This window comes from uncultured Roseibium sp., from assembly GCF_947499295.1.
Classification (GTDB): Bacteria; Pseudomonadota; Alphaproteobacteria; order Rhizobiales; family Stappiaceae; genus Roseibium.
The window spans coordinates 1-115,343 of record NZ_CANMNP010000007.1; the positions used below are offsets into that span (position 1 = coordinate 1).

Here is a 115,343-nt window from a genome sequence, read left to right on the forward strand (position 1 = left end):
ACACAAGCAACGTCCGGTCCTCGACCTCGGACGAAACGGTCTTCCCGTTCAATACCAAAGATACTTTCGACATAAATCTCTCTCCCTCATGGAACCTCTCGGGCCAAAGCCCAAATAGCCGGTTTGACACCGTGTTCTGTGGGTCCTGACAGCAAACGCCACCAGAACCGGATCATTCCAAATCTGTCGCCAAAGGGTCAACTGGCAAGCGCTAGAACAACAATCAGCGCCCCAAGCAGCAAAAGACCCCACACCATCGGTCCGCCAAACGCATTCCGACCCGCAGCATCCTCCAAATTCTCCTCTGCCTTGTGAAGACCCTCCTCAACCTTGTGCTCAGCCTCGCCAATCGCATGAAGGACCTCACCAGGAGCCTCCTCAAGCGCGATCCGCTTGGCCTCCTCGGCAACACCTTCATCAAGACCATCGGCAAGATCCGCAGCCGAAGGCTCCGAAGACCCGTCAGAAACCGCCGGCGCCGATCCCCCGACCTGCTCGCTAAACCGCGAGAAAAACTCCTCGGCCATCTTGCGCGCCGTGGAATCAATCAAACGGCTGCCAAGCTGAGCAAGCTTGCCACCAACCTGAGCCTTCGCCTCGTAACTCAAAACCGTCGCATCACCATCTTCAACCAGACGAATGTCAGCCGACCCCTTGGCAAAACCGGCAACACCGCCCTTGCCCTCGCCAACAATCGTGTAACTCTCCGGCGCAACAACATTCTCAAACGTAACAGAACCTTTGAACTTCGCCTTGACAGGACCAATCTTCGACGTAACCGAAGCCGACATCTCATCATCCGAAATACGCTCAAGAACTTCACAACCAGGTATGCACAAACGCAAAACATCAGCGTCATTCAACGCTGACCAAACAGAAGAACGCGTGGCTGGTATCCGATGAGATCCGCTCATATCCATCTGATTTCTCCTCAGGTTGCGCTTAAGTTCCTACTATGCCGGTGCGTATGGAACGTTTCACGAAGCGACAAGGCGCAGCGCCCACGCACTTCTGGTATCAGAGCGTGTTTCACCCGAACTTTCAATCGCTTATGTTTAAAATGTTGAAGAACTTCCGCTCTCACACGCTCATAACGAGATAGCAGCGGTTGCCACAAAGGCCAGGTATCAACTGCTCCAGAGCAGAATTCACGGGGCATACACACAAACTGCGAGCAAACTTGAACTTAGGCCTTACGATTGAAAAGTGCTGCCGGAGACAGAAGATTGCTGAACGAACTTCATGAGATCATCGCAGCTCTGAGGCTTTGAATAAAGAAAACCCTGCAGGTAGTCACATTGGAGTTCTTGCATGATTTTACGCTGCCCGGTGGTTTCGACACCTTCGGCGGTAACTTCCAAATTCATTGCTTTCGCAACAGCAATGATCGACTTCACCACAGCCAGGGCGTCAGCATCCTGGTCCATGTTGGAAATGAAACTCCGGTCGATCTTGATGCCGTCGACAGGCAGTTTGCGCAAATAGCTGAACGAAGAATATCCCGTGCCGAAATCGTCAATGACGACCTTGGCCCCCTTGTTCCGCAGCCACGTCAAAAGTGACAGCGTAACCTGATCGTTGCTTAGAAAGAGGCCTTCGGTCACCTCGAAGACCAATCGATGCAACTGTAGTTCAGCAGCCGAAGCAGCGTCCTCTATATCCTTGTAAATTCTGTTTGTTTGAACCTGTCTGGGTGACAAATTGACATTCAGACGAACATCATTTCCGGCCACGGACAGCTTCCGGAATTCGGAGAATGCCGACTTGAACATCCAGGCACCGATTTCGGTTATCAGACCACTGGCTTCGGCTGCTTCGATCATCCGAGCGGTGTTCAGAAAATTTCCTGCCGGCGTCTTGAAGCGCATCAGCGCTTCGAATGACGCAATGCTGTCGTCACCGGATCGCATGATTGGCTGGTAATGAAGATGAAATTCTGTCTGATTGGCGCTGCCTGTCAGCATGGAAGCCAGGCGCAAACGCTCAAAGGCAGCTTCCTGCATCAACGGATGGAAAACGGAATGATTGGTCATGCCCTTCTGGCGGACATCATTGAGCGCTATTGAGGCAAAGCGCACCAACTCTTCGGCGCCATGAGCACTGTCCTCGCTTGAGGCAAACCCAAGACGCATGCGCAGATTAATCTGGTTGTCATCCAGAGTAATGGGTTCCTGAAACGCATCCTCCACCCGCGTCACAATGCTCTGGATATCGTTGGCCTCGCCACCTTTGAGAAGAACAAGAAACTCGTCTTTCTCCTTACGCGCGATCGTCAGGGCATCGGGGAAAATCTGAGACAGTCGATGGCCGGTACGCTTCAGAACCCCGCCCGCCCTTTCATCGCCAATGCCATCCACAACCACTCGAAAACGCTGGATGTCACAATGGACCACGAGAAGCGGTATCTGCTTGGAGGCATGTCGTTGAAAGGTCTCAATGAAGCCGGAAAACGTTGAAAGTCCCGTGACCCGGTCGACAAAGGCCAGATTCCGGATGTGCTCGAGCAACCCGGTTTTCTCGTAACCGAGTGCGACATTGGAGACAAAGAGCTGCATAAGCTCCGTTCCAACAATCTCCTCAAGCTCTACATTGCTCATGGCAAGGTAGAGCGCGCCGGTCATACCGTTACGCGTAATGAGGGGCATCGCAAGACCATTCGGTCCCGACACAGGTTCTCTTGTTTCGATACATGAATTGACCGCTCTGCGGACGGCATCCTCCCCCAGGACTTCTATGGGAAGATCCGTTTTTTCCTGAAGTCCACCCGTTGCAGCGAGAACGCGTATGTTGGACCTGTCGTTTTTTTTCTCCGACAAAGTATCTTGACCGCAAAGCAGCAGATCGACGGGATGGTCCAGAAGATCGGTCAACTGTCGCAATACAGCCGTTGCAAATTCACTCAGCGCGTTTTTCTGAACAATTTCAGCAAAATGACCGTTCAGCTGCTTGAGTTTTCGCCTATTGGTTTCAAGCGACATAACAAGCTTGTAGCCGCGCAGGGCCGTGATTATTGCCGTGAGCAATTTTGTCCGAGACAACTCTGCCTTTTCTGCATATCCGTCGATGTCGAACTTCATGATCACATCAGTTTGCGGCGCATAACCGGGCTGGCCTGTCCGAAGGATCAAACGGGTAAAGTGATTTCCAAGTTCAGACCGTATCCAGCTGACCAATCCAAGGCCGGCGGTGTCGCTTTCCATGACGACATCAACAAGCGCAACAGCGATGTCGTCGCTGGATTTGAGTATTTCTTGCGCCTCCTGCGCCGAAAGAGCATGCAGCAAATCAAACGATCGCCCATCGAAAATGCACCCAGCAACTGCAATTTTTGTCACTTCATGTACATCTGGATCATCGTCAACGATAAGAATTTTCCAGGGAGCCTTCGTACTCTTGATGGCTTCAGGTTTAGAAGGAGCAAGAAAATCCATCACCATCTCACTGCACCTTGCTTCTAGCAGGTTGCTTGGTTTCGGCAGGAGCGACGACCGGGAATTCGATAGTAAACTCAGTTCCCGACCCCACTTTGGATACGACCGAGATCGTCCCGCTAAGGGCTTCCGTCACCAGTTGATAGCAAATGGCCATCCCCAACCCGGATCCACCCTTGCCGAACTTGGTCGTAAAGAATGGTTCGAAGACCTTTTTCAGATTCTTTTCAGGTATCCCGACGCCATCGTCTTTGCATTTGAAAACAATCTTCATCTGGCCGGGCTTACCGCCGGAAATTGGCGGGACGGTTTCCAAACGCGAAGACAGCCTGATAACCCCCTCAGTGTGATCCTCGTATCCATGTTTCAGAGCGTTTTCGACCAGATTGGAAACCAGCTGGCTGACGGCACCGGGGTAACTGTCGATCACGCCATCTGCATTCAGATCAAGTTGGACCTCAAACGGCGTCTTTTTCAAAGTCGGCTGAAGCGTTGCAAGTGTTTCGCGAACTATATGATCGAAACTGAAAGTGCGTTTCTTTTCGCTTTGCCGGTCGACGGCGACCTGTCGAAAGTTACCGACCAGATCCCGCGCCCGTCCAAGTGTCTTTTCAATAATGTCCGCCGTATCGGAAATCCGGCCAATTTCATTTTCAAGAGCTTCTTTGCTCAGGCTCTGTTGGTCAAGTTCGGTGGTCAGGAGCTGGGTTGAGTCCTTGATCGTGGTAGCCGCCATCAGCGCGTTGCCAAGCGGCGTATTCAATTCGTGAGAAACTCCGGCAACAAGCGCCCCGAGCGCAGCCAGATTATCGGCCTGAATAAGCTCTTCCTGAACCAATTTCAGCTGCTCCGTGCGATGGGCCACCAAGTCTTCGAGATTGGTCTGATATTCTTGAATTTTCTGCAAATCCATGTGTCGCCGTTGCACCATCGATTGCAGGCTTGCAGACAGAATGCCAATCTCGTCAGCCCTGCCTGGCATGAGTTCCGCCTTGGGCGGATCTTCGATCAAACGCGGTGTAGAAAGATAACTGACGATGTCTGACAAGGGTTGACCGATCAGCCGTTTGAAGACTGTCCGGATCACGATCGCCAGCAGCAGAATATAGACAACGATCGCCGTAACGATGAAGCCGACCGTCGAGGCAATTTCGTAGGAGATCGTGCTACGGTCGATCAGGATAAAGACCTGCCCGATTGCATCCTTGTGCAGAATAGTACTGGGTGAGTTTAGGGTGTAGCTGAGAGCTTCATCCACCCGCGGGCCCGTCAACGGCTCACCGAAATTGCCGGTATCGGGTGTTTCGACCCATACCTTTTCGATGACTTCAAGGCTTTCCAAGCCACGTATCAGCTGAAGGGTCGCATCTGCATTGACTGTCCAGATTGCGCGTTCAAAGGGCCGTTTCGTTGCTTGAAAAAAGGCTTCCGTGACACGGATGGCGCGTGCGTGCGACGAATCCCAGGTTATTTTCGTCAAGATGCCGATGAACAGCACACCCAGAAGAGCGAACAATCCAAGTGTATAAAAAATGAAAGTGCGAGACAGACTTGCACGGCCCATCTCCTTGGGAGTGTATGGCAACGTCGAACTGCCGCTCAAACTCAAAATGCCCACCTCACCTATCGGCGCCAGATCTTGTTCAATCAACACAGATCAAACAACACCCGAAGTCGATTGCCCCTTTTCAAAAAGAGGAGAAAAACCCAACCCGTTTCCCCGTCACTTGATACTTGACCCCAATCACACCGCTGGTTGCCACATCGAAAACACAGGTGAAGCGATTGAAAGCCAGACACAAGTACCGAAATATCACCTTGGGCGATTCTCCTAAATATTCCATAAAAATCAATTGTAAATAAAAACAGCCCACTCATGATTATGATAAATTCGAGGCGATATTTGTAACTGCAAGATCTTCCTTGAATGCCTCAAGTGAAATTCTCAGTTCTTGACTCTCCTAAAGCTTCATTTCGCTGCATTTGCTGTAAAGCCAATATCGACTTGACGCGACCGTCGCACTTCTGTCGGCCATGCATTTGAATGTCGTCGACTTCGGAACATTTTTTGAGCTGCGTGGCAGCGGAAATACTATTGTTTGCAACAATTTTAGCTGAAAAAAGCTACAAATAAAATCTCAATTATCGACGAAATAGTCTGGAATTGTCGACTATCCATGAAAAATCTGTCCTACAATCAGGTTATTTTACAATGCCTCACCCTAAACAACGTGAGAATACGCAAGTTATCGGTTAATTTTATTTTTTGGCGCCATATTAATCCTTGATAATTCTAGTTTTTCTCGAGAATCCCCTGTAAAACAAAAATGTAAGACGTCGGTAGCCCAACGAGTTCTACTTCCGGTTCTGGCACCACGACCACTTGAGTTGATACGATGAACAAAGCAACCCATCTTTCCTTCACCCTGCCTGACAAGGTTCTGACTTCATTGCCGACTGGTGCTGTGAAGGACACGGTGGAACATTTGGGCAAACGTATTGCGCGCGGTTACTATAAGACCGGCGCAGTCCTGCCTAAAGAAGATGAGCTGGTAGATTCGCTTGGCGTTTCAAGAACTGTTGTGAGAGAAGCCATCAAGGTCTTGTGCGGCAAAGGCCTTGTTCGAACGGCACGCCGCTACGGGTCGCGGGTGTGTCCTTTCGAAGACTGGAACCTGCTGGATCCCGATGTCATTCGCTGGCACGATCCAGAAAGCCCGTTGACCGCGCGCATCTTTGCTGAAGCAACGGAGCTGCGTCTCATTTTCGAACCTGAAGCGGCTGCCCTGGCAGCTGAAAATGCCAGTCCGGAACAGCGGGGCAGGATACTGGCTGCTGCGCAAAGCCTGACTCAAATGAACGACGAAACGAACGTCATCGGCGCGGACTACGCGTTTCACGCGACCATCCTTCAGGCCAGCGGCAACATGATGTTGGCTCAGCTTCAGAATCTGATTTATGCCGTCTTGATTTTTTCCTATTCGGCGGGTCGCAAGGTTGAGCGGAAGGAACACCTCTCCATGCATGACCACATTGGAGTAGCTGAAGCAATCAAGTCAGGCCAGACAGAGCTTTCGCGGGTCCGCATGCGCGACATGCTTATGCAAAACAAACTGACTGCGGAGAGATTTATCTCTGCTTGACACCGGGCAACATAACCAAATCACCGGGTCGTGACACTCGCTGACAAGCACCGCGATAAACTGCTTTAAGGCCGGCTACAACGACGGGCCGAGCATTTTTGTAGGGTCGACAACGCTATCGAATTCTTCCTCCAGCACAAAGCCCAGCGCCAAACAGGCTTCCTTCAATGTGATGTCATTTTCAAAGGCGTGGTGAGCCGCATGGCTTGCCTTGTCATAACCGATAACAGGGCTCAATGCCGTTACAAGCATCAAGGACTGTTCAAGGTACTCTCGAATTCGTTTTTCGTTTGGCTCCATGCCTTCAACGAGGAAACTAGAGAAGTTGCTACAGCCGTCCCCCATAATCCGGATTGATTGCAGAATCGCGTTGATCATCAGCGGCTTGTAGACATTCATTTCCAGATACCCGCTTGCACCGCCAATTCCTGTGGCAACGTCATTTGCCATAGCCTGGGCCGCTATCATGGCCAGGGCCTCACACTGTGTCGGATTGACCTTCCCCGGCATGATGGAAGAGCCTGGTTCATTTGCTGGAATGATCAGTTCATAAAAACCGCATCGCGGACCACAGGAAAGCAGTCGAATGTCGTTTGCAATCTTGAACAGCGAGACCGCCAGTGTGCGCAGAGCACCGCTCAGCATAACCAGTGCATCATGACTGCCCTGAACCGCAAACTTGTTCGGCGCGGTATAAAAAGGAAGTCCAGTCAATTCTGCAATCTTTGCAGCTGACATGACCGCGAAGTCTGGGTGAGTATTGATCCCCGTTCCGACGGCCGTTCCGCCAAGCGCGAGCCCATAGACGTTTTGAAGCGAAAATTCTATGCGTTCGATATCCTGCTTCAACAGTTCTGCGTAACCTGAAAACTCCTGACCAAGCGTCAATGGCGTCGCATCCTGCATATGCGTGCGCCCGATTTTGATGATTGTATCCCAAGCTGCCGACTTGGCCTTGAGACTGTCGTGAAGGCGTCTCACACCGGGCAGCAAGCGTTGTTTCACCTGTAGGGCGGTCGCCATGTGCATCGCAGCCGGAAAAGTGTCATTTGATGACTGGGACATGTTGACATGGTCGTTGGGATGGACCGGGTCCTTTGTCCCAAGAACTCCACCCGCAATTGCGATGGCGCGGTTGGAAATGACTTCATTCACATTCATGTTTGTCTGCGTACCGCTGCCAGTCATCCAGACATGCAAGGGAAAGTGGACATCCAGCTTTCCCTCTATCACTTCGTCCGCGGCCCGGACGATGAGGTCAGCCAGATCTTCTCGCAGAAGTCCTAGATCCGCGTTGGTGAGCGCAGCAGCCTTCTTTAAATAGCCGTAGGCGTGAACCAACTCGATTGGCATGAGGTCGGTTCCAATCGAAAAATACTCTATGGAGCGCTGTGTCTGAGCACCCCAGTATTTGTCTTCCGGTACATCGATTTCCCCAAGACTGTCGCTTTCTCTGCGCATTCGGCATTCCCCGCTTACCAGGTCAGTCCTTCAACAGAGCGGACACCAGCCCGCTATTCGGATCGATCAGGTCTTCAATCACGTCAAAATGGTGCCGGCCAGGTTCTGTATGACAAGTCGCGGTTGGCCAAGCCTGAGCCAGCAAGGTCGACTGGCGTACAAATTCAGGGCGCTCGTCTTCTCCAACCCACGCGACGACAGGGCATTCCCTGAGAGGCTCTGCAAGAGCCGGGCTCGCCGTTGCTGCGTCATCTTCCGACAAATTAAAAGATGCATTCATGGCGGTCTTCCTGAGCGGACGAAGGTCGTGAAGTCCGCTAATGGAGACCACTTTCTCAATTCTTCCAAGGAAGGTTGGCGAAATCGGTGTATCCGCACAAAGCATCCGTGTCACCAGATGACCGCCCGCAGAATGACCAGCAAGACGTATAGGCCCGTCCAAACGGTCACCGGCTGTATTGATGGCTTCTCCAATCTGCAAGGTGATATCTTCAATCCTGACCGAAGGTGCCAGCTCATACGAAGGCAGGCAAACGGTCCAGTTCTGGTTCAGGCAACCGGCAGCAAGGTGCGACCAGCTGGATTTGTCGAAACGCAGCCAATAGCCACCATGCACGAAAACCATCAGACCACGTGATGGCCCGTCAGGACTGAAAATATCAAATCTTTGGCGTTCACTATCACCATAGACGACATCGATTTCTTTTATGGGCCAGGTATCCCGGAACGCACTGGCTTCCTTTTCCCAGCGCGGCGGAAAGCTCGCAGCATCTTGAATGTGCGCAGCATTTGCATATGCATCGTCCCAATCGAAAGTCTCTTGCTCGTTCATTTCCCGCTCAAAGTCTCTTATTGCGAAACACAACAGGTATCCTTGCACGGATATTTGTGTCTGGGGAACGTTTCATTCCTTGCCAGCTTGTCAAGCTTATGATGCTCAGCCTAGGTTTCTGGACTTTCCGGGTGGGATGAAGGGAACTTAGCCAATGATAGAGCGTAGCTCGAACCGGGTCGCCAACTTGGCACACTTCTTGACCAAAAACGCGGCCCGGTGGCCTAACCGCGCGGCAATCATCTGGGAAGACAACACCTGGACCTGGCAGGAACTCGACAGGCGCGTCTCAGCGCTCGCGGCAGCCCTAAGCGATAGATTCGGCATCACCAAGGGTGACAGCCTTCTCGTTCAGGCGCAAAACTCCAATCAAATGACCGAAATCATGCTTGCTGCCTTTCGTCTTGGTGCGATCTGGGTACCCTGCAACTTTCGACAAGCCCCTGCGGAGACTGCCTACACTTGCGAGAAATCAAAAGCCAAGGTGATGCTCTGCGACGCAGACTTCGAAGAACAGGCACAAGCCGTCAAGGCTGCCAATCCGGACGTGCGCGGTATCGTTAGCATTGGAGAAAGCGCCTTTGGCGATTCCTATGAAACCTTGTTAACCAGCCACATGGGAACACAATTTCCAAATGCACCGGTCGACTACACTGATCCCTGCTGGCTGTTCTTCACATCCGGATCCACCGGCCGGCCAAAAGCGGTGGTCCTGTCGCATGGCCAAATCGGCTTCGTTGCAGTCAACTACATGACAGACCTGATGCCAGGAACAAACGAAGAAGATGCATCGCTCGTGATAGCACCTCTCTCGCATGGCGCAGGTCTCCAGCAAATCGCGCAGCTTTCCGCAGGAACGGCACATGTCCTGATGCCAAGAACTGGCTTTAACCCCACAGTCGCTTTCGAACTGATCGAAAAGCACAAGGTCAGCAACATGTTCACGGTTCCCACTATTGTGAAACGCCTCGTCGAAGACCCGGCTGTCGAGCGCTACGATCATTCGAGCCTTCGTCATGTGATTTATGCCGGAGCACCGATGTACCGCGAAGATCAGAAGCTGGCTCTCGAGAAGCTGGGCTCTGTTTTGGTCCAGTACTACGGACTTGGTGAAGTGACAGGCAACATAACCGTCCTGCGCCCTCAGGATCACGTGCAAGAAGACGGCCCTGAGGCACGCATCGGCACTTGCGGTACCGAACGGACCGGAATTGAAGTTTCGATACAGGATGAAACTGGTGCCTTGTTGCCACCTGGAACAACAGGTGAGGTCTGCGTCATCGGGGCTGCGGTCTGCGCTGGTTACCTGGAAGACGATGCCGCCAATGAAAACGCGTTTCGCGACGGTTGGTTTCGAACCGGGGACATCGGTCATATGGACGAAGACAGGTATCTCTATCTAACCGGCCGCGCGTCAGACATGTATATTTCAGGCGGGTCGAATGTGTACCCAAAGGAAGTGGAGGAAGTTTTGTTGGCACATCCTTCCTTGTCGGAGGTTGCAATTCTTGGCATTCCAGACCCTCAATGGGGAGAAGTCGGACTTGCGGTGTGTGTGGCCTCAACCAATGCTGAACCGGAAGCGGCAGAATTGAGCGAATTTCTTGCCGGAAAGATCGCCCGATACAAGAGACCGCATCGATATTTGTTTATTCAAGCAATGCCCACCAGCGCTTACGGAAAGATCACGAAAAAGCTGGTACGTGAATTTCTGATCGAAAAAGGCTTGATATGAGACGCGGAGTTCCACGGACACTTGATGATATCAAGCACCCTGGACCAATTGCATCTCAACGCAGACCCTCTTTCCCATGCCATGCTGAACCGGTTGCGCTGTCCTTGTCCGATGGAGGTGGTCTGCTGGAGAAGCTTGGCCAGTGGATCGAAGCGTCAGGCTATCAATCCGCGGTACTTGATCTCGCTGGCGTGGAACTCAACGCATTTGACTATGTCATGCCGGATCGTGCGATCGACGACCGGCATGCCGCCTGGTATAGCGACAAACAGGCCTCCGAAGGATCAACACTCATCGAAGCCGTTGCCATCCTGGGCCTCCGGGACGGCAAGTGGTTTGCGCATATACACGCCTACTGGCATGAAAACGGCAATGTCCATCTCGGCCACCTCCTTCCGGACAGCGTGTCCCTCGCAAGGAAAGCGGATCTGACCGGATATGGCTTAACGGGAGCTGGTTTCGAAGCCGAATACGACCTCGAAACTGAGTTTACGCTTTTCCGCATCAAGCCATCGCAAACCATCGTCGCCCCCTCCACTCCTCCGAACGCTCTCATCACAACGCTGGCACCATTTGAGGATCTTCACGACAGTATCTGCGATCTCGCTTCGACTATTGGGGCCAACACCTTCAAGGTTGTCGGTCTCGGCAGTCTCGCAGGTGCTGAATTCACATCGTCGCCGCCCATGACAGGCCTTATCTCTGAAATCCTCTTGCAATCAGGTAGTGGCTGCGAACCCAATCAAGGCCAACGGATTCAGATACGCTGCATAGATCTCGACGGAAAGCTCCATCAAGGAGTTGCACAGCCCGGTGGGTGCCCGACCCTCGTAACCTGCGAATTGCTGCTGATTTCAACTGACTGAAACACGTTCTAAAGCCGTAATTGATGAAAGCCGTTCAATTCCGAGAAAACGGCGGCAATAGAACAGTAAGAGAACATTTACCCTTGCAGAACACAATAGGAACAGCTAAGGTGTTCTCGATTTGTACCAGTCCGATTCTAGGTCAGGGGTAACCGTTATGTTGACGCGCAAGCAGTACGAACTGCTCATGTTCATTCATGAAAGACTGAAGGAAACTGGTGTTCCACCGTCCTTCGATGAAATGAAGGACGCGCTGGACCTGCGTTCCAAGTCTGGTATCCATCGGCTCATTACGGCTCTTGAGGAACGCGGCTTTATTCGTCGCTTGCCGAACAGGGCCAGAGCCATGGAAGTTGTCCGCCTTCCGGACTCAATTGCTCCCGGCCTTGGGGCTCCACGACCACGTGGAAGTTTCTCACCCGAAGTCATTGAGGGCTCGCTTGGCAAGGGAGAAGGCGCCAAGTCTCCTTCTCCCGCTCCATCTGTTCCTGAAGTCGCAGGCACAGAAATACCTGTTATGGGCCGGATCGCCGCCGGTGTTCCGATTGAAGCAATTCAGAACCACAGTCATTCAATCACTGTCCCTCAAGAGCTTCTCGGCAAGGGCGAACACTACGCACTGGAAGTGCGCGGTGACTCTATGATCGAAGCCGGCATTCTTGATGGTGACACGGTCCTTATTCGTCGGACAGATTCAGCTGACAGCGGTGACATTGTCGTTGCACTGGTTGACGATGAGGAAGCAACATTGAAGCGACTTCGCAAAAAAGGTGCGTCCATTGCACTCGAAGCCGCAAATCCAGCTTATGAGACCCGAATTTTCGGACCGGGGCGTGTTCGTGTTCAAGGACGTCTCGTTGCTTTGTTTCGCCAGTATTAGATCATACGGTCGTTACTAACGGCTTCACTTGGCTTTCGAGGTCAGGTTTGCGCGCGTCATTTCTCCCATTTGGTGCCAGGGTCTTGGTGCCTCTGGAATTGCGAAAATCATTTTTGAGACGATGGTGGTTGCGGCTTGGGTGTCACGCCTGTCTGTGCCATCAATCTTTTGATTTCCGGTTTCAGCGGTGTGCTGCTGCTTGTCAGGCAATTTGTCGTCACGCGCCGTTGCTTGCGCAGACAGCCAAATAGACACCGCCCCTCGCCTGGCTCTCGTTTCTGCATCAATAACAATGGCTGCTCGGCAACCATCTGGAACGATTAAATCGGTCATGATCAGATCGGCAAATTGGCAATCCTGAAATAAAGCGTCCGCATGCCGAGGAAATGCAATTGAAACAGGCACTTCGACGTTTTGACCGTTCGGCAATTGATCGACTGGCGCATGCGCTCTGATCACACATCCTGATTGATCGCAGTTCCGCTGGGGCGATTTCATCTTGCGCGATTTAATCGCAGACACGGAAACCCCTTCCTTTTGAAGCCAGAGTTCTGTCACGAAGGAAGAACGGTTGACTGATAGGTTCAAGAAACCGTTTTCGTCGCGAGCCGCAACTCTCGAACCCGAAGACGCGATTTGAATATCGGGAGGCCGAGACAAGAAAATCAGGAGTATCGCCAGGGCAAATGGCGCTGCTGAAAACAAACGCCACCGCCCCGGCACCAGAAGAACCAGAAACAGCGCACTTATCAAAAACAGGGTAGGCAACGCGGAGAGATTACCGACGGTCCCTGTATCGCCCCCCAGAGCTGCAGTGAATTCTGAAATATCAAGCAACCAGGAAATGCCAATCGACATAAAGGCAAGAGGAATTGCGGCCAGTCCGAATGGCATTAGGATGAGCGCAAGAACACCCATAGGCATGACCAGCAATGAAAAGACAGGCATTCCGAGCATATTGCCAACCACGCCAAAGGGCGCAATCCGGCCGAAATGGTGTGCCCCGACAATCCCCGTTGCAAGTCCGGCAACAACTGCTGTTACAAGCAGACCGAAGGACCACTTTCCCAAAGAAGCAAAGATCCTTGGCAGCAAGCCAACACGAACGTCTTTCTTCCAGCTCTCTTTGTCTCGACTGCGCCAAAGCTCATAGACGGCGACAAGGCAAATGACAGCAGAGAAGGACATTTGGAACCCGGGAAAAAACAAGCGTTCTGGTGAAATCAACAGAAGCAGAAATCCGGCAAGAGCAACGCTTCTAAGCGTCAAACCACGACGGCCTACCAAAACCCCAAGAAAGACAAGTCCGATCATCACAAATGAGCGCTGAGTTGCGACGGCCGCGCCGGAAATGAGCAAATAACCAACCGCGGCGCATAGCGCAGTTGCCGCCGCCCATTTGTGAATGGGCCATCTGAGTGCAAGCGGTTGAAACAGCGAAAGCAACAACAAAACCGCGCCAAATGCACCCCCTGCGAAAAGAGCCATATGCAATCCGGAAATTGCCAGGATGTGAGCCAATCCTGCTGCGCGAAGTGCTTCCTCTTGCACCTCGGTGATACCGCTTCGGTCCCCCACAAGGAGGGCAACAACAAGGGCAGTTTCCGGGCCCTGCCCCATCACAGTTTTAATCTTGTCTGCAATACCTTCGCGCAGGTTCTGAACCAGTGCTCTGGCTTGGATCGTCAGTGGCGTATTGTCAGATGCCAAGACCTTTGAAGGCCCATAGCCAAACCCCGTCGCACCAATTTGGGAATAGAAGGCTCGATAAGAAAAATCATAGCCCCCAGGCATCACTGGTCCTGCCGGAGGAAAAAGCCTCCCCCGCAGTTCGACCATTTGCCCCGGTCTGGCAATGTCGCCTGCCGGCACCCGCATCCGAACCTTTTTGGGAAATCCAAGGTCCGATCGCGTTCGATCATTGACGGTTTCAACTTGCAGCAGCAGCCGAACACCGCGCGCATTGACCTGTCGCTCAAGAACAAACCCGGTCAACGTGACATTCATCATTTCAGAGAGTTTTGGGGCCGCGACCGTGGCTGTCCTGACGCTGGCAACAGTCAAACCGGAAACCAGCGCCAGAAGGAGCAGAACAAACCTGCTTAAAGACCCTCGCCGGGAAATTCGGTAAACAGCACCCATTGCAAAAAGCGTAAGCGCAGTGAGCAAGATCCTATTGGGCTCAGCCGGCAAAATCTTGTAGATCGCAATTCCTGCAGAAAATGCGAAGCAGCACCACAAAAGCCCCTGATCTTCCCAGGTGCGGCTCTGAACGACGCCGGACTTTTTTGACGTGAGCGCCGCCAGAACCGCCCAGGCGGACTGAGCCTTGTCCATCCGGCCCCTGCGGGATTGGTGAGGTTCGTTTTCGAGTAATTGGGTTTGAGATGCAGGATGCGAAGCCGCTGAATTGCGGCTCAGTTTTTTTTCGGGCGGTGTTTGCTGCTGCACCACCTGCTCATCCTTCCATCACCTAAAGAAACGGGCAAGTGCCTATTTAGCCTTGCCAATGCCTGTGCTAAGACCGCGCCACCTTCAAAGGCGCGACCTGCGCCGTTATCTTGACAGAGACTTTTAATTAGCACCATGGCACAAGACATCGTCACGCGTTTTGCTCCTTCGCCGACCGGCTTTCTACACATTGGCGGCGCTCGCACCGCATTGTTCAACTGGCTGTTTGCCAAGCATTTTGGCGGAAAAATGCTGCTACGGATCGAAGATACCGACCGTGCCCGCTCCACGGATGAAGCCGTTGAAGCCTTGATTGACGGTCTCGGATGGTTGGGCCTTGACTGGGACGGAGATCCCATTTCTCAGTTTTCCCGCGTTGGACGTCACGGCGAAATCGTCGAACAGATGGTGGCAAACGGTTCAGCCTATCGCTGCTATTGTTCGCCGGAAGAGGTTGATGCCATGCGCGAAAAGGCGCGGGCTGAAGGTCGTCCGCCCCGCTACGATGGCACCTGGCGCGATCGTGATCCATCAGAAGCGCCAAAGGACATCGCACCGGTCGTTCGCCTCAAAGCGCCACAGTCCGGCGAGACCGTCGTCGAGGATCTGGTCCAGGGCCGAGTTGTCATTCCAAACAAGGATTTGGACGATTTTGTCATCATGCGATCGGATGGCACACCGACATATATGCTTGCCGTGGTCGTCGACGATCATGATATGGGAATCACGCATATCATCCGCGGTGTCGATCACCTGACAAATGCCGCCAGGCAAACTCTGGTTTTCCAAGCGCTTGATTGGGAAGTCCCTGCCATGGCGCATATTCCACTTATTCACGGGCCTGATGGCGCGAAACTGTCAAAACGCCATGGAGCAACCGGAGCCGAAGCCTATCGTGCCATGGGTTATCTCCCGCAGGCTATGCGCAACTATCTTGCGCGTCTTGGCTGGAGTCATGGCGACGAAGAAATCATGTCGCTCGACGACATGATAAAGTGGTTTGGCTTGGATGCTGTTGGCCAGTCCGCCGCCCGCTTCGACTTCAAGAAACTTGAGAATCTCAACGGGCACTACATGCGCGCAACACCGGACCAGGAGTTGCTGGAGCATTGGAAAATCTATCTTCAGCATGCTGAAGACGGCGCTGCAGTATTGAATTGGCTTGCTTCACCAGACAAGGAAAGCGTATCGCTCGCGGCTCTACCAGGTCTAAAGGAACGGGCCAAAACGCTGGTTGAGCTCACCTCAAGCGCTTCTTATCTCTGGCGCCAGCGCCCTCTCGATTTTGACGAAAAGGCGCAGAAAATCCTCAGCGATGAAGCAAAGAGCATCTTGAAAGACCTTCACGGTGTTTTGACGGCAGCCAATGAATGGAGCGCTGAGCCTCTCGAAACCTCCGTAAAAGCCTACGCAGAGCATAAAGAACTGAAACTCGGAAAGGTCGCACAGCCGCTGCGTGCAGCCCTCACCGGCCGCGGGACTTCACCGGGAATTTATGATGTCCTTGTTGCACTGGGCCGTGATGAATCGCTGGCCAGAATTCAGGATCAGACGGTCTAATTGACGCAGTAATACGGATTGGGGTCGCCCAAAGCGGTTTAACGGCGGCTCCGGCATTCCCGGCAAATTGGTCTTTGACCAAAGGGTTATGCCGGCCAACTTGCGGCAGTGCAGTAAATGGGCTACGCAGGACGCGAAAATTTCTCCAGTGCCGCTCGGCAGCAGGAACCGATCTCGTCGGTTTGCTAGCCATTCACTAGAGTTGCACACCCGGACAACGCAAAGGGGTTTTCTGTATGGCCGACAACAACGCCAAGCTAAACGTCGGTGGTAATAGCCACGATTTCGACGTCCTTGACGGATCCATCGGGCCGTCGGTAGTGAACATCGCGTCCTTGTACAAGGACACAGGCATGTTCACCTACGACCCGGGCTTCACTTCAACCGCATCTTGCGAGTCAAAAATCACCTACATCGACGGTGATGAAGGCACGTTGCTTTACCGTGGCTATCCAATCGAGCAACTCGCCGACCATGGCGACTTTCTGGAATCCTGCTACCTTCTGCTCTACGGCGAACTGCCGACCAAGGCGCAGAAAGACGACTTTGTGCACCGTGTGACCTACCACACGATGATCCATGAGCAGATGAACCGCTTCTTCTCCGGTTTCCGCCGCGACGCGCACCCCATGGCAATCATGGTTGGTACCGTCGGTGCGTTGGCAGCGTTTTATCATGACTCCACAGACATCACAGATCCGCACCAGCGCATGGTTGCGTCGCTGCGCATGATCGCCAAGATGCCGACAATCGCGGCAATGGCCCACAAATACCACGTGGGACAACCATTTGTTTATCCGCGCAACGATCTCGGTTACTCGGCAAATTTCCTGCACATGTGTTTCGCCGTACCTTGTGAAGAATACAAGGTGAACCCGGTCCTCGCGCGGGCAATGGACCGGATCTTTATCCTTCACGCAGATCACGAACAAAACGCATCGACTTCGACCGTGCGCCTCGCCGGATCTTCAGGTGCGAACCCGTTTGCATGCATTGCCGCAGGTATTGCATGTCTTTGGGGCCCTGCGCACGGTGGCGCGAATGAAGCCGCGCTCAACATGCTTTCCGAAATCGGGTCGGTAGATCGCATTCCGGAATTCGTAGCGCGCGCAAAGGACAAGAATGATCCTTTCAGACTGATGGGCTTCGGTCACCGTGTCTATAAGAACTATGATCCCCGGGCACGGATCATGCAGAAGACGACCCATGAAGTTCTGGGCGAATTGGGCATTAAGGACGACCCGCTGCTCGACGTAGCGATGGAACTGGAAAAAATAGCGCTGAACGACGAATATTTCGTCGAAAAGAAGCTCTATCCGAACATCGACTTCTATTCCGGTATTACGCTTCGCGCGCTCGGCTTCCCGACAAACATGTTCACTGTGCTCTTTGCGCTCGCGCGTACTGTTGGCTGGATCGCACAGTGGAAGGAAATGGTCGAGGACCCGTCCCAGCGTATCGGCCGTCCGCGGCAGCTCTACACAGGCGCAACGAAACGCGACTACCTGCCAATTGATCAACGTCGCTAAGACGACCTGAGAATCGCCGTTGTGCCAACGCACGATGAGGCCATCAAACAGGGTGTTTCCGATCTCCGGAAACACCCATTTTTCTGAGCTTCTCCCAAAGGAAAGAAACTGTCTGCAAGAAATAGTTTTTCACCTTGGAATGTTGAAACAAGTAAAAATTTCATACGACAGCTTTTCGCACCCGTTGCTCAAGACATATTGACACTAAATCGACACCCCGAAAACAGACCCCTGTTATTTTCCAGAAATATTCTTTTACTAATTTGTTAGTGTTATGCTTTACTGAAACAACATTAGTATTTTTCTATACTAGAAGTAGTAGTTTTAGAAATCATTCTACATTTACAAATAATAAGGAAACACAGACTAGCTTTCTTGAAAGTAAGTTTGCGCAATTCGCGCTGAGGACTTCAAGGGGTTGAAATGCATTTCCTGAAATTCGCTTCCGATCTTAAATTTGGTATCAAAGTTGGCGGTAGTTTCGCCGCAGTTATTGCACTGACCGGAATTGTAGGCGGTGTGGGCGCATACAGTGTGATGACCCTCTCGGAAAGAATGGAAGTTGCCAAACAATCCACGTCAACAATTGCACAGCTTCAAAATCTTGCCTCAAAACGCGAGAAATTTCTTTCGACGCAGGACATTCAGTCTGCAGAAGCAACCCTGCTCGATATTGGAGCGCTCAGCGAGAATTTGCAGACCCTCGAGAATCAATTGAAGGGCGATCCACAGGCGCAGGTTCCTGTCGCTGAAGCTGCATCCGCAGTGACAAAGTTCAAGAACGCCTTTGAAAAGGTGGTCGGACTGACCCAAACCCAGGGTGAGAAGCAATCTCAGCTGGAGGGCGCTGTTGAACATCTGGAGAAGACTGCCTCACAGATCCTCGGCAAGGCCCTGATGGCACGTGATGGCGTCAGTATGGACGAAAGCAACGCCCGCAAGACACTGGTTTTGGCGAACAAGGTTGGCCAGGCCGCAGCAGGCTTTCAGGAAGAAGCGCTGACTTTGCAGAACCTGTTCAATGCGGCTGCCAACAACGCCAAGCAACTGGCAGAAATCTCAGATCGCGTCTCTGCAATGGTTCCCACCGCCAAAGAAATGGCTGCCAACAGTTTCGACGGCGTCGATCCGTCCAAGTTTCAGGACCTTGCTGCCATAACGGAAGAGATCAAGCAAACGCTCGGCGAACTCTCCGAAACCAAAGACTACATAAAGATATTTGATCTGACGGATGCCGCCAAAGATGGTTTTGGACAGCTTGTTGCGAGCGTGAAGGAAATTCGAACCCAAGCGAATGTGGCCATTGACAACGTTTATGCGCAGGCAGACGAAATCAACAAGCGCTTTTATGTGGCCGACAGTGTTGCCGACACAGTCATGCAAATCGAGGCTGATGCCAACGCAGTCAAAGCAGCGGCTTTCTATTTCTTGCTGACACCAAACGAGACCACACAGGCATCGGTGATCGACGGAATCGCGGGACTGTCCAAGCTTGCCTCTAGGCTGGAAAAAAGCGCCAAGGACTTCCCTTCGATCGCCGACCAGGTTCCGGCCGTCAAAACATCGGTAGAGACCTTTGGATCGAGCTTCACCGAATTGGCGACGAACCAGTTTCAGCTGGCCGGTCAGATCGCGACTTTGAAGGAACTTTCGCACACTGTTCAAACTCAGATATCGACGATATCAGCCGACCAGAGCGCTGCGGCACAGGCATCAAGCACAAGCGCGTTGGGCGTCATCAGCCTGGCTCTTCTAGCCGCGGTTCTTGCCGGAGTGGGAATGGCGATCGCGCTGAACTTTGCGGTCACAAGACCGCTTCGTCGTACCACAATGACCATGTCCAGACTCGCGGAAGGCGACACGGATGTCGAAATCGACGGCATTGGACGTGGTGACGAAATTGGCGATATGACCCGTACATTACAGATCTTCCGCGACAATGCTGTTGAGCGCGTCCGCTTGCAGTCGGAGACCGAACAGGAACAGCACCTGCGCGCAGAACGTCAGGCTCGGGTTGAAGAACTCATCTCCGGGTTTCGGGACAAGGCAACGGAAGTTCTGGAATCCGTCGCAGATACCGCACAAACGCTTGACGGCACCGCTCAAGATCTCAGCTCGATCGCAGGTCAAAACTCCAGTCTTGCCGACAGCACATATGGCGTAACCGATGAAGCAACTCAAAATGTGCAAACGGTCGCCAGCGCCGCTGAAGAACTTGCAGCCTCGATCGGGGAGATCTCCCGTCAAGTTAGCCAGACGACCCAGGTTGTAGAACGGGCGACGGAAGGCACTCAAGTCACGAACGAAAAGGTCCAGGGACTGTCTACGGCAGCTACCAAGATCGGCGAAGTTGTCAGCCTCATTCAGGCAATTGCTGAGCAAACCAATCTTCTCGCTCTCAATGCCACCATTGAAGCCGCGCGTGCCGGAGAGGCCGGCAAAGGCTTTGCAGTCGTCGCAGCCGAGGTGAAAGAACTTGCGACACAGACATCAAAGGCGACTGAAGAAATAAGTTCACAGATATCCGAAATTCAGAACGCCACCAAAGATGCCGTCACTGCTATTGCTGCCATTACGGAAACGATGGACGAGGTCAATGAATACACGTCCACAATCGCAACCGCAGTTGAACAGCAGGGCGCTGCCACGAACGAGATTTCGGTCAATGTTCAGCGGGCAGCCCAAGGTACAGGTTCCGTAAAGACGAACATGTCGGATCTGTCACAAGCAGTCGCACAAACAAGCCAGAACGCCAATCTCGTGCTTGGCGCATCAAGTGAACTTTCCAACAAGACCGATGTTCTAAAGCAGGAAGTCGGACATTTCCTCGACAACGTCGCCAGTGCCTGACCCATCAAGGCTCGACAGAACGAAATGATCGCAGAAACATCCCGGGCTTTTTGCCCGGGGTTGTTTTGAAGAACGGCCGGTCGGACGGACATTCACCAAACAGCCAATTATCTCTTCATCAGGTTGACCACTACGTCCGCAGCCGCAGCGCTTTGGCTATACCCTTCCGGCAGACGCATTGCATCGTCCAAGCGTGTAAGGCTGGCAATCTGAGCCTTCCTGTCGTCACCATCCTGTAAGAGCGCACATAAATGCTGTGCCAAAACGCGTGGTTGAACTTCATCATCCAGAAACTCGGGAATGGCTTTTTTCTCTAAAATGATATTTGGCAACACGAAGGACTCAACGCTTGAGAATTTGAATATTTTGTTGAGTTCCTTGAGGCGCCTGAAGAACCAGTCGACCTTGTAAGCTACCACCATGGGCACACCGGCAAGAGCAAGTTCAAGAGAGACCGTGCCGGAAGCAGCCAATGCTGCATGTCCCTTTCGGAAAGCTGCCTTCTTGGCAGCAATACCCGTCACGATCTCGGGCGCAACCGGCCACTCTGCAACCCCTTCCCGGATCCTTTGTTCCAAATGAGAGACTGCGGGCAGCACCACCTTCAGATCGGGAAATTCTTGCTTTACCAGAGCAACTGTCTCGCCGAAATCTTTCAGCAACCTGTCTATCTCGCTGCCCCGGCTCCCGGGAAGCACCAGCAACACTCTGCCTGGCCGATCGAGTGCCTCGCGCTCACCGTCTGATGGGCGGAGTTCATTGGCATTTTCACTCAGTGGATGGCCAACATAGTGTGTTGTTGGTCCGCCCAGCTTGTTGTGAACTTCAGGCTCAAACGGCAATAGCGCCAGGAGTTCATCCACATAGACGCTCATTTTCTTGGCTCGACCGGGCCGCCATGCCCATACCGAAGGCGACACATAACCAACTATCGGGATATGAGGAGCACGTTTCCTCACGCGTTTGGCAACGCTATGAGTAAATTCAGGGCTATCGATGATCACCAGAACATCTGGATTTGAAGCGATCACGGCATCGACCGTCTGATAGACCCTCTTCACGATCAGCGGCAACCGCGCCAGCACAGCCGTCAACCCCATCACCGAGACGTCGCTCATGTCGAAAAAGCTGGTCAAGCCAAGCGATGACATGCGCTCTCCGCCAACGCCGCAATATCGTACGCCGGTTCCAAGTTTGGCATTCAACGCTTTCATCAACTCTGAACCGAGCTGATCGCCAGATTCTTCACCGGCGACAAGGCAGACGATTGGCATGGTGCCAGTCATGGATCGAGAATCTCGCTGCATTGACCGCCATCAAACCCGACAAGGAAGACACCTTCGGCATCTGCTTTCTTCAGCGTGTCGTCTTTTTCCGCAATCAATGCCCCTTCAGCTTCTACAGCGATGCCGGAAAGTCCCGCTGCCGCGGCCAATTCGATCGTTTTTGGGCCAATTGTTGGCAAATCGACACGAAGGTCCTGACCAGGTTTAGCTGATTTGACCAGAACACCGGACTGACCACGGCCTCTAATCCGGCCGTTGCGTTTCAAGTCAGCGCAACGTTCCAGCATTGAATCTGTGCCTTCCGCGCCTTCAAGCGCCACGACACGCCCGCCGACAGCAACAGCCGCCTGTCCGACATCGAGTTCGCCAAGTTTACGTGTGGCTGTCAGCGCAAGCTCGAGATCCCGCCAATCCCCGTCCGTTGGCTCCCGGCTCCCGAGGACACCGCTTGCAGCGAGCAGCTGTGGTGCCACATCCTTGATCCCCACGACGCGATACCCCTCTACTTCAAACAGCCGGATAACCTTTGTCAAAAGACTGTCATCACCACCTGCAAGTGCGCGAATAATAGTCGGCAAGCGCTTCAACGTTCCAAAATCGCCAAGAATTGACGCGAAATCCGGTCTCTTGGAAACGCCTCCAATCAACAATATTTCTCTGCATCCATTGGATTTGAGAAACTTGTACAGGCGCCCGATTTCACCCCAGCCAAGTTCGACTTGCGCGCGCTCACGCGTTTTTTGATCGGCCTCGCCTTTGATCGCGACAATCCGGAATTCCCGTCCAGTCTGCTGAAGCGCATCTGCTATCTGGCAAGGCAGGCTGCCGTTTCCGGCAATCAGAGCCAATCTCGCCGCGTGCTGGTTGGCACCTCCACTCATTGGATCAGTCATCGCTGCGCGGTGTACAGAACCTGCGGTCTTCCTTTTCCAGGATGAAATCTGTGACGACCTTGACCAATGGCTGGTCGGGCTGTCCCGCAGCCAGGCCCTCGGCCCGACCGCGAAGCGTGCCTTCTTCGCTCTCAAATAGTTCACGATAAGCCGCTCTCAGCGCATGGATCTGTTCGCGCGGAAAACCCTTTCGTTTCAATCCAATGAGGTTCAATCCAGCAAGTCTGGCACGGTCTCCAATCACAGAGCCGAAGGGAATGACATCAAACTCGACGCCCGTCATGCCGCCGACGATGGCACCTGTGCCGATCCGCGACCACTGCCGAACCGCACTCAATCCGCCCAAGATCACATGATCCGCCAGTTCCACATGACCCGCCAGCGTGGCATTGTTTGCCAGGATCGCGTAATCGCCGACGATACAGTCATGCCCAACGTGGGTACCCATCATGAAAAGACAATTGTTGCCGACACGTGTAACACCGCCGCCACCTTCCGTGCCCGGGCTCATGGTCGCGTGTTCTCGGATCTGGTTGTTGGCGCCGATCTCCAAATGAGTGATTTCACCGGAAAATTTCAGATCCTGGGGCTTATGCCCGATGCTTGCAAAAGGAAAGATATGCGAATTCGGACCTACGCTCGTATGTCCGGTTACAACGACATGCGACTCGATCGTCACGCCTTCGGCGAGTTTTACATTCGAACCAACTGTTGAGTAAGGTCCGATGCGAACATCTTCGCCAATTTCAGCACCGTCTTCGACGATCGCCGTCGGATGAATATCAGTCATATATCCTCACGCATCTATCAGCATTGCGCTGACTTCTGCTTCTGCCACTTTTGCACCGTCGACCATGGCAACGGCATCGAATTTCCAGATGTTCGAGCGCTGCTTGATTTTCTTCACGTGGAAATGGACCTGATCACCAGGCTCGACCGGCTTCCGAAACTTGGCCTTGTCGATCGTCATGAAATAAACCAGCTGCGGCGGCGCATCGTCTCCACGTGCATGTACGCAAAGAGCCCCTGCTGTCTGCGCCATCGCTTCAATAAGAAGCACGCCTGGAAAGACCGGTCGTTCTGGGAAGTGACCGGAGAAATGCGGTTCGTTGATGGTAACGTTCTTGATGCCCGTACCGCTGTTGTCACCATCCATATCGACGATTTTGTCAATCAACAGAAAGGGATAACGGTGCGGCAGAAGTTTCATGATTTTCATGATATCTGCGCTGACAAGTGTTTTGTTTTCCGCGTTTTCCATAATAGCCCCTCGGCGCCTTAATGCCGCAAAGTCCTTGATGATTTTACCGTTTACGATCCACTGCCGCGCTCTGCAAGTTTTCTGACTGCAGCCACTTCGCGGAACCATTGTTTGACGGGTTTGGCAGGTGTGCCTCCATATCGACCACCAGGCGCCAAATCTTCGCTGACGACGCTGACCGCTGCGACCTGAGCTCCCATGCCAATTCTAACGTGGCCACGAACACCTGTCTGACCGCCAATAGCGACGAAGTCTTCCAGCGTGCAGCTCCCCGAAAGACCTACTTGGGAAACAAGAACACAGTGTCGACCGACCACCACGTTGTGACCAATCTGCACCTGATTGTCTATCTTGGTTCCTTCGCCGATCATCGTGTCACGATTTGCACCACGATCTATCGTCGTACAGGCACCGATCTCAACGTCATCTTGAATTATAACCCGCCCGACTTGAGGAACCTTCAGATGTCCCTGAGGTCCCATGGCATAGCCGAAGCCATCCTGACCACAGCACACACCAGGATGCAGGTAAACACGATTTCCCAGAACGGAGTGCTGGACGGTCGCATTCGGGCCGATCACGCAGTCCCGGCCAATTTTAACGTCGCTGCCAATCACCGCGTTGGCCCTGATCACTGTTCCCGAACCTATTTCAGCTCCCTTGCCGATAACGGCTCCAGGCTCAATCGTGACACCCTCTTCCAGGAGCGCTTCCGGGTCGACAACAGCGCGGTCGGAGACAAAGACATTGTTCCGGTCGGCCGGAACCAAGGCATCGGGATAAAGTCTGGCTAGTACCATTGCCCAAGAGCGATAAGGATCAGCACAGACAAGAACAGCAACGCCTTCCGGAACCTTTCCCTTGTGGCGCTTGCCAATGAGACAGGCTGCGGCGCTGGTTGTTTCCAGCTGTTTCAAATATGCGGTGTTATCAAAGAAAACCAGGCTTCCGGGCGAGGCATCCTCAAGGGGCGCGACACCAGTTACTTCCAGTGTTTCACTGCCCACTTCAATTTCGGCATTTGCCCAGGTCGCGATATCACCCAGGGAAACGGGATCTGGAGCCCTGAAAAACTTTGGCTCGGACATCATTTTATCCTTGTTGCCAGCCAACAAAAACGGCCGCCGATGTGATCGGCGGCCGATATCTAACCTAATTGACCGCGATTTAGAAGCGCGTACCACCACTCAGGCGGAATACCTGGGTTTTATCCGCATCGTCTTTAGCAATCGGATAAGCGAAGTCGGCACGAAGCGGACCAAATGGTGACTGCCAGCGGATACCTGCACCGACCGATGCACGAACCGAGAATTCGTTGGAGTCGATCCGACCGCCATTGTTCTCAACCAAACTCACGAGATCGCTGTCGGCATCCCAAAGAGAACCAGCATCTGCAAAGACTGCACCTGACAGACCAAACTCTTTCGGAAGTACCGGGAACGGGAACCTTGTCTCGGCCGTCGCCGCGAAGAAGAAGCGTCCACCGATGGAGTCTTCTGTCGTTGCATCGCGTGGGCCGATACCCTGATTCTCAAAGCCGCGAACCAGTGTGCCGCCGAGCATGAACTGTTCGGAGACCCGCAGACGCTCGCTGCCGATCGCCATGATGTTACCACCACGAATGGAAAGGCTACCAACCAGGCCGTAGTCAGCCAGGATTTCCTTGTAGGCGCGAGCCTGTGCTTCAGTGCGGATGTAGTAGCTGTCGCCACCGAGACCTGCGAATTCCTGACCGAACGAAGCATAGACACCGTCGGTCGGGTCAATAAGGCGGTCCAGAGTGTTGTAGCGCAACTCGTAACCAACCAGTGAAGTCAGGTAGGTGCCGAGAGAGTCACAAACGGCGAGCGACAAATTGGCCGTGTTACAGTTATTGATGTTGGTCGACTGGTTGTCCGGGTCCGAGTTCTTCTCCTGGAAGATGCTGTAGAACAGCCGAACCGTCAGCTCTTCTTCACGCAGTGGCAGCGTAAAGCCGAAACCGCCACCGGTCTTCTTCTGGTCGAAGGAACGGTAGTCGTTGGCATCGTCAACCTTGCGGTAAAGATCCAAGTCCAGTGCGACACGCCGGCCCATGAAGAAAGGCTCGACAAAACGGAACTCATAAGACTGCGTGTCTGTGCCACCGCCTACAGCGATCTTCACAAACTGACCGCGGCCAAGGAAGTTTTTCTCGGTCAGCGAGATGTCGCCAACCACACCATCGACGGTGGAGTAACCGACACCGAAGGAAATTTCCCCTGTGGGCTTCTCTTCAACACGAACGTTGACAATCACGCGGTCAGCTGCACTGCCCTGCTGGGTCGTAATTGAAACGCGCTCGAAGTACCCGAGGTTTTTCAACCGGCGTTCCGCCTTGTCGACGAGCGCCCTGTTGAAAGCATCGCCTTCTGCGAGATCAAATTCACGACGGATAACGAACTCACGAGTCCGGTCGTTGCCGATGATGTTGATACGCTCAACATACGCCCGAGGACCTTCTTCGATGTAGTAGATCAGCGAAATCGTGTTGTTGTCGTAATCACGTGCGCCACGCGGCCGAACACGGGCGAAGGCATAACCTTCCTCGGAAACACGCAGTGTGATGTCTTCAACTGTCTGCTCAACACGCAGGGAATTGAAAGTTTGACCGCTGCGGGTGCGCACCAGGCGGCGCAGCTCTTCGGGATCGACATCGGAAATCGTTGAGACGATTTCGACATCGCCGATTTCGTACTTCTCACCCTCATCCACCGTAAAGGTGACGTAGAAGATATTCTGCTCACGGTCCAGATCAGCGCTAACCGAAACGATCCGGAAGTCAGCATAACCCTTCTTGTTATAGTACTGACGCAGCAACTCTTCGTCTGCTGCGAGACGGTCCGGGTCATAAGTGTCGGTGCTGCGCAACCAGCTCAGAAGACCGCTTTCACGGGTTCTGATAACGTCGCGCAGACGACCATCGCTGAAAGACTGGTTTCCGATGAAGCTGATCCGCTCAACACCGGTCTTGGCGCCTTCGTTGATTTCGAAAACGAGATCAACGCGATTCTGTCCGCGATCAATGATCTGAGGATCGACGGAAGCACCATACCTGCCGGAGCGGCGATAGGCTTCCAGAATGTTCTGCACGTCGGCCTGAACCTTGGCGCGAGAAAGCATGGAGCGAGGCTGCGAGCGAACGGCTGTCGCAAGCGCATCGTCCTTGATTTTCCTGTTACCCTCAAAGGAAACGCGATTGATAATCGGGTTTTCCGTGACGGTTACAACAACCAGGCTGCCACGCGGGGTGATCTCAACGGTGGCAAACAAACCAGTCGCGTAAAGTGCCTTTAACGACTCATCGACATCGAAAGCGCTGTAATTGCGCCCGGGAACGATGGTCATGTAACTGATAACGGTTTCATCCTCGACGCGGGTATTACCCCGAACGTCGATGCTCCGGGCAACCGCTGCCTGAGCTTCTGAAACAAACAACTTCAACCCTGTAGATTGCGGCAAAACTGACCCAATCGACAGTACGGCAACCGCAAACAGAACGGCCCGTGTAAGTTTCTGCAATCGCTGCATTATTGCGCTATGCCTTTTTTTAAATACCCCTTTCCGGAATCCACATCACCCCTGTAGATTCTCGGAACCGACGAACGTTTTATAGGTTTTTGCCGATAACGCAACATCCCTTCCCGCCTGAAAGCGATTTAGTCTGAAGACGTTGCGTCAATGTCACGGCAATCAGGAATTGGTGGTTACGAGCCGCATGATATCCTTCCATGTAACGAAGACCATCAGCATAAGTACCAAGCCTAAACCGATCCTGAATCCCACATCCTGAACTCTTTCGCTGAGCGGCTTTCCGCGTAACGCCTCCGCAGCGTAAAAAACCAGGTGCCCTCCATCGAGAATTGGCACAGGTGCCAGATTTATGAGCCCGATGCTGACCGAAAGAACTGCGGTGAGAGATATCAGGGGCAAGATTCCGAGATCGGCAACCTGTCCGGAGATTTGAGCAACGCGGATCGGTCCACCGAGCTGATCTGCAGACTGGCGCTGTGTTATGACGCCCCAGATGTAGCTGACGGTGCCTTCCATGATCCGGTAGGTCTCACGCGTGCCTTCAGCGAGAGCACCCAAGGGACTGTACTTTATCCGCACCAGATATTCCGGGTTAGCTGTGCCACGCAGGCCAATATCACCCGCCACCTGGCGTTCGCCGAAGAAGACTTCCTTCTCCCGCGCGTCCGGTGTAACCGTCAGCACGACCGGTGTACCGTAGCGATCAACTTCAAAGACCAACGGAGTGTTGGCATTCATTAGAACAATCTGGCGCAATTCTCCGAAGGTCTCGATCTTGCGGCCATCGATTTCAGTGATCATGTCACCGGCCTGAAGCCCGGCGCGCGCTGCAGCGCGATCTGGAAAAACCTCTTCGATCAAGGGTTGAGTACCCTGTTTGCCGATCGCCATGAACAAGGCCCCGAAAATGACGATGGCAAGAATAAAATTGGCAATCGGACCGGCAGCAACAATTGCGGCTCGTTGCCAGACTGGCTTTGCAATGAACGCCGTTTTGCGCTCTTCTTCACTCAATTGTGCAATCAGTTCACGATTTGGAACACTTGCCGCATTCTCGTCGCCTGCAAACTTCACATAGCCACCCAGCGGGATCATGCAGAGTTTCCACCTGGTGCCCTTCTGATCGGTTCTGCCAAAAATCTCCCGCCCGAAGCCGACGGAAAACGCGTCAACCTTGACGTTGCACCAGCGGGCAACGGCGAAGTGGCCAAGCTCGTGAAAGAACACCACAACAGTCAGGACAAACAAGAAGGGAATGATCGTTCCGACCAAGAGTGAATACGCGGAAAAAAGTAAGTCCATCAAGGGTTCCGATCCTGCACGGCTGCAAATGCGTCAGCGCACTGTACTAAAAGGAAAATTACGGCGTGTTAATGGTCGAAGAAAATTTTCCGCAGCTATGATTCAGCCTGTCAAAGCCTTAGTTGCTCCGGGCCTTGACCCATTCTTTTGTTTTTATCCTGGCAGCGTCGTCCAACTGTAGCACATCTTGAACGCAGGACGCTGACTGCAAGGCTCCTTCCGCAGTTAGATTGTCCAGAACAGTCTCAATTGCGGCCGGGATATCAAGAAATCCAATTTGCCCCAACAAGAACGCTTCTACCGCCACCTCGTCAGCTGCATTCAGAGCTGCCGGCGCGCCTCCGCCGGCCTCCATTGCCTCAAGCGCGAGACGCAATGCAGGAAATCTCGCCAAATCCGGCTCTTCAAAGCTCAATGTTCCAAGCGCAGCAAGATCGAGCCTTTTCACCGGAACGTCCATCCGCCTTGGAAAAGCAAGGCAATGGGCAATCGGTGTGCGCATATCCGGGCTGCCGAGTTGGGCAAGAAGCGACCCGTCCTTGTACTGAACGAGCCCGTGTACAGCCGATTGGGGGTGCACCAACACAGCCAACTGATCATGTTGAACCGGGAAAAGGTGTGAAGCTTCAATAACCTCAAAACCTTTGTTCATCATGGTTGCACTGTCGATTGTGATGCGTGCACCCATATCCCAGTTCGGGTGTTTCAAAGCTTGAGTTGGCGAAACGGTTTTCATCTCTTCTTTCGAAAATGTCCTGAAAGGACCGCCCGAAGCAGTCAGAATGACCTTTTCGATCAAATCGGCCTGTGCCGTTTCGAATACCTGGAAGATGGCATTGTGTTCGCTGTCAACAGGAAGCAGCTCGGCGTTGTGCTCCCGAATACGGGCCATGAAGAGATCGCCAGCACAGACGAGACACTCTTTATTTGCAAGCGCAATCCGGCGTCCCGGTTGAATTGCCGCCATCGTTGGTTCAAGTCCGGCAGCGCCAACGACAGCACCCACCACAAGGTCGGCCGGACGGTCGACCGCCTCCAAAACGGCCCCTGGTCCCGCTGATGCTTCGATGCCGCTGCCCTGTAGCGCTTCGACCAAAGCATCGTATTTGCTAGCATCCGCAAGAACCGCAGAGCCTGCATTGAGCCGCTTTGCCAGATCACTCAGCGCAGATACGTTGCGGTTGGCAACCAGAGCCACGACATCAAATTGTGTCGGATTTCTCTCAATAATGTCGGCAAGGCTTTGACCGACAGATCCTGTCGCGCCGAGAACAGTGATACGGATCGGCGCAGCACCTTTTGCTGCATCAACATTGGCCGACATCGAATTCCTCACGCTCAACCAAATCCAAATCCCGAAATAGGGTCCGCGAGCGCACCGCCGCTTATCCATCCAGCGATCACGGCAAAGATCGCCGCCGCTACCAGGCCGTCAATGCGGTCCATGATGCCGCCATGTCCGGGAATGAGACGGCTGGAGTCCTTCACGTCAAATCGTCTTTTGATGGCCGATTCAAGCAGGTCGCCTGCCTGGGAAACGACCGAAAGCAAAGCAGCCAATAAGCACCAGAGAACAAGGTCGCGCTCACCCGCCCAATAGACAACGCCGACACCAAAGATGCAGGCAAACACCAGACCTCCGATTGCTCCCGACCATGTCTTTTTGGGCGAGACCCTCTGCCACAATTTGGGACCACCCAGAGCCCGTCCCGTGAAATAGGCAAAGATATCGGTCGCCCAAACGACAAACAGCAGGAAAAACGCGAAAAGAAGCCCGACGGTTCCCTCACGAAGAACCAGAAGCGAAAACAGGGACAGACCGCTGTAAAGCACGCCCTCCCCGGCCCACCTGCCATCTTTTGAAAAGCCGTCCGCAGCAAAAACGACAAAGGCTGCGATCATCAACAGTCCAAGTCCTGCTGCAGCCAGACCCAAATAGACCAGAATCGACAATCCAACCAGACTTGCGAAGCCGATCAACGCGGGCACCGAGCGATGCTTTGCGCCAGTGATCGAAAACCACTCCCACAAGAATAGCGTTGCCGCCAGGCACATCAGGAAAACAAAGGCGATGCCACCCAAATAGGTGATCAGGAGAACGAGCGGTCCAAGAACAAGTGCGGAAACCAGTCGGAGCCCAAGGTCGGAGAGTTTTTTTCCGGAGGTTTCAGGATTTGCCATGTTTTGCGCCAGACGTCACAGCGACGCCTTGGCGTCAAGTCCGCCATAGCGGCGTTGGCGGCTGCCAAAACAAGCAAGAGCTTCGTCGAAATCGGCTTCCGAGAACTCCGGCCAATTCTTGTCACAAAAATAGAATTCAGAATAAGCTGCCTGCCACAGCAGAAAATTTGAAAGGCGCATTTCGCCGCTGGTTCTAATGATGAGATCGGGATCCGGCAGGCCCGCAGTGTCCATTGCATCCGTCAGAGCGTTTTCTGATATGTCGCTCGCCTGGAGCTCACCCTGGGCAATTTTTTCAGCAAGGCTCTGTGCTGCCCTCACGATTTCCGCCCTGGATCCATAGTTGAATGCAACAACCAGATTGAGCCCGGTGTTTTCTTTTGTCAGATCCTCGGCCTCGTTCAAAAGCGCAAGAATGCCTGGTTCGAGGTCTGCGCGATTGCCGATAATGCGTATGCGAACGTTGGACTTGTGCAGTTCGCTCAGATCCCGCTGAACAAAACGGCGTAACAGACCCATCAGGAAAGAAACTTCCGCCTCGGGCCGGCTCCAGTTCTCTGAAGAAAAACTATAGATCGTCACCACTTCGATGCCGACCCGTCCCGCGTGACGAATAACACTGCGCAAGGTCTCCAGACCCTGCCTATGTCCTTCGGTTCGAGGCAGGCTTCTCGCAGTCGCCCATCGCCCGTTGCCGTCCATGATGAACGCAACATGGCGCGGCAGATTTCCGCTGGAACCATCCGCTGAAACATTCTGCGGAGTATGGTCCGGACTGACGCTCATGGGAGTCCTCACCTCACAGGTCAGGCCAATCAGACCTGAGAGATTTCCTGTTCTTTCTTTTCAAGCATCGCATCCACTTCACCGATCATCGTATCGGTCAGTTTTTGCACTTCATCCGAAGCGACCCGGCTGTCATCTTGAGAGATCGCACCGTCTTTTTCAGCTTTTTTCGCGTCGTCCATCCCGTCCCGGCGCACATGGCGGATCGCAACCTTTGCATTTTCCGCGTATTTGTGTGCGACCTTGATCAGTTCCTGACGTCGCTCCTGGTTCAGCTCGGGAATTGGCAAGCGCAGCAACTGGCCGTCGACAACCGGGTTAAGCCCAAGATTCGATTCACGAATTGCTCTTTCAACAGCGGCAACCATGCTCTTGTCCCAGACCTGAACCGCGACCATACGTGGCTCCGGAACAGAAACGGTTGCGACCTGGTTGATCGGCATCGCCTGGCCATAGGCGTCAACGGAGATCGGGTCCATCATGGAAGCAGATGCGCGGCCAGTTCTAAGGCCAGCGAATTCGGTCTTCAGCACCGAAAGAGCTCCTTGCATGCGGCGCTTCAAATCATCCAGATCAACACCTTCTACCGACATTTTGTCCTCACTATTGTTTTCATCTTGGCTGAATAGAGTCTCGGCGCGCGTCAACATGGCATAAACGCGCTGAAACACAAGAGCTTGGCTCGGGAAAGAGATTAAATCTTTCAGTCACCCACGACTGTGTAGGTGCCGGTCTCCTGGAGCACGCTGACCAGAGCACCAGGTGAGTGAATGGAAAACACAATCACCGGAATGGAATTGTCGCGCGCGAGCGCTATCGCGGTCGTATCCATGACCTTCAGATTGCGCGAGATGACCTCTTCGTAGCCAAGCGTTTCATAGCGTTCCGCTTCGGGATTGACCTTGGGGTCTTCCGAATAGACACCATCAACCTGCGTCCCTTTCAGGAAGGCGTCGCATTTCATTTCCGCAGCTCTGAGTGCCGCGCCGCTGTCAGTGGTGAAAAACGGGTTGCCTGTGCCGCCAGCAAAAATGATGACATCACCATCTTCCATGTACCGGTCTGCCACACGCTGTGAAAACGTCTCGCAAATGGATGGAACTGCAACGGCCGACAGAACACGCGCATTCACTTTGAGACGTCGCAGGGCATCGGCCAGGGTCAAGCTGTTCATGATCGTTGCCAGCATTCCCATGTGGTCGCCGGTGACCCGGTTCCCACCCTTTGCGGCAACTGCAACACCACGGAAGATATTCCCGCCCCCGACAACAACGCCAACCTGGGCCCCGAGGGCTACCGCATCAGCAATTTCCTTGGCGATCCTTTGCACAATGGCCGGGTCAATTCCAAAAGCCTGGGAGCCCATAAGCGCTTCACCAGAGAGTTTCAGAAGGATCCGTTTCCAACGCAAAGAATTCGTCATGGGTGCCCCCGTCTAGAAAATTGTCTTCCTAAAAAAAAAGCGCCGGTCTTGCCGGCGCTTTTCCTTGAGCTTACTGCCCGGTGGCTGCCGCCACCTCTGCGGCAAAGTCTTGCTCTTCCTTCTCGATCCCTTCGCCAAGTGCGAAGCGGACGAAACCGGAAAGCTTGACGTCAGTGCCGAGTTCCTTTGCAAGCGCCTCAACAGCCTGCTCAACCGTTTGATCCGGGTTGATAACGAAGGCTTGTTTCACGAGGGTAACTTCCTCGTAGAATTTGCGCAAACGACCTTCCACCATTTTTTCAATGATGTTTTCAGGCTTGCCGGATTCACGCGCCTGCTCGGAGAACACTGTTCTTTCGCGTTCAACAACAGCCGGGTCCAACTCGTCTGTGCTCAAGGCCAGCGGGCTTGTTGCGGCAACATGCATGGCAACCTGACGGCCAAGAGCATTCAGCTTGTCCTTGTCGCCGGAAGATTCCAGCGCGACGAGGACACCGATCTTGCCCAGGCCTTCAGAAACCTGACCGTGCACATAGGTGGACACCGCGCCTTCGTTCACACTCAGAACGGCGGAACGACGCAATGTCATGTTCTCACCGATCGTCGCGATCGCTTCAGTGACGGAATCTGCAACAGATTTTCCGTCAAGGTCAGCAGCACCAAGTGCTTCAACCGAACCGTCGGTGCCGATGGCAACCTTGGCGACCTTGGCGACAAGCTCCTGGAAGCCTTCGTTGCGGGCGACAAAGTCGGTTTCGGAATTCAGTTCAATCACTGCAGCCTTTTTGCCGTCAGTAGCAACGCCGACCAGGCCTTCAGCAGCCACACGGCCAGCCTTCTTGGCCGCCTTGGCCAAGCCCTTCGTGCGCAGCCAGTCAACAGCCGCTTCCATGTCACCGCCAGATTCAGTCAAAGCGGTCTTGCAGTCCATCATGCCAGCGCCGGATTTCTCGCGGAGCTCTTTTACCATCGCAGCGGTAATGCTCATCGATTGCCTCGTGGATGGGGGTTTCAGAATAAGACGCGGTCTAACCCATGGCCAACCGCGCCTTTATGACGGGACCGCGAAAAATCGCGGACCGTCTTGCGAATTCAACAAGTTTTCGCCGCTAACCCGCGGCGAAATTCTGCTTAAGCTTCAGTAGAAGCCTTTTCGGTTGCAGCTGCTTCTTCTGCCGGTGCAGCTTTAGCCGGAGCTTCTTCTGCTGCTGCGGCCTCAGCTGGAGCCTCTTCAACCGGAGCCTCTTCAGCTGCAAGAACTTCCTCGACCGGAGCTTCTTCGGCTTCGCCGATATCCATGCCGGAAGCACCCTGCGCACGGGAAATACCATCGATAGCTGCACGAGCGATGAGATCGCAATAAAGCGAAATCGCACGGCCTGCATCGTCGTTGCCCGGCACCGGATAGGTAATGCCATCCGGACTGCAATTGGAATCAAGGATTGCGGCAACAGGAATACCCAGACGACGGGCTTCCTGGATGGCAATGGATTCGCGGTTGGTATCGATCACGAAAATCAGATCCGGGATACCGCCCATATCCTTGATACCGCCAAGGTTCCGCTCAAGCTTTTCGCGCTCGCGATCCATGAACAAACGCTCTTTCTTCGTCAATGCGTTTGCGGCATCGGAAGAAAGGGTTTCTTCCAGTTTGCGCAGACGCTGAATCGACTGAGAGATCGTTTTCCAGTTGGTCAGCATGCCGCCGAGCCAACGTGCATTCACGAAGTACTGTGCGGAATTGCGTGCCGAAGTGGCAACGGCGTCCTGTGCCTGACGTTTGGTGCCGACGATCAAAACGCGGCCACCGCCGGCAACTGTGTCGGACACAGCTTTCAGAGCCTGGTGGAGAAGCGGAACGGTCTGAGACAGATCCATGATGTGAACATCGTTGCGCACACCAAAGATGTACTGACCCATGCGTGGGTTCCAACGGTGCTTCTGGTGACCAAAGTGCACACCTGCCTCAAGCAGCTGGCGCATGGTGAAATCGGGCAAAGACATGGCCCTTAAACTCCTGAGTTTTCCGGTTTAACCTCCGCAAGAGGGTTTGGGCCGAAGGAAATTTTCCCTCAACCACCGGATGGACACCGATAAGCTCGGTTTCCGCCCCTTGCGTGTGGAATGGGCGCCTTATAGTTGGGAAGAAATATTATTTCAAGGCCTAAGCGCCGGATTTCTTTGGCTTCGAGGCTATGATTGTGCAATTTCAAACTGGACCTGATGCATCACTTAGGTAGAACACCAGCCCGGGTCGCAAACATTGACCCACGACAAAGGTATTTCTAACAAGAAACCTGAAACAAACCAGCGGATGAGATCCATTGACAACGCAAGGCATAAATCATTTGGGCCTGACGGTTCTGGACCTTTCAAGCACGACCAATTTTTTTACGAAAGGACTCGGTTGGTCGCTGTTGGCCAAAGACGAAAGCTACCCCCGCACGACTGTTTCAGACGGTGCCTGCCGATTGACTCTCTGGCAGGCGGATACTTCCAAACCCGTGACGGCCTTTGACCGCAAGTCCAATATTGGCTTGCACCACGTTGCCTTCGAAGTTTCGACCAAGGAAATGCTGTTTGCTCTTGCAGACAAAATTCGCAGTTGGCCTGGCGTCCGCATGGAATTCGAACCGGAGTTGCTTTCAGGTGGGCCGCGCATGCATATGATGTGTCTTGAGCCGGGAGGCATTCGTGTCGAAATCATTTGGCCCGCGAGCTAGCTGTTCCGGCGAATAGCAAACCAAGAGCTCTTCTGTCTCGTCTGGAACAATCCGGAGTCCCTTAATGGATGAAAGTGAAGACCCAGCAGGAATTGCCGCGACCGAAACAGAACGACTGAACCGGAAGACCCATTCCTTCAGTTTCGGCATCTTGTTTTTCCTCTTCGGAATCGCCGCTGGCTTTTTCCTGGCCTTTTCAGGCTTTGACCTGTTTGAAGTCTATTTCACCCACGTGCTTGCCGGATTTGTGGTTCTGGTAACCCTCATTGTTCTGACGGGTCTTGGCCTTTACGTGTTCCGCGGCAAGCTGATGGCAAGCTTGTTTGGTATTGCGGAATCCCGGCTCGACATGTTTGCCGAACCCTTGTCCCGCGTTACTCAGAAGGCCATCGATAGAGATCCGGAAGGCGCAACCCACGCAGCCCGCGAACTGGTTCAGCTGACGCTGGCCCGGTACAGTTGGATCACTGCGCGACGCTGGATCATTGCTTCGCTGACCGGGCTGATTGCGTCTTTGGCAGCGCTCGCCGGCACAGCTCTCCTATTTAGGCAGAATGAATTGATTGCGAGCCAGAATGTCCGCATTGAGGAACAAACAGCATTGCTGACCCAGCAAGTCGAACTTGCAGAAGCCGCCCGAAATGCAGCGATTGCCGTCGAAATCACCCGAATCGCCGCGCTGCTTGGCACTGTGATGGACAAGGTTGCTACACAGTCAGACGGAGCAGATGCTCCAACAGGCGATGTCGCCGCTGACAAGATACCGGTGATTGATCCCGCCAAAGACCTCGACCAAAGCCTCATCATGCGGATCGTCGCATCTTCGCAAGCCTCCAAGCCATATAGATACCTGGACGCCGGAGATGACTTCGGAAGTGTACAAAGCGCGATTAAGGACGCCATGCGAAGGCGGCGTGAAGAACTGCCGACTTCATTTGCACGCATGGCTCGCCTTGGAAACTGGCAAGAGGCTCCCGAGGCCCGGGCACTGGTGGCACGCAGCTACAGCCCTGAACGTGGTCAGCTGCTGGACACGCTTGTGCGCTCTGGCATCAGATCGTTCGAATTCCTGAATTTTTATGGACTTGATCTGTCGCACGCCGCATTGCGCGACTTTTTCTTCGGTCCGTTCAGCTTTCAAAATGGCAAGATGGCGTATGCTGACCTTGCAAGAGGCCATTTTACGGAAGTCGACTTCCAGGGAGCAAATCTTGAAAACGCGATCTTGCGGGAAGCACGTATAGAATCGGCACGGTTTTCTTCGCTTGAACCAGAACTCGCTGTTCCTCCTGTCGTTACAACCTCTCAACCTCTGACTTCCCGCTTAACCGGCCTTGATCTCACCGACGCCTTTCTGCAGTTCGTCTGGTTCGAAAACGCACGGCTCACAGCAGCAAACTTCGATCGGGCAACGCTAATGGGGACAGACTTTAGCGGAGCAGATCTGAGCGGCTCAACCTTCAGGGGTACTGTGTTGGGACATGCAGAGTTTAACGGGGCGATCTTGGCATCGGTCGATTTCGATGGAGCTTATGTTTTTGCCGAAGATTTCCTGGATCGGGTTGGCGAAAAAGCGTACCCGGGAAGTTTCAAACGAAGCCGTTTTGTTCAAGAGGCATCGTCTATCGAGGCCGTCATGGAAACCTACTCCACATTTTCACAGTTGGAGGCAGGCGACTTCAAGGAACTGCTCGGATCCGACAGCGTCTGGCGTATCAAGCGCGTCGAACCGTTCGAGCAATAGGCTCCTTTTTGTCTTTACTGGCACGAATTACAGCTAACAAATTTCAACTCAATCCGGACCTTTTTAGGACAGCTTCACACAGAAGGACGGTGTCGTAAGAACCACCGCCGAGACAGGTCCAATTGACCTTGTGCATCGGCGGGGTCAGCTTTGCTGTTATAGTGCCATCGGGATTGGTGGATTGCCGGTAAGCCCCACCCCATCACGGACTTCAGCCGCATTTGCAGCCGTTCCGAGGAAGTTGTTCATAGCGGCTTGATATTGCCCCATATGTTCGCTGAGAATCCGCCCGATATGCTGCCCGTTTATTTGCGTATTGGCCGATAATTCGGCGAGAACGGCAACCCAGGTTGTTACAATCGCACCCGCAGCCGCCAGTCGGGTCATCGTAACCTGTTGTATGAAGGGATTGAAATCCGCGCTTGCATCCATGACCACATAAGTCTCGTACCCTTCCCGTAGCGCCGCAATTGCAGGGAAAGCGGCACAAACTTCAGTCGCCAATCCGGAAATAACCAGTTTTTTTCGCCCGGTTGCGCGGACGGCCTCTCGTGAGGCCTGATCGTTCCAGAAATTGACAAATGGCCGGTCAATCACGTCAATCTCCGGAAACAATGCCTTTAACTCGGGCATGGTCGGGCCATTCGGGCCCTGAGGCCAACTTGTTCCCATCACGACCGGAATGTTCATTGCCCTGGCGGTTTTCGCATGACCAAGGATGTTGTTCTTGAGCAGCATCGGATCAATCGAAGACAGAAACTGCATGAGCCCGACCTGATGGTCGATCATCAGGAAAACGCAATTGTCAGGCGTTAGTTCGGATGTTGGAAGGGTCATTCACTATTTCCTGTGTTTTGACGAGTGAAAGGCCAGCAACCTGGCCATACTCCGTTTGAGACAGAGCTAGGCCAAGAGACGCTTTACGCGTTGAGTCCTGAGCTCAAAACGCGATATAGACAATTGCACTCATGCGACTAGCTGCAGCAAATGCATCTCAATAGTGACGAAAATGGAATGATTATCGAAGACCTCATCGACGCCCGGATTTTGGTCGAGTTGCATAACAGATTGAGTTTTGCGGCAGCCGCCAAGGCACTCGGAATGCCGCCAGCGACGGTTAGCCGCCGCGTCATGCGCATGGAAGACAGAGCTTGCTTGCGGCTTTTTGACAGAACCACGCGTTCGGTATGCCCCACGGAAGCCGGAACGTTGGCTGTCAATCATGCACAGCGAATGATCTCGGAGGTGGAGGCCGTTGAAACCTCATTGTCTTCAATGCGTGATGCACCTGTCGGTACGATCAGGATCACTACTCCGACTATCTTTGGACAAGCGCTGCTGAGTCCGATTGTCAGCCTGTTCCTTGCTCAATACCCGGATTGCGACCTTCATATCGACCTGGCCGACGGTCACATCAACCTTGCCGAAGAGGGCTATGACGCTGCAATACGGGTCGGACCGATCGTAGACGACACGCTCGTTGCAAGAACACTCGGAATAGTTCGCGCAGCCCTCTACCGCCGTGGTGGAGCACCGAAGGTTTCTCTGAATGACCTCAGCGACCTGCCCGTAGCACTCCTTCACAAGGGTATGAAAGCTGATCCCACACTACAACTTCATTCCGCCAATGGCGAAAACCGGTCTTTCGTCGTCAAGCCGCGCCTAATATGCATGAATCCGTGGTTGCTGCTCGACGCTGCCCTGGCAAGCGACGTCATCGCCGTCTTGCCTGAGTTGATTGCTGCCCCCGCTGTTAAAAGCAATCAGCTGACCAGAGTGGGCCCCGACTGGTTTGCCCGCCATGTGCCAGTTCATCTTGTCTATCAGCCTCAGCGGCTTATGCGCCCAGCTGTGAGGGCGTTTGTCGACCTTGCAGCCGACCAAATTCCGCAACTGATCGCCAGTGATGAAGGCAACGGGCCCCTAAGCCGGTAATCAAAGATCTCGCAGGGTCGGCTGAATTGGTTCAGGCGTCGTTGTCACGCGATTTGCACATCCATAACGCCTGGAACAGCCTTCAGCGCACCTGCGATTTCCGGAGATAATCTGAACCTTCCGGGAAGCTTGACTTCTACTTCGCGCGCGCCGTTTTCAAGTAGCACGATCACTGTCACGTCCCCTTCCCCACGGACCTTCAGCTGATTGGCGAGGCTTCTGATGGGACGCTCGTCACGAACGAAGACACGCATACTTTTTTGAAGGCGTGCAGCCACCTTGTCGATCGGGTCCACCTGTTCAACCCTCAGCGAGGGTTCATCGTCACGCATGTCGGCACCAACCAGCACCACAACGGACCTGCCGGACTGAAGGACATCTCGGAATTGTTCCAGCTTTTCCCTGAACAGCAAGGCTTCATATTGTCCGGTTGCATCTGACAACCTTGCGATACCCATGCGTGTTCCGGTTTTTGTTTTGCGCTCCTGCATCGAGACAACCGTGCCCGCAAGTCGACCCGCCGAAGCGCCCTTTTTGACTGCTTCAGCGAATTGTGTCCAAGGCTGAACCCTCATTTTCTCCAGGATTGATACATATTCGTCGATGGGATGCGCTGAAAGGTAGAACCCGATGGCGGAGTGTTCCCGCTGAAGTTTTTCTTCGTTGGCCCATCCATGCACTTCGTCCAGTTGCAACGGCTCTTCGCTGTCGCTGGCGCCGAAAAGTTCATCCTGTCCAAGCGTCTTGTTTTCTTCGGTTCGTTGCGCCAAGCCCATGACACGATCCAGCCCTTCAAAAACCTTTGCCCGGTTCGGCTCAAGTTCATCAAACGCGCCAGCTGCAACAAGGTTCTCAAGCGTCCGTTTGTTAAGTGCTCGTGGTGAAATTCGTCTGGCGAAGTCGCCAACACTCCTGAACGGAGTTTCGCCACGCACTTTCACAATGTGCTCAACGGCTTGCTCACCTACACCCTTGATCGCTCCCATCGCATAAAGAATTCTACCATCGGCAACATCGAAAAAGACCTGTGACCGGTTGATGGACGGTTGCACAATTTCGATCCCCATGCGGCGCGCTTCCTGACGGAAATCTCCAAGCTTGTCGGTGTTGCCCATATCCAGTGTCATGGAAGCCGCCATAAACTCGACAGGGTGGTTCGCTTTCAGCCAGGCGGTATGGTAGGAGACAAGCGCATAGGCTGCAGCGTGGGATTTGTTAAATCCGTAGTTCGCAAACTTCGCCACCAGATCGAATATCGTTCCGGCCTGCGATTTGTTGATGCCGCGTTCGACTGCACCGTCGACAAAACGCGCACGTTGAACTTCCATCTCGGCAGCAATTTTCTTACCCATTGCCCGTCGCAGCAGGTCCGCCTCGCCGAGTGAGTACCCCGAAAGCACCTGCGCAATCTGCATCACCTGCTCCTGGTAGACGATGATGCCGTTGGTTTCCATCAGGATCGGTTCAAGCAACGGGTGCAGGCAGTCCGGGTCCTGCTCGCCGTGTTTCACCGCGTTATAGACCGGAATATTTTCCATGGGCCCCGGCCGGTAAAGCGCCACCAGTGCAATAATGTCTTCAAACCGGTCTGGCTTCATGCCGGCGATTGCACGGCGCATGCCCTGACTTTCAAGCTGGAACACGCCGAATGTTTCGCCGCGGGCAAGCATTTCGTAAGTCTTGATGTTATCAATCGGCAGTCCGGCCACGTCCACGTTCACCCCGCGCCGGCCAATCAACTCTACGGCAGTGTCGATAACGGTAAGCGTTTTCAGACCCAGAAAGTCGAACTTAACGAGGCCGGCGTCTTCAACCATCTTCATGTTGAACTGAGCAACCGGCATGTCGGAACGAGGGTCACGGTAGAGCGGCACCAGCTTTTCAAGTGGTCTGTCGCCGATCACCACACCAGCAGCATGTGTGGATGCATGTCGGTAAAGTCCCTCAAGCTTCTGCGCCATGCCCAGCAGGCGCTCGACAATCTCTTCTTCCTTTGCGGCTTCCCGAAGACGGGGCTCGTCTTCGATCGCCTGGGCGAGCGTTACCGGATTGGCCGGGTTGGCAGGTACAAGCTTGCAAAGGCGGTCAACCTGACCGTATGGCATCTGCAGCACCCGCCCGACATCCCGCAAGACCGCGCGTGCCTGCAGCGAACCAAAGGTGATGATCTGCGCGACCTGTTTGCGGCCGTATTTTTCCTGAACGTAGCGAATGACCTCTTCACGGCGCGTCTGGCAAAAGTCGATGTCAAAATCCGGCATCGAGACACGTTCCGGATTGAGGAACCGCTCAAAGAGAAGCGAAAAGCGCATCGGGTCGAGGTCGGTAATCGTCAGCGACCAGGCAACAAGCGAACCGGCACCGGACCCACGGCCGGGCCCGACGGGAATGTCATTGCCTTTGGCCCATTTGATGAAGTCGGCGACGATGAGGAAGTAACCGGGAAACTTCATACGCTCGATGATTCCGGTCTCGTAATCGAGCCGGTCCCAATAGTCTTTCTCCTCAAGACCGGAGGCAAGGCCGTGGGCATCAAGCCGAGCCTGCAGGCCTTCCCGGGCCTGCCTTTTGAGCTCTTCCGCTTCTGCGTGTTCTGCTTCTTCCGGGTCTGCATCCGCACCGGCAAATCGCGGCAGGATCGGGTCCCGTTTCATCGGCCGGAAACTGCAGCGACGCGCAATTTCGACTGTTGATGAGAGCGCCTCGGGTAGATCGGCAAACAGCGCACACATTTCTGTGCGGCTTTTGAAATAGTGTTCGGGTGTCAGGCGTCTGCGGTCGTCCTCGATAAGCACGCGCCCTTCGGAAATGCAGATCAGCGCATCATGAGCTTCATAGTCTTCCCGCTTCGGAAAAAAAGCCTCGTTTGTCGCGACCAGAGGAAGATCCAGCTCATAAGCAAGATCCAAAAACGCATCTTCCGTCTTGCGCTCGACTTCCATGCCATGCCGTTGCAACTCGACATAACAACGCCCGGGAAAGCCATCAGACACTTGGCTCAGCCGCGCTTTCGCCAAGTCCTTGCGGCCTGCGAGAAGCGCAGCTCCAATCGGCCCAAATGCACCGCCTGTAAGGACTATGAGATCATCGGATTTTGCAAGGAGATACTCTAGCGAAACATGCGGCCGCAAACCGGTTTCCGTATCAAGAAAGGCCCGCGACGACAATTCCATGAGATTGCCATATCCAGTCTCTGTCATGGCAATCAGAACAAGATCCGCAAGGGCAGGCTCTCCGCGTCTGCCGCTCTCAAGCCCGTCTTCAAATGCAATTGACAATTGGCACGCGGTAATCGGCTGAATACCGGCTCCCCATGCCTTTGAGGAGAACTCCTGCGCGCCAAAGAGATTGTTGGTGTCCGCTACAGCCAATGCCGGCTGCTCGTCTGCCTTCGCAAGATCCAGAAGCTTCTTGATAGGCAGAGCCCCTTCAAGAAGGGAAAGCGCGGAGTGAACCCTAAGGTGCACAAACCCTGGGCCAGAGGCTACTCCAACACTCGATTTTGAGCCCTGAGTTGAGGTTCCGTAATCCGTCATTGATGCACTCGCACGCCCGTTCAGAATCAGCACACAAGTGAAACGCTTCGGGACAGCTCTGTCGAGCCATCAACCTGGTTGTTACCGCTGTTCTTTCAGTTTGCGAAAGGCACAAGCCTCAACTGGACGTCATTGTCCGAGACTTTGAAATTTTTGCGCGAACGGACAACCGCGCGCATTTGCTGATCTTAACCTGCAGAGAAAAGAACATCACCCCAAACAGCAAGTGTCGTGCAGAAGCAAACAAGCGAACCAAAAGCTGCAAAGTCACGAGCGATATAGAACATTTCATTCTCCAAACCTGACCTAACGTTGAAGAGATAATGTTCCATTTTTGTTCCTCTTGCAAGCCCTTTTTGTTCCTCTTGTCAGCAGGCAAATCAAATTCGCTTAAAACCCGAGGTTTTTGCTTTGTTCCAAACACGGTGAAGCAACACCGATAGCGTCAGTACCCGTCGCGTCCTAATAAATTGACTATGCTGTTTTTGAAGACCTGAACCGGCTAAAGGCCTTTGACCTGACCATCCGCCAGCGTGATAGCCCGATCCATACGTCCGGCAAGCTCAAGATTATGCGTGGCAAAGAGCGTCGCGACACCCGACGCACGGACCAGTGCGGAAAGCGCCTCGAATACGTAACTGGCCGTTTTTGGGTCAAGGTTTCCGGTCGGCTCATCAAGAAGAAGAATGCGCGGAGCATTCGCCACAGCCCGGGCGACAGCAACACGCTGTTGTTCCCCCCCTGAGAGTTCTGACGGTCGGTGACTGCCGCGATCACCCAACCTCATATATTTGAGCAGTTCGTCGGCTCTCTTGGCAGCCTCTTTGCGAGGCAAACCGCGTATCATTTGCGGCATCATCACATTTTCAAGGGCGGTGAATTCAGGCAGCAGATGATGAAACTGGTAGACGAATCCGATGTCGTTCCGTCGGATTGCCGTCCTCTCCACGTCGGAGAGTTCGGAGCAGTTGACGGGACCGAGAAAGACGTCGCCCTCATCTGGACGCTCCAGAAGTCCCGCGATGTGCAACAGTGTCGATTTGCCTGTTCCCGACGCGGCGACAAGTGCCACCATTTCTCCGGGTTCAATCCTAAGATTAGCGCCCCGAAGGATGTGCAATTGCCGATCGCCTTCTTCGAAGCTGCGCGTGATCCCGGACAGTTCAAGCGCGGCCGGAGCAATGCCGGGCGTCTGACGTGGGTCGACCGCCATGTCCATCTCCCCGCTCCTACTCATACCTGAGTGCTTCAACCGGATCGAGGCGAGCTGCACGCCATGCCGGATAAACTGTTGCCAGCAGGGACAGGAGCAACGCCATCAACAAAACTGTCGTCGTCTCTCCGCTATCGATCTCGGCAGGCAGCTTCGACAGGAAATAGAGCTCGGGCGAGAACAGTTCGGTGGTCGTCAGCCAGGATACGAATTGACGAATGCTTTCAATGTTCAGACACACGACCAATCCCAGAACAAACCCCGCAAGCGTTCCCACACAGCCGATACTTGCCCCTGTTATCAGAAAGATGCGCATGATTGCGCCGCGTGAAGCGCCCATCGTACGCAAGATGGCAATATCCTTGCCCTTGTCTTTCACCAGCATGATCATGCCGGAAATAATGTTCAGCGCAGCGACCAGAACAATCAGCGTCAAGATAATGAACATCACGTTGCGCTCCACTTCCAGTGCGGAGAAAAAAGTGATGTTGCGTTGACGCCAGTCCGTTACGAATGCCGGTCGATCTGCCGCCTCTTCGATCGCAGCCTTCATGGTCCCGACCCGATCCGGGTCAAGCACATAAACCTCAACACCTGTCGCTTTGTTGTCCATGTTGAAATAGGCCTGCGCTTCATTCAACGGCATGAACAGGAACGTAGCATCGTATTCGCTCATCCCGATTTCAAAAATTGCCGAAACCGGATAAGCCTTGACCCTTGGCGTCACGCCCATCGGTGTGACGCTCCCGCGTGGTGAAATAATGGTGACATTGTCGCCGACCGTAATGCCGAGCTGCTGCGCCATCCGCGAACCGATGGCAACGCCCTCACCTTCGTCAAATCCATCCAAGGTACCGCCACGTACCGTGTTTGCGATAAGCGGAACGCGTCTCAGATCACTTTCGTAGATACCGCGCACCAGCGCTCCGAAGTTACCGGCAGGACCGGACACAAGTGCCTGGCCTTCGGTAAAGGGAATTGCGCTAACAACTTCAGGCACCCCCTCAAGCCGCGATGCAACTGCATCATAATCAGTCAAAGGAAGATCGATTGGCTGGACAAGCATATGCCCATTGATACCCAGGATTTTGCCCAGGAGTTCGGTGCGAAATCCGTTCATTACAGCCATGACGATAATCAACGTCGCCACGCCAAGCATGATGCCCGCAAAGGAAAAGCCGGCAATAACGGAAATAAATGTCTCGCGCCGGCGTGAACGCAAGTAGCGGCCGGCAATCATCCATTCGAAGGGGGAAAACGGGCGTGTGGAGGCGGCTTGTTTCTCGTCACGCTCAATGTCCGCAGTGTCTGCCGCTGTCATTGTCCATCCACTTCAGCAACGCCCCAGAGCTATCGAAAAAGCCCGTCTAGCCGCAGCGAACCGCGGCCGAATCCCCACCACGGAGGATCACCGGACTTAATCAGTCCGTCAATGCCGCCGTCAGCTTGTTCAAGGCCGCTTCGGGGGAAAGCATCTCCTTTTCCCCAGTTGCGCGGTCCTTGACCTCCAAAAGACCGTCTTTCAGGCCACGAGGACCGGCAACGACCTGATACGGCAAGCCGATCAAATCCATGGTTGCGAATTTCGCACCAGCGCGTGTGTCCCTATCGTCGTAGAGAACTTCAATGCCAGCCGCCTCAAGCTTGGCATAGAGATCTTCCGACGCCGTGTCCGTCACTGAATCGCCCGGCTTAAGGTTCACCAGCCCGACATGGAACGGCGCGACAGACTTTGGCCAAATGATTCCGTTCTCGTCATGATTGGCTTCGATCAAGGCGCCAAGAAGGCGGGAAACGCCAACACCATAGGATCCCATATGCACGGGAACTTCCGTCCCTTCCGCAGTGGCAACCTTCGCCCCCATCGCCTCGGAATACTTGGTGCCGAAATAGAAGATGTGACCGACTTCTATCCCGCGTGCTGATACTTTCGCGTCGTCGGGCAATGCATCGAAAGCGGCAGCATCATGCATTTCGTCGGTTGCCGCGTAAGGTGTCGTCCAACCGGTTACCAAGGGGGTCAGGTCTGAATAGAAGTCCGTGTCTTCTGAGGGTATCGGCATTTCAAGCAGCGACTTGTCGCAGAAGACTTCGCTTTCGCCGGTGTCTGCCAGAATGATGAATTCGTGGCTCATATCGCCACCGATCGGCCCCGTGTCCGCTTTCATCGGGATCGCCTTCAGGCCCATGCGATCGAATGTGCGCAAATAAGCGACGAACATGCGGTTATAGGCGTGCCGGGCCCCTTCCTTGTCCAGATCAAAGGAATAAGCATCTTTCATCAGAAATTCACGGCCGCGCATCACGCCAAATCGCGGACGAACCTCGTCACGGAATTTCCACTGAATATGGTAGAGGTTCAGCGGCAGATCCTTGTAGGAACGCACGTATCCGCGGAAGATATCGGTAATCATTTCCTCATTGGTCGGCCCGAAAAGCATATCCCGCTCGTGACGGTCGGTAATGCGCAGCATTTCCTTGCCATAGGCGTCATAGCGCCCGCTTTCGCGCCACAGATCAGCGGACTGGATTGTCGGCATCAGCAGTTGAACCGCCCCGGCCCGCGCCTGTTCTTCTTCGACAATTCGCTCAATCTTGCGCAAAACCTTGTGGCCGAGTGGCAGCCAGGAATAGATCCCTGCGGATTGCTGTCGAATCATGCCCGCGCGCAACATCAGCCTGTGGGACACGATTTCTGCTTCCTTGGGCGTTTCCTTCAGGATGGGCAGGAAATAACGGGAAAGACGCATGAAAGTTCTCTCAATTTCTGGCAGTGCCTGTTTGGTGCGCAGTCAAAGCGCATGCGGAAGGCAAAAACAAGCCCTTTACTTGGGCACCGACGGCTTTCGCATTTTTTCGCCCGAAAATCATCAAAATTGACCGAATACCAGCAGTTTTGCCGGCTTAGTTTTGCGCCTTGAAAATCCTGACCAAATGTTCAAATACAAGGTTCAAAAATAGACAAGCAAAAATATTCATCTCCGCACGACAAATAGGTGACAAACTGCAAACAATGGGCTACGTTCCGTTCCCATAACAAAAAGATGCCTCGGCAGAAATGCTAAGAAGCTCAAGGACATCGCGGTCTGAGTCTTGGGAGGAAGGACCCTCAGGCGCGCCATTCGGTACGCAGCCACCCAACCAGGTTGTTATCCCAACCGGTAAGGGAAAAGGGTCAGTTTAGACGCGGAACTTTTTTAAGGCAGAGCCTGGCTCTGCCTTTTTTCTTTTATTCAGGCCATTTCCAAATTTTCAGCGGCCAAGGTTTTGTCATCAAATTGCCTAGCTCCAATTTAGGTAGAACTAGTACCAACCTCAACATATAAGAACCTATTCGAATGGGTTCCTATTTGTTGAGGTTGGTATAAGGCGCTGATCAACTACCCGGCTGGCTGTAGCTGGCTCCCGGTGGCTTGAAAAACGGAATATCGTCCAATCCGAAACCTTGGGCCCGCAATGAGACGTAAGCCGAAAATACAAGCGTGGTGATAACTGTCGTTAGAACGATCACCTTGAGGAACTTCGGTCTGTCCGGGGCACTTGGCACAGAACCTGGGACCACATCCCCTGCTTCTTCTTGCGTGCGGTGCAATCCAAAAGGCAGGATTGCAAACAGAATGATCCACCACAGCATGAAAAATACTGCCATGCCAAACGCCACGGACATCGCCTTACGCCTCTTCCAGTTCCGTTAAAGTTCCAAGGAAGTCCTTTGGGTGCAGAAACAACACAGGCTTCCCGTGGGCCCCAATCTTCGGTTCCCCATCACCCAGTACACGGGCCCCGTCCGCCAACAGCTTGTCACGCGCTGCAATGATGTCGTCCACCTCGTAGCAAACATGATGAATGCCGCCGGACGCATTCTTTTCGAGAAATTTCGCAATCGGAGAATTGTCCCCGAGCGGTTCGAGCAGTTCGATCTTCGTGTTCGGCAGGTTGATGAACACCGTGCTGACACCATGATCAGGCTGTTCTTCTTTCGCAGAGACCTCAGCACCAAGCGTGTCCCGATAAACCGCAGTCGCAGCATCAATGTCCGAAACCGCGATGGCGACATGGTTGAGCCGACCAATCATTCGAATTCCTTCCCAAATAGAAACGGCCCTGTATGGCCGCCAATGACTATAGTTGGGTCACCACCACCTTGCAGAGCGTCTTTTTGCCCCAGACATCCAGGATCTGAGAGCGTGCGGCTTTTCGAGCTGCCTCGCCTACCAGATCCTTGTCTTTGCGCCTTCCCTTCGGGATGCTCGTCACGGCACCAATGATCGCCTTGGCGACGATGTCCTCCATCGGCTCTCCGTCGTCATCCGTGTCCGGCAACCCCAGAAGGGTGATATGCGGATCGTCCAAGAGGTCACCCGATCGGTTCACAACAAGGGCAATAACGGCAGCGCCAGCGTAAGACAGTTTGCGCCTCTCGCGCACACCGGTAACTTCCGGATCATCCAGAATGGTACCGTCCTTCACCAGGATACCGGATGGTGCTTCGTCGATTACCGCTGCTTTTCCTGCAACAAGGCGGACGATGTCCCCGTTCTTGCCGCGCACGACTTCCGGAACGCCCTGTTCCTTTGCAAACGCGGCATGTGCTGCAAGATGCAACGGTTCACCATGCACGGGAAGCACGACTTTCGGCTTGATCATCTTGTAGAGTTGCTCAAGCTCACCACGTCGCGGATGTCCCGAGACATGCACAAGCGCGTCTCTGTCGGTGACGATCTCGACATCCTTGTCTGCGAGATTGTTCATTACCTCGCCGACCGCCTTCTCGTTGCCTGGTATCGTTCGTGAAGAAAAGATCACCGTGTCTCCCTTGGACAAGGCAATATTGCGATGATCACCTGAGGCAATCCGGGCAAGCGCAGCTCGGCTCTCCCCTTGTGAGCCGGTGCACAGAAGCACGACTTTTTCACGCGGCAAATAGCCATATGCTTCCTCATCATGAAAGGGTTTCAGGCCTTCCAGATATCCCAGTTCACCGGCAACATCGATCACCCGGTGCATGGAACGGCCGACAACGACGACATCGCGATCGTTTGCAGCTGCTGCTTCGGAAACTGCGCGAATACGGGCAACATTCGAAGCGAATGTAGTGACCGCAATCCGCTTGCCAGCCTTCGCCATCACCGTTTTCAATTCTTCAGCGACATCGGCTTCGCTTGGGCTGACCCCGTCCCGGACCGCATTTGTGCTGTCACAGACAAGAGCCATGACCCCCTCATGTCCAAGCTCTGCCAACCGATCCATGTCGATCGGAAGTCCAACGCCTGGCGTCGGGTCTATTTTCCAATCGCCTGTATGTAGAACGAGGCCGGCAGGTGTTCGGATTGCCAGGGCACACGGCTCAGGGATTGAGTGCGCCATCGCGACAAATTCAACGTCGAACGGTCCGATCTTGTGCCGCTCACCTTGTTTCACGACGGTCACCGGAACTTCCTCTTCAAGCGTTTCGCTTTCCGACTTGGCAGCAAGCAGCCCCGCAGTGAAGGCTGTCGCATAGACCGGCACCTTCAGGTAGGGCCAAAGGTGCAGGATAGCTCCATAATGATCTTCGTGCGCATGGGTGATCACCATGCCGGCAATGTTGTCGACCTCGTCCTCCAGGAATTTGATATCCGGTACGACAACGTCAATTCCAGGCAAATCAGGCCCGGCAAAACTGACGCCGCAATCGACAATCAGCCACGTCCGGTCACCATCGGGACCAAAGCCGTAAAGGCCGAGATTCATTCCAATTTCGCCGACACCACCAAGTGGCAGAAAAACGATTTCATTTTCTTTCAAATTGGCCGAAGCCATTGAGTGCTCCTTCAGAACTTGCTGCCGGCTGACGTCATTCGGCTCTCAGCCGGGTAAAAACACGTCACCCGCAAAAATGGTGCGCTGGCGACCATCATCCTGGCGAAGAACCAGGTGACCGCGCGCATCCAAATCGGCAAAAATGCCGGTAATTTCTTCCTGGCCCAGTTTGACCGTGATCCGATTGCCCAGATGCGCAGCGCGCTTCAGCCACGCCCTGCGAACGGTTTCAAAACCGCCAGTCTGCCGCCACTGCGCCAATTGATCCGCCATGGCGCTCGTCAGCGTTTCAAACAGCCTCTCAGCTGAGACTTGAAAGCCCAGACTTCGCAAATCCGTCGCCTGATATAGCGATAGTGGCGGATGGGAAACACAGTTCACACCAAAGCCGAGTACGACTGCCTGTCGACCGTCGCTTAGTGTTTCCGCCTCCAGCAGAATGCCGGATAGTTTTGCCCCTTCGACCAAAAGATCATTTGGCCATTTCAGTTTTACCAGTTGCAGCGTACCGGCAGCTTTGTCAACGGCTTCCGCCAGGGCAACCGCTGCTGCGAGTGGCAATTCTCCAATCCTTGCTGCAGGCTCAGGATTTATCAGCAAAAGACTGGCAAATAGGTTGCCGCCCGGCGATGCCCAATCCCGTCCGCGTCGGCCTCTGCCTTCCGTCTGGATTTCCGATCTGATCCAAAGGTTTCCAGGACTTCCTGCACGTGCCCGCTCAAAGCAAAGACTGTTTGTCGACCCAACACTTTCATGGGCTTCAAAGCGAAAATCCGGCACACCTGGCGCCGGATGTTCCATTCTCGAATTGCTCATGTGTCCGATCAGAACAGCGACTGTGCCGCAGCGCTTGCCGCGTTGACGACCTGACCTGGTGCCAGCCAGAAGAAGATAACGAAGATGCTGGACAGACCAAGCACCACACGAAGCTCCATCGGCATCGCTTCAAAGCGTTCAACGGGTTCGTCAAAGAACATAACCTTGACGATACGAAGGTAATAGTAAGCACCGACAACCGACATCAGAACGCCGATCACCGCCAAAGGATAAAGCCCTGCTTCAACGGCAGCCACGAAGACATACCACTTGCCGAAGAACCCGACGAGCGGGGGAATCCCTGCCAGGGAGAACATTAGCAAGCCAAGCAAGATCGCCATTGGCAGATTGGTCTGGGAAAGACCCGAAAGATCATCGATATCTTCAACCATGCCGTCCCTGCGGCGCATGGACAAGATACAGGCAAAAACACCAAGGGTCATGCCAAGGTAGGCCATCATATAGAAGATCACACCCTCTACGCCGGTCTGTGTACCTGCTGCCAGTCCCACAAGGGCATAGCCCATATGGCCGATTGAGGAATATGCCATCAGCCGTTTCAGGTTGCGTTGCCCGATCGCCGCAAATGCCCCGAGCGCCATCGACGCAATCGATACGAAGACGATCACTTGTTGCCAATCGCTGGTGACCGGATGGAATGCCTCGATCACGATCCGCACCAGCATACCCATGGCAGCAACCTTGGGAGCTGCGGCAAGGAAAGCGGTGACCGGCGTCGGCGCACCTTCGTAGACGTCCGGCGTCCACATGTGGAACGGGACGGCTGAAATCTTGAACGCGAGTCCAGCAAGAATAAACGTCAGACCGATGACAAGGCCGATGGATGCGCCTTCATGGGTCAAGGCTTCCGCAATGCCTGCGAACGACACTTGCCCGGTGAAACCGTAAACGAGCGACATCCCGTAAAGCAACATGCCGGAGGACAACGCGCCGAGGACAAAATACTTAAGACCGGCTTCCGTGGAGCGAACGCTGTCACGATTGATCGCTGCGACGACATAGAGCGACAAACTCTGAAGTTCGAGGCCGAGGTAAAGTGCGATCATGTCGTTTGCCGACAGCATCAGCATCATGCCGAGCGTCGCCATGACGATCAGGATGGGATACTCGAAATGGTCGAATGACTGGCTTTTGGCATAGGCCCACGACATCGCAATTGCAAAGAACGAGCCCGCCATGACCAGAAGCTTGAGCAGATGCGCGAATTCGTCCAGAACGAATGAGCCGCCGAAGGTTTCTCCGAAGGACGGCACCAGCAAAAGCACCAGGAAGGCACCGCCGAGCAAGCCCATGGCACCGCCGAATATGGCGTAGCTGACACCTTTGCCGCCAAAGGCACCGATCATCAAAAGCACCATTGCTCCGAGGGCCAGGATGATCTCCGGCAGGACCGGCATGAGATCTGGCAGTTGGGTCACGTCTGACATAGCTCTGTCTCGTCCTCGAAACCTTAGTGGGCAACCGCAGCGGCCGCTGCGTGCTGGGTGACGCCGGCAGCATCAAGTGCAGCGCTATACTGATTGATGAGATTATCGACCGCGCCCTGGGTAACATCCAGGATGGCCATCGGGTAGAAGCCGAAGAAAATCGTCAGGACAATCATCGGGATCAGGATTGCCTTTTCCCGAAGGTTGAGATCAAGCATCGACTTGAGGCTCTCCTTCTCGAGCGCGCCGAACACAACGCGCCGATAGAGGTAAAGCGCATAGACCGCCGACAGGATCACGCCTGTTGTGGCAAACATCGCTACCCAAGTGTTGACCTGGAAGGCTCCCATCAAGGTCAGTATCTCACCGACAAAGCCCGATGTTCCGGGAAGGCCCACATTGGCCATCGTGAAGATCAGGAAAGCGACCGCATATTTCGGCATCCGATTGACCAGACCGCCATAGGCGGAGATCTCACGCGTGTGCATCCGGTCGTAGATCACGCCGACGCACAGGAAAAGCGCGCCCGAGACAATGCCGTGCGAAAGCATCTGGAAGATGCCGCCTTGAACGCCTTGCTCAGTCATCGTGAAAATTCCCATGGTCACGTAGCCCATGTGAGCGACGGACGAATAGGCAATCAGCTTCTTGATGTCTTCCTGGGCCAAGGCCACCAGCGACGTATAAATGATCGCGACTACTGAAAGCGTGTAGATCATCGGTGCGAACATATCCGAGGCGATCGGGAACATGGGCAGCGAGAAGCGCAGGAAGCCGTAGCCGCCAAGTTTCAGCAGAATGCCGGCCAGGATCACGGACCCGGCCGTCGGGGCTTCCACGTGTGCATCGGGCAACCAGGTATGCACCGGCCACATCGGCATCTTCACGGCAAAACTTGCAAAGAATGCCAACCAGAGCCAGGTCTGCATATGTGCGGGGAACTTGGACGTTGTGAGCAGTTCCTCGATGCTCGACGTGCCGGCCGTCCAGTACATCGCCATGATCGCGACCAGCATCAGGACAGATCCGAGCAATGTGTAGAGGAAGAACTTGTAGGAAGCGTAGACCCTGCGCGCGCCGCCCCAGACCCCGATGATCAGGAACATCGGGATAAGACCAGCTTCGAAGAACACGTAGAAAACCACCAGATCCAACGCACAGAAAACGCCGATCATAAGCGTTTCCAGCACCAGGAAGGCGATCATGTATTCCTTGACGCGCTTCTGAATGCTTTCCCAGGAGGCCAGAACACAAAATGGCATCAGGAAGGTGGTCAGGATTACGAAAAGCACGGAGATGCCGTCAACACCCATCCGGTAGTTGATGCCACCGCCCAACCAGTCACGGTGTTCCACAAACTGGAAACCGGGATTGTCGTAATCGAAATTCGCCCAGATGAAGAGAGACAACAGGAAGGTGACACCTGTCGTTACCAGCGCGACCATGCGGATGTTTTTCTTGCTGCCTTCATCATCGCCAGAAACCAGCAGGATGAAAAGCACGCCAAGCAGCGGCAAGAATGTTGTGAGTGACAGAATTGGCCAGTCAATCATTAGTGTGCACCCCCGCCGGTGCCAGCACCGGTGAACATCGACCAGGTGATCAGTGCAGCCACCCCGATCAGCATCGCAAATGCATAGTGATAGAGATATCCGGTCTGCAGTCTGACGACCCATGCGGTCACGTTCTGAACCCGGGAGGCAACACCGTTCGGGCCAAACCCGTCAATCACGGTGCCATCACCCTTCTTCCAAAGAACGCGGCCAAGCCACATCGCAGGACGGACAAAGAGAAAATCGTAAAGCTCGTCGAAGTACCACTTGTTCAGCAGGAACTTGTAGAGGCCGGAATGACGTTCCGCCAGTTGCTTCGGCATCTCCGGCTTGCGGATATAAAACTGATAGGCAACCAGCAGGCCGAGCACCATCATCACGAACGGTGAAACACGCACCCAGGCAGGCACTTCATGCATGGCATGCAGAACATGGCTGTCGGCAAAGGCCGGCAGCGAACCGTCCCAGAAGGCGTTGTAGGCTTCTTCTGAATAGAAGAACGATCCGTAGAAGACCATGCCGGCCAGAACGGCACCAATCGACAGGATGAACAGCGGAACAGTCATCACGAGCGGCGATTCATGAACGTGCTTCATCACATCGACAGGCGCGCGCGGCTTGCCATGGAATGTCATGAACGTCAGACGCCAGGAATAGAATGATGTGAGCGCTGCAGCGATCACGGTCAGCCAAAAGCCGTAAAGCGCCATCGGATTGGCATGTTCCCCGCCGGACGCTGCAAATGCAGCCTCGATGATGCCGTCCTTGGAGACAAACCCGGCAAAACCCAGATGGGTGAAGGGAATTCCGACACCCGTGAGCGCCAGAGTTCCAATCATCATCGTCCAATAGGTGATCGGAATGTGTTTCCGAAGTCCGCCCATCTTGCGCATATCCTGCTCATCGCTGACGGCGTGGATCACCGAACCGGCGCACAGGAACAATAGCGCCTTGAAAAAAGCGTGTGTGAACAGATGGAAGATACCGATGGAATAAGCCCCGACGCCAAGCGCAACAAACATGTATCCAAGTTGCGAACAGGTCGAATAGGCAATCACGCGCTTGATATCGTTCTGGACAAGACCAACCGTTGCGGCAAAGAAAGCCGTCGTCGCGCCGAAGAACACAATCACCGTCAACGCGGTGTCAGACAGTTCCATCAGCGGAGACAGGCGCGCCACCATGAAGACACCTGCCGTTACCATGGTCGCAGCGTGAATAAGCGCGGAAACCGGTGTCGGGCCTTCCATCGCATCCGGTAGCCATGTGTGAAGCAGAAACTGCGCGGACTTGCCCATAGCGCCCATGAACAGCAGCAGGCAGATCACGGTCATCGCAGCTTGCGCATCAAGATGATAGCCGAGGAATGACATGACCTCGCCTTGCTCCTCGATAAAGGACGGCGCGTCATTGAAGATCGTTGTGAAGTCGATGCTCTGAAAAACGTAGAAGACACCGAAGATACCAAGCGCAAAACCGAAGTCGCCGACACGGTTGACGACGAAAGCCTTGATGGCGGCAGCATTGGCAGAAGGTTTTTTGTACCAGAACCCAATAAGCAGATAAGACGCAAGACCCACGCCTTCCCAACCGAAGAACATCTGCAGCAGATTGTCCGCCGTCACCAGCGACAGCATGGCAAAGGTAAAGAGCGACAAGTAGGCGAAAAACCGCGGCCGATGCGGATCATGATGCATGTAGCCGATGGAATAGACATGCACCAGGGCCGAGACCGTGGTCACCACAACCAACATGACCGCAGTCAGCGTATCCACTCTGATGGACCAGGATACTTTCAGATCACCGGCGTTGATCCAGCGGAAAAGCTCGACGATTTCCAGTTGCGCGCCGCCAAGCCAAAAACCGAAAAAGACGATCCATGACAGCAGTGCCGCGATTATCAGAAAACCGCTGGTAATGTACTCGCTGGCTTTTGCGCCGATTGCGCGGCCGAAAAGACCGGCGATCAGGAAGCCGAGCAGCGGCAGGAACAGAATTGCGGAATACATCGGTTCCTAACCTTTCATCACGTTGACGTCTTCCACGGCGATAGAGCCGCGGTTCCGGTGGAAGACCACCAGGATCGCCAGACCGATTGCCGCTTCGGCAGCAGCCACGGTGAGAACCAGCATAGTAAAGACCTGCCCCATCATGTCGCCGAGGAACGACGAAAAGGCGACAAAGTTGATGTTCACCGACAGCAGCAGCAGCTCGATGGACATCAAGATGACAATCACGTTTTTCCTGTTCAGGAAGATCCCGAAAATCCCGATTGTGAACAGGATCGCCGCGACCGACAGATAGTGCGACAGACCGATTTCCATGGGCGCCTCGCCGTGCTCCCCTCGATTACCCCAACCAGAAACCGCACGGAGGAGCGTGCTGGTTTCCGGACATTCTCGTGTGACGCGAGTTACGCGTCAGATGCCTTTGCCAGGCTCAACTTTCCGCACCTCAATGGCGGTTTCTCGGTTCCGCGCCACCTGATCCGGAATGCTCTGGCGTTTGACATTTGGCTTGTGACGCAATGTCAGAACGATTGCCCCGATCATTGCCACAAGCAGGACCAGGCCCGCGACCTGGAAGAAATAGATGTACTTCGTGTAAAGCACCGAGCCGAGTGCTTCGATATTGCTCATTTGGCTCAAGGCAGGGGTCGGCTCGGATCCGTGCCCCAAAATCTCGGGCGCGATGATCCATGCGCCCACACCCATCAGAAGCTCAACCATCAGGATAAGTCCGACCAGCGCCCCGACGGGCAGATACTGCAGGAAACCCTGGCGCAACTCGACGAAGTCGACATCGAGCATCATCACAACGAAGAGGAACAGAACTGCGACCGCCCCCACATAGACAACCACCAGCAGCAACGCCAGATATTCAGCGCCCAGCAAAATGAACAGACCGGCAGAATTCACAAAGGCCAGGATCAGAAACAGAACCGACGTCACCGGATTTCGGGACGCGATCACCATGAATGCTGACGCCACTGTGACGCCGGCAAACAGGTAGAAAAAGAGGGCTTTCAGGATCATTTCAAAGACCTGCCTGTGGTGTGGCCTTTCGGCCGGAAATGCGGAGCCCGGCCGGATTGCCGGGCGAATATCGGTATGTGCGGTTAGCTCCTAGCGGTAAGGAGCGTCCATTTCAATGTTGCGAGCGATTTCGCGCTCCCAACGGTCACCGTTGGCGAGAAGCTTTTCCTTGTCATAGTAGAGCTCTTCGCGCGTTTCCGTTGCGAATTCGAAATTCGGTCCTTCGACGATCGCATCCACCGGACAGGCTTCCTGGCAGAAGCCACAATAGATGCACTTGACCATGTCGATGTCGTAACGCGTCGTCCGGCGCGTTCCGTCGTTGCGACGCGGACCCGCTTCGATCGTTATGGCCTGAGCCGGACAGATCGCCTCACAAAGTTTGCAGGCAATACACCGTTCCTCGCCATTCGGATATCGGCGCAGGGCGTGCTCCCCTCGGAAACGCGGGCTGATTGGCCCCTTCTCGAAAGGGTAATTGATCGTCGGCTTCGGCTTGAAGAAGTAACGCATTGCCAGAATGAAGGCAGACACGAACTCCTGCAGAAACAGCGATTTGACGGATTGACTAAGTCCCATCGCTTTTAGCCTCTCTTTCCTCAACCTGCCAGCGCGCTGGCGGCCCAATACCCGACGATCGGGAAGCCGATCACCGGAACACCAAAAATCAGAGCGCCCAAAAGCGCCTTGTACTTTGCAACAGCGCCACCGTCGCCGCCGGCTTGTCTGTTTTTCGTCTCGCTCGCCTGAAGTATGCCCTTCAGGATCTTCCAATCGAGCCAGCCGATGTAAAGTCCAACAGCGGCACCGACAAGGCCGGCGATCGAGATACTCACGCTGCGCCCGGTGCCCAGCCCATGACCATCAATACAGCGGCGACAACAACAACCATCGCCAAAGACAGCGGCAGGAATACTTTCCAACCCAGACGCATCAACTGGTCATAGCGGTAACGCGGCACCATTGCCTTCACCATAGCGAACATGAAGAAGCCCAGCAGACACTTCAAAATAAACCAGACGACGCCTGGTACCCACGTGAACGGGGCAAAATCCAACGGCGGAAGCCAGCCACCCATGAAAAAGATGGTCATCAATGCGCACATCAGACAGATCGCGACATATTCACCAAGCATGAACATCATGTACGGGGTGGAGCCGTATTCAACCATGAAGCCGGCAACAAGCTCCGATTCTGCTTCAGCAAGATCGAACGGAGGCCGGTTGGTTTCAGCAAGGGCGGAGATGAAGAAGACGACGAACATCGGGAACAGCGGCAGCCAATACCAATTCAGGAAAGACAGCCAAGGCACGCCCAGCATGGTCGCCAGGCCAATCTCCTGTGCATGAACGATACCAGACAGGTTCAACGTTCCGGCGCACAAGAGGACGGTGACAATGACAAAGCCGATAGAAACTTCGTATGAGACCATTTGCGCGGCCGAGCGCAGCGCAGACAGGAATGGATACTTGGAGTTGGATGCCCACCCGCCAATGATAACGCCGTAAACCTCAAGCGAAGACACGGCAAAGACGAATAGCACGCCAATATTGATGTTGGCGATTACCCACCCATCGGCCACCGGTATCACAGACCAGGCGGCAAGTGCCAGAAGTACGGAAACGAGCGGTGCCAGCAGAAACAGAATCTTGTTCGATCCTGCCGGAATAACAGGCTCCTTCAGCACGAATTTGAGAAGGTCGGCGAAACTCTGAAACAGTCCCCAGGGTCCGACAACATTTGGACCGCGGCGAATTTGCACGGCTGCCCAGATTTTCCGGTCCGCGTATAGAACGTAGGCAACAATCACCAGAAGCACGACCATCAGCAGAACGCTCTGGAATGCCATCCAGAGGAACGGCCAACCGTAGGTCGTCATGAACTCAGCCATATCGGTCCCCTGCCCCTTATTCAGCAGCTTCTGCCGCTCGCGTTATTGCGAGCGCCGAACACTCGGCCATCACCTTAGAGGCACGCGCGATCGGGTTGGTCAGATAAAAGTCCCGGATCTGATTGGCAAATCCGGCACCATCCATTTTGGCCTTGGCGTTGGCCAGCTTCTGAAGACCGGCGGCATCGCCTTCTTCAATCGTGTCGATACTCGCCATATGCGGCACAGCCTCAAACAGTTTTGCGCGCAATTCGCTCAGCGAATCGAACTCAAGCGTCTGGCCAAGATGCCCGGAAAGCGCTCGCAGTATCGCCCAGTCTTCTCGTGCATCACCGGGAGGGAATGCGGCTCTATCGGCGAGCTGAACACGTCCTTCGGTATTCACATAGATCGCGGACTTTTCAGTGTAGGCCGCGCCAGGCAGGATCACGTCCGCACGATGCGCTCCACGGTCGCCATGTGTGCCCTGATAGACAACGAATGCACCTTCGGGAACTTCAACTTCGTCGACACCCAGCAGGAACAGAACATCCATCGCGTCCTGCTCGAGCATTCCACCCGTATCCTTGCCACCTTCTCCAGGAACAAAACCAAGATCCAATGCGCCGACCTGGGAGGCTTCAGTGTGCAAGATATTGAGGCCGTTCCAGCCGTCCTTGATCACACCGAGCGACTTGGCGGCAGCAACGATGTTGGCAAAGACAGCCTCGCCGTCCGGCCGATTGAGAGCACCCTGCCCAACAATGAAGATCGGGCGTTCAGCATTTGCTGGCGCATGATCGACGAATTGTTTCAGGCTTTCGGGTCCCGCACCAAGATAGGTCACCGGGTAGGTCAGATCCGCATTTTCGCCGATCAAGCCGATATTGATGTTGCCCTGGGACCAACGCTTGCGGATGCGGGCGTTCAGAACCGGTGCTTCCTGACGCGGATTGGTGCCGATCAGCATGATCGCATCAGCTTCTTCAATCCCCTGAATCGTGGAATTGAAAATATAGCTGGCTCGTCCGTTCTTTGGATGCAGCGGTGACCCCGGGAAACGGCTGTCGATATTGGCTACACTAAGCTTTTCCATCAGGCTTTTCAGGGCAAACATGTCTTCAACGCCTGCCAGCTGCCCAGCCAGCGATCCAATCCTGTCGGCGGAGGTTGCTTTTACCTTTTCAGCAATGATCTGGAAAGCTTCATTCCAGGAAACCGGCTGCAGTTTGCCGTCCACCTTGGCGTAGGGCCGGTCGAGACGTTGTGTTTTCAAGCCGTCCCAGATGTAGCGCGCCTTGTCGGAAATCCACTCTTCGTTGATCTCTTCGTTCAGGCGCGGCATCACCCGCATGACTTCCTTGCCCCGGGTGTCGACCCGAATGGCCGAGCCGACCGCGTCCATGACGTCGACACTTTCCGTCTTCGTCAATTCCCACGGACGGGCATGAAACTCGTAAGGCTTGTGCGTAAGCGCGCCAACCGGACAGAGATCGGCAACATTGCCCTGCATCTCAGACGAAAGGGCCGCTTCGAGATATGTGGTGATTTCCGCATCCTCGCCGCGGCCAATCAGGCCCATATCCGTTACGCCGCACACCTCGGTCGTGTAACGAACGCAGCGTGTGCAATGGATGCACCGGGTCATGATCGTCTTGATCAGTGGCCCGATTTCCTTGTTCTCAACTGCGCGTTTGTTTTCATGGAAACGGGAGCCGTCGACCCCGTAGGCCATCGCCTGATCCTGCAAGTCGCACTCACCGCCCTGGTCGCAGATCGGGCAATCGAGTGGGTGATTGATAAGGAGAAACTCCATCACCCCTTCGCGTGCCTTCTTGACCATTTCCGATTTGGTGTCGACCACAGGGGGCTCGCCGTTCGGACCGGGGCGCAGATCCTTCACGCCCATGGCGCAGGATGCTGTCGGCTTGGGCGGTCCACCCTTCACTTCCACCAGGCACATGCGGCAGTTGCCCGCGATCGACAATCGATCATGGTAACAAAAGCGCGGAACCTCGGCGCCCGCCTCTTCACAGGCCTGAAGCAGCGTGTAGTCCGCCGGGACTTCCACTTCCTTGCCGTCGATGATGAGCTTCGTCATCCGTTGCTCTCCAAATCCCGTTCCGCTTACTCAGCCGCCACCATGGTCGAAGACGACTTCGACTTGGCGACATAGTCGTCGATACGCTGTTCGATGACCGGCCGGAAATTCTTGATCAAACCCTGGATCGGCCACGCGGCCGCATCCCCGAGGGCACAAATGGTGTGGCCTTCGACCTGCTTGGTCACTTTGAACAGCATGTCGATCTCCTCATAGGAAGATTCGCCCTTGACCATGCGTTCCATGACGCGCCACATCCACCCCGTTCCTTCACGGCACGGAGTGCACTGTCCGCAACTCTCATGCTTGTAGAAGTAGGACAGCCTTGCGATCGCCCTGATGATGTCGGTGGACTTGTCCATGACGATCACTGCGGCAGTGCCAAGCCCCGATCCCATGCCACGCAATGTATCGAAGTCCATGGGCGCTTCCTTGATCTGTTCAGCCGTACAGCACGGCACCGAAGACCCGCCCGGAATGACTGCCAGCAGATTATCCCAGCCGCCGCGAATGCCTCCGCAATGCTTGTCGATCATCTCGTCAAAGGGAACGCCAAGTTCCTCTTCGAAAGTCGCCGGTTTATTGACGTGACCGGACACACAGAAAAGCTTCGTGCCAGTGTTGTTCGGACGTCCGAGTGCTGAAAACCAGGCTGCGCCGCGACGCAGGATCGTCGGGGCAACTGCTATCGATTCCACATTGTTCACCGTTGTCGGGCAGCCATAGAGCCCAACATTGGCCGGAAATGGCGGTTTCAGCCTTGGTTGGCCTTTCTTGCCCTCAAGGCTCTCCAGCAGAGCAGTCTCTTCACCACAAATATAGGCGCCGGCCCCATGGTGAACGTAGATATCAAAATCATATCCGTTCTTGTTGTTTTTGCCGATCAGGCCATCGTCATACGCCTGATCGATGGCGGCCTGTAGACGCTCACGTTCCCGGATGAACTCACCGCGCACATAGATGTAAGCGGCAATGGCACCCATTGCGAAACCGGCAACAAGGCAGCCCTCAACAAGAGTATGCGGATCATGCCGGAGTATTTCGCGGTCTTTGCAGGTTCCAGGTTCCGATTCGTCTGCGTTCACAACAAGATAAGCCGGACGTCCATCGGACTCCTTCGGCATGAAGGACCACTTCAATCCGGTTGGGAAACCCGCACCGCCACGACCGCGCAGACCCGAATCTTTCATTTCCTGCACGATCCAGTCACGACCCTTGTCGAGCAGAGCCTTGGTATTGTCCCATTGGCCCCGCTTTTTCGCACCTTGCAGGCCCCAGTCGTGCAAACCGTAGATATTGGTGAAGATCCGATCCTGATCTTTCAGCATCTCGACCCCCTAGTCTTCGCTCTTGGAGGAGGCCACATCACCGGCTTCCACGCGCTTGGAAAATTCTGTGTCTTCACCGGACGCCAGGATCTTGGCCTGTTCAATCCAGCCGTCGCGTTCGATACGACCCTTGAACTTCAATCTGCTATCCACCCATGCGACTTCAGCAGGTCCCCAGTTCGCAACCTGGTCGAAATGGAAGAACCCGAGATCATGCAGCGTTGCTTCCAGTTTCGGTCCGACGCCCTTCAATTTCTTCAGATCGTCAGGTTTACCGCCACGGGCCTCGGTCAGCGTCTCCGGCGCTTTCTCTTCAACCGCAGCCGCCTCCTTCTCCGCCTTCGGTTTTACGGCGGACTTTGGTGCAGCTGCTTTGCTGGCCGGCTTCTCTGCCTTCTCAATTTCTTTCGTGTCGGCTTTCTTCTCAGCAGGAGCTGCTGATTTCTTTGCCTCAGGAGCCGCTGCCGATGTGTCAGGCTTTTTCTCTGCCTTAGCGGCAAATGCTGCCTTCACTTTGGCAACCGCATCTTCAGCAGGCGTTGGCACGCCATCATAGTCGTTTCCGCCGACGTTGATCGAAGCGCCGGCGAAGTCGTGGGATGCCTTCTCAGCTCCATCAACGACATGAGCAACGGGCAATGCCCCTTTACTCGTGTCCTCAATGTCGGTTAGAGACGTCTGCTCACCTTCAGCCATTGCAAAACGCCGGCCGTTCTGCGGTCCGGGCGTGACTTCATGCCCTTCGGAAATATCATCAAGCAACTTGTTGAAACTGTCGGGCGTCAGATCCTCATAAGTGTCCTTGAAGATCTGAACCATGGGGGCGTTTACGCAAGCACCAAGACACTCGACTTCTTCCCAAGAGAACATGCCGTCCTCTGAAATCTCGTGCATATGCTTGGCAATGCGGGACTTGCAAATCTTGATTAAGTCTTCTGAACCGCGCAGCTGACAGGGCGTGGTACCGCAAACCTGGATATGGGCTTTCTTTCCGACCGGCTGCAGCTGGAACATCGTGTAGAATGTGGCGACTTCCAGAACACGGATCTTGGGCATGTCGAGCAGCTCCGCAATATAGCGAATAGCCGGCTCACTCACCCAACCGTCATTTTGCTCCTGTGCACGCCACAAAACCGGAATGACCGCGGAGGCCTGACGTCCGGCCGGGTAGCGGTCGATAAGCTTATTGGCCCACGCGAGATTTTTCTCGGTGAACACAAAGCTTTCTGGTTGTTCCGCGGCAAGTCGGCGAACTGCCATGGTGTTATCCCCGTTTACTGCGCGATGGCCACACTACCGTCTCCGGTTTGCGCCTGACCGGCCACCAGGCCGGCGAGACGATCCATCCAGAATCGGCTTTGTGTCGCAAAAAAATCATATCCTTTACGGCGGTCGCGCTTCAGGCCGTCAAGCTCCAAAACCGCGCCCAATTCGAAGAAACGATCAGCATTGTAGCCAAACAGCCGCATGCCACATTCCTCGGAAAGGTACTTGGAAACCGAATGACTCCGATCGGCGCCATGGTCTTCATAGATTATCAGAACGTCTTTCTGCAGCAGATTGCTTGCTCCTTTCAGAGCTTCAATCTCGCTTCCTTCAACGTCGAGCTTCAAGACTATCGTCGAGTGATCCTCAAGCCCGGCTTCTTCAAGTATTTTGTCCAGAGTTATCGTCTCGACGTCACCAAGCGCGTGTCCTGAAACCTGCTGATCGACCAGCGATCTGGCCTCATGCTTGCGGCCGAAGAAATTCAGGACTTCTCCGTCCTTGTCGAACACCGCCCGATTGATGCAAATGAACCGGTTATCGTTCAGAACGGCATTCTCGCACAGCCGTTCAAAATTAACCGGATCGAGCTCAACAGCAGCAGTCTGGCGCTTGCCAAACCGTCTGCTGGTAACCTTTGCCGACCAATACCCGTAGTTCGCACCGCAATCGATGAACGCGTAGTCAAGATCGCTAAATGTCAGCAGGAGCGCTTCGATTTCCTCTTCATAGAGGCTCAAGGGCTTCAAAAGGCGGCTCCAATAAGCATCCCCATAAGGGAACGCGAACTCTAGGTCCTCGTCCAGCACGAGGCGGATGTCTTTTTGACTGGGCAGAGCTTTGCTGACCAGTTTGGCCACATAGGAAATGCCACGACTGTTAAGAGGCGCAAGTGCCCTGGCCGCAATGCTCATCGCAGTAAGGCCGGCGCGCTCGACAGACGATGCGTTTGAAATCGCACCGGTGCGCCAATCAACAACAATGGAGTTTCCGGCCAGGGTCATGATCTAGCGGTCTACCTCGCCGAACACGATGTCCATGGAACCGAGAACCGCAGAAACGTCGGCAAGCATGTGGCCCTTGCAAAGGAAATCCATCGCCTGCAAGTGCGCATATCCCGGCGCCTTGATCTTGCAGCGGTAAGGTTTGTTCGTTCCATCAGCGACAAGATAGACACCGAATTCACCCTTGGGCGCTTCCACGGCGGCGTAAACTTCGCCGGCGGGAACGTGGTAACCTTCGGTATAGAGCTTGAAGTGGTGAATGAGCGCTTCCATCGACCGCTTCATTTCCCCCCGTTTAGGAGGAACGATCTTGCCGTCGGTCGACGACACGGGACCTGTTTCAACGGTCAGCTTCTCAAGACACTGCTTCATGATGCGAACCGACTGGCGCATTTCTTCCATGCGAATCAGATAGCGGTCATAGCAATCGCCGTTCTTTCCGATGGGGATATCGAAGTCGAGTTCAGAATAGCACTCATAAGGTTGAGATTTGCGCAAATCCCAAGGAGCACCCGAGCCCCGCACCATGACACCGGAGAACCCCCAGGCCCACGCGTCGTCCAGATCCACGACACCAATGTCAACGTTCCGTTGCTTGAAAATACGGTTGTCGGTCAACAGTCCTTCGATGTCATCGCAGGTCTGCAAAAACGGATCGCAAAAGTCCCAGATATCATCCAGCAGATCCCGTGGCAGGTCCTGGTGAACACCGCCAGGCCGCACATAGGCTGCATGCATGCGGGCCCCGCAGGCACGCTCGTAAAAAACCATAAGCTCTTCGCGCGGTTCAAATCCCCAAAGTGGCGGCGTCAGAGCGCCGACATCGAGAGCTTGCGTCGTGACGTTCAAAAGGTGCGACAGCAAGCGTCCGATTTCCGAATAAAGCACCCGGATAAGCTGTCCGCGTTTTGGAACCGCGATGCCAAGAAGCTTCTCGACGCCCAATGCAAAGGCGTGCTCCTGGTTCATCGGCGCTACGTAGTCGAGACGGTCGAAATAAGGAATGGCCTGCAGATAGGTTTTCTGTTCAATCAGCTTTTCGGTGCCCCGGTGGAGAAGCCCGATATGCGGATCGACACGTGTCACAACCTCGCCGTCCAGCTCCAGAACCAGACGCAAAACGCCGTGGGCTGCCGGGTGCTGGGGCCCGAAATTGATGTTGAAGTTACGGACCTGAGCCTCAGCCATTTTGAGGTTCCTGCATTTGCTGCGTGTAGTACGCAAATACTTCAGGGCCGGTCATTTTGCGCGTCTCGTTTGCAAACGCGTAGTTGGCCGGCTGTTCGTCCACGAAGATCTCCGTGGTGAATTTGAATTGAGACGGGTCGTCAAAGGCTTGCGCAGAAAAACTGACATGGGAGCCATCCGCCATGCGCCACATCAATGTCGAACCACATTTCGAGCAAAACACCCGTTCAGCATAGTCTGACGCTTTATAGATGCTGAGAGCGTCTCCGCCTTCAATTTCAACGCTGCTCATGGGGCCGCAGCCAACGGCCATGAATGACCCGCCTGTCCAGCGCCGGCACATGCCGCAATGGCAAACGCCCATTTCGCCGTTGTCGGGCTGCGCACTGAACCGCACTGCCCCGCAAAGACATCCACCAGAAAGCCGCTCGCTCATCCCCGCCCCGCCGATCAGTTGGTTGTCGCTTTCTCATCGCCGGGCAGCACATAGTCGGTACCTTCCCAAGGCGAGAGAAAATCAAAGGAACGCATTTCCTGGTTCAGTCGAACAGGTTCATAGACGACACGTTTTTTCTGGTCGTCATAGCGCACTTCAACGAAGCCGGTCACAGGGAAATCCTTGCGTAGCGGATGCCCGTCAAAGCCGTAATCGGTTAGGATGCGCCGCAGATCCGGATGGCCAGAGAAAAGAATTCCATACATGTCGTAAGCTTCGCGCTCGAACCATTCCGCTCCCGGAAAAAGCGATGTCAATGAAGCCACGGCTGTCGTCTCGTCGGTCGCGATTTTCACGCGGATGCGCTGGTTCTGAACCGGTGACAGGAAGTGATAGACAACATCAAAGCGTTTCTCACGCTCCGGATAGTCGACGCCGCAAATGTCGGTCAGATTGACGAATTTGCACGAGGCGTTGTCACGCAAAAAGCGAACCACATCCAGAATGTCGGTCGCATTCACGCTCAGCGTCAATTCACCGAATTCCGCCTTCCAGGACACGAGAGACTCGCCAAGACCAAGCTCGACGTGCTCAGCGAGTTCCTTCAAAGTCTCGTCCATGGTGTTCGCCCTCACTCCCTCGGAGCCTTCCTTTTAACGCGCCTGCAAGCGCCAATCCTTTGAATTCTCCGCCGATTCAGGCGGTAAAACCCTTATCTCTCGATAGTGCCCGTACGGCGAATTTTCTTTTGCAGCAGCATCACACCGTAAAGAAGCGCTTCTGCCGTCGGCGGGCACCCTGGAACGTAAATGTCGACTGGCACGACCCGGTCACATCCGCGAACCACTGAATAGGAATAGTGGTAGTAGCCGCCACCGTTCGCACATGAGCCCATCGAAATCACGTATCGCGGCTCAGGCATCTGATCGTAGACCTTGCGAAGCGCAGGAGCCATTTTGTTGGTCAACGTTCCGGCCACAATCATCACGTCTGACTGGCGCGGAGAAGCACGCGGAGCAAATCCGAAACGTTCCGCGTCGTAGCGCGGCATGGACATCTGCATCATTTCAACAGCGCAGCACGCAAGACCAAAGGTCATCCACATCAAAGAGCCCGTGCGGGCCCACTGAATAAGGTTGTCCGTCGACGTTACGAGGAAGCCCTTGTCGGCCAGCTCATTGTTGACCTCAAGGAAAAACGCGTCGTCCTCACCGATCGGTTTACCGGTGTTCGGGTTAATAATGCCCTTGGGTTTGGGAGCGACGAGCGGATCGGTAGTGGTCAATCCCATTCCAGCGCTCCTTTTTTCCATTCGTAGATAAATCCGACAGTCAGGACGCCGAGAAAGACCATCATCGACCAAAACCCGTACCAGCCGAGGTCACCGAATACGACAGCCCAGGGAAACAGGAAGGCAACTTCAAGATCGAAAATGATGAAGAGGATCGAGACCAGATAGAAACGCACGTCGAATTTCATGCGCGCATCGTCGAACGCGTTGAAACCGCACTCATAGGCCGACAATTTTTCCGGATCCGGGTTTTTGTAGGCCAGTAGAAACGGTGAAATCAGCAAGGCAAGGCCGATCACCAGTGCAATGCCGATGAACACGACGATCGGGACATATTCCCGCAAGAGTTCTTCCATGTCTTTCGCGTCCTTGCATATGGAGGCGGATCGAGAGGCGATCCGGAGCCGGGGCTGCACCTCTTGGCCTCATAAAGCCGGCTGGTCGCGCAGAGCCCGTCAGCTTAATGAAACCAACATGCGAGCGCACGCTTAACTTACGGCTTGGTGCAACGCAAGACCCCCTGCGGGTCAAACTCTTGCCACATATGAGCCAATTTCCAAACGACCCCTGCCAACTCCTTTGTTTCAGCCAGTTTGTGCAACCGCAAAATCTTTACACAGGCTGCGCGGGATTATGACGCACCCGAGCCGGATTTCCACCCCTTGAATAGAATCGCAATTCAAAAACAAGGGAAGACCCAAAACCGTAACAATTTGAAGAAGCTGACGCTGTCGATTACTTTTATGCGAACCTATACGCAACATTCAGGCCCAACCGACAAAAATCGGGCCGTGTCCGGTTGGCCGTATGCGCGGTTAATCCATTCGTCATTTTTCAACTTGGGAACAAGTTCGGGAACCGTGAGTGGCGCGAGTGACGGGGCTCGAACCCGCGACCTCCGGCGTGACAGGCCGGCACTCTAACCAACTGAGCTACACCCGCACAATCACGGTATATTTGCGCCTCTTCTTTCAAGATACACTCTTGCATCTTAGTGAGAAGTGGCGCGAGTGACGGGGCTCGAACCCGCGACCTCCGGCGTGACAGGCCGGCACTCTAACCAACTGAGCTACACCCGCTTCGCGCGGCAACGCAGTGTTGCCGTGAAGTGGCGCTGATGTACGGCGGCTGGAAAGCGAAGTCAAGCGCACTGACGCATCCAAATTGCCTTTTTTGACAAAGCCGCAGACAACTCGGTTTTTCCGCATCAAAGAAGCCGTCCTTCAGTGTGGATAACTCGTCCCCGATCAACAAGTCGACACGGTATAGGAACTACACCGGCAAAATGAATTTGGAACCTGACGCCTTCGCCATGCTGCGTCGGCAATTAGCGCGAATTGGATCAGTCTTATCAACAAGGTGGCTTTATTCCGCAGGGACTAGACGGCTGTCCCTCAATTGTCCCTCCAAAGCCAGGATCGGTACTGCCACAGTGGCATAGAGCGAATTGATTTCCTTGAGGCTGCGCACGACTTCCATGTGGACGCTGCTTGAATCGATGCTTTCCGGCGTCCTCGATTTCAACCTGCCCAGATGTCGATCATGACATTCCCGCTCCAATTGACGCATCCTGTCTTTCTCGGCGATCAGTTCGCGCGCTGAAGCAACATCACTGGAAACAAGCACGTTAAGCGCCAGCTGCATGTTGGCCAAGACACGGTCATGCAAGTTTTCAAGCTCAACCCGCCCATCCCTGGAAAATTTGATCCCATTTTCCTTCAGCTCAACCGCCCGTTCCAAAAGGTTTTTTGACACCAGGTCGCCGGCACGTTCCAAATTAATGGCAAAACTTGCCAGCTCCATGCTCCGCTCCGCCTCCGCCGAGGTCAATTCACCGCGGTTAACCTCCGCAATATAGAGCTTGATGTCGGAGTGTATCCTGTTGACGTTCTTATCCATCGCCTGAAGACGCTTGATTTCCTGTTGATCGCCATTTTCAAGCATCATCATCACTGGCCGGGTCATGAACTCAACCAGCTCCCCCATGCGCAACAGCTCCCGGGTCGCACTGGCAAGTGCCAGCCTGGGGACATGGACAACCCGCTGATCCAGAGCACTTTTGACGACGGTCTCGTTGGTGCCGGCTCCCCGCTCTTTCGAGGGCATCAACCGCTCGGTCAGTCTGGCAACTGGCCCGGTCAACGGCAGACAGGTCAGAACCAGTAGGAGATTGAACAAGATATGCACCGCTACGATCTGTTGCGCTGGATCACTGCTCAACGTTTCCAAAGGCAGGGGGATGGATGCGACTAACAGCATGGCAATCAAGGCGCCGCCGGCCCTGAAGATCAGATTTCCAAGCGGCATCAGCCGGGCTTTTCGATCCATACCGCGGGTCAACCAGAGTGCCACACCCCCTGCTCCGACGTTCGCGCCAAGAACCAGCGGTACGGCCGCCTCCAACGGCAAACCTGCATTTTGAACGAAGGCGGCAATCATCAATACCGCAGCCACACTGGAATGAATCAGAAACGCAAGCACCGCTCCAAGCACCAATGCTGTTGAAGCATCACCGGCCAGATATTCGGCAACATGCGGCATGAACTGAGCTTCTTTCAAAGGCGCCGTCGATTCCCCAATCAACTGAAGCGAGATCAACACAAGTGCTATGCCGATCAGGATCCGTCCTGCATGTTTTGTGGTTCGAGACTCAACTTTCAGGAACAACCACCCCCCGATCGCCAATAGCAGTGGAACCAGCCAGCTGAGGTCAAATACCAGGAACTGCACGACGAGAGACGATCCGAGATCGGCACCAAGCAGGACCGCTAGCCCTGCAGCCGTAGAAAGGATGCCGGAAGTTGCAAAGCTCGCCGCGAGCACCGCAACCGCCGTTGCACTTTGCAGCAGGATTGCCACCGCCATCCCGGACAGGGCCCCGGCTACCCGGCCAGATGCGGCTTTGATGATGGTGCGCTTGAGTGCGGGGCCAGACACCCGTTCAAAACCGGTCCTCACCATGCGCACCGCATAAAGGAGCAGCATAACTGATCCCAAAATCTTGATAAAAAGGACTATCGCCATCTAATTAAACTTCTAATTTTTCGATGTTTTTTTGTTAGCCGGTAAAATTTATAGAAACCAAACACGGCGAAAAACAAGCAAAAAAGTGCACTCAGTGCTTATATTGCATCCGAAGTAGGTGCTGGACTGCAGCCAAGTCCTTGAAGCTGCGATCAGAAGCTCAATCGAGTTTCATTCAATTTTTTTGTTAGCGCAGTTTTACAAGATCGCATCTGTTCGCGAAAAATCAGGCAGTCCCTGCACCGACCAGAAATTGGGTGACTGAACAAAAAACGAATGAAGAACCGAAACGCGAAGCATCACGGCACAAGGCAAAGTCTTTGAATTTGGGAAAGAAAATGGTGGGCGATGAGAGACTCGAACTCCCGACATCTTCGGTGTAAACGAAGCGCTCTACCAACTGAGCTAATCGCCCTCAACGAGGTGAGACGCCTTTTAGGTTGTCGCCACTTTCTTGGCAAGTCCTAATTCTAAGAAATTCGCAATCCCTGCCATACTTGTGGATGACCGCTTCAAACCGGCTTTGTCGAACCTGTGCAGATATCACGCCACAAGAGGCGCTAAACCGCCAGACAAGGCAAACGGATTCAGGAGCTTTGAGTTCCGGCAGACGCAGCGTCTCAACTGAGCGGCATGAAAATCAGCTATCGAAACCGGTAGGCAAACTGCAACATATCCGTCAGGCCGCGCTGAGGATTGTCGGCAGCAAGGCCGTTTCGATTGAAGAATTGCACAAGCCTCGCGATTCCCTGTTGATCGTTCGGACCCTTTGGCGGTGGTTGATTCATTAGTTTGGCGGCAATGATCCACGACATTGTCCGCCTGAGCCTGTTTTGATTTGCCGAAAACTCCGGGTTGCTCGCTGCGCGCTCAAACAGACCTCCCCAGGCCTGATTGACCGCATCGTTGATTGCCTCAATACGAATGAACCCTGCCTTGTTGGGACTTCGCGCCTTGTTCAGCAAATGATCGATGTTGTAACCCGCCAGGTCGGCGCTGGTGGCATTGATACCGTAGACCTGATTCACGAAAGCCAGCCATGCCTTCTGATAGGAAGAATATCCTGCCCTGACCCAGACACATGCGTTTTCATCCGGGTTCCCCGGCTTGCGGACGATGGCCACATTCTTCAGGCTCCTGCGCCCTGCCCGCTCAGGTTCGATGCTGTCATCATATTCATCAAGAAAGACAAGGCGACCTAACCATTCAGGATGCTCCACCTGCACCTGGACAAGCGGATTGCGAACCCAGGCTTCAAATAATGCACGTTGACGGCGGCTTATCAGTGCTTGAAGTGTCATGGCTCCCTCCGTGTGAGGAGTTCCGCTTCGCCGGGGAAATGGTAGATCTAAACAGGCAATTCAAAGATAAACACTCATAGATTGATATTATTGCCACAAAAAACCCCGGCCCTGCAATCGCAAGCCCGGGGTCAATTGAAATCGGTCTGGAACGATTAAGAGTTCACAGCGTCTTTCAGGCCTTTACCAGCCTTGAACTTCGGCGTCTTAGAAGCCGGGATCTGGATCGTTTCGCCAGTCCGCGGGTTCCGGCCTTCGGTTGCAGCACGAGCAGAAACCGTGAAGTTACCAAAGCCGATGATGCGGACTTCGTCACCGCTTTTCAGCGTTTCTGTGACTGCATCAAAAGTTGCGTCAACTGCTTCGCCTGCCTGCGCTTTGGTGAGGCCAGTCTTTTCTGCAACAGCTGCGATCAGATCGTTCTTATTCATAGCAGATACCTTTCTAAGAAACGGCAGAGTGCCGACGATTCCTGTCAGCGCCGTTGCGCGAAATTCGTGCGATTTGACGCGAAACGCAAGAGGTTTTTTCGCAGAAAACAGCCATTTCTACCGATTATTCAAAAGAAAAGCCCCGGTTGACCCGGGGCTAGACGTTTTGTGCGGTGCAAAATGGCTCTTAGTGAGCCAAAATTCCGGACGCGTCTTCTTCTTTTTCACTCGCCTTGGCTGCAGCGTTTGCAGCTGTCTCATCCCATTCGATGGGCTCCGGAAGTCGAGTCAGAGCATTTTTCAACACTTCCTCCATTCCGGAAACCGGGATGATTTCAAGCGAGTTTTTGACCGAGTCTGGAATGTCAGCCAAGTCTTTGGCGTTGTCTTCCGGGATCATGACAAGCTTGATACCGCCACGTAGTGCAGCGAGCAGTTTTTCCTTCAGGCCGCCGATCGGCAGGATCCGTCCACGAAGCGTGATCTCACCGGTCATGGCAACATCGCGGCGAACCGGAATTCCAGTCATTGTGGAAATTACGGCTGTCGCCATCCCGATGCCGGCGGAAGGACCATCTTTCGGTGTCGCACCTTCAGGCACGTGAACGTGAATGTCCTTCTTGTCGAAGGTCGGCGGTTCAATACCGTAATCGATCGCACGGGAACGGACATAGGACGCCGCCGCTGAAATCGATTCCTTCATCACCTCTTTCAGATTGCCGGTTACGGTCATCTTGCCTTTGCCCGGCATCATCACGCCTTCGATGGTAAGCAGCTCACCGCCGACTTCTGTCCAGGCCAGACCAGTGACAACACCAACCTGATCTTCCAGTTCGACTTCGCCATAGCGGAACCGTGGAACACCGAGATAGTCTTCGACGACCTCAGGCGTAACGGTGACGCTTTCCTTGTCACTCATCAGGATGTCCTTGACCGCCTTACGGGCAAGGGTCGCCATTTCGCGCTCAAGGTTACGTACACCAGCTTCCCGCGTATAACGACGCACGACGAACTGCAAAGCATCGTCCTCGATGGAGAACTCACCGTCCCTCAGGCCGTGATCCTTTTCCGCCTTAGGAATGAGGTGACGGCGGCAGATTTCCACCTTCTCCTCTTCCGTGTAGCCGGCAATACGGATGATCTCCATACGGTCCATCAGCGGACCGGGAATGTTCAGCGTATTGGCCGTGGTCACGAACATCACATCAGAAAGATCGTATTCAACCTCAAGATAGTGATCCATGAACGAAGAGTTTTGCTCCGGATCAAGAACCTCGAGCAAAGCTGAAGACGGGTCGCCGCGGAAGTCCATACCCATCTTGTCGATCTCGTCGAGAAGGAACAGTGGATTGGACTTCTTTGCCTTCTTCATCGACTGGATGACCTTGCCGGGCATCGAGCCGATATAGGTGCGACGGTGACCCCGAATTTCGGCTTCATCACGAACGCCACCAAGCGACATGCGAACGAATTCACGTCCAGTTGCCTTGGCAATAGACTTGCCCAGGGACGTTTTACCAACGCCTGGAGGACCCACCAGGCACAAGATCGGACCTCGCAACTTGTTGGCCCGGCTCTGTACCGCAAGATACTCAACGATCCGCTCTTTGACCTTGTCGAGACCGTAGTGGTCGGTGTCGAGCACCTTTTCGGCAAGCGCCAGGTCGTGTTTGACCTTGGATTTCTTGTTCCAGGGAATGCCGATCAGCCAGTCGAGATAGTTGCGCACGACCGTCGCTTCAGCGGACATCGGGCTCATCTGCTTGAGTTTCTTGATCTCGGCAGCAGCCCGCTCACGCGCTTCCTTGGTGAGCTTCGTCTTCTTGATCTTTTCCTCAAGTTCGGCAACCTCGTCGCGGCCGTCCTCGCTGTCGCCAAGTTCCTTCTGAATGGCTTTCATCTGCTCATTCAGATAGTACTCGCGCTGTGTCTTCTCCATCTGCCGCTTGACCCGCGAACGGATGCGCTTTTCGACCTGAAGAACGGAAATTTCGCTTTCCATCATGCCAAGAACGCGTTCAAGGCGCTCCGCGACGGAAACAACACCGAGAATTTCCTGCTTTTCAGGAATCTTGATAGCCAGATGCGACGCAATGGTGTCGGCCAGCTTTGAATAGTCGTCGATCTGATTGACCGCACCGAGTACTTCCGGCGAAACCTTTTTGTTCAGCTTCACATAGTTCTCGAACTCGGAAACAACTGAACGAGCAAGAGCTTCGACTTCGATGTTCTCACCATCGCGCTCCGGCAGCACTGTTGCGGTTGCCTCGAAATAGTCCGTGCGATCAGAATAGTCTCCGATCTGTGCGCGAGCACCGCCTTCAACTAGCACCTTGACGGTGTTGTCAGGCAGTTTCAGCAATTGGAGCACGGTTGCGAGCGTACCGACATTGTAGATCTGATCCGGATTCGGATCGTCATCAGCTGCATTCATCTGGGTCGCCAGCAGAATGTGCTTGTCGGTGGTCATGACCTCTTCGAGCGCCTTGATCGACTTCTCGCGGCCGACAAACAGCGGCACGATCATATGCGGGAAGACGACAATGTCGCGCAGGGGCAGGACTGGATAGACAGCCGTGCTGTCCGGATCTGTAGCGCGGATTTCTGCGTCGCTCATTTTTTTTCCTTTCTCAGCGTGTCCCGGCCCCACTCATTAAAAGGCAGCCAGAACACTGGAAAACGGCTTTCGGATCCAACAAGAACCGAGTGGCCTGACCCCGGCACCCCTGCTGGGCGCACCGATGGTCAGCGCGAGCCATTCTTTAGCCCTATTAGGTGGACACCAGACCCGCCGGTGTCAAGGCAATCAGGCCGATTGCAGAAGCCTTGTCTGTTGACGACTCACACCTACGGTGGAAAACACGTTTCGCCAACAAATTCGGTGAGAAAAATCAAAATGCCGCCCCAATGGAGCGGCATTTATTCACTTTTATTTTCAACTGACCGTCAAAGGTATCAGGCGCTTGTGGCGGAGCTTTCTTCACGGTCCTCGTAGATATAGAGCGGACGCGCCTCTCCTTTTACGACTTCCGGTGAAATCACCACTTCCTTGACCCCTTTGAGACCCGGCAGCTCGTACATCGTGTCGAGCAGGATTGACTCCAGAATTGATCTCAGACCACGCGCACCGGTCTTGCGGTCGATCGCCTTGCGGGCAATCGCCTTGAGCGCGTCTTCGTGGAAAGACAGCTCGACCTGCTCCATTTCGAACAGGCGCTGATACTGCTTGACCAGAGCGTTCTTAGGCTCCGTCAGGATCGTCACCAGCGCATCTTCGTCCAGATCTTCCAGCGTTGCGATCACCGGCAAGCGACCGACAAATTCCGGAATGAGACCGAATTTCAACAGGTCTTCCGGTTCCAGCTCGGCAAAGAGCTCACCGATACGACGGTCTTCAGGTGCGTGAACCTGCGCCTGGAAACCTATCGACGACTGGGTGCCCCTGTCGGAGATAATCTTGTCGAGACCAGCGAACGCACCACCGCAGATGAACAGGATGTTGGTGGTATCCACTTGCAGGAATTCCTGCTGCGGATGTTTGCGCCCACCTTGCGGCGGAACGGAAGCCACCGTGCCTTCCATGATCTTCAAAAGCGCCTGCTGGACACCTTCGCCTGACACGTCCCGCGTAATCGAAGGATTGTCCGCTTTCCGGCTTATCTTGTCGACTTCATCGATATAGACAATGCCGCGCTGCGCACGCTCGACGTTGTAGTCAGCAGACTGCAGCAACTTCAGAATGATGTTTTCAACATCTTCACCGACATAGCCGGCTTCGGTAAGTGTCGTTGCATCCGCCATGGTGAACGGCACGTCCAGAATACGGGCAAGCGTTTGCGCTAGCAGCGTCTTGCCGCACCCAGTCGGGCCAACCAGAAGGATATTTGATTTCGCCAGTTCCACATCATTGCTTTTGGATGCGTGATTCAGGCGCTTGTAGTGATTGTGAACGGCGACCGACAGTACCTTTTTGGCACTGCCCTGTCCGATGACATAGTCATCCAGAACGTCGCGGATCTCTTGAGGGGTCGGGATCCCGTCCCGAGACTTCACCAGCGAGGATTTGTTCTCCTCACGGATGATATCCATGCACAGCTCGACACATTCATCGCAAATGAAAACAGTCGGGCCGGCGATCAGCTTGCGAACCTCATGCTGGCTTTTGCCGCAAAAGGAGCAGTAAAGCGTATTCTTGGAATCGCTGCCGCTGGCCTTGGTCATGTAGTCAACCTCGCGTTTGTGGGGCGTTTCCCCTATTCAGCCGGTCAGGTCCATCCGGACCTACCGGTACCGAAGAGACGCCGAAGCACCCCTTCTTTAAGTCCGATGTCACCATGCTTCGCCATTAAAAATCAATATAGGTTTAAGGCGAAGATGAAAACCCGGCATCAATTGGGGTTTTCCCGGTCTCAATCAAAGAAATTCAATCTTTGCTTAAGACCAGGTAAGCCCATTATTCGGTCTCTTCGCCACCAAGACCTGAACGGTCCGTGATGACATTATCTACAATACCGAATTCTTTAGCCTTTTCAGCAGTCATGAAGTTGTCACGCTCAAGCGCTTCTTCAACCTGATCGAGGCTTTGTCCGGTGTGCTTCACGTAGATTTCATTCAACCGGTGCTTCATAGCCAGGATTTCCTGTGCATGAAGCATGATATCCGCCGCCTGCCCACGGAAACCGCCTGAAGGCTGATGAACCATCACGCGGGCATTGGGCAGAATAGAACGCAAGTCCTTGTGGCCGGCTGCCAACAGCAAAGACCCCATAGAGGCCGCCTGGCCAATGCAAAGGGTCGATACCGCAGGGCGGATAAACTGCATTGTGTCGTAAATCGCAAGACCAGATGTCACCAGGCCACCTGGTGAGTTGATGTAAATTGCGATTTCCTTGCTCGGATTCTCCGCTTCCAGATAAAGAAGCTGCGCACTGACCAGGGTTGCCATGTGATCCTCGACCGGGCCGGTCAGGAATATGATGCGCTCTTTGAGCAGGCGCGAGAAGATATCGAAGGCCCGCTCGCCCCGGTTTGTCTGCTCGACAACCATTGGCACGAGTGTGTTCATGTAGATATCGACAGGATCCTTCATACCTCATCCATATGCTTGAGATGATGCCGGGATGATTCCCTGGCTTGAAACAGGCCGTGAAGCGCATCGATTCATGGCCTGACTCGAAAAAAGCGACATCCCGTATATATGAGATGTCGCCCTCAACGCAAAGTCATGACAGATGCGGCATGAAAGCAAAGTTAAAACCGCTGCCGCATCTGGGGATATGGGGGAAAAAGCTTACGCGTCTTCCTCGTCGTCGGCGACCAGCTTTTCGAGCTCTTCCTTGGTCACCGTTTTGTCGCTTACCTTGGCAAGCTCCAGCATGTAGTCGACGACTTTTTCTTCGTAGATTGGAGCACGAAGGCTTGCCAGGGCCTGCTGGTTGTTCTTGTAGAACTCAAACACCTGCTGTTCTTGACCCGGGAACTGGCGCACGCGGTCATAGAGCGCGCGCTGCAGCTCTTCGTCAGTGACCTGAATGCCGTTCTTTTCGCCAATCTCGGACAGGACCAGACCTAGGCGCACGCGGCGCTCGGCGATCTTGCGATACTCAGCCTTCGCCTCTTCTTCCGTCGTGTCTTCGTCTTCGAAGGTCTTTTCGTTGCGCTTCATGTCTTCTTCGACCTGGCGCCAGACGACATCGAATTCACTGTCGAGCAGTTTTTCCGGGAGTTCGAAAGAATAGTGCTCGTCAAGCTTGTCGAGAAGCTGACGCTTCACGCGCTGACGGGTCATCTGGCCGAACTGACCTTCAATCTGACCACGAACAATTTCTTTCAGGTTCTCAAGTGATTCGAGACCAAGGCCCTTGGCAAACTCATCGTCGATGGCTGCTTCACCCGGCGCACCAACTTCCTTGACGGTTACGTCGAAAGCCGCAGCCTTTCCGGCAAGGTGGGCTGCTGGGTAGTCCTCTGGGAAGGAAACTTCAACAACCTTTTCATCGCCAGCCTTGGCGCCGATCAATTGATCTTCAAAGCCTGGAATAAACTGACCTGAACCCAGTACCAGCTGACCGTTCTCGTCTGCACCGCCTTCAAACGGCTCACCGTCGATCTTGCCGAGGTAAGACATTGTGACCCGGTCGCCATTTTCAGCAGCACCGTCCTTGGTATCGAACGGAGTGTTGTTCTTTGCGATTTCGGCAATCTGTTCGTCGACTTCACCGTCTTCGATCTCAACGACCGGGCGCTCGATTTCGATGCCGGCAAAATCGACAATGTCAAAATCGGGCAGAACGTCGTAGGTCATTTTGAATGACAGATCGGCGTCGCCAGCCATAATCTTTTCAGCATCTTCTTCCGGAAGATCAATTTCCGGTGTCAGTGCCGGGCGCTCGGAGCGCTCCTCTACGGCTTTCTGCGTGGTTTCCTGAATGGTGTTGGACAGGATTTCCGCCATGGCCTGACGGCCATACATTTTCTTCAGGTGTCCAAGCGGCACTTTGCCCGGACGAAAGCCCTTGATGTTGGCCTTGGATTTCATATCGGCCATGTAGTCTTCCAGCTTGGCGGCAAGATCACCAGCCGGAATGTCGATTTTCAGCTCTCGCTTGAGGCCCTCAGAGAGGGTTTCGGTTACCTGCATGGGTTTAGTCGTCCTCAATCCCGAGCGGCAATCCGCCCCGGAGGTTTTGTTTTAAAATTCCGTGTGCCGCACTGCCGGTACTTCCCTTTTTCCGGAAGCGTTCAAACAGCAGCGCATCGCCTTGGACGGAGTCCGAGACGCACGATGGGAGCGCGATACTGCTTGGGGTCCGAAGTGTCAAGGGGATACAGGGAAATCGCAGCGATATGACATGCGGAATTTCGTTCTGGGAGCAAGAAGGTTCCGGATCTCTCAGACCGTCAGCAAATCACTGACCTCTAGACACATGTTTCGACTTTGGGTCGAATTTCCTCAATCGGTGAAAGTTTCCTCAGTCCGCCAATTTCTCGTCAATCGTTTCTGCGGCACGTAAACCGCTCAGGTAAGCACCATGCGTTGTACCGTGAAAGGCAAAGTCCGTATGTTCGCCTGCGAAAAGAAGTGTATCGGCGACAGGCTCCTGTAGTCCGTCAAAATCCCGCGGTGAACTGCCCACTTTCGAATAGGAATAAGCGCCACCGGTCCAAGGGTCTTGCGACCATCTGGTCGCAATATGCGCGACAGGCTCAGGCGCTCTGGTTCCGAACATGGCACGGATGGCTGCCATGCAGTCGGCCACCATTTCGGTGTTTGTAAGCTTTTCAACCGCCAGAGGATAAGCGCCGACACTAACGCCCAAAAGGATGTTTTCGTTACTGAACGTGCGGTAGTTCAGGAAGTAATTCCATCGCCCTCTTGGTTCGCCCATATAGCCAAAATACTGAATGTCCAGCGGCCAAAATGGGTCTTCAAACTTGAGAGCGAGCTTTGTGACATTTCCAAAGCCTAGATTGCCGATATGTGTCAGATGCTTTTTTGGCAAGGGTGGATCAAAGCTAATACGTTGCTGCTTGAGCATGCCAAGTGGAACGGAACAAACCACGTAATCGGCTTCGAACACTCCGCCGGCGCTCAGAACGGTAGCTCCCTCGCCTTCTTCATATTCGACAGCTTCAACGGGGGCATTGAAGCGAATGTCCAATCCTTCCGCCAATGCCTTGGGTATTTTATCATAGCCTTCAGGGAGAATGACGTCGTCACCTTCGAGGACATCGTCTTCATCAAAATAATAGGCGGACAATGTCTCGAGGGAACTTCCGTTCGAGAACTCTGTGTAGGCGCTCGCCATCCAGTTCAAAACAGGGTCTTCCAAGCCCTTGCCAGGCAACGAACGAAGTGCAGCTTCGAGTGATTGGCCGGCACCTACACGCGCATCAATTTTCTGATAGAGCTCGGTAAGGTCTTCATAGGCATCATAAATTCGCTGACTTGCTTGCCGCTCTCCCGTTTGTGAATAGACCCCGAAACTGTCATCTTTGGTCACAAAGGTGGGTGCCCCAATGCTGGCTGCGAGACCTGATATCGGGTTCCTGTGCGGGCCATGTATCCAACCGGCACCAACTTCAAAGGGTGCGCCCAACCGCCAGTCAGTTCTGATCCGGCCACCAACCTTGTTCGTTGCCTCCAAAACGACGACGGTATATCCGAGTTCGGTGAGCATGCCTGCCGCAGCAAGGCCCGCAATTCCAGCCCCAATCACAATCACGTCGAAACTCGTCTGTGCGGCCCGCGCATAGCGCGGCATCAAAGTGGACGTTGCCATCACAGACCCGGCTGAAAGCATCAACAAGTGCCGTCTGCTTATCCGTTGCATCATAAAGGTTTTGCCACTCTGATCGTTGTGTCCTTTAATCATTAAACTGACTGCAACGCCAATTCGGCCGTAGTTGGTCGATACTTTCAAGTAGGCTCAGCCACTTGACTGGGCATCCCGCCCAAACTCTTACAAACTTGGCAGGCTAAATTTGCCTCCGCACGGTCGCAAACACCCAGCGTTCTGGAGATTTTGCTTGAAGCAACCTGCTCGAAAACACCTTTTTCTGCTGCTCTCAGGTTTGTTTTCGACCGCTGTTTTTTCGCTTTTGATGACCTCTGTCTTCGCGCAAGGCAAGCTACCGAATTCTGAGCGCCTGGAAAACGTCGAGGCAAAAGTGCTGCCAAGGCTGGAAGAAGAGTTTGCTGAAAAGGGTCTGAGGCTTGGCGCACCCGTCTTTGTCCGGGTCTTCAAGGCTACCAGCGAGCTTGAGCTCTGGGTGGCAACCATCAGTGGCTACAAGCGCTTCAGAACATATCCCATTTGCAACTTTTCAGGTGAGCTCGGACCAAAGCTAAAGGAAGGTGACAGGCAAAGCCCAGAGGGTTTCTACAAGGTCACGCGCGGGCTCATGAACCCGAACAGCCGCTATCACCTTTCCTTCAATTTGGGATTTCCCAACGCTTATGACCGCGCTCTTGACCGGACCGGCAGCTTCTTGATGATCCATGGAAGCTGTGTCTCAATCGGCTGCTATGCGATGACGGACGCGGGCATTGAAGAGATCTATTTGGCTGCAAATGAAGCTTTCAAAGGCGGAGAGGAAGCCTTTGATGTGCATGTATTTCCATTCCGAATGACAGACGAAAATAAAAACCTGCACAAATCCTCTGTGTGGTCTGACTTTTGGCAGAATTTGAAAGAGGGGCATGACGCCTTTGAAAAGACAGGCATGCCACCGTCAATCGAGGTTGCAAACAAGCGTTATCTCATTGTGGATACGCCGAATTTTGGTAAAGCCGCCAATCACCTGTTCCGCCAAAAGCCACAGCAAAACGGGGCCGATTGAGCAGATCGCCGTATTCGATTGCATTTGGTGGGGCCTCATTCGATCTACGCTGCATTCAGCCAGGTCAAAGGACAGGAACGCGTAGAATTTTTGGTGCGGATGGAGGGACTTGAACCCCCACGCCTTGCGGCACCAGAACCTAAATCTGGCGTGTCTCCCAATTTCACCACATCCGCACTGCAGAAGCCTTGTCGCTCTGCCGATGAAGCGGGGCCTCTATAGCACCACTGACTTTTCCGTCAAAGGAAAAACGAGGCTGTCGCCCTACCCCTCACCCAATTTGTCCACAAGCGCTGGCAGCACATCTTTGAGCGCCGGGGCAAGGTCTTCAGCAATCAGTCCTGGCCCGACAATGTTCCCAGCTTCTCCATGGAGCCAAACCGCCTGACAGGCAGCTTCAAAGCCTGACACGCCTTGTGCGAGCAGACCGGTCAAGATACCGGCAAGAACGTCACCGGAACCCGCCGTGGCGAGCCATGGCGGTGCATTGCGGTTGATCGCAGCCCGGCCATCAGGTGAAGCGATGACGGTATCCGCCCCCTTCAATATGAGCGTCGCGCCTGAAAGCCTTGCTGCCAAACGTGCACGCGCGAGCTTGTTGCCTTCGGCCGGTGGGAAAAGCCTCGCGAACTCGCCCTCGTGAGGTGTCAGAACAACCGGCGCGTCACTTAGCCTGATAAGGGAAAAAAGAGTGTCGGGGCTTTCAGAGAAACTGGTCAAGGCGTCCGCATCAAGAACGGTTGCTCGACTGGCGCAAAGAATGGCCTCGACTGAATAGCGGGTCTCAGCACCAATGCCGAATCCGGGACCAATCAGAACCGATGAAAACCGCTTGTCAGAAAGCAAATCCTGGACAGCCGTTTCGCCAACCAGTTTTTTCAGCATGACAGCGGTCAAATGGCAGGCGTTGACCATCATCGCATCTGGTGGCGATGCCAGCGTTACAAGCCCGGCCCCGGCACGCAGTGCTGCGGCAGCGCCCAGTCTGGCAGCGCCGGTTGAAGACACCGGGCCGCTGAATACGACGGCGTGCCCTCTGGTGTATTTGTGGCCCTGCTGACCTGACATCGGCCAGGCATGTCTCCAGAGCTCCGGCGAATTTTCAAAGACTTGCGGCTTGATGCCATCAAGCACTTCTGGCCGGATGCCGATCTGTGCCACAACAACGGTCCCACAAAGTGCCCGACCAGGAAAAAGTATATGGCCGGGTTTTTCGCGAAAGAAGGTGACTGTCTTTTGCGCTCTGACAGCAGATCCGAGTTCCTCGCCGCTGGCACCGTTGACACCAGACGGAAGGTCGATGGCCAGCACTGGCATGCCGCTGCCATTCACCGCATCAACAACATGCCTGATCTTACCCTCAAGCGGCCGGTCGAGTCCGGCGCCGAATAGACCGTCGATGATCAGGTCCGCTCTGCCCAAACGCGTGGAAAGAAGTTTTTGCCCCTCTTTGCCTTCATCGATGAGTTCGGCAGGCGAACCCATCCTCTCAAAGGCCATAAGAGCGTCTCCTTTGAGCCTGTCAGCCGTGTGGGTCAAAAGCACGTCGATACCGTACCCCATCGCGGCAAGGCATCGTGCTGCAATAAAACCGTCACCACCATTGTTTCCGGGCCCGCAAAGGATCACGATCCGCGCTCCCGCGGATACCATTTCGAAGGCGGCACGCGCCACCGCCTGCCCAGCCCGCTCCATCAGCTCAATGCCTGCGACACCACTTTCGATAGTCAGCCTGTCGGCCTGTCCCATTTCGGTGGGCGACAGCAATATAGGAAGTGTTGAGCGCAAGTCTGTTGCCATTGGTTCGAACCTCGATATCCTGCCGCCCCACCTTTGCAAGCGAGGATCAGTTTTGTCGAGATCCAACCTTTTGATGATGGAAGCAACACAATTTCCGCCTATTAATTAGGCGATTTGCCTAGTATGTAGTCAATTCCATGATGGGCCGCGTGTGTTCTCCGAAACTGCACTGCTTGAATTGCTGTTTTTTTTGGCGGAATTCCCGGCCCTTCAAATTTTTGCACATGCACAACTTGGGTTGGCACACATCATGCTTTGATGCGGTCAACGGTCCCTCCGGGCCCGTAGGGTCTGCTTGTCTCTACGAGAACCGGAAAACTAACGACCAGCCGAGCACTCACGGCCTGACAAGTGGAGAGAGACACAAGGTGATGAAAAAGATCGAAGCGATCATCAAGCCCTTCAAATTGGACGAGGTTAAAGAAGCTCTGCAGGAAGTCGGCCTTCAGGGCATCACTGTGACCGAGGCCAAGGGCTTTGGTCGCCAGAAGGGCCACACGGAGCTTTATCGCGGCGCTGAGTATGTCGTGGATTTTCTCCCCAAGGTGAAAGTCGAAATCGTGCTTGGTGACGAAATGGTCGAGAAAGCCGTTGACGCGATCCGATCCGCCGCGCAAACAGGTCGCATTGGTGACGGCAAGATTTTCGTGTCTAACATCGAGGAAGCTGTTCGCATCAGAACCGGCGAGTCCGGCACTGACGCCATCTAACCCACCTATTCCGGCATTCGCCGGCTATCCGAATTCCGGTCCAGCGTCTGAAAGAGCTCGATCTGAACCTCAGCAGGGCCGGAACAATACCCAACCGTTCACATGATAATTAAGGGATGGACACTATGACCACTGCCGCTGAAGTCCTGAAGGAGATTCAGGAAAAGGACGTGAAATTCGTCGACCTGCGTTTTACCGACCCGCGCGGTAAAATGCAGCACGTCACGATGGATGTTGCTCTTGTCGATGAAGACATGTTTGCCGAAGGCGTTGCTTTCGACGGATCGTCCATTGCTGGCTGGAAGGCCATCAACGAGTCTGACATGATGCTGATCCTGGATCCGGAATCAGCTCACATCGATCCGTTCTTCGCGCAGTCCACAATGGCGATCTTCTGCGACATCGTCGACCCGATCACCGGTGAAGGTTACAACCGCGACCCGCGCATGACCGCCAAAAAGGCAGAAGCATACGTCAAGTCCGGCGGTTTCGGTGACACGATCTATGTTGGTCCGGAAGCCGAATTCTTCATGTTCGACGACGTCCGTTTCAACGCCGACCCTTACAACACCGGCTTTATTCTGGACAGCACAGAACTGCCGTCCAACATGGGTTCTGAATACGAGACAGGCAACCTCGGCCACCGTCCGCGCACCAAGGGTGGCTACTTTCCGGTCCCGCCAGTTGACAGCGCACAGGACATCCGCTCCGAAATGCTGTCCGTGATGGGCGAAATGGGTGTTCCGACTGAGAAGCATCACCACGAAGTGGCTGCAGCTCAGCACGAACTCGGCATGAAGTTCGACGCTCTGACCACTTGCGCTGACAACATGCAGGTCTACAAATACGTTGTTCATCAGGTTGCACATGCTTACGGCAAGTCCGCAACCTTCATGCCGAAGCCGGTCTTCGGCGACAACGGCACCGGCATGCACTGTCACCTGTCAATCTGGAAAGACGGTGAGCCAACATTCGCCGGCAACCAGTACGCAGACCTTTCCGAAACCTGCCTCTACTTCATTGGCGGTATTCTGAAGCACGCCAAGGCCCTCAACGCCTTCACCAACCCGTCCACCAACTCCTACAAGCGTCTGGTTCCGGGTTATGAAGCTCCTGTTCTGCTCGCATATTCCTCGCGCAACCGGTCCGCATCTTGCCGTATTCCGTTCACGGCGTCTCCGAAGGCCAAGCGCGTCGAAGTCCGCTTCCCGGATCCGACTGCCAACCCGTACCTGTGCTTCTCCGCACTGCTGATGGCTGGTCTCGACGGCATCAAGAACAAGATCCATCCGGGTGATGCGATGGACAAGAACCTCTACGATCTGCCTGCAGAAGAGCTTGCAGAAATCCCGACAGTTTGTGGCTCGCTGCGTGAGGCTCTGGAAGCTGTCGATGCTGACCGTGAGTTCCTAAAAGCCGGCGGTGTATTCGATGACGACCAGATCGACGCTTACATCGAACTGAAGATGGAAGAAGTCGAGCGTTACGAAATGACCCCGCATCCGGTCGAATTCGACCTGTACTACTCCGTCTGATCGGATCGTACCTTGCAACATGGAAAACCCCGGCGGTACCGCCGGGGTTTTTTTGTTGTGTCCGTGCCTTAAAGCTGGTTCGATGTGTCTTGAAGCCAATCAGCAAGTGATGGCCTCTCGTGCCGATTTCTGCCCTTTATCGCAGGCGACGCGATCATCGCATTCAAGACAGCCTCTTGTGTTGTTTCCGCAGCCGCTCTGAAGAGGATATCAATCCGGTCCTCGTTCAGGCACCGGCGATCAACAAAATCTCTCTCTTCCTGATGAAGAACTTTTTGAGCAGTGGAAAATGCCAGCGCGATATCTCCGCTGCCATTTCCATAAAACGCACCGAGACGGGCAAGGCCCGCGCCTGCCCGCTTCGCAACACGTTTCAACTGCCGGCTCTCAAGCGGCACGTCGGTCGCAAGCACCACAATAACCGAACCGCGTTCTTCCGAAGACTGGAGTTCCTTCGGATCCGGACGTCGACCGTCCGGCAAGATCAGGTCACCTGAGCGGCCAAAATTGGCCAGAACAAGAGCCCCCAGCACAAATCGACCGCGATCCAGTTCGAACACCCTGGAAGCCGATCCAAGGCCGCCTTTGAAACCAAATGCGCTCATGCCTGCTCCTGCGCCGACACTGCCTTGTTCGACTTCGGGCGAAGCCGCGTGGAGTGCTGCAATTGCATCGGACTCGGTAAGAGACATGGCCTGAATGTCGCTCAAATACCCGTCATTGCATTCCAGAACCACCGGGTTCACTGTGCCTGTCGTGTGACCCACCTCCGGATTTTTCATGATTGTTTGGCGGATCAATGCGTTGACGCCACTGCCAACCGCAAATGTGTTTGTCAGGAGGATCGGCGTCTCAAGCGTCCCGAGCTCGTCAACCTGAATCAGTCCCGCGCTTTTTCCAAAGCCATTTATGATTTCGACACCCGCAGAAAGCTTCTCTTGGAAGACATTCCCGGGATGCGGCAACAGGGCAGTGAACCCTGTGTTCAACTCCCCGCGCCGCATTGTCTTGTGTCCAACGGACACGCCGTTGACATCAGAGATCGAATTGGTGGGTCCCGGCTCAAGCGAGCCACAGATCAGACCAAAGCGGCGTGACGGTGAAAGCGGGTAAAAAGACATGGAACACCGGGCAAGATTCGCGGGTTCCGTATTTGAAAGTGAAACGACACACTTCACAATACGAAAAAGCCTCCCGGAGGAGGCAATTCGCAAGCGGCAAGATCTTGAAAAATCTTAGTAGCAAACTTGACGATGACCTACGACAACGTAACGGCCATAATAAGCATCCCAGCGGGTAATCGGGCGATAGCTGCAGCGAACCGGCGGCTGATAACGCGGGCGAGCCTGGGATGCGATAATTGCACCTGCTGCAAGGCCGAAGATCGCTCCGGCGGCAACGGCACCGGCACGGTTCTTTGCATGAGCTTCGCTCGGTGTCATGGAAACGGCGGCAGTTGCGACGGTGGCAACAGTAACGGCGGCGATTGCGAACTTACGAAACATGTCAAGTCCTCTCTTTTGATCCTGGCGCAATTCGCTGCGCCGATGAGAAGAACATAGACTTGCCGCAATTGTTTGACTGTGACTGTCATCACGTTGGGTTAGTTTGACATGATCAGCGGCAGCTTTGTTACATTTTATGATGTAAATCACAAAAGAAAGGTGATTCTGTATGTGGGCTATTCTTGCAGTTTCCATCCAAATGCTGACCGGTCCGAATGTGTGGCCCGTAAGTGACGAAGGCACTTTTGAAACCGAGGCTGAATGCCAGGCAGTGTTGGATGAACTAGTACCTCGAACCTTGAGCGAAGAGTTACGCATTGCCTGGGAAGAAGGCCAATTGAAGTATGTGTGCCTGAAGGTTCGTCCTTTGGGACGCACTCCCAACTGATCTTTACCGGTCAAGCTGCAACTACGTCCCGTTTTCCCTTGTGCTGCAATTTACATCGCAGGCAGCACGCGCTAGAGCACGTCCAACAGTGCGCTTAAGGGCGCAGAAGATGACTACGGACGGACAGGCAGGCATGAGCGAGTTCAAATCGGACTTTCTAAACGTTCTTTCAGAACGCGGTTTTATTCACCAGATCTCCGATCCAGACGGGCTCGACGCGCTCTGTGCCAAAGAGACCGTAACCGCCTATATCGGTTTTGATTGCACTGCGCCGAGCCTACACGCCGGCTCACTTGTCCCGATCATGATGCTCCACTGGTTTCAAAAGACCGGGCACCGCCCGATCGCCTTGATGGGCGGCGGCACAACCCGTGTCGGCGATCCATCTGGCAAGGACGAAACCCGCCGGATGCTGACCGAGCAAGATATTGAAGAGAACAAGGCCGGCATCAAAAAAGTCTTCGAAAAGCTTCTGACTTTTGGAAACGGTCCGACCGATGCACTCATGCTGGACAATGCCGACTGGCTCCTTAAGTTGAATTATGTCGACTTCCTGAGGGATATTGGCCGGCATTTCTCGGTCAATCAGATGATCCAACGTGACTCGGTCCGTCTTCGCCTTGAGCGTGAACAGCATCTGTCTTTCCTGGAATTCAACTACATGCTCTTGCAGGGGTATGACTATCTGGAGCTTTTCCGCAGGACCGGTTGCCGGCTGCAGATGGGTGGCTCGGACCAATGGGGCAATATCCTTTCCGGAACAGACCTTGTACGCCGCCTTGGTGAAGCGGAAGCATATGCTCTGACGTCCCCGTTGTTGACCACGGCCTCAGGCGCCAAGATGGGCAAGACCGCAGCCGGAGCCGTCTGGCTGAATGAGGAACAGCTTTCCGCCTATGACTATTGGCAATATTGGCGCAACACAGAAGATGCCGATGTCGAGCGTTTTCTGAAACTCTTCACCGTGCTGCCTATGGATGAAGTCGCGAGACTGGCTGGGCTTCAGGGAGCGGAAGTCAACGAAGCCAAGAAAATTCTCGCAACTGAGGCAACTGCACTGATCCACGGTCGCGATAAAGCCGAGATCGCAGCTGAAACGGCCCGCAAGGCCTTCGAGGAAGGCCAGTCTGCCGAGGGCTTGCCCACAGTCGAAATCTCCAAGGCCGACCTTGAAGCAGGCCTTGGCGTATTGTCTGCGTTTGTTACCGCCGGACTGTGTGCCTCTAACGGTGATGTCCGGCGCAACATCAAGGGCGGCGCGGTCAAGATCAACGACAAGGGCGAGCAGAATGACCGCCGGCAACTGTCCCTGGACGATGTCACCGAAGACGGAATCGTCAAACTGTCACTTGGAAAGAAAAAGCACGTGCTCTTGAAGCCTGTCTGAACAATCGCGAAAATCTGTCAAAAGGCCGGTTTATTTTGACCGGCCTTTTTTGTTGGTCAATTTGCCTGAAACTCAAACATCTTTCGGAAGATGCCAGGCGCAATTGCTGAAATCGGATTGACGGACAGCACCGGATCCGAAACCGACCCGGACAGTTTGTAGGTGACGCCAATCAGCCCTTCCCCGGAATTGCCACCAAGCGCAAACCCAAGCAACGGTATTTTTGCAAAGAAATTGTTCAGCGCATAAATCGGTACGAATGTTCCGGTCAGGTTGAGTGTCTGCTGATCCAAATCGACAGTGCCGCTGACCGTGCCACCAAGCGCAGCCCCCTGCAGGGCCCCTTTGGTGATTGTCATCAAGTCACCATCACGCTTGAAACTGATGTCAAGTGTGTCGAAACTTGCCGTACCATCAACTTCCCGCCGATTGGCAACCGAACCATCTGGATTCAATCCGTTTCGGTCACGCTCCCGGATTCGTTTGATAGCGGGGTCTTCGGTGATCTTCAGCTTTCGGACATTAAAGTCCCCAACCCAACTGTCTTCGTCGGCCATGGCAACATTCACGGTTCCCTTGCCGCCTTGCATACGTTCGTAAAGGTCCAGAAAGCGAAGTGTTGCCCCGGTATCGGCAAAGTTCCCGATGGCTGACTGCGATCCGTTCTGCGGTGTCACGGAGAATTCGAAACTGGAATTTCCATTCATCAACCCACCCAGATCAGCCGACATCAGACCTTTGCTGCCGGTCTCGATCTGCCCGGCGAAATCTGAGATACTTTGCCCGTTGAAGCCCGTGACACGATCAATCGTAGCTGAAATTCTCGCTCCGTCTTCGAAGTCGCCCGCTCCCTTGCTTCCACCGGGACTGCGAATGCTGCGAATTAGTCCACGACCGTCGAACGCAGCTCCTGCAAAAATAATGTCGTATCGACCACCTGAAGCGCGCTGTATGTCGACTTCTACATCGTCTCCCGGGCGAAGCTGAAAAGTATCAAACGAAGCTGTGACAAGGTCACCATCAGCCGACAGGTTCATTCTCCCGGCGACATTGACACCTTCCGACGTAAGCTTGAAGTTCTCGATCTTGCGTGAAGTATCCGTCTCCACGAGCCTGAAGGAGGCGGTTGCCGGAACCCCATTGGCCTTGTGCCATCCAAGTGCCAGCAAGCGCACATCTGTAGGTTTCAGATCGATAACAAAGTCCTGTGCATCCTCTGCCCGTGTGACGTTCAGCGTCATGGGCCCGTCCAGAAACGCCGTCAGATCGATCCCCTTGTCTCTCAGCTGTGCGGCAGTGGTGGTGACAATAACGTCTTGCTTGCCGGCAACTCCGTTTTCACCAAGAGGAACGACAAGATCGATATCAGCCTGCAAGCCGTCCAGTTTGCCCCGCCCCGTTATCGCGACCTGCTGCTTGTTCGCATCTATTGAGACATCTGCATCTGCAACGGTGTGTCCCAAAATCGGGTTTGCATCGGTAAAATTCTGCAATTCGCCAGTTGCCCGCCAATCGAGATCGACAATGTCGACAGGTTCTCCGAGCGGAAAGGTTGCCGTTACATCGAGTTCGCCTTGACCGCTGACACCGTCGTTTTTCAATCCGGCGCGCTCAAGTACTCTGAAGGGAGCGCTGTCGACGACCTCTCCCAGATCCTTTGCCTCGCCTTGCATCTTCGTCGTGATCTGGGCAGTCTTTCCATGCCGGTGCGGCAAGTTGAATATATTGAAGACCCCCTCTGGCAAAACGATCTCGCCACCATCAGGGGCCGTCACATAGCCGTCGGTTGCCGAGACGGTGAGCGTTTCGTCTTGAACAGTCAGCGTCCCAGACAACCCCTTTATCTCTGGTACTTCTCCGATGGGCGTGACGGATCCATCAGAAAAGGTCATGTCCAGACGCATGTCGTCGCCGGACCACCCCGGATCCGGATCACGATGATTGAATGCAGGTGGACGGATAGCACCGGTGTAGGAAACCGTTTCTATTGTTCCACCTGTTATTCTGTCGATGATCCATCGCCGCGCAGGTGGAACGAGTGTTATTGGCCAAAGCTGTTTGGCCACGGCGATCGGGATCTTCTCCCCCTCCGCGGCAAGAGCCAGATAAGGGCCATCGGACGTTAACTCGAGTTCGGCCACACCGTGAACAACCGCTTTGCCGGAACGCGCGGTAAAACGATCGATCGACAAAAGCCGATCTTGCGGGTCAAAACGCGCTCTAACCTGGACCCCATCAAGCATGTGGGGCGCATCTCGAATATCGGCCGAACCGAATTGCGGATATTCCGCGTCCAGCTTGATACCCCATTCTCGTCCACCGTCGAGACCGGGCTCCAAAGCTCCTGTGAAGAAGATTCGGCTGTTACCTCGAATGATATGAGATTTCGTTATTTCAATAGGTTGACCGGTTTTTTTAAAGAGAAGAGACAAAGCTGCATCGTCAAATGCAACCAATGTCCTTCCCATTTGAAACCAGCCATTTCGGACCCGGGCAACTGCGTTTGCTGAAAGAAACACACCTTCCGCATCCAGCCTGCTTTCAATTTTTGCCGAAGCCGGCAACCCAAAGCCCTTGCCGTATTGCGGCGTGGCCTCGGGGCCAAGCAATTCGGCGAGAGTGATACCGTTGACCACAACGCCAATGCTTTTCTCAGCGCCGCCTCCGGGTGCGCTGCGTGCAAGCTCCATCCGCCAGGTGGAAACACCGCCCGATATTTTTGCAAAAGCGCGGATCGCACGTTTGCTTCCCCTGAAGACATTAGCGTCTATGCCCGCAAACCGTCGCTCGGTTGCTCCGGACAATTCAACCGAAGCATCCTTGACGCTGACAAACTTCAGAGCTCTGCGTGCAAATTGATCATCGACTACATCGCTGACCCGATCGACTGCTTCCATAAGCGGGCCAATTTCAGGGATCTTGGTCGGGCCGCCTTTCAGCTCGATTTCGACGTGCGGTTGATCAAGAATGAGCGAGGAGAAATGGACTTTGCCAGAGAAAAGCGCGTCCCTGTTAAGAGGTGCGGTCAGCTTGGGAAGGCGCAAAGTGACTGCCGAGGGGCCACTGATATTGGCCTTCGCACCTTCAAGTATGATGTTGATGCCGTCACGCGCCGTAAAGTCAAGGCTTGCGCCGTCTACGGAAAGGGTGACCGGGCCGCGGGTTCCTTGCATTGCCAGAAGACTTCCCAGCATAGGCACGCGAACTGGCCCGGAGGCAAATACAGCGATTGTCGCCGCGATCAAACAGACGAGAAGGAAAGCGACGAAGTATCGTAACCGCTTTCGCTTGGGCCTGGCTTTGCCCGGCTCCTTCTGCTCTGTTGCTCCGCCTTTGGTTGGCAACTCCACAAATCCATTCTAAAGCCTGTGCGTATCTGTCAGGCAATCCGATTTTCCTGAAACAAGACTTCGCTTGTTCCCGCGCAGCATTGAACGAGTCGCCGAGCGACCTATGATACTGCGAACTCTTTGACAAAAGCGACAGTCGCGATCCCGCGAACTGGCGGATTCGGGCATTAACGCACAAACTTTGACGGAAGGAAGGCAATATGGGTGATTTGACCATTGGCGATGCAGCACCTGAGTTTGATCTGGAGAGCGATGGTGGCGGTCGGGTCTCGCTGAGTTCCCTTAGAGGGAAACCCGTGGTGGTCTATTTTTATCCCAAGGACAACACACCAGGCTGCACGAAAGAAGCAATTGCCTTCTCTGAGAACATGGAGGCTTTCAAGAAACTCGGAATCACCATCGTCGGAATTTCTCCCGATTCTGCCAAAAAACACGACAACTTCATTGCCAAACACAATCTCGCGGTCAGACTTGGTGCTGATACGGATACACAAACAGCGGAAAGCTATGGTGTCTGGGTGGAGAAATCCATGTACGGCAAGAAATACATGGGTGTGGAGCGCGCTACATTTTTGATAGACGCGGAAGGGAAAATCGCCCAAATCTGGCGAAAAGTGAAAGTTCCCGGGCATGCCGAAGCAGTGTTTGAAACAGCAGGTGCACTCTAGCCCACTTGAATACAAGGCGCGCATGCTGACGACGGAAAAATCAGAGATCCCCGAAAGCCTGGTTGCCGGTGCACGCGCAATTGTCGCGGCTCCCGAGACCAGCGAAAAGGTTCGGCTCGCTTACGGCGTTTCCAAAGCATGGTTTCAAAGAAGCCTGGCTTTGGGCTCGCTATCAAAAGACGGCCACATGCCGGATCGGCCGGGCCGCCCGCCGAAGCCCACGCTTCTCGCGCCGCGCGACATGCCCAAACGAAGCCTCACCGGCAAAGCGGGTAGACTTGCGCTCATCCATTCGCTTGCGCATATCGAGTTGAATGCCGTTGATCTGACCTGGGACCTTATCGGACGTTTTGCTTACGTCCGATTGCCAAGATCCTACTATGACGACTGGGTTCGCGTCGGGCTGGAAGAAGCCAAGCATTTTGCAATGCTACAAGACAGGCTGTCACAGTTGGGCGCTACTTACGGCGACTTGCCGGCTCACGATGGTCTTTGGCAGGCCGCGCAGGACACAGGACACGATCTGGCAGCCAGGCTCGCCATCATTTCCCTTGTCCTGGAGGCTCGGGGCCTCGATATCACGCCCCCAATGATAGAAAAGGCTCGTCAGATCGATGACGAAGAAACGGCAAAGTGCCTGGATATCATTTACCGGGACGAAAAGAATCACGTCGCATTTGGTGCCAAATGGTTCCGATTCTTGTGCGATCGACAGGGAATCAGAGCTGAACCGGCTTTCCACGCCTATGTCCGGCGGCACTTCCGCAGAGCTCTGAAGCCGCCCTTTAACGATCGTGCACGCTCTGAAGCTGGCCTAACCCCTGGGTTTTACAAGCCATTGGCTCCTCTTGTCGGGTAATTTCACCCCCTTTGAAGACGATTTATTAACCTTACCAAATTCTAATCACACTCAGTTCCTTTGCAGAATGCAGGCAGTGACTGAGTGAACATGCAACAGCGCCGAGAAAAGACGCGGATATACCCAAATCAAAGGGTGGCAGCACATCATGCGCCCTTGGGGAAAAACGCCAAAACAACCACATATACTGTGCGTCCCGCTCACCTTGTCTGCGGCGCCATCGCCTGTGTGACCGCCACACTCGCAGTGGTTGGGACTGTCGGGTACTATCTCATGCGCAACGATATGATGGCGGAAGCAAGCGCTGAGCGCACCGAACTGGTTCTGGAGTATCAGGATCACATCGATCGCCTGCGTGCCGAAATTGAAAACCTGAACAGCCGCCAGATGGTTGATCGGGAATCCGTCGAAATCCAGGTCATGGACGTGCTGCGCAGGCAGCAGGACCTCAACCAGCGTCATGCTATTGTCGCCGACCTTGTTGCACGGGCGGAAAACGCAGGCATCTATCTCAGCAGCGACAAACCCCTGCCTCCACAAAAACCCAGCCTGGATGGCCGTGGACTTGCAGCGATTGATAGGCAGGACAAATCAGCGATTGGTGGCGAAACGGAGCTGATCGACGAGCCGGTCAAAGCACTCGGTCTTCGCGATGGCACAAGCAGGAGCGTCGATCCGCTCACAATCCTGCAACAACCGGCCGATGACGCTAACGCCGACCTGCTCGACAAAAAAAAAACTCTAAGAAACAAACTGCTCTCGATGCGGTGAAGGCCGACATTTCGGCGATGGACGTCGAAAGTACCGCAGCCATTGATGCCATCACGGTGGCAACTGAGGGTCGGATTGACGATATTCTTGACATCACCCGAAAGATAGCACCGTCTGTTAATACGGCGCTGCGCAAGAAGACATCCGTCGGCGGCCCATTTCTGCCGATAACCGATGAAAACTTCCCTCAAAGAATCGAACGCGCCAGCAATGCGCTGAATGCGTTACGGCGAATAAAGTTCACTGCCTTGCGGCTCCCCGTCAAACGCCCGATCAAAAACGGGTCGGTTTCCAGCAGTTATGGACCTCGTGTCGATCCGTTCCTTGGCCGTCTTGCCATGCACACCGGCACAGACTTCAAGGCGCCATATGGAGCACGTGTCTATTCGACTGCTCCCGGAACGATCCTGAGCGCCAAATGGCAAGGTGGATACGGCAAGATGGTGGAGATCCGCCACGCCAATGGGTTTGTAACGCGTTACGCACATCTCAGCCGCATTCGCGTATCTGTTGGCGATCATGTGCTGGCAGGTGACCTGATTGGAAATGTCGGTTCCACTGGCCGATCAACTGGCCCTCATCTTCATTACGAGATCCGTCGCAATGAAAAGCCCAGCAATCCGGCTTCTTTCCTGGCCGCAGGCGAAAAACTCGCCGCGCTGTCACTCTAAGAAAAACAGGGCCAGTGAGGCCCCGTCTGTTTCGACAGTGTTTTGAGACTATTCTACGTCCTCTACCTCAACCGGTTCGCCGCCGAAGACACGCTGCGCCAATGCCGCTTCCATAAACCGGTCAAGGTCTCCATCCAAGACATCGCCAGGTGAAGTGCTTTCAACACCAGTGCGAAGATCCTTCACCAGCTGATAGGGCTGAAGAACGTAGGATCTGATCTGGTGACCCCAGCCAATGTCCGTCTTGGACGCAGCTTCGGCACTCGCCGCTTCTTCGCGTTTTTTCAGCTCTGCCTCATAAAGGCGTGCCTTGAGCATGCCCCAAGCCGTTGCCCGGTTCTTGTGCTGCGAACGCTCTGACTGGCATTGAACGACAATCCCGGTCGGCTGGTGCGTAATGCGGACAGCCGAGTCTGTTGTGTTGACGTGCTGTCCACCCGCACCTGAAGCCCGGTAGGTATCGATGCGGCAATCGCTTTCATTTACATCGATTTCGATGGAATCATCGATCACCGGGTAGACCCACGCACTCGAAAAGCTTGTGTGGCGACGCGCATTGCTGTCATAGGGCGAGATACGAACCAGTCGATGAACACCAGACTCCGTCTTCATCCAGCCATAGGCATTCTCACCCTTGATGAGGAGCGTCGCGGATTTGATGCCGGCTTCCTCACCATCATGGTATTCAAGTACTTCAACCTTGAAACCGTGTTTTTCCGCCCATCGTCTGTACATCCTCAGCAACATGGACGCCCAGTCCTGGCTTTCCGTGCCACCTGCCCCGGAATTGATCTCCAGATAGGTGTCGTTGGCGTCAGCTTCACCGGACAGCAATGATTGCAGCTGCAGTTCGTTGACCTTGTCTTTCAGGCCACGCAGCGCGTCCTCGGCATCCTCAACGACGGACTTGTCTTCTTCCATCTCTCCGAGTTCGATGAAATCGACATTGTCGGCCAGATCCTGCTCAAGTCCCTTGACGCCGTTGATACCGTCGTCGAGCTGCTGCCTTTCCCGCATGAGCTTTTGCGCCCGGCTCGGATCGTTCCACAGTTCCGGGTCTTCAGAAAGAGCGTTCAGTTCTTCCAGGCGGACAAGTGCATTGTCCCAGTCAAAGATGCCTCCTCAGCAGGCTTATGGCCTGCTTGATTTCATCGACGATCGCTTCCATTTCGGCGCGCATCGGGTACCTCGCGTCATTTTATGTGAAGCGGCCCGGTCTCCACGAGGAGACACGGGCCGGGAATTGGAGCGGGACATTACCCGCGAGACCAGCTGCTGTAAACCGCACTGACTGGTCTCAGTTGTCCTATCGCGACCAAAGGAGTTTTTGGCCGGTTAGTAGAGGCCACCCGTGCCGCCGGCAACCGCATCCAGAGCTTCCTGCGAAACATTGGCCGGAACGCCCATGGAGTCCTGGAAATCGATCACGGAGAAGCTGTCATTTGGTGCCATACCTGGTTTGAAGGCTTCCAGGATTGCGCCTGGTGTTCCTGCCGCCGCACTCAACCCCGTCCTGCGGTTGATTGCGATCAGTTGCAGTCCTTTGGGCACCCTGAATTCTACTGGCGGTTTGTCGGCTAGCGCCTTTTTCACGAAATCCGTGAAGATCGGTGCCGAAACCTGGCCACCTGTCGCTCCGCGGCCCATGGGTTTCGGATTGTCGAATCCGACAAAGACGCCGACCGCGAGGTCGGGCGTGAAGCCCATGAACCAGGCGTCTTTTTCGTCGTTTGTCGTCCCTGTTTTTCCGGCAACCGGACGACCGACAGCGCGTACAGAAGTTGCTGTGCCACGTTGAACAACACCTTCCATCATGGAAGTTATCTGGAAAGCGGTCATTGGGTCCAGAACCTGCTCGCGATCATCGATAAGTGCCGGTTCACCCTGCCCTTCCCAATTGTCCTGCGTGCAGCCATCACAGATCCGGCTGTCGTGTTTGTAGATGGTACGGCCGTAGCGGTCCTGAATGCGGTCAATAAGGGTCGGACGCACTTTCCGTCCACCATTTGCAATCGTTGCGTAGGCGGTCGTCAGGCGCAACACGGTGGTTTCCCCGGCGCCCAATGACATCGACAGAACCGGAAGCATGTTGTCATAGATGCCAAACCGCTTGGAGTATTCGGCAACGAGGGGCATGCCCATGTCTTGCGCCAAACGCACGGTCATGACGTTTCTGGACAGTTCAATACCCGTACGCAAAGTAGACGGGCCGTAGAATTTACCGCCGTAGTTTTGTGGCCGCCATGTGCCGAGCCCCGGTCCCTGGCTGATCTCCAGCGGGGCATCCATGATCACGGATGACGGTGTGTAGCCATTGTCGAGCGCCGCGGCGTATAGGAACGGCTTGAACGAGGATCCAGGCTGGCGATAAGCCTGAGTTGCCCTGTTAAATTCACTTTGTGCGAAGCTGAACCCGCCCACCATGGCAAGAACACGACCCGTATAGGGGTCCATGGCCACAAGTGCACCGGATACCTTCGGGATCTGACGAAGCTCAAAAGTTCCAGGTGCAACCGGGCTTTCCTGAACGTAGACGACATCCCCAGGCGTCAGCACATCCGAAACCGCGGCTGGTGCCCGGCCGGATACCCGCGCCCATTTCATCGTTTCCAGGAAAAGCTGTCCGGTTTGGCGTTCTTCGTCGAGACTGCCACTTACCAGCCGCTTTGGCTGGAGGCCGACTCGCGCTTCATCGCCACCGCTTTCCAGAACGACTGCGAGCTGCCATTCCGGAATGTCGCTCAAAGCTTCCACCTTGGACAGGTCGACACCCCAATCGGCATCAAGCGCGATCTTCTCAACCGGTCCGCCCCAACTGCCTCGCTTGCGGTCGAAGTCGATCAAACCATCCATGAGAGACTTGCGCGCCATCTTCTGAAGCTCGGGATCCAGTGTGGATCTGACCGAGAGCCCGCCCTCGTAAAGACGCTTGTCTCCGAATATTTCCGCAACTTCTCGCCTGACTTCTTCTGTGAAATACTCTGCGGCAAACAGGAAAGATCCACGTTCGCGGGGTTTGACAACAATCGATTTCTTCTTGGCTTCTTCGCCTTCCGCGGTCGAAATGTAGCCATCAGCCATCATGCGATCGAGCACATAGTTGCGGCGGGCGATGGCCGCTTCTGTCTTGCGATACGGATGATAGTTGCTGGGCCCCTTCGGAAGTGCGGCCATATAGGCGATCTCTTCCAAATTGAGCTCGTGCACGGATTTGTCGAAATAGATCAGTGAGGCTGCAGCGACACCGTACGCTCCAAACCCAAAATAGATCTCGTTGAGATAGAGCTCGAGAATCTCGTCCTTGGTAAAGGCCTGTTCAATGCGCAGCGAGAGGATGGCTTCCTTTACTTTGCGCTCATAGGCTGCCGAGCGGCGACGGCGTTCTTCGCTGACAAGATCGGACAACAGAAAGTTCTTTGCCACCTGTTGCGTGATCGTTGAGGCCCCTTCCGGGCGCCGGCCGGAACCGTAATTTTGAACGAAACGTACGCCGGCGCGGGCGATGCCTTCCGGGTCGACGCCGATATGGGAATAGAAATTCTTGTCTTCCGCGGCGATAAAAGCCTGTTTCACACGATCCGGAATGGCCTGGATCGGCAAGAACATGCGGCGCTGCGTGGCGTATTCAGCCATAAGGCTACCATCCGCCGCGTGAACGCGTGTCATCACAGGCGGTTCGTAGTTCTGCAACGCTGTATAGTCAGGCAGATCTTCCGACAGGGACTCCAGATACATCCAGACACCTGCCGCTATCAACAGCGCAAATACTGCACCGATCCCGAAAAGATAGCCAAAAAACTTCACCAAAAATTTCATACTGCGGGCTCGTCTTTCCCCGTCATTAACGCGTCAGGCTTTTTAACACGGAAACCTTAATACAGCACCCTTTGGTGCCGACTGTCACACACACTTGTCAGCCTTCCTCGTGCACCAATATGGCGATGCTGAGGCAATGGCCTGACAAGACCTTCAATTTTCGAGACAATTCAGGCCTTTTACTGAGATGGCGTTGCCTGCTGCCGGGCCAACCTTGGCCGGAAAAACCCGTGAATAGCTTCGCTCATTGCGCCGGCCATGCGCTCACGCCATTCCGCAGATATCAGGAGCTTTTCGTCATGCTCGTTCGAGAGATAGCCCAGCTCGACCAGAACTGAGGGCACATCATGCGCTTTCAATACTCGAAAACCCGCAGACCTGTGCGGATTGTTGATCAGTCGAACAGCGCTTTTAAGCTCGCTTACGAGCGTTCTGGCGAAATAGACTGAAAACGACCTTGTCTCCCGTCGAGCCAGATCCAGCAGAATATCGGTTACCTCGGTCGGCTCGTCCTGCAATTCCACACCGGCGATAATGTCGGACATATTTTCGGTTTCCGCCAAGTCTTCTGCAAGTTGGTCAGAGGCTTTGTCTGAAAGAGTATAAACCGTTGCTCCCCTTGCGTATTTCTGACCCCTTCTGACCGAATCAGCGTGAATGGAAATGAACAGGTCCGCTTCGAGATCGTGTCCGATCTGGACCCGCTTCGCGAGCGGAATAAACGTGTCTTCCTCGCGCGTCATATGCACACTATAGAGACCGCTTTCCTCCAGTTTTTCCTTCAGCAGCTTGGCGAAATCCAAAACAATGGCCTTCTCCAGCGTACCGGCAACGCCTGTTGCGCCGGTGTCGATGCCACCATGGCCCGGGTCCAGAACAATAAGTGGCTTGTCGCTGTCACTTCCAGCCGCCAGCCGGTCGCTCTTGGTATCTGTTTTCTTGTCTGCAGTGGACCGATTGGGGCGCGAGGCCTCAACGAAGGCAGAGAATTCTTCCGCCGACGTGCTGACCAGATCCACAACAAGGCGTGCCGGCTGGTCATCAATTGCGGGCAAAAAGAAAGTCTTATCCACACTTACTGGGCCGGTCAGGTCCAGAACAATCCGGGATTTACCGACGGCGAACAAACCGAATCGCCAGTCGGAAACGAGACCTCGCCCGCTCTCGCCGGCATCCTCGGGCACCTTGAAGACCATCTCTGGGAGATCGATGATCAGTCGATAGGGATTGCGCAAGCCGGAAATCGCCGGCGTCACTTGCCGGTCCATGTCCAAAACGATTCGCGTTCGAGCGTCGTCGCCCGCCACTCTGGCGCCCAAAACCGTCGGCTTTTGGGCTTCCGCGTGCGCGTCAACCGATACCGTATTGAGTCCAAACAGCAAAAGGCACAATACGATACCAACGGTCGTCAGCATCTGAGCTATGGCAGTCGGCACGATGCCTACCAACGGTTTTATCCAGTGTTTCACTTCAATTATTCCGGCCATTTTGCTTGCAATTTGCCTGCACACGGGCCCCAGCCAACCCTGTCATACGCGATCCGGTACTCAAGGAAAATGCCTTATGCATTTCACATTGCTTGCAAAGCGAAGCATCGGATCGTAAAAGTACCTTACGGATTTCGGTTCAAGACCGATACCTTCCCTGGTGACGAACAAGGGTTTCTATCCACAACGTCATCACCCGCCAGGACATGGAAATGGCAGAACAGAGGCCGTTCTACCAGTGAAAAGTTCCACTTGGCAGTCAGCGGATAAGGTATTGGCACATCTTTGAAACCGCCCCGCCTCGCAATGTGATGCCCATAACCAATGGCAGATTTTCCGGCGAGGACCGCGGCGGCTCTTCTAGACGAACACAGTCCGGAACCGGTGCAGACCGAGGGTTCACGCCAAGCTGTAAACCGGAAAAGGTACAACGACTTAACTAAAGGGCTTGCGTTGCCCCGAAGGACCCGCGCGATGCACATGGAGAACAACATACAGCAAGGCCCCGCATTTGCGGCCGCTTGTGTTGATGACCCGACCGCGCCGGGCGCAGACGCCCTTTCTCATCTTAGCAAAACAAATACGGCAGCCATCCTCCTTTCGGGCGATGCGCGTTTTGCATACGCGCCCATGAGCGCTGCCGTGGAGAAGTTTCATAATGGCAAACAAAATGCTGATCGACGCGGGCCACCCGGAAGAGACCCGGGTCGTCGTCGTGCGTGGCAATCGGGTTGAAGAATTCGACTTTGAAGCGGCAAACAGAAAGCAGCTTCGCGGGAATATTTACTTAGCAAAGGTAACAAGGGTCGAACCCTCGCTTCAGGCGGCCTTCGTGGAATATGGAGGAAACCGTCACGGTTTCCTCGCTTTCAGTGAAATTCACCCGGACTACTATCAAATTCCCGTTGCGGACCGTGAGGCGTTGCTTGCAGCCGAAGCTGCCGAGCGCCAGCGTGACGACACAGAAAACGAAGAAAAGCCAAAGCGCCGTCGGAAATCTCGAGCAGCCAAGAACGAGGCGAGCGAGACAGTCGCCAGTGAGAAAGTGGTAGCTGATTCCGAAGACGAGGCGAGCGCGGCGGAAGACGGCGAAACCGTCGAGGAGAGCCCAAGCCAGGCTCCTGAGGGAGATGAAGAGCTGACTGTAGCTGCCTCCGAACAGGATGCAGCTCTGGACGAGGCACCTGGAACGGACGCAGGCGACACAGCTTCTGAGGAAGTATCGGCCAAGGCGCCACAGCAGGACTCTGAGGACGAGACGTCTGACAGTGAAGCTCCCGAGGCAGATACTGGAGAAGACGACTCCGAGGAATCCGAAGAAGACGTTACCGACACCGCCGAAACGGACGAAGAAGAAGAAAAAAGACCGGCCCGCGCCCGCGGACGTCGCGGCCGCCGCCGTCGGAATGACGACGACGACGATGCCGATTCGGATGAAGACGCCATTGAATCCGTTGGCGCGGAAGACGCAATGGAGGAAGTTCCTGAGCGGTCCGTTCCGGTACGCAAGCAGTACAAGATCCAGGAAGTTATCAAGCGCCGCCAAATCATCCTGGTCCAGGTCGTCAAGGAAGAACGCGGCAACAAGGGCGCTGCCCTGACCACTTACTTGTCGTTGGCTGGCCGGTATTCGGTTCTTATGCCTAACACGGCACGAGGTGGCGGTATCTCTCGCAAGATCACGCAGCCAACTGACCGCAAGCGCCTGAAAAAGATTGCGTCCGAGCTCGATGTGCCGGAAGGCATGGGCGTAATCTTGCGCACAGCAGGCGCAAGCAGGACCAAGGCCGAGATCAAGCGCGACTTTGAATATCTCATGCGGCTTTGGGAAAATGTCCGGGAGTTAACACTGAAATCCAGTGCGCCCAGCCTCGTTTACGAGGAAGGCAGTCTCGTAAAGCGTTCAATTCGTGATCTATACAACAAGGACATAAACGAAGTTCTGGTTTCCGGTGATGAGGGCTACCGGGAAGCCAAGGATTTCATGCGCATGCTCATGCCGAGCCACGCAAAGAATGTTCAGCCCTATCGCGACCCCTCGCCGCTTTTCATAAGGTACGGGGTAGAACCGCAGCTTGATGCGATGTTCTCACCGCAAGTGACCTTGAAATCGGGGGGATACATCGTCATCAACCAGACCGAAGCTCTGGTGTCTATCGATGTGAACTCAGGCAAATCCACGCGCGAACACAATATCGAAGACACAGCTCTCCAAACCAACCTGGAGGCAGCCGAAGAGGTTACACGTCAGCTAAGGCTCAGAGACCTCGCCGGTCTCGTTGTTATCGACTTCATCGATATGGAGGAATCGAAAAACAACCGTGCCGTCGAACGAAAGCTGAAAGATTGCTTGAAAAACGATCGGGCGCGTATCCAGGTTGGGCGCATCTCCCATTTCGGCCTGCTGGAAATGTCCCGTCAGCGGATCCGGACAGGCGTTCTGGAAAGTTCGACAACACCCTGCCCTCACTGCCAGGGCACAGGCATGATCCGGTCCGTGGAATCGGTTGCGCTTCACGTGCTCAGGTCTATCGAGGACAACCTGCTCAAGGGTGCCTCACACAACCTGATCATTCGCACGACCACACAAGTCGCGCTCTATATTCTGAACCAGAAGCGCTCCAACCTCTTTGATTTAGAGACCCGCTTCGGTGTCGAAATCGAGGTGCACGCTGACGACATGGTCAATGGTCAACTCTACGTGCTTGAGCGTGGAGCCCCGGTTGACAGGGATCGAATTCCGGCACCGGTTCCGATCGTTCAGCCCGATACCGTCGAGATCATCGACGAGTCAACTGAACAGCCGGTTGTCGAAGAGGAAGCGCAGGAAGAAGACGGCGAAGGTCGTCGTCGCAAACGCCGGCGCAAGCGCCGCAGAGGCGGGTCCGATCAGCAGGGTGACGAAAACGAAACTCGCCAGACCTCGGGAGAAAGTGACGAGCAGACTGAAGACGAAGATGCGTCTCAGGAGGCACGTTCGGAAGACAGTGACGGTGAAGATGAGCCTCGGCGCAAACGCCGCCGTGGTCGTCGCGGAGGACGTAGAGGGCGTCGCAACGGCGATGAATTGCGTGCTGACGGAGACGATGACGAGAACATTGAAGCGCCGAACAGTGCGAACGGTGAAGCTCAGGACGGCTTTGACGCTCAGGAGAGCTCAAAGACAGCTGCGACATCTGAGGAAGCCGCTGAGGCCGCGAACAGTGATGACAGCGACGCAGCACCTGTAGAAGTGTCAGAAACCGATACGGTTGTTGAGGCAATTGACGAAAACGTTGCCCCAGAAACGGAAGGCACTTCAACGCAAGACACGCCCGAATCCGATGGTGTTGTTGCTGCCGAAGTTGTCGAGACAGTTGTCTCGGAAGAAACAATCGTGGTGGAAACTCCAACCTCCGAACAGCCCGTTGCTGCAGACGCGCCTGAAGAGGACGCAGAGGTCAAACCTGCCGCTCCAGCTGAACCGGTGGTCACAAGCGAAACGTCGCAGGACGAAAAGGAAGACAAACCAAAACGTGTCGGCTGGTGGCAGCGAGGACGATCGTTCTTCTGATTTCAAATTGCAGTTGTAGCTACAAGGCGGCCAATTTGGCCGCCTTTTCTTTATGATGCGGTCTTCAAATCTTTCCTAGAAAACCTGAAAGCCGTTCCAATGCAGATTTCATATCCTCATGGGCTCCGGCAAAGGAAAAACGCAGAAATTCATGACCGTGGACCGGGTCGAAATCGACACCGGGTGTCGCTGCGACCCCCGCTTCTTGGAGTATACGCTTGGCAAACTCGAGACTGTTTGAACTGAATCTGCTGATGTCGGCGTAGATGTAAAACGCTCCGTCCACCGGCAACAACTTGTCGAAACCGATTGCCGGCAATCCATCCAGCAGCAAAGTCCGATTGGCTGCATAACCCGCCTTGACCGCTTCAAGTTCCTGAACCGCGTCAAGTGCGGACGCGGCCGCGATCTGGGAGAGTTCGGGCGGTGAGATGTATAGGCTTTGCGCAATACGTTCGGTCGGACGGATGAGTTGCTCTGGCAAGACCATCCAGCCGATCCGCCAGCCAGTCATACAATAGTATTTTGAAAAGCTATTGATAATTATAGCGTTTTCAGAAGTTTGAAGGGCGGTCTTCTGCTCCCCGGCATAGTCGAGGCCATGGTAGATTTCATCGGAAATGAACCAGATCCCCTCATGGTCGCAATAGTTTATGAGGTTGTCCAACGCTTCAGCACTCATCATGGTGCCAGTCGGATTGGCGGGGCTGGCAACCAGAACACCTCTGATTGGACCTTCACGCCTGGCAGCTTCCAGATGCTCCGGCGTCAGGCACCAGCGGGTGTCTGAACCGACTTCCACTTCAATGGGGATTAACCCGAGCGCTTTCATGATGTTGCGGTATGCCGGGTATCCAGGTGCGGTCAGCACGACACGGTCACCAGGATCGAATGCTGACAGGAACTCCAGATTGAAACCTGCAGAAGAACCGGTTGTCGCCATGATCCGCTCCGCGGGTACGTTCACGCCATAAGTGTGCCGGTAGTGCGCAGAAAGCGCAGTCCTCAGCGACTTGATGCCGAGCGCTTCAGTATAGCCGAGACGGCCATGCTTCAGCGCCTCTGCAGCGGCTGCAAGCGCTGGCTTTGGTGCTGGCGCTGAAGGTTGACCAACTTCCATATGAACGATTGATCGCCCCTGTGCTTCCAGTTTGGCTGCCTCGGACAAAACGTCCATGGCGATAAAGGGGGCAACCTCGCTTCGCTTGGAAGGCGAAAAGACTGGTGTGTTCATAAGGGTAGCGTTTCCGATCGTGCTTCGAAGGCACCCGGTATCGCGGATTTTAGGAAGTGATGCAACGCATCCACCAGAATTCCAGCAGCAGACAGTCTCAATCCTTACTTATTTGTCATTCGGCTTTTCTTGACCCTGACGCGACACCTCCATACCTTCGCCACACAAATATGTGCGTGGAATGGGTGTGCTGCCCCAAAACACATCAAAGAGCGAGAAGACCTTCGTGCCCGTTCAAGCCTTGCCGACGTTGAAGTCCGGTAGTCGATTGATAAAAAAAGCCGTTGCCATCGCCTGCTCGGCTGCAATCCTTTTGCCAATGGCGATTGTCCCCGCACAGGCGCAACGGGGAAAACTGCCGCTGGTCCGCGACGCTGAAGTGGAAGCGCTGCTGAAGGACTACGCCAAGCCCATCTACAAGGTGGCTGGCATTTCCAATTCAGAACCGCAGATCATTCTCGTCAACGACAAGAGTTTCAACGCCTTCGTTCCAGATTCCCGGCGCATGTTCATCAATATCGGCGTCATCATGGAAGCTGAGGCGCCAGGCGAAGTTATCGGCGTAATAGCGCATGAAACGGGTCATATCGCCGGACGGCATCTGGTGCGTCTGAGATCTGCAGCTGCAAACGCTCAAATCGTTTCCGTGATCGGACTGATACTGGGGGCTGGAGCTGCCGCAGCCGGTGCAGCCGCAGGTTCAGGGGATGCCGCATCGGGAGGTGCCGCTGCTGCTCTTGGCGCAGGCTCCGTCGGCAAACGAACGTTGTTGAACTATCAGCGCGGCGAAGAAGCCGCAGCTGACAGAGCCGCACTCAGATACCTGAATGCAACGGGACAGAGCGCGCGCGGCATGTTGAAAACCTTTCAGCGCATGTCGGAACAGCAAATGTTCTCGCGGAAATTTGCCGACCCATACGCGCAAAGTCATCCAATGGCGCAGGAGCGCTTCAACGGCCTTTTGAATGAGGCTCAAAAATCCAAATACTTCAATCAACCGGAAGACTATGTGCTGCAGTACAGGCACGATCAGGCGCGCGCCAAACTCTTTGCCTTTACCAGTCATCCATCAGCGACGCTGAGAGCCTATCCCAGGAGCGATAAAAGCCCGGCTGCACAATATGCCAGAGCCATCGCAGCCATGCAAAGCCGCGGCAAAGGCGCCGTCAAGGAAATCGATGCCCTGATCCGCACACAGCCCAACAATCCCTACTACTACGAATTGAAGGGTCAGGCTCTCCTGGAAGGTGGCGACCCAAAACGCGCCATTGCGCCGTTTCGAAAGGCACTCTCCTTCAAACCAAACGAACCACAGTTTCTGGTTTGGCTCGGCTACGCGCTTGTCGGTGCCAATGAGCAGTCCTATCTGCCTGAGGCCGAGAAAGTCTTGAAACGGGCCATTCAAATGGACGAAAATTCAGGCATTGCCTATAGCCAGCTTGCCATTGCACATGGCCGCCAGGGCGAACGCGCAGAGGCTGATTTGGCCACTGCGAAGGGTTTGATGGTTCGCGGAGATTTCGAGGCAGCAAAGCGCTATGCGGCGCGTGCTCAAAAAAGTTTGAAGCGCGGATCGCCGGCATGGCTTCAAGCGGACGATATAGTAGCGTACAAGACACCCAAACTACCGCGAAACCGCTGACCTGTGACACATAAGGCGGGGAGACCGGCCAAGATCCGGATCTGCCGCCAAAGGAGCCCTGAATGACCCACGTATTCCAATTCTCCCGGCGCCTGTGCCCGCCTGTGCTGTTGAGGATCTTCTCCGCGAGCGCGTTGTGTCTTGCGCTAATCGCAGGGTCCGCAACAGCTCAGGATATTGACCGCGGCGAGATCGAGAAGATCGTGCGCGAGTATATCTTGCAGAACCCGGAGATCATCGCAGAAGCGCTGACCGAATTGGATCGACGTGAACGGGAAGCTGCAGAGGCTGCGCGCTTGCAGGCACTCAATGACAGCGCCGACGTCCTGTTCAATTCCACGCGTCAGGTTGTCATGGGCAATCCCGAAGGCTCGGTGACGCTGGTCGAATTCTTCGACTACAATTGCGGCTACTGCAAACGGGCCTACGGTGACATGATGAAACTGATCGAGGGCGACCCGGACCTGAAGGTCGTACTGAAGGAATTTCCTGTTCTGGGTCAGGGTTCCGTTGAAGCGGCACAAGTCGCGGTCGCGGTCAATTCCGTTGCGCCGGACAAATACGGTGAATTCCACGAGACCCTGCTTCTCAGCCGTGGTCAGGCAAATCGGGCAAGCGCACTCAAGGCAGCTTTGGAGACTGGTATCGAAGAAGACAAGCTTCTCGCAGCCATGGAAACCGAGGAAGCCGGGCTGACGATTGAAGAAGTCTATACCATCGCCAACCGTCTGGGCCTTACCGGAACGCCGTCCTATGTGGTCGGCAACGAAGTCGTAATGGGGGCTGTTGGTTACGACCAATTGCGCAACAAACTGGATGCGATGAAGAACTGTGGTCAAACGACCTGCTAAAAAACCTTCATCCGACACGACTTTTCCTCGATTTCGATGATCTGTCGGGGTTTTCCTGTTACAATTGAATGCCTATAAGGGTCGTAATCCGCTTTCTGATCGGAAGCGGGATACGACCTAAAATGCTTTGATAATGCGGGGCAAATTGCACAAAACGAAGCGGAGTTGACGGAATTCAAATCCCCGAAAACCGGCAGGTATTGGACCAGCCACCGACAGAGGTGGAGCTGACAGTGGCCGGAATATGTTTGTGCCAATTGCGGACCGAGTACGAGAGCCAAACCACATGATGCGTAACGATAACAAGAAATTCGACACTGCCCTGATCCGGGATCTCGCAGTTTTACTTGACGAGACCAATCTTTCCGAGATCGAGCTGGAACAGGGTGACACCCGCATTCGCGTTGCCCGTCAGATGTCGATCAGCGCCCCGGTAAGCATGGCTGCCGCACCTGCAGTCGCACCTGTCGCAACCCCAGCGCCAGCTGCACCGTCCGCACCCGCTGCTGAGACGGCTGCGAGCGCCGGTTCAACAGTAACCTCTCCGATGGTCGGAACCGCTTATTTGTCTCCAGAACCAGGAGCTGCCGCCTTTATCCAGGTCGGTGACAAGGTGACGGAAGGTCAGTCGATCCTGATCATCGAAGCCATGAAGACAATGAACCACATTCCCTCCACCAAAACCGGTGTCGTCAAGGAAATCCTTGTGGAAGATGCTCAGCCGGTGGAATTCGGCGAACCGCTCATTATCGTCGAATAAGGAGCCTCTTTGGCTATGTTCTCGAAAATCCTAATTGCCAACCGAGGCGAAATCGCCCTGCGCATTCTGCGCGCATGCAAAGAGCTTGGCATTCCAACAGTTGCCGTTCACTCCACCGCAGACGCTGATGCAATGCATGTGCGTCTTGCCGATGAAAGTGTTTGTATCGGACCTCCGGCAGCGCGTGAGAGTTATCTCAACATTCCGCAGCTTTTGGCAGCCTGTGAAATTACCGGGGCCGACGCAGTTCACCCCGGCTATGGTTTTCTTTCGGAAAACGCACGGTTTGCGGAAATACTCGAAGCACACAATATCGAGTTTATCGGTCCAACCGCTGAACATATCCGCATTATGGGCGACAAGATCCAGGCCAAGCAAACAGCCAGGGATTTGGGCATTCCTGTTGTGCCGGGATCTGACGGAGCAGTCACGTCTTCCGATGACGCCCATGCGATAGCGCGTGAAATTGGCTATCCAGTGCTGGTCAAGGCCGCTTCCGGCGGCGGTGGCCGAGGCATGAAGGTCGCAAAATCCGAGGCTGATCTGGACACAGCACTTTCAACGGCGCGGAGCGAGGCTGCCGCAGCCTTTGGTGACGACGCCCTCTACATGGAAAAGTATCTCGGAAAGCCAAGGCATATCGAAATCCAGGTTCTGGGTGATGGCAAGGGAAGTGCGGTCCATCTTGGGGAGCGCGACTGTTCGCTCCAGCGCCGACATCAAAAGGTTTTGGAGGAGGCTCCCTCCCCGAGCCTCAATGCAGAGCAGCGCAGCCAGATCGGCGAAATTGTTGCCAGTGCCATGCGCAAGCTCAAGTATCGCGGTGTTGGGACCGTGGAATTCCTTTATGAAAACGGCGAATTCTATTTCATTGAAATGAACACACGCCTTCAGGTGGAGCACCCGGTGACTGAAATGATCACCGGCATCGATCTGGTGAACGAACAGATCCGGATTGCAGCCGGTGGCTCGCTTGACATGACCCAGGAAGACATTCGCTTTGAAGGGCACGCAATCGAGTGCCGTATCAATGCCGAAGACCCGGTCAACTTCACGCCGTCCCCGGGGACGATTACCTATTATCATCCCCCTGGCGGCTTGGGCGTTCGCGTCGATTCAGGCGTCTATCAGGGCTACAAGATCCCGCCCTACTACGACAGTCTGATTGGCAAGCTGATCGTGCACGGACGTAATCGAGTGGAATGCATGATGCGCCTGCGCCGGTGCCTTGATGAATTTGTCGTTGACGAAATCAAGTCGACTATTCCGCTTTTCCGCGATTTGGTGGACAATCAGGACATAGCCAACGGTCAGTACGACATTCACTGGCTCGAGAAGCACCTGGAGAATAAGTCCAGCTGACCGACCAGGCGGCGAGCCAGCATCGCCGCCACAGGGACAGTGAGGTCTTATGGCAGGTTACAAAGACGACATCGTCATGGAAATTACGCCGCAGGTGTTGCTGAAGGCATATGCCTGCGGTCTGTTTCCCATGGCTGAATCGGCTGATGATCCCGGCCTCTTCTGGCTCGAGCCGGAGCGGCGTGGAATCTTGCCCCTGGACAGTTTCCATCTGCCGAAACGCTTGCGCAGAACCATCCGAAACGACGTTTTCGAAATTCGTGTCAGTACGGATTTCCAAAGCATTATTGACGGCTGTGCAACACCTCAGCCAAACCGCGACAAGACCTGGATCAATCGGGAAATTCGAAGACTTTACGGCGAACTGTTTGAAATGGGGTATTGCCACACGGTCGAGGCCTGGCAGGAAGGTGAACTCGTTGGCGGGCTCTATGGCGTAAGCCTGAACGGTGCTTTTTTCGGCGAGAGCATGTTTACCTTCAAGTCTGACGCTTCAAAGGTCTGTCTCGCGCATTTGGTCGCCCGTCTGATTGTTGGCGGCTACTCTCTGCTCGACACACAGTTTGTAACCGACCATCTGAACAAATTTGGTACGCAGGAAGTATCGCAGGCCGACTACAATCAACGCCTTGCCGACGCTCTCAAACTTGAGACCGACTATTACGCCTTGTCTCCGCAAGCCTCGGGACAAGACGTCTTGAGTGTGCTGGACACCTGAATTCTCTTTGAAGGCCAACGCCAGGCGCGAAGTGGCCTGTATCTGCCAACGCCCAAACGTGCAGCAACCCTGACGCGCATATCGGTTGCAATTGCCGCCATCACCTATCTTTGCTAGCATTCCGTTGCGTAACAAAGAAAAGTCAGGAAGTTGCATGGCTGGGGATGTCAAAGACAAGACCGACGCACGACTGATGCGGGAGCAAGCAGTCCGCAAACGCAAGGAACTGGGTGACGAGGCCTTTTCACAGGGCTCGGCTCCACCGGCACCAACGACGCCCTCATCCTTGAAGCCGGACACTCTTTCATCGTCAACATCGACCAAGCCCGGCACGGCCGCCCACTTGAGTACGGAACTCCAAAAGGCCAAGCAGACCATGACGGATTTTGCCGCCTCGGTCTGGAACAGCGGAGCCACGGATCCGAGCAACACAATCCTGGATACCAAGTTCAACAAGGATCTGGAGACATTGCGGGGCTTGCACTCGTTTTTGATACGCGAGGCGACATCGCTTCCGGAGAACTTCTCGCTTGGTATTCTCAATCACCTGCAAGCCGGGGGGTCTGGCGACAAAGGCCGCACTCCCACAGATGCGGAGTGGCAGGCGATTGAACAAAAGACTCAAGCTCTCTTCAGTCAGTTGTCAGACGCCAATCGCAAAAGGTTTCTGGCATCTCAAATGCCAAACTTTCTGCCGAAGCTGGCAGTTTGGCTGGTTGTTGTCTCGATCGGCTCCATGATCATGTCCGTGGTCCTGTCAGAAGTGCCGATATTCGGCACCGGAATGAACGGTGCCGCAATGGTCCTCTTCTTCCTTGTCTGGCTGATGTCCCTGGGAGCAATCGGATCGGCTGCCTTTATTGGCTTCAATGCCATTTCGGTCACAAGCGACATAACTTTCGATATTTCAGATTCGCGCCTGATCGTTCAAAGAATCGTTCTGGGAGCCCTATTTGCTTTGTTTTTCACGTTGCCCTTCGGGTTTCATGAATTTCTGAGTTTCGTGAAAAGCCTGAGTTCTGCTGCACTGAACAAGACAACCGTGCCTACGAAGTCGGAACTTGCCTTCACCAACCAGTCCATGCTGCTGATCATGCCGTTTGTGCTGGGCTACAGCACATCCCTGGTTATTCTGGTCCTCAACAGGCTGATTTCTTCCGCCAGCACATTGTTTGGCGCACAGCAGGCATCTGCAAAGGCAAGCCAGAAACCCGGTTGAACGGGCGGCTCGCCCGGCAGACAGTCGAAACAAAAAAGCCCCGCTTTTCAGCGGGGCCTTTTTTTTGGTTCTGAGGGGTTCAGCTGCCCGGTGTCCAGGCTTCATAGTCACCGCTCACTTCAGGCCGTTTTTCCGGCGTCAGGATAGAACCGTGCGGTCGATAGGCGTCGGGTGTCCCGGTACCATTGGCGCGATGCGACTGCTGCCAATGCTTCGGGTGATAGGTTTCGTCAGACGGTGGTGTGTCGACCCGGTGGTGCATCCAGCCGTGCCAGCCTGGTGGTATCGTTGAGGCTTCTGCCAGGCCGTTGTAGATCACCCAGCGCTTCTTGCCCGCACGTTCCTTATAGTATTTGTTGCCGAGTTCGTCTTCGCCGACAAACTCACCCTTGCGCCAGGTGAAGAAACGGGTGCCCATTGTCTGGCCGTTCCACCATGTGAAGAGTTCAAGCAGCAGAGTTTTCATGGCCCTCTGGGGTCCCTCAAAGTCAATTCGCCTGTGTTCCGCGCAGCTGTATTCAGACAACTATCGGATTTTGGCGGACTATGGCGGCAACGCTCGCGTCTGTCTATAGGTCGCAGATACAAAATATCGGCATTCGCACCGTTCCGGCAATCATGCCGCAGATGCAGTATCAAATGCCGCTGGACCTCCGCACGAGATCAGTGCGGCTTGAAACCCTTGAGGCCGGTAAAGCCCGCGGTGCGGATGTGTCTTGCCGCTGCAGAAAACTTCTTTTTGATATCCTTGTCCTTGCTGACGCTCCGTTTTTTGACACCAGCAAAGATCGGTTTGGGCACTTCAGGCTTCTCAAATGCTTCTTCAACGGCGTCTTCGACCTCAGCCCGCTTCTTCACAGCAGTCCGGTGATGCAGTCTGGCCCCGGCCAATGACTGCATTTTCTCCGCCTGTTCATCCATTGTCTTTTGGATGCCATAGATATTGTAGAAGCCCGAGTGCTCGAGAATCATGGGCCGGTCATCGTTCAACAGCCAATGCAGCCGTTTGAAGAGTGTCGAGGGTGAAACGGGCTTCACCAGAACATGATGCGCGCCGGCTCTCAGTGCCTTGTCGACCAACGGGCGGGTTCCGTGAGCCGTAATGAAGAGAATCGGTACATAGCAGAGCGGTTCCATGTGGCGATGTCGAACGAGCCGCAAGAACTGGTATCCGGAGGTCGGCGCCATCCGCCAGTCGGTGAGAATCACATTGGGTGGCTCTGCAAGACTGGCCTCGAGCGCTTCATCGACCGAATCGAAAACGCGCACACGCGACACTTTAAAACTGAGGAGAATCGATCTGAGAATCGTTTGCATCGGCTTGCTGTCTTCCACGACAACAGCGTCGATGTCCTCCATTGCGAGCCCGAAAGCGGCATGATGCTTCATATTGTGCGGGTCCCTATCCCTGTCGTTCCCACACTAAAGCAGACGCGGCTTAAACCCGGTTGAAGGTGACACGCGCCATTTACTTCAAATTTTCATAAAAAACGTGCCCATACTCATCCACAGCTTCGTTGATCGAGCGCTACCGGCACTTATTCGCCGGGAAAGCAAGCGCTTTTTCCCTTGGGTTTGCGCGCTCCCCACTCCCCTCCCCAATATCCACATGGACACACAAGATTTTGCGTTTGTACGTTTTTTGAGCACTAGCTGTTGTCACTCACGCCTTGACCTTAAGATTTCATTTACCTTAGATTTCCTATCATTGCGATGTGCGTAGTCGGGAGCTTTTCCAGGCAACCCGGTCATCCAAAACCACCAGTATCCGCGTTTGCGTCTCAGGTTTTCTTTCAAAACCGGAGGAAGGGATTTTGTGTGTCAGATCCATTGGCGCATATCGTGACAAAGCTGTTGATGAACACTATATATAGTGGATCGTTAACCTCTATACGCTACATACAGACACAGACCTAGTGTAGGCAGGACAACATCCGGGACGAGAGGCAGGCGAAACGCCAATTCCGGATGAAATGCGGGACAAGGCTGGTTTCATGAACCGGCAAGGGATTAAAAGGGGTAACTGAGAATGCGGATCGAGCGGCGCTACACCAAGGAAGGCCAATCGCCTTACGCCGGCATAGACTTTCGGACAGCTAACAGTGAGATCCGCAATCCGGACGGATCGGTGGTATTCCGTCTGGAAAACATCCAGGTACCGACTCAGTTCTCCCAGGTTGCCTCCGACATTCTGGCGCAGAAATATTTCCGCAAGGCTGGTGTGCCCGCCAAACTGAAACCTGTTGAAGAAAACACCGTTCCATCCTGGCTGTGGCGTCATGAGGCCGACGAAACCGCGCTTGAAAAAATTGACGAAGACGACCGCTACGGCTCTGAAACCGACGGACGTCAGGTTTTCGACCGTCTTGCCGGTACATGGACCTATTGGGGCTGGAAAGGCGGCTATTTCGACAAGGAATCAGACGCGCAGGCGTTCTACGACGAGCTGCGCTACATGCTGGCCACCCAGAAGGTCGCACCGAACTCTCCGCAGTGGTTCAACACCGGCCTGCATTGGGCCTATGGCATCGACGGACCGAGCCAGGGCCATTTCTATGTAGACTTCCAGACAGGCCGCCTGACCAAATCTAAAACCGCTTATGAGCATCCTCAGCCCCACGCTTGCTTCATTCAGTCGGTTGGCGACGACCTTGTGAATGAAGGTGGCATCATGGACCTCTGGGTCCGCGAAGCCCGCCTTTTCAAATACGGCTCCGGCACCGGCTCCAACTTCTCGCATGTCCGGGCAGCTGGCGAAAAGCTGTCAGGTGGCGGCAAGTCCTCCGGCCTGATGAGCTTCCTGAAAATCGGCGACCGTGCAGCGGGCGCAATCAAGTCCGGCGGCACGACGCGCCGTGCAGCAAAGATGGTTGTTGTGGATGTCGACCATCCCGACATTGAGGAATACGTCAACTGGAAGGTTCGCGAAGAACAGAAAGTGGCCGCTCTCGTCACCGGATCCAAGATCTGCCAGAAGCACCTTTCCGCCATCATGCGCGCCTGCATCAACTGCGAAGCGGACAATGGCGACTGCTTCGACCCGGCCAAGAACCCGGCATTGAAACGCGAAATCCGTGCAGCGAAGAAAATGATGGTGCCGGAAAACTACATCCAGCGCGTCATCCAGTTTGCACGTCAGGGCTTCACGAAAGTCGAGTTTCCAACCTACAACACAGATTGGGATTCAGAAGCCTATCTGACAGTTGCCGGCCAGAACTCGAACAACTCCGTCCGCGTGACCGATGGCT

At 54.4% G+C, this 115,343-nt stretch carries 91 protein-coding genes and 4 tRNA genes (1 of these 95 running past the window's edge); 27 read left to right on the forward strand and 68 right to left on the reverse strand.

Annotated elements, in window-relative coordinates; genetic code table 11:
* Positions 1 to 197: 197 nt before the first annotated feature.
* The 3 genes from Q0835_RS12520 to Q0835_RS12530 form a co-directional block, all read right to left on the reverse strand.
* Positions 198 to 920 (reverse strand): carbon monoxide dehydrogenase subunit G, encoded by a 723-nt coding sequence (locus Q0835_RS12520; protein ID WP_298961635.1) that lies wholly within the window; start codon positions 918 to 920, stop codon positions 198 to 200.
* 273 nt (positions 921 to 1,193) lie between these two features.
* A complete protein-coding gene (locus tag Q0835_RS12525; RefSeq protein WP_298961637.1) occupies positions 1,194 to 3,431 on the reverse strand; it encodes an EAL domain-containing protein in 2,238 nt (745 codons plus the stop codon).
* 7 nt (positions 3,432 to 3,438) lie between these two features.
* Positions 3,439 to 5,085: a HAMP domain-containing sensor histidine kinase gene (locus Q0835_RS12530; RefSeq protein WP_298820593.1), complete on the reverse strand. Its 1,647-nt coding sequence runs from the start codon at positions 5,083 to 5,085 to the stop codon at positions 3,439 to 3,441.
* Positions 5,086 to 5,827: 742 nt separating this feature from the next.
* On the opposite strand from Q0835_RS12530, the gene Q0835_RS12535 reads away from it, so the two are divergent.
* Positions 5,828 to 6,574, forward strand: coding sequence for an FCD domain-containing protein (locus Q0835_RS12535; RefSeq protein WP_298820590.1), 747 nt, complete (start codon positions 5,828 to 5,830; stop codon positions 6,572 to 6,574).
* Between the two features lie 75 nt (positions 6,575 to 6,649).
* Here Q0835_RS12535 and fumC read toward each other — a convergent pair whose 3' ends face one another.
* Positions 6,650 to 8,035, reverse strand: a complete 1,386-nt coding sequence (gene fumC, locus Q0835_RS12540; protein ID WP_298961640.1) for a class II fumarate hydratase — start codon at positions 8,033 to 8,035, stop codon at positions 6,650 to 6,652.
* Between the two features lie 22 nt (positions 8,036 to 8,057).
* Complete coding sequence (locus Q0835_RS12545; protein WP_298961644.1) at positions 8,058 to 8,867, reverse strand: alpha/beta hydrolase; 810 nt, start codon at positions 8,865 to 8,867, stop codon at positions 8,058 to 8,060.
* A gap of 154 nt (positions 8,868 to 9,021) precedes the next feature.
* Here Q0835_RS12545 and Q0835_RS12550 point away from each other — a divergent pair, with 154 nt between their 5' ends.
* From Q0835_RS12550 to lexA, 3 genes are all read left to right on the forward strand, one after another.
* Positions 9,022 to 10,602 carry an acyl-CoA synthetase gene (locus Q0835_RS12550; protein ID WP_298961647.1) on the forward strand — a complete coding sequence of 527 codons (1,581 nt, stop codon included), beginning with the start codon at positions 9,022 to 9,024 and terminating at the stop codon, positions 10,600 to 10,602.
* Positions 10,599 to 11,468 carry a hypothetical protein gene (locus Q0835_RS12555; protein ID WP_298961649.1) on the forward strand — a complete coding sequence of 290 codons (870 nt, stop codon included), beginning with the start codon at positions 10,599 to 10,601 and terminating at the stop codon, positions 11,466 to 11,468. The genes Q0835_RS12550 and Q0835_RS12555 overlap by 4 nt, the downstream gene beginning before the upstream one ends.
* A gap of 157 nt (positions 11,469 to 11,625) precedes the next feature.
* The gene (gene lexA / locus Q0835_RS12560; protein ID WP_298820581.1) at positions 11,626 to 12,348 is read left to right on the forward strand and encodes a transcriptional repressor LexA; all 723 of its coding nucleotides are present in this window, start codon (positions 11,626 to 11,628) and stop codon (positions 12,346 to 12,348) included.
* Between the two features lie 24 nt (positions 12,349 to 12,372).
* On the opposite strand, the gene Q0835_RS12565 is transcribed toward lexA, so the two are convergent.
* The gene (locus tag Q0835_RS12565) at positions 12,373 to 14,685 is read right to left on the reverse strand and encodes a ComEC/Rec2 family competence protein (RefSeq protein ID WP_298961652.1); all 2,313 of its coding nucleotides are present in this window, start codon (positions 14,683 to 14,685) and stop codon (positions 12,373 to 12,375) included.
* A gap of 249 nt (positions 14,686 to 14,934) precedes the next feature.
* Between Q0835_RS12565 and gltX the strand changes: the two genes are divergently transcribed.
* The 3 genes from gltX to Q0835_RS12580 all read left to right on the forward strand — a co-directional run bounded on the left by gltX (position 14,935) and on the right by Q0835_RS12580 (position 20,738).
* Complete coding sequence (gene gltX / locus Q0835_RS12570) at positions 14,935 to 16,359, forward strand: glutamate--tRNA ligase (RefSeq protein ID WP_298961654.1); 1,425 nt, start codon at positions 14,935 to 14,937, stop codon at positions 16,357 to 16,359.
* 236 nt (positions 16,360 to 16,595) lie between these two features.
* On the forward strand, positions 16,596 to 17,888 hold the full coding sequence (gene gltA, locus Q0835_RS12575) for a citrate synthase (protein ID WP_298820575.1): 1,293 nt from the start codon (positions 16,596 to 16,598) through the stop codon (positions 17,886 to 17,888).
* 423 nt (positions 17,889 to 18,311) lie between these two features.
* On the forward strand, positions 18,312 to 20,738 hold the full coding sequence (locus Q0835_RS12580; RefSeq protein ID WP_298961656.1) for a methyl-accepting chemotaxis protein: 2,427 nt from the start codon (positions 18,312 to 18,314) through the stop codon (positions 20,736 to 20,738).
* 107 nt (positions 20,739 to 20,845) lie between these two features.
* Here Q0835_RS12580 and lpxB read toward each other — a convergent pair whose 3' ends face one another.
* The 14 genes from lpxB to rpsB all read right to left on the reverse strand — a co-directional run bounded on the left by lpxB (position 20,846) and on the right by rpsB (position 35,426).
* Positions 20,846 to 22,024, reverse strand: coding sequence for a lipid-A-disaccharide synthase (gene lpxB, locus Q0835_RS12585; RefSeq protein WP_298961659.1), 1,179 nt, complete (start codon positions 22,022 to 22,024; stop codon positions 20,846 to 20,848).
* The gene (gene lpxI, locus Q0835_RS12590; protein WP_298961662.1) at positions 22,021 to 22,905 is read right to left on the reverse strand and encodes a UDP-2,3-diacylglucosamine diphosphatase LpxI; all 885 of its coding nucleotides are present in this window, start codon (positions 22,903 to 22,905) and stop codon (positions 22,021 to 22,023) included. Before lpxI ends, lpxB begins: the two co-directional genes overlap by 4 nt.
* A 4-nt stretch (positions 22,906 to 22,909) precedes the next feature.
* A complete protein-coding gene (gene lpxA / locus Q0835_RS12595) occupies positions 22,910 to 23,707 on the reverse strand; it encodes an acyl-ACP--UDP-N-acetylglucosamine O-acyltransferase (RefSeq protein ID WP_298961666.1) in 798 nt (265 codons plus the stop codon).
* 6 nt (positions 23,708 to 23,713) lie between these two features.
* Positions 23,714 to 24,178 (reverse strand): 3-hydroxyacyl-ACP dehydratase FabZ, encoded by a 465-nt coding sequence (gene fabZ / locus Q0835_RS12600; protein WP_298820565.1) that lies wholly within the window; start codon positions 24,176 to 24,178, stop codon positions 23,714 to 23,716.
* 50 nt (positions 24,179 to 24,228) lie between these two features.
* The gene (lpxD, locus tag Q0835_RS12605) at positions 24,229 to 25,266 is read right to left on the reverse strand and encodes a UDP-3-O-(3-hydroxymyristoyl)glucosamine N-acyltransferase (protein WP_298961669.1); all 1,038 of its coding nucleotides are present in this window, start codon (positions 25,264 to 25,266) and stop codon (positions 24,229 to 24,231) included.
* A 79-nt stretch (positions 25,267 to 25,345) separates the two neighbouring features.
* Positions 25,346 to 27,727, reverse strand: a complete 2,382-nt coding sequence (gene bamA, locus Q0835_RS12610; RefSeq protein WP_298820561.1) for an outer membrane protein assembly factor BamA — start codon at positions 27,725 to 27,727, stop codon at positions 25,346 to 25,348.
* 162 nt (positions 27,728 to 27,889) lie between these two features.
* Positions 27,890 to 29,032, reverse strand: a complete 1,143-nt coding sequence (rseP, locus tag Q0835_RS12615) for an RIP metalloprotease RseP (RefSeq protein WP_298820559.1) — start codon at positions 29,030 to 29,032, stop codon at positions 27,890 to 27,892.
* A gap of 118 nt (positions 29,033 to 29,150) precedes the next feature.
* Positions 29,151 to 30,356: a 1-deoxy-D-xylulose-5-phosphate reductoisomerase gene (gene dxr / locus Q0835_RS12620; RefSeq protein WP_298961672.1), complete on the reverse strand. Its 1,206-nt coding sequence runs from the start codon at positions 30,354 to 30,356 to the stop codon at positions 29,151 to 29,153.
* Between the two features lie 14 nt (positions 30,357 to 30,370).
* Positions 30,371 to 31,213, reverse strand: coding sequence for a phosphatidate cytidylyltransferase (locus Q0835_RS12625; RefSeq protein ID WP_298961674.1), 843 nt, complete (start codon positions 31,211 to 31,213; stop codon positions 30,371 to 30,373).
* A 15-nt stretch (positions 31,214 to 31,228) separates the two neighbouring features.
* Positions 31,229 to 31,999 (reverse strand): isoprenyl transferase, encoded by a 771-nt coding sequence (locus tag Q0835_RS12630; protein WP_298961678.1) that lies wholly within the window; start codon positions 31,997 to 31,999, stop codon positions 31,229 to 31,231.
* Between the two features lie 29 nt (positions 32,000 to 32,028).
* Complete coding sequence (gene frr / locus Q0835_RS12635; protein WP_298820551.1) at positions 32,029 to 32,592, reverse strand: ribosome recycling factor; 564 nt, start codon at positions 32,590 to 32,592, stop codon at positions 32,029 to 32,031.
* Between the two features lie 110 nt (positions 32,593 to 32,702).
* Complete coding sequence (gene pyrH, locus Q0835_RS12640; protein ID WP_298820549.1) at positions 32,703 to 33,422, reverse strand: UMP kinase; 720 nt, start codon at positions 33,420 to 33,422, stop codon at positions 32,703 to 32,705.
* Between the two features lie 70 nt (positions 33,423 to 33,492).
* On the reverse strand, positions 33,493 to 34,410 hold the full coding sequence (gene tsf, locus Q0835_RS12645; protein WP_298820547.1) for a translation elongation factor Ts: 918 nt from the start codon (positions 34,408 to 34,410) through the stop codon (positions 33,493 to 33,495).
* Between the two features lie 143 nt (positions 34,411 to 34,553).
* Positions 34,554 to 35,426, reverse strand: coding sequence for a 30S ribosomal protein S2 (gene rpsB / locus Q0835_RS12650; protein ID WP_298961681.1), 873 nt, complete (start codon positions 35,424 to 35,426; stop codon positions 34,554 to 34,556).
* Positions 35,427 to 35,746: 320 nt separating this feature from the next.
* Between rpsB and Q0835_RS12655 the strand changes: the two genes are divergently transcribed.
* Together Q0835_RS12655 and Q0835_RS12660 are read left to right on the forward strand one after the other, a co-directional pair.
* Entirely contained in the window at positions 35,747 to 36,145 is a 399-nt protein-coding gene (locus Q0835_RS12655) for a VOC family protein (protein ID WP_298961684.1), read from the forward strand.
* Between the two features lie 64 nt (positions 36,146 to 36,209).
* Positions 36,210 to 37,889 carry a pentapeptide repeat-containing protein gene (locus Q0835_RS12660; protein WP_298961686.1) on the forward strand — a complete coding sequence of 560 codons (1,680 nt, stop codon included), beginning with the start codon at positions 36,210 to 36,212 and terminating at the stop codon, positions 37,887 to 37,889.
* 156 nt (positions 37,890 to 38,045) lie between these two features.
* Here Q0835_RS12660 and Q0835_RS12665 read toward each other — a convergent pair whose 3' ends face one another.
* Positions 38,046 to 38,726, reverse strand: coding sequence for an isochorismatase family protein (locus tag Q0835_RS12665; RefSeq protein ID WP_298961690.1), 681 nt, complete (start codon positions 38,724 to 38,726; stop codon positions 38,046 to 38,048).
* A gap of 177 nt (positions 38,727 to 38,903) precedes the next feature.
* Between Q0835_RS12665 and Q0835_RS12670 the strand changes: the two genes are divergently transcribed.
* Positions 38,904 to 39,824 carry a LysR family transcriptional regulator gene (locus Q0835_RS12670; RefSeq protein ID WP_298961692.1) on the forward strand — a complete coding sequence of 307 codons (921 nt, stop codon included), beginning with the start codon at positions 38,904 to 38,906 and terminating at the stop codon, positions 39,822 to 39,824.
* 44 nt (positions 39,825 to 39,868) lie between these two features.
* On the opposite strand, the gene dnaE is transcribed toward Q0835_RS12670, so the two are convergent.
* The 36 genes from dnaE to Q0835_RS12850 all read right to left on the reverse strand — a co-directional run bounded on the left by dnaE (position 39,869) and on the right by Q0835_RS12850 (position 80,770).
* Positions 39,869 to 43,360, reverse strand: a complete 3,492-nt coding sequence (dnaE, locus tag Q0835_RS12675; protein WP_298961694.1) for a DNA polymerase III subunit alpha — start codon at positions 43,358 to 43,360, stop codon at positions 39,869 to 39,871.
* Between the two features lie 502 nt (positions 43,361 to 43,862).
* The gene (locus Q0835_RS12680; protein ID WP_298820530.1) at positions 43,863 to 44,579 is read right to left on the reverse strand and encodes an ABC transporter ATP-binding protein; all 717 of its coding nucleotides are present in this window, start codon (positions 44,577 to 44,579) and stop codon (positions 43,863 to 43,865) included.
* A gap of 10 nt (positions 44,580 to 44,589) precedes the next feature.
* On the reverse strand, positions 44,590 to 45,894 hold the full coding sequence (locus tag Q0835_RS12685; protein WP_298820528.1) for a lipoprotein-releasing ABC transporter permease subunit: 1,305 nt from the start codon (positions 45,892 to 45,894) through the stop codon (positions 44,590 to 44,592).
* Positions 45,895 to 45,994: 100 nt separating this feature from the next.
* Entirely contained in the window at positions 45,995 to 47,323 is a 1,329-nt protein-coding gene (gene proS / locus Q0835_RS12690) for a proline--tRNA ligase (RefSeq protein ID WP_298961697.1), read from the reverse strand.
* A 626-nt stretch (positions 47,324 to 47,949) separates the two neighbouring features.
* On the reverse strand, positions 47,950 to 48,240 hold the full coding sequence (locus Q0835_RS12695; RefSeq protein WP_298961700.1) for a DUF1467 family protein: 291 nt from the start codon (positions 48,238 to 48,240) through the stop codon (positions 47,950 to 47,952).
* A gap of 4 nt (positions 48,241 to 48,244) precedes the next feature.
* Positions 48,245 to 48,649, reverse strand: a complete 405-nt coding sequence (gene mce / locus Q0835_RS12700; RefSeq protein ID WP_152504287.1) for a methylmalonyl-CoA epimerase — start codon at positions 48,647 to 48,649, stop codon at positions 48,245 to 48,247.
* Positions 48,650 to 48,695: 46 nt separating this feature from the next.
* Positions 48,696 to 50,375, reverse strand: a complete 1,680-nt coding sequence (locus Q0835_RS12705; protein ID WP_298961703.1) for a ribonuclease J — start codon at positions 50,373 to 50,375, stop codon at positions 48,696 to 48,698.
* Between the two features lie 45 nt (positions 50,376 to 50,420).
* On the reverse strand, positions 50,421 to 51,191 hold the full coding sequence (locus Q0835_RS12710) for a biotin--[acetyl-CoA-carboxylase] ligase (protein WP_298961705.1): 771 nt from the start codon (positions 51,189 to 51,191) through the stop codon (positions 50,421 to 50,423).
* Between the two features lie 8 nt (positions 51,192 to 51,199).
* Positions 51,200 to 52,639, reverse strand: a complete 1,440-nt coding sequence (nuoN, locus tag Q0835_RS12715) for an NADH-quinone oxidoreductase subunit NuoN (protein ID WP_298961708.1) — start codon at positions 52,637 to 52,639, stop codon at positions 51,200 to 51,202.
* Between the two features lie 23 nt (positions 52,640 to 52,662).
* Positions 52,663 to 54,192, reverse strand: coding sequence for an NADH-quinone oxidoreductase subunit M (locus tag Q0835_RS12720; RefSeq protein ID WP_298961710.1), 1,530 nt, complete (start codon positions 54,190 to 54,192; stop codon positions 52,663 to 52,665).
* Entirely contained in the window at positions 54,192 to 56,201 is a 2,010-nt protein-coding gene (gene nuoL, locus Q0835_RS12725) for an NADH-quinone oxidoreductase subunit L (protein ID WP_298820511.1), read from the reverse strand. Before nuoL ends, Q0835_RS12720 begins: the two co-directional genes overlap by 1 nt.
* Positions 56,202 to 56,207: 6 nt before the next feature.
* The gene (gene nuoK, locus Q0835_RS12730; RefSeq protein ID WP_094070939.1) at positions 56,208 to 56,516 is read right to left on the reverse strand and encodes an NADH-quinone oxidoreductase subunit NuoK; all 309 of its coding nucleotides are present in this window, start codon (positions 56,514 to 56,516) and stop codon (positions 56,208 to 56,210) included.
* Positions 56,517 to 56,612: 96 nt separating this feature from the next.
* Entirely contained in the window at positions 56,613 to 57,227 is a 615-nt protein-coding gene (locus Q0835_RS12735) for an NADH-quinone oxidoreductase subunit J (protein ID WP_298820506.1), read from the reverse strand.
* 90 nt (positions 57,228 to 57,317) lie between these two features.
* Positions 57,318 to 57,806, reverse strand: a complete 489-nt coding sequence (nuoI, locus tag Q0835_RS12740; protein WP_298820505.1) for an NADH-quinone oxidoreductase subunit NuoI — start codon at positions 57,804 to 57,806, stop codon at positions 57,318 to 57,320.
* A 20-nt stretch (positions 57,807 to 57,826) separates the two neighbouring features.
* Positions 57,827 to 58,063, reverse strand: coding sequence for a hypothetical protein (locus Q0835_RS12745; RefSeq protein ID WP_298820503.1), 237 nt, complete (start codon positions 58,061 to 58,063; stop codon positions 57,827 to 57,829).
* Positions 58,060 to 59,118 carry an NADH-quinone oxidoreductase subunit NuoH gene (nuoH, locus tag Q0835_RS12750; protein WP_298961713.1) on the reverse strand — a complete coding sequence of 353 codons (1,059 nt, stop codon included), beginning with the start codon at positions 59,116 to 59,118 and terminating at the stop codon, positions 58,060 to 58,062. The genes Q0835_RS12745 and nuoH overlap by 4 nt, the downstream gene beginning before the upstream one ends.
* A 16-nt stretch (positions 59,119 to 59,134) precedes the next feature.
* A complete protein-coding gene (gene nuoG / locus Q0835_RS12755; RefSeq protein WP_298961716.1) occupies positions 59,135 to 61,198 on the reverse strand; it encodes an NADH-quinone oxidoreductase subunit NuoG in 2,064 nt (687 codons plus the stop codon).
* Between the two features lie 26 nt (positions 61,199 to 61,224).
* Positions 61,225 to 62,526 (reverse strand): NADH-quinone oxidoreductase subunit NuoF, encoded by a 1,302-nt coding sequence (nuoF, locus tag Q0835_RS12760; protein ID WP_298961719.1) that lies wholly within the window; start codon positions 62,524 to 62,526, stop codon positions 61,225 to 61,227.
* 9 nt (positions 62,527 to 62,535) lie between these two features.
* Complete coding sequence (locus Q0835_RS12765) at positions 62,536 to 63,786, reverse strand: NADH-quinone oxidoreductase subunit E (protein ID WP_298961722.1); 1,251 nt, start codon at positions 63,784 to 63,786, stop codon at positions 62,536 to 62,538.
* Positions 63,787 to 63,800: 14 nt separating this feature from the next.
* Positions 63,801 to 64,796, reverse strand: coding sequence for an FkbM family methyltransferase (locus Q0835_RS12770; protein WP_298820495.1), 996 nt, complete (start codon positions 64,794 to 64,796; stop codon positions 63,801 to 63,803).
* A gap of 3 nt (positions 64,797 to 64,799) precedes the next feature.
* A complete protein-coding gene (locus Q0835_RS12775) occupies positions 64,800 to 65,984 on the reverse strand; it encodes an NADH-quinone oxidoreductase subunit D (protein ID WP_298820493.1) in 1,185 nt (394 codons plus the stop codon).
* Positions 65,977 to 66,420, reverse strand: coding sequence for a GFA family protein (locus tag Q0835_RS12780; RefSeq protein ID WP_298820491.1), 444 nt, complete (start codon positions 66,418 to 66,420; stop codon positions 65,977 to 65,979). The genes Q0835_RS12775 and Q0835_RS12780 overlap by 8 nt, the downstream gene beginning before the upstream one ends.
* Before the next feature lie 14 nt (positions 66,421 to 66,434).
* Positions 66,435 to 67,040: an NADH-quinone oxidoreductase subunit C gene (locus tag Q0835_RS12785; protein ID WP_298820489.1), complete on the reverse strand. Its 606-nt coding sequence runs from the start codon at positions 67,038 to 67,040 to the stop codon at positions 66,435 to 66,437.
* Positions 67,041 to 67,132: 92 nt separating this feature from the next.
* Positions 67,133 to 67,711, reverse strand: a complete 579-nt coding sequence (locus tag Q0835_RS12790) for an NADH-quinone oxidoreductase subunit B (RefSeq protein WP_298961725.1) — start codon at positions 67,709 to 67,711, stop codon at positions 67,133 to 67,135.
* Positions 67,702 to 68,067, reverse strand: a complete 366-nt coding sequence (locus Q0835_RS12795; protein WP_152501575.1) for an NADH-quinone oxidoreductase subunit A — start codon at positions 68,065 to 68,067, stop codon at positions 67,702 to 67,704. Before Q0835_RS12795 ends, Q0835_RS12790 begins: the two co-directional genes overlap by 10 nt.
* Before the next feature lie 509 nt (positions 68,068 to 68,576).
* Positions 68,577 to 68,653: transfer RNA gene (locus tag Q0835_RS12800), tRNA-Asp, on the reverse strand.
* Positions 68,654 to 68,713: 60 nt separating this feature from the next.
* Positions 68,714 to 68,790, reverse strand: a tRNA-Asp gene (locus tag Q0835_RS12805).
* 286 nt (positions 68,791 to 69,076) lie between these two features.
* Positions 69,077 to 70,735: a Na/Pi cotransporter family protein gene (locus Q0835_RS12810; protein ID WP_298961727.1), complete on the reverse strand. Its 1,659-nt coding sequence runs from the start codon at positions 70,733 to 70,735 to the stop codon at positions 69,077 to 69,079.
* 339 nt (positions 70,736 to 71,074) lie between these two features.
* Positions 71,075 to 71,150, reverse strand: a tRNA-Val gene (locus Q0835_RS12815).
* A 229-nt stretch (positions 71,151 to 71,379) separates the two neighbouring features.
* The gene (locus Q0835_RS12820) at positions 71,380 to 72,036 is read right to left on the reverse strand and encodes a hypothetical protein (RefSeq protein WP_298961730.1); all 657 of its coding nucleotides are present in this window, start codon (positions 72,034 to 72,036) and stop codon (positions 71,380 to 71,382) included.
* 155 nt (positions 72,037 to 72,191) lie between these two features.
* Entirely contained in the window at positions 72,192 to 72,467 is a 276-nt protein-coding gene (locus Q0835_RS12825; RefSeq protein ID WP_152501572.1) for an HU family DNA-binding protein, read from the reverse strand.
* A gap of 187 nt (positions 72,468 to 72,654) precedes the next feature.
* Positions 72,655 to 75,084: an endopeptidase La gene (gene lon / locus Q0835_RS12830; RefSeq protein WP_298820481.1), complete on the reverse strand. Its 2,430-nt coding sequence runs from the start codon at positions 75,082 to 75,084 to the stop codon at positions 72,655 to 72,657.
* Positions 75,085 to 75,422: 338 nt separating this feature from the next.
* Positions 75,423 to 76,688: an ATP-dependent Clp protease ATP-binding subunit ClpX gene (gene clpX / locus Q0835_RS12835; protein WP_298820479.1), complete on the reverse strand. Its 1,266-nt coding sequence runs from the start codon at positions 76,686 to 76,688 to the stop codon at positions 75,423 to 75,425.
* A 232-nt stretch (positions 76,689 to 76,920) separates the two neighbouring features.
* On the reverse strand, positions 76,921 to 77,556 hold the full coding sequence (locus Q0835_RS12840; protein ID WP_298820477.1) for an ATP-dependent Clp protease proteolytic subunit: 636 nt from the start codon (positions 77,554 to 77,556) through the stop codon (positions 76,921 to 76,923).
* A 201-nt stretch (positions 77,557 to 77,757) separates the two neighbouring features.
* Positions 77,758 to 79,107, reverse strand: coding sequence for a trigger factor (gene tig / locus Q0835_RS12845; RefSeq protein WP_298820475.1), 1,350 nt, complete (start codon positions 79,105 to 79,107; stop codon positions 77,758 to 77,760).
* A 331-nt stretch (positions 79,108 to 79,438) separates the two neighbouring features.
* On the reverse strand, positions 79,439 to 80,770 hold the full coding sequence (locus Q0835_RS12850) for an NAD(P)/FAD-dependent oxidoreductase (RefSeq protein ID WP_298962042.1): 1,332 nt from the start codon (positions 80,768 to 80,770) through the stop codon (positions 79,439 to 79,441).
* 226 nt (positions 80,771 to 80,996) lie between these two features.
* On the opposite strand from Q0835_RS12850, the gene Q0835_RS12855 reads away from it, so the two are divergent.
* The gene (locus tag Q0835_RS12855) at positions 80,997 to 81,809 is read left to right on the forward strand and encodes a murein L,D-transpeptidase family protein (protein WP_298961733.1); all 813 of its coding nucleotides are present in this window, start codon (positions 80,997 to 80,999) and stop codon (positions 81,807 to 81,809) included.
* A 91-nt stretch (positions 81,810 to 81,900) separates the two neighbouring features.
* On the opposite strand, the gene Q0835_RS12860 is transcribed toward Q0835_RS12855, so the two are convergent.
* Together Q0835_RS12860 and Q0835_RS12865 are read right to left on the reverse strand one after the other, a co-directional pair.
* A tRNA-Leu gene (locus tag Q0835_RS12860) sits at positions 81,901 to 81,985 on the reverse strand.
* A gap of 88 nt (positions 81,986 to 82,073) precedes the next feature.
* Positions 82,074 to 83,609 carry an NAD(P)H-hydrate dehydratase gene (locus tag Q0835_RS12865; protein ID WP_298961736.1) on the reverse strand — a complete coding sequence of 512 codons (1,536 nt, stop codon included), beginning with the start codon at positions 83,607 to 83,609 and terminating at the stop codon, positions 82,074 to 82,076.
* Between the two features lie 371 nt (positions 83,610 to 83,980).
* On the opposite strand from Q0835_RS12865, the gene Q0835_RS12870 reads away from it, so the two are divergent.
* Together Q0835_RS12870 and glnA are read left to right on the forward strand one after the other, a co-directional pair.
* Positions 83,981 to 84,319, forward strand: coding sequence for a P-II family nitrogen regulator (locus Q0835_RS12870; RefSeq protein WP_298820467.1), 339 nt, complete (start codon positions 83,981 to 83,983; stop codon positions 84,317 to 84,319).
* A gap of 125 nt (positions 84,320 to 84,444) precedes the next feature.
* The gene (gene glnA / locus Q0835_RS12875; protein ID WP_298820466.1) at positions 84,445 to 85,854 is read left to right on the forward strand and encodes a type I glutamate--ammonia ligase; all 1,410 of its coding nucleotides are present in this window, start codon (positions 84,445 to 84,447) and stop codon (positions 85,852 to 85,854) included.
* 68 nt (positions 85,855 to 85,922) lie between these two features.
* On the opposite strand, the gene Q0835_RS12880 is transcribed toward glnA, so the two are convergent.
* A complete protein-coding gene (locus tag Q0835_RS12880) occupies positions 85,923 to 86,975 on the reverse strand; it encodes a P1 family peptidase (RefSeq protein WP_298961739.1) in 1,053 nt (350 codons plus the stop codon).
* 114 nt (positions 86,976 to 87,089) lie between these two features.
* Complete coding sequence (locus tag Q0835_RS12885) at positions 87,090 to 87,359, reverse strand: tyrosyl-tRNA synthetase (RefSeq protein ID WP_152501562.1); 270 nt, start codon at positions 87,357 to 87,359, stop codon at positions 87,090 to 87,092.
* A 169-nt stretch (positions 87,360 to 87,528) separates the two neighbouring features.
* On the opposite strand from Q0835_RS12885, the gene Q0835_RS12890 reads away from it, so the two are divergent.
* Both Q0835_RS12890 and tyrS read left to right on the forward strand, forming a co-directional pair.
* The gene (locus tag Q0835_RS12890; RefSeq protein WP_298820461.1) at positions 87,529 to 87,747 is read left to right on the forward strand and encodes a hypothetical protein; all 219 of its coding nucleotides are present in this window, start codon (positions 87,529 to 87,531) and stop codon (positions 87,745 to 87,747) included.
* Positions 87,748 to 87,880: 133 nt separating this feature from the next.
* The gene (tyrS, locus tag Q0835_RS12895) at positions 87,881 to 89,134 is read left to right on the forward strand and encodes a tyrosine--tRNA ligase (RefSeq protein ID WP_298820614.1); all 1,254 of its coding nucleotides are present in this window, start codon (positions 87,881 to 87,883) and stop codon (positions 89,132 to 89,134) included.
* A gap of 56 nt (positions 89,135 to 89,190) precedes the next feature.
* Here the strand turns inward: tyrS and Q0835_RS12900 are convergent, their stop codons facing one another.
* On the reverse strand, positions 89,191 to 92,307 hold the full coding sequence (locus Q0835_RS12900) for an AsmA-like C-terminal domain-containing protein (RefSeq protein ID WP_298961745.1): 3,117 nt from the start codon (positions 92,305 to 92,307) through the stop codon (positions 89,191 to 89,193).
* A 377-nt stretch (positions 92,308 to 92,684) separates the two neighbouring features.
* Here Q0835_RS12900 and bcp point away from each other — a divergent pair, with 377 nt between their 5' ends.
* The 4 genes from bcp (at position 92,685) to Q0835_RS12920 (ending at position 95,453) form a co-directional block, all read left to right on the forward strand.
* Positions 92,685 to 93,152 carry a thioredoxin-dependent thiol peroxidase gene (bcp, locus tag Q0835_RS12905; RefSeq protein ID WP_298961747.1) on the forward strand — a complete coding sequence of 156 codons (468 nt, stop codon included), beginning with the start codon at positions 92,685 to 92,687 and terminating at the stop codon, positions 93,150 to 93,152.
* A gap of 22 nt (positions 93,153 to 93,174) precedes the next feature.
* Positions 93,175 to 94,011 (forward strand): ferritin-like domain-containing protein, encoded by an 837-nt coding sequence (locus Q0835_RS12910; RefSeq protein WP_298962045.1) that lies wholly within the window; start codon positions 93,175 to 93,177, stop codon positions 94,009 to 94,011.
* Between the two features lie 228 nt (positions 94,012 to 94,239).
* Positions 94,240 to 94,782, forward strand: coding sequence for a hypothetical protein (locus tag Q0835_RS12915; protein ID WP_298820457.1), 543 nt, complete (start codon positions 94,240 to 94,242; stop codon positions 94,780 to 94,782).
* Positions 94,783 to 94,799: 17 nt separating this feature from the next.
* Positions 94,800 to 95,453 carry a M23 family metallopeptidase gene (locus Q0835_RS12920; protein WP_298820455.1) on the forward strand — a complete coding sequence of 218 codons (654 nt, stop codon included), beginning with the start codon at positions 94,800 to 94,802 and terminating at the stop codon, positions 95,451 to 95,453.
* Between the two features lie 48 nt (positions 95,454 to 95,501).
* Here the strand turns inward: Q0835_RS12920 and prfB are convergent.
* From prfB to Q0835_RS12935, 3 genes are all read right to left on the reverse strand, one after another.
* Positions 95,502 to 96,633 (reverse strand): peptide chain release factor 2 gene (gene prfB, locus Q0835_RS12925; protein ID WP_298961750.1). Its coding sequence is split into 2 segments (ribosomal slippage): positions 95,502 to 96,563 and positions 96,565 to 96,633, totalling 1,131 coding nucleotides; the frame shifts between segments, so codons are not numbered across the junction.
* A gap of 155 nt (positions 96,634 to 96,788) precedes the next feature.
* Positions 96,789 to 99,260, reverse strand: a complete 2,472-nt coding sequence (locus Q0835_RS12930; protein ID WP_298820610.1) for a penicillin-binding protein 1A — start codon at positions 99,258 to 99,260, stop codon at positions 96,789 to 96,791.
* A 188-nt stretch (positions 99,261 to 99,448) separates the two neighbouring features.
* A complete protein-coding gene (locus Q0835_RS12935; RefSeq protein ID WP_298961753.1) occupies positions 99,449 to 100,738 on the reverse strand; it encodes an N-acetylmuramoyl-L-alanine amidase in 1,290 nt (429 codons plus the stop codon).
* A gap of 676 nt (positions 100,739 to 101,414) precedes the next feature.
* Between Q0835_RS12935 and Q0835_RS12940 the strand changes: the two genes are divergently transcribed.
* The gene (locus Q0835_RS12940; RefSeq protein ID WP_298961755.1) at positions 101,415 to 104,309 is read left to right on the forward strand and encodes an Rne/Rng family ribonuclease; all 2,895 of its coding nucleotides are present in this window, start codon (positions 101,415 to 101,417) and stop codon (positions 104,307 to 104,309) included.
* Positions 104,310 to 104,373: 64 nt separating this feature from the next.
* Here the strand turns inward: Q0835_RS12940 and Q0835_RS12945 are convergent, their stop codons facing one another.
* Positions 104,374 to 105,543 (reverse strand): aminotransferase class I/II-fold pyridoxal phosphate-dependent enzyme, encoded by a 1,170-nt coding sequence (locus tag Q0835_RS12945; RefSeq protein WP_298961758.1) that lies wholly within the window; start codon positions 105,541 to 105,543, stop codon positions 104,374 to 104,376.
* A gap of 181 nt (positions 105,544 to 105,724) precedes the next feature.
* Here Q0835_RS12945 and Q0835_RS12950 point away from each other — a divergent pair, with 181 nt between their 5' ends.
* The 6 genes from Q0835_RS12950 to Q0835_RS12975 all read left to right on the forward strand — a co-directional run bounded on the left by Q0835_RS12950 (position 105,725) and on the right by Q0835_RS12975 (position 112,095).
* Complete coding sequence (locus Q0835_RS12950; protein WP_298820446.1) at positions 105,725 to 107,185, forward strand: M48 family metalloprotease; 1,461 nt, start codon at positions 105,725 to 105,727, stop codon at positions 107,183 to 107,185.
* Between the two features lie 62 nt (positions 107,186 to 107,247).
* A complete protein-coding gene (locus Q0835_RS12955) occupies positions 107,248 to 108,036 on the forward strand; it encodes a DsbA family protein (RefSeq protein WP_298820444.1) in 789 nt (262 codons plus the stop codon).
* Between the two features lie 289 nt (positions 108,037 to 108,325).
* Entirely contained in the window at positions 108,326 to 108,796 is a 471-nt protein-coding gene (gene accB, locus Q0835_RS12960) for an acetyl-CoA carboxylase biotin carboxyl carrier protein (protein WP_298962048.1), read from the forward strand.
* Positions 108,797 to 108,811: 15 nt separating this feature from the next.
* Complete coding sequence (gene accC / locus Q0835_RS12965; protein ID WP_298820442.1) at positions 108,812 to 110,158, forward strand: acetyl-CoA carboxylase biotin carboxylase subunit; 1,347 nt, start codon at positions 108,812 to 108,814, stop codon at positions 110,156 to 110,158.
* A 49-nt stretch (positions 110,159 to 110,207) separates the two neighbouring features.
* Positions 110,208 to 110,876, forward strand: a complete 669-nt coding sequence (gene aat, locus Q0835_RS12970; protein ID WP_298961763.1) for a leucyl/phenylalanyl-tRNA--protein transferase — start codon at positions 110,208 to 110,210, stop codon at positions 110,874 to 110,876.
* A 154-nt stretch (positions 110,877 to 111,030) separates the two neighbouring features.
* Positions 111,031 to 112,095: a hypothetical protein gene (locus tag Q0835_RS12975; protein ID WP_298961766.1), complete on the forward strand. Its 1,065-nt coding sequence runs from the start codon at positions 111,031 to 111,033 to the stop codon at positions 112,093 to 112,095.
* 79 nt (positions 112,096 to 112,174) lie between these two features.
* On the opposite strand, the gene Q0835_RS12980 is transcribed toward Q0835_RS12975, so the two are convergent.
* Both Q0835_RS12980 and Q0835_RS12985 read right to left on the reverse strand, forming a co-directional pair.
* Positions 112,175 to 112,561, reverse strand: coding sequence for an NADH:ubiquinone oxidoreductase subunit NDUFA12 (locus tag Q0835_RS12980; RefSeq protein WP_298961769.1), 387 nt, complete (start codon positions 112,559 to 112,561; stop codon positions 112,175 to 112,177).
* Between the two features lie 197 nt (positions 112,562 to 112,758).
* A complete protein-coding gene (locus Q0835_RS12985) occupies positions 112,759 to 113,484 on the reverse strand; it encodes a response regulator (protein WP_298820434.1) in 726 nt (241 codons plus the stop codon).
* A gap of 640 nt (positions 113,485 to 114,124) precedes the next feature.
* On the opposite strand from Q0835_RS12985, the gene Q0835_RS12990 reads away from it, so the two are divergent.
* Positions 114,125 to 115,343: the beginning of a vitamin B12-dependent ribonucleotide reductase gene (locus tag Q0835_RS12990; RefSeq protein ID WP_298961772.1), read on the forward strand. 2,462 nt of this gene lie beyond the right edge of the window; the window shows 1,219 of its 3,681 coding nt (coding positions 1–1,219); the start codon lies at positions 114,125 to 114,127; its stop codon lies off the right edge, out of view.

Coding starts and splice junctions, on each gene's coding strand:
- Q0835_RS12545 (WP_298961644.1), bottom strand. CDS start 8,867: ATGAACGAGCAAGAGACTTTCGATTGGGACGATGCATATGCAAATGCT.
- Q0835_RS12890 (WP_298820461.1), top strand. CDS start 87,529: ATGTGGGCTATTCTTGCAGTTTCCATCCAAATGCTGACCGGTCCGAAT.
- lpxD (WP_298961669.1), bottom strand. CDS start 25,266: ATGTCCGAGCCAAAGTTTTTCAGGGCTCCAGATCCCGTTTCCCTGGGT.
- Q0835_RS12680 (WP_298820530.1), bottom strand. CDS start 44,579: ATGGACATGGCGGTCGACCCACGTCAGACGCCCGGCATTGCTCCGGCC.
- mce (WP_152504287.1), bottom strand. CDS start 48,649: ATGATTGGTCGGCTCAACCATGTCGCCATCGCGGTTTCGGACATTGAT.
- Q0835_RS12790 (WP_298961725.1), bottom strand. CDS start 67,711: ATGGGATTGACCACTACCGATCCGCTCGTCGCTCCCAAACCCAAGGGC.
- Q0835_RS12785 (WP_298820489.1), bottom strand. CDS start 67,040: ATGGACGAGACTTTGAAGGAACTCGCTGAGCACGTCGAGCTTGGTCTT.
- Q0835_RS12565 (WP_298961652.1), bottom strand. CDS start 14,685: ATGGACAAGGCTCAGTCCGCCTGGGCGGTTCTGGCGGCGCTCACGTCA.
- tsf (WP_298820547.1), bottom strand. CDS start 34,410: ATGAGCATTACCGCTGCGATGGTAAAAGAGCTCCGCGAGAAATCCGGC.
- Q0835_RS12670 (WP_298961692.1), top strand. CDS start 38,904: ATGATTATCGAAGACCTCATCGACGCCCGGATTTTGGTCGAGTTGCAT.
- Q0835_RS12975 (WP_298961766.1), top strand. CDS start 111,031: ATGGCTGGGGATGTCAAAGACAAGACCGACGCACGACTGATGCGGGAG.
- Q0835_RS12520 (WP_298961635.1), bottom strand. CDS start 920: ATGGATATGAGCGGATCTCATCGGATACCAGCCACGCGTTCTTCTGTT.
- Q0835_RS12870 (WP_298820467.1), top strand. CDS start 83,981: ATGAAAAAGATCGAAGCGATCATCAAGCCCTTCAAATTGGACGAGGTT.
- Q0835_RS12705 (WP_298961703.1), bottom strand. CDS start 50,375: ATGGCTTCGGCCAATTTGAAAGAAAATGAAATCGTTTTTCTGCCACTT.
- rseP (WP_298820559.1), bottom strand. CDS start 29,032: ATGGACTTACTTTTTTCCGCGTATTCACTCTTGGTCGGAACGATCATT.
- Q0835_RS12850 (WP_298962042.1), bottom strand. CDS start 80,770: ATGCTTTCAGCCGGGTCTGTGATGGCAACGTCCACTTTGATGCCGCGC.
- Q0835_RS12880 (WP_298961739.1), bottom strand. CDS start 86,975: ATGTCTTTTTACCCGCTTTCACCGTCACGCCGCTTTGGTCTGATCTGT.
- nuoK (WP_094070939.1), bottom strand. CDS start 56,516: ATGGAAATCGGTCTGTCGCACTATCTGTCGGTCGCGGCGATCCTGTTC.
- Q0835_RS12780 (WP_298820491.1), bottom strand. CDS start 66,420: ATGAGCGAGCGGCTTTCTGGTGGATGTCTTTGCGGGGCAGTGCGGTTC.
- frr (WP_298820551.1), bottom strand. CDS start 32,592: ATGTCGGTAGAAGGTGTTGATCTGGATGATTTGAAGCGCCGCATGCAA.
- Q0835_RS12630 (WP_298961678.1), bottom strand. CDS start 31,999: ATGAGCGTCAGTCCGGACCATACTCCGCAGAATGTTTCAGCGGATGGT.
- nuoH (WP_298961713.1), bottom strand. CDS start 59,118: ATGGCTGAGTTCATGACGACCTACGGTTGGCCGTTCCTCTGGATGGCA.
- pyrH (WP_298820549.1), bottom strand. CDS start 33,422: ATGACGAATTCTTTGCGTTGGAAACGGATCCTTCTGAAACTCTCTGGT.
- Q0835_RS12945 (WP_298961758.1), bottom strand. CDS start 105,543: ATGAACACACCAGTCTTTTCGCCTTCCAAGCGAAGCGAGGTTGCCCCC.
- Q0835_RS12710 (WP_298961705.1), bottom strand. CDS start 51,191: ATGAGCAATTCGAGAATGGAACATCCGGCGCCAGGTGTGCCGGATTTT.
- Q0835_RS12980 (WP_298961769.1), bottom strand. CDS start 112,561: ATGAAAACTCTGCTGCTTGAACTCTTCACATGGTGGAACGGCCAGACA.
- Q0835_RS12985 (WP_298820434.1), bottom strand. CDS start 113,484: ATGAAGCATCATGCCGCTTTCGGGCTCGCAATGGAGGACATCGACGCT.
- Q0835_RS12695 (WP_298961700.1), bottom strand. CDS start 48,240: ATGTCCGTGGCGTTTGGCATGGCAGTATTTTTCATGCTGTGGTGGATC.
- Q0835_RS12900 (WP_298961745.1), bottom strand. CDS start 92,307: ATGCAAGGAACCCGCGGCCCGGTCACCCTTTCCGTAGACGGCGCAAGC.
- Q0835_RS12525 (WP_298961637.1), bottom strand. CDS start 3,431: ATGGATTTTCTTGCTCCTTCTAAACCTGAAGCCATCAAGAGTACGAAG.
- Q0835_RS12550 (WP_298961647.1), top strand. CDS start 9,022: ATGATAGAGCGTAGCTCGAACCGGGTCGCCAACTTGGCACACTTCTTG.
- nuoG (WP_298961716.1), bottom strand. CDS start 61,198: ATGACGAAGCTCATCATCGACGGCAAGGAAGTGGAAGTCCCGGCGGAC.
- Q0835_RS12825 (WP_152501572.1), bottom strand. CDS start 72,467: ATGAATAAGAACGATCTGATCGCAGCTGTTGCAGAAAAGACTGGCCTC.
- accC (WP_298820442.1), top strand. CDS start 108,812: ATGTTCTCGAAAATCCTAATTGCCAACCGAGGCGAAATCGCCCTGCGC.
- nuoF (WP_298961719.1), bottom strand. CDS start 62,526: ATGCTGAAAGATCAGGATCGGATCTTCACCAATATCTACGGTTTGCAC.
- dxr (WP_298961672.1), bottom strand. CDS start 30,356: ATGTCGGCCAATGTTGATGCAGCAAAAGGTGCTGCGCCGATCCGTATC.
- gltX (WP_298961654.1), top strand. CDS start 14,935: ATGGCACAAGACATCGTCACGCGTTTTGCTCCTTCGCCGACCGGCTTT.
- Q0835_RS12950 (WP_298820446.1), top strand. CDS start 105,725: ATGGGTGTGCTGCCCCAAAACACATCAAAGAGCGAGAAGACCTTCGTG.
- Q0835_RS12885 (WP_152501562.1), bottom strand. CDS start 87,359: ATGTTTCGTAAGTTCGCAATCGCCGCCGTTACTGTTGCCACCGTCGCA.
- tyrS (WP_298820614.1), top strand. CDS start 87,881: ATGAGCGAGTTCAAATCGGACTTTCTAAACGTTCTTTCAGAACGCGGT.
- lpxB (WP_298961659.1), bottom strand. CDS start 22,024: ATGACTGGCACCATGCCAATCGTCTGCCTTGTCGCCGGTGAAGAATCT.
- proS (WP_298961697.1), bottom strand. CDS start 47,323: ATGCGTCTTTCCCGTTATTTCCTGCCCATCCTGAAGGAAACGCCCAAG.
- Q0835_RS12720 (WP_298961710.1), bottom strand. CDS start 54,192: ATGATTGACTGGCCAATTCTGTCACTCACAACATTCTTGCCGCTGCTT.
- Q0835_RS12735 (WP_298820506.1), bottom strand. CDS start 57,227: ATGATCCTGAAAGCCCTCTTTTTCTACCTGTTTGCCGGCGTCACAGTG.
- gltA (WP_298820575.1), top strand. CDS start 16,596: ATGGCCGACAACAACGCCAAGCTAAACGTCGGTGGTAATAGCCACGAT.
- Q0835_RS12840 (WP_298820477.1), bottom strand. CDS start 77,556: ATGAAGGATCCTGTCGATATCTACATGAACACACTCGTGCCAATGGTT.
- nuoI (WP_298820505.1), bottom strand. CDS start 57,806: ATGGGACTTAGTCAATCCGTCAAATCGCTGTTTCTGCAGGAGTTCGTG.
- Q0835_RS12775 (WP_298820493.1), bottom strand. CDS start 65,984: ATGGCTGAGGCTCAGGTCCGTAACTTCAACATCAATTTCGGGCCCCAG.
- Q0835_RS12685 (WP_298820528.1), bottom strand. CDS start 45,894: ATGACAGCGGCAGACACTGCGGACATTGAGCGTGACGAGAAACAAGCC.
- Q0835_RS12865 (WP_298961736.1), bottom strand. CDS start 83,609: ATGGCAACAGACTTGCGCTCAACACTTCCTATATTGCTGTCGCCCACC.
- Q0835_RS12625 (WP_298961674.1), bottom strand. CDS start 31,213: ATGGCAAATCCTGAAACCTCCGGAAAAAAACTCTCCGACCTTGGGCTC.
- lon (WP_298820481.1), bottom strand. CDS start 75,084: ATGAGCGACGCAGAAATCCGCGCTACAGATCCGGACAGCACGGCTGTC.
- fabZ (WP_298820565.1), bottom strand. CDS start 24,178: ATGGAAAACGCGGAAAACAAAACACTTGTCAGCGCAGATATCATGAAA.
- nuoL (WP_298820511.1), bottom strand. CDS start 56,201: ATGTATTCCGCAATTCTGTTCCTGCCGCTGCTCGGCTTCCTGATCGCC.
- lpxA (WP_298961666.1), bottom strand. CDS start 23,707: ATGACTGATATTCATCCGACGGCGATCGTCGAAGACGGTGCTGAAATT.
- tig (WP_298820475.1), bottom strand. CDS start 79,107: ATGCAGGTAACCGAAACCCTCTCTGAGGGCCTCAAGCGAGAGCTGAAA.
- Q0835_RS12535 (WP_298820590.1), top strand. CDS start 5,828: ATGAACAAAGCAACCCATCTTTCCTTCACCCTGCCTGACAAGGTTCTG.
- Q0835_RS12665 (WP_298961690.1), bottom strand. CDS start 38,726: ATGACCCTTCCAACATCCGAACTAACGCCTGACAATTGCGTTTTCCTG.
- bcp (WP_298961747.1), top strand. CDS start 92,685: ATGGGTGATTTGACCATTGGCGATGCAGCACCTGAGTTTGATCTGGAG.
- Q0835_RS12795 (WP_152501575.1), bottom strand. CDS start 68,067: ATGGAAGAACTCTTGCGGGAATATGTCCCGATCGTCGTGTTCATCGGC.
- aat (WP_298961763.1), top strand. CDS start 110,208: ATGGCAGGTTACAAAGACGACATCGTCATGGAAATTACGCCGCAGGTG.
- lexA (WP_298820581.1), top strand. CDS start 11,626: ATGTTGACGCGCAAGCAGTACGAACTGCTCATGTTCATTCATGAAAGA.
- Q0835_RS12955 (WP_298820444.1), top strand. CDS start 107,248: ATGACCCACGTATTCCAATTCTCCCGGCGCCTGTGCCCGCCTGTGCTG.
- Q0835_RS12940 (WP_298961755.1), top strand. CDS start 101,415: ATGGCAAACAAAATGCTGATCGACGCGGGCCACCCGGAAGAGACCCGG.
- Q0835_RS12555 (WP_298961649.1), top strand. CDS start 10,599: ATGAGACGCGGAGTTCCACGGACACTTGATGATATCAAGCACCCTGGA.
- Q0835_RS12660 (WP_298961686.1), top strand. CDS start 36,210: ATGGATGAAAGTGAAGACCCAGCAGGAATTGCCGCGACCGAAACAGAA.
- Q0835_RS12765 (WP_298961722.1), bottom strand. CDS start 63,786: ATGGCAGTTCGCCGACTTGCCGCGGAACAACCAGAAAGCTTTGTGTTC.
- Q0835_RS12910 (WP_298962045.1), top strand. CDS start 93,175: ATGCTGACGACGGAAAAATCAGAGATCCCCGAAAGCCTGGTTGCCGGT.
- accB (WP_298962048.1), top strand. CDS start 108,326: ATGCGTAACGATAACAAGAAATTCGACACTGCCCTGATCCGGGATCTC.
- rpsB (WP_298961681.1), bottom strand. CDS start 35,426: ATGTCTTTGCCCGATTTCACCATGCGCCAGCTGCTTGAGGCAGGTGTG.
- Q0835_RS12580 (WP_298961656.1), top strand. CDS start 18,312: ATGCATTTCCTGAAATTCGCTTCCGATCTTAAATTTGGTATCAAAGTT.
- glnA (WP_298820466.1), top strand. CDS start 84,445: ATGACCACTGCCGCTGAAGTCCTGAAGGAGATTCAGGAAAAGGACGTG.
- Q0835_RS12770 (WP_298820495.1), bottom strand. CDS start 64,796: ATGACCCTGGCCGGAAACTCCATTGTTGTTGATTGGCGCACCGGTGCG.
- Q0835_RS12920 (WP_298820455.1), top strand. CDS start 94,800: ATGGACGTCGAAAGTACCGCAGCCATTGATGCCATCACGGTGGCAACT.
- lpxI (WP_298961662.1), bottom strand. CDS start 22,905: ATGAGTGGAGGTGCCAACCAGCACGCGGCGAGATTGGCTCTGATTGCC.
- clpX (WP_298820479.1), bottom strand. CDS start 76,688: ATGACCAAGGCCAGCGGCAGCGATTCCAAGAATACGCTTTACTGCTCC.
- nuoN (WP_298961708.1), bottom strand. CDS start 52,639: ATGTCAGACGTGACCCAACTGCCAGATCTCATGCCGGTCCTGCCGGAG.
- fumC (WP_298961640.1), bottom strand. CDS start 8,035: ATGCGCAGAGAAAGCGACAGTCTTGGGGAAATCGATGTACCGGAAGAC.
- bamA (WP_298820561.1), bottom strand. CDS start 27,727: ATGCAGCGATTGCAGAAACTTACACGGGCCGTTCTGTTTGCGGTTGCC.
- dnaE (WP_298961694.1), bottom strand. CDS start 43,360: ATGACGGATTACGGAACCTCAACTCAGGGCTCAAAATCGAGTGTTGGA.
- Q0835_RS12820 (WP_298961730.1), bottom strand. CDS start 72,036: ATGACACTTCAAGCACTGATAAGCCGCCGTCAACGTGCATTATTTGAA.
- Q0835_RS12810 (WP_298961727.1), bottom strand. CDS start 70,735: ATGGCGATAGTCCTTTTTATCAAGATTTTGGGATCAGTTATGCTGCTC.